Origin of the sequence: Mesorhizobium sp. M1403, assembly GCF_040317695.1 — a bacterium.
Classification (GTDB): domain Bacteria; phylum Pseudomonadota; class Alphaproteobacteria; order Rhizobiales; family Rhizobiaceae; genus Mesorhizobium.
The window spans coordinates 54,850-154,448 of sequence record NZ_JAMYKY010000016.1 but is presented as its reverse complement, the minus strand read 5'-3'; the positions used below and the strand labels follow the sequence as shown (position 1 = coordinate 154,448).

111 protein-coding genes and 1 tRNA gene are annotated in these 99,599 nt (G+C 62.9%); 55 read left to right on the top strand and 57 right to left on the bottom strand.

Translation table 11 applies throughout. The annotated features are described in order from the left end of the window. Positions 1-292 precede the first annotated feature (292 nt). Together NKH01_RS23730 and NKH01_RS23725 are read left to right on the top strand one after the other, a co-directional pair. Positions 293-1,021, top strand: coding sequence for a glycosyltransferase family 2 protein (locus NKH01_RS23730; RefSeq protein ID WP_352717322.1), 729 nt, complete (start codon positions 293-295; stop codon positions 1,019-1,021). Then, positions 1,014-1,346: a lipid-A-disaccharide synthase N-terminal domain-containing protein gene (locus NKH01_RS23725; protein WP_023674681.1), complete on the top strand. Its 333-nt coding sequence runs from the start codon at positions 1,014-1,016 to the stop codon at positions 1,344-1,346. The genes NKH01_RS23730 and NKH01_RS23725 overlap by 8 nt, the downstream gene beginning before the upstream one ends. Before the next feature lie 28 nt (positions 1,347-1,374). On the opposite strand, the gene NKH01_RS23720 is transcribed toward NKH01_RS23725, so the two are convergent. Next, positions 1,375-2,025, bottom strand: a complete 651-nt coding sequence (locus tag NKH01_RS23720; protein WP_352495791.1) for an FMN-binding negative transcriptional regulator — start codon at positions 2,023-2,025, stop codon at positions 1,375-1,377. A gap of 6 nt (positions 2,026-2,031) precedes the next feature. Continuing rightward, entirely contained in the window at positions 2,032-2,706 is a 675-nt protein-coding gene (locus NKH01_RS23715) for an alpha/beta hydrolase (RefSeq protein ID WP_023717356.1), read from the bottom strand. A gap of 290 nt (positions 2,707-2,996) precedes the next feature. Here NKH01_RS23715 and NKH01_RS23710 point away from each other — a divergent pair, with 290 nt between their 5' ends. From NKH01_RS23710 to sufA, 7 genes are all read left to right on the top strand, one after another. Next, positions 2,997-4,160, top strand: a complete 1,164-nt coding sequence (locus tag NKH01_RS23710) for a cysteine desulfurase family protein (protein ID WP_353022692.1) — start codon at positions 2,997-2,999, stop codon at positions 4,158-4,160. A 187-nt stretch (positions 4,161-4,347) separates the two neighbouring features. After that, positions 4,348-5,865 carry a Fe-S cluster assembly protein SufB gene (sufB, locus tag NKH01_RS23705; protein ID WP_352643927.1) on the top strand — a complete coding sequence of 506 codons (1,518 nt, stop codon included), beginning with the start codon at positions 4,348-4,350 and terminating at the stop codon, positions 5,863-5,865. A gap of 30 nt (positions 5,866-5,895) precedes the next feature. Then, entirely contained in the window at positions 5,896-6,651 is a 756-nt protein-coding gene (sufC, locus tag NKH01_RS23700) for a Fe-S cluster assembly ATPase SufC (protein ID WP_353022690.1), read from the top strand. Between the two features lie 43 nt (positions 6,652-6,694). Further along, positions 6,695-7,963, top strand: a complete 1,269-nt coding sequence (gene sufD / locus NKH01_RS23695; RefSeq protein ID WP_352481178.1) for a Fe-S cluster assembly protein SufD — start codon at positions 6,695-6,697, stop codon at positions 7,961-7,963. A 53-nt stretch (positions 7,964-8,016) separates the two neighbouring features. Continuing rightward, positions 8,017-9,258: a cysteine desulfurase gene (locus NKH01_RS23690; RefSeq protein WP_352495793.1), complete on the top strand. Its 1,242-nt coding sequence runs from the start codon at positions 8,017-8,019 to the stop codon at positions 9,256-9,258. Between the two features lie 5 nt (positions 9,259-9,263). Beyond that, a complete protein-coding gene (locus NKH01_RS23685; protein WP_023717362.1) occupies positions 9,264-9,656 on the top strand; it encodes an SUF system Fe-S cluster assembly protein in 393 nt (130 codons plus the stop codon). A 110-nt stretch (positions 9,657-9,766) separates the two neighbouring features. Further along, positions 9,767-10,147 (top strand): Fe-S cluster assembly scaffold SufA, encoded by a 381-nt coding sequence (gene sufA / locus NKH01_RS23680; protein WP_006206001.1) that lies wholly within the window; start codon positions 9,767-9,769, stop codon positions 10,145-10,147. Between the two features lie 229 nt (positions 10,148-10,376). Here the strand turns inward: sufA and NKH01_RS23675 are convergent, their stop codons facing one another. Next, positions 10,377-10,874, bottom strand: a complete 498-nt coding sequence (locus NKH01_RS23675) for a GFA family protein (RefSeq protein ID WP_023717363.1) — start codon at positions 10,872-10,874, stop codon at positions 10,377-10,379. A gap of 90 nt (positions 10,875-10,964) precedes the next feature. Here NKH01_RS23675 and NKH01_RS23670 point away from each other — a divergent pair, with 90 nt between their 5' ends. Then, the gene (locus tag NKH01_RS23670) at positions 10,965-11,288 is read left to right on the top strand and encodes a TfoX/Sxy family protein (RefSeq protein ID WP_023717364.1); all 324 of its coding nucleotides are present in this window, start codon (positions 10,965-10,967) and stop codon (positions 11,286-11,288) included. A gap of 34 nt (positions 11,289-11,322) precedes the next feature. Here the strand turns inward: NKH01_RS23670 and NKH01_RS23665 are convergent, their stop codons facing one another. After that, positions 11,323-12,255, bottom strand: a complete 933-nt coding sequence (locus tag NKH01_RS23665; RefSeq protein ID WP_353022688.1) for a PfkB family carbohydrate kinase — start codon at positions 12,253-12,255, stop codon at positions 11,323-11,325. Between the two features lie 277 nt (positions 12,256-12,532). Between NKH01_RS23665 and recA the strand changes: the two genes are divergently transcribed. From recA to NKH01_RS23650, 3 genes are all read left to right on the top strand, one after another. Continuing rightward, positions 12,533-13,630 carry a recombinase RecA gene (recA, locus tag NKH01_RS23660; RefSeq protein WP_023717366.1) on the top strand — a complete coding sequence of 366 codons (1,098 nt, stop codon included), beginning with the start codon at positions 12,533-12,535 and terminating at the stop codon, positions 13,628-13,630. 259 nt (positions 13,631-13,889) lie between these two features. Beyond that, positions 13,890-16,556, top strand: coding sequence for an alanine--tRNA ligase (gene alaS, locus NKH01_RS23655; RefSeq protein WP_353022701.1), 2,667 nt, complete (start codon positions 13,890-13,892; stop codon positions 16,554-16,556). Between the two features lie 66 nt (positions 16,557-16,622). After that, positions 16,623-17,417: a PhzF family phenazine biosynthesis protein gene (locus tag NKH01_RS23650; RefSeq protein ID WP_353022687.1), complete on the top strand. Its 795-nt coding sequence runs from the start codon at positions 16,623-16,625 to the stop codon at positions 17,415-17,417. A gap of 276 nt (positions 17,418-17,693) precedes the next feature. On the opposite strand, the gene NKH01_RS23645 is transcribed toward NKH01_RS23650, so the two are convergent. Both NKH01_RS23645 and NKH01_RS23640 read right to left on the bottom strand, forming a co-directional pair. Further along, positions 17,694-18,320 carry a glutathione S-transferase family protein gene (locus NKH01_RS23645; protein WP_023717369.1) on the bottom strand — a complete coding sequence of 209 codons (627 nt, stop codon included), beginning with the start codon at positions 18,318-18,320 and terminating at the stop codon, positions 17,694-17,696. A gap of 11 nt (positions 18,321-18,331) precedes the next feature. Then, positions 18,332-19,543, bottom strand: coding sequence for an NADP-dependent isocitrate dehydrogenase (locus NKH01_RS23640; RefSeq protein ID WP_023717370.1), 1,212 nt, complete (start codon positions 19,541-19,543; stop codon positions 18,332-18,334). 206 nt (positions 19,544-19,749) lie between these two features. Between NKH01_RS23640 and NKH01_RS23635 the strand changes: the two genes are divergently transcribed. From NKH01_RS23635 to NKH01_RS23620, 4 genes are all read left to right on the top strand, one after another. Next, positions 19,750-20,616 carry an RNA methyltransferase gene (locus NKH01_RS23635; RefSeq protein WP_023717371.1) on the top strand — a complete coding sequence of 289 codons (867 nt, stop codon included), beginning with the start codon at positions 19,750-19,752 and terminating at the stop codon, positions 20,614-20,616. A gap of 67 nt (positions 20,617-20,683) precedes the next feature. Further along, a complete protein-coding gene (locus tag NKH01_RS23630; RefSeq protein ID WP_353022685.1) occupies positions 20,684-21,340 on the top strand; it encodes a DUF805 domain-containing protein in 657 nt (218 codons plus the stop codon). A 140-nt stretch (positions 21,341-21,480) separates the two neighbouring features. Further along, entirely contained in the window at positions 21,481-22,293 is an 813-nt protein-coding gene (murI, locus tag NKH01_RS23625; protein WP_023717373.1) for a glutamate racemase, read from the top strand. Positions 22,294-22,372: 79 nt separating this feature from the next. Further along, on the top strand, positions 22,373-22,561 hold the full coding sequence (locus tag NKH01_RS23620; RefSeq protein WP_023717374.1) for a DUF3008 family protein: 189 nt from the start codon (positions 22,373-22,375) through the stop codon (positions 22,559-22,561). A 90-nt stretch (positions 22,562-22,651) separates the two neighbouring features. Here NKH01_RS23620 and NKH01_RS23615 read toward each other — a convergent pair whose 3' ends face one another. Continuing rightward, complete coding sequence (locus tag NKH01_RS23615; protein ID WP_023674706.1) at positions 22,652-22,864, bottom strand: hypothetical protein; 213 nt, start codon at positions 22,862-22,864, stop codon at positions 22,652-22,654. 381 nt (positions 22,865-23,245) lie between these two features. Here NKH01_RS23615 and rpsD point away from each other — a divergent pair, with 381 nt between their 5' ends. The 3 genes from rpsD to NKH01_RS23600 all read left to right on the top strand — a co-directional run bounded on the left by rpsD (position 23,246) and on the right by NKH01_RS23600 (position 25,728). Next, the gene (rpsD, locus tag NKH01_RS23610; RefSeq protein ID WP_023717376.1) at positions 23,246-23,863 is read left to right on the top strand and encodes a 30S ribosomal protein S4; all 618 of its coding nucleotides are present in this window, start codon (positions 23,246-23,248) and stop codon (positions 23,861-23,863) included. Positions 23,864-24,017: 154 nt separating this feature from the next. Beyond that, positions 24,018-24,911 carry a tRNA 2-thiocytidine(32) synthetase TtcA gene (gene ttcA, locus NKH01_RS23605; RefSeq protein WP_352641108.1) on the top strand — a complete coding sequence of 298 codons (894 nt, stop codon included), beginning with the start codon at positions 24,018-24,020 and terminating at the stop codon, positions 24,909-24,911. Next, a complete protein-coding gene (locus NKH01_RS23600; RefSeq protein ID WP_023717378.1) occupies positions 24,901-25,728 on the top strand; it encodes an inositol monophosphatase family protein in 828 nt (275 codons plus the stop codon). Before ttcA ends, NKH01_RS23600 begins: the two co-directional genes overlap by 11 nt. A 22-nt stretch (positions 25,729-25,750) precedes the next feature. On the opposite strand, the gene NKH01_RS23595 is transcribed toward NKH01_RS23600, so the two are convergent. Continuing rightward, on the bottom strand, positions 25,751-26,950 hold the full coding sequence (locus NKH01_RS23595; RefSeq protein ID WP_031193515.1) for a multidrug effflux MFS transporter: 1,200 nt from the start codon (positions 26,948-26,950) through the stop codon (positions 25,751-25,753). 206 nt (positions 26,951-27,156) lie between these two features. After that, positions 27,157-27,492 carry a Grx4 family monothiol glutaredoxin gene (grxD, locus tag NKH01_RS23590; RefSeq protein WP_023674712.1) on the bottom strand — a complete coding sequence of 112 codons (336 nt, stop codon included), beginning with the start codon at positions 27,490-27,492 and terminating at the stop codon, positions 27,157-27,159. 162 nt (positions 27,493-27,654) lie between these two features. Here grxD and NKH01_RS23585 point away from each other — a divergent pair, with 162 nt between their 5' ends. Beyond that, the gene (locus NKH01_RS23585; protein WP_353022680.1) at positions 27,655-28,461 is read left to right on the top strand and encodes a phosphodiester glycosidase family protein; all 807 of its coding nucleotides are present in this window, start codon (positions 27,655-27,657) and stop codon (positions 28,459-28,461) included. Positions 28,462-28,473: 12 nt separating this feature from the next. Here NKH01_RS23585 and NKH01_RS23580 read toward each other — a convergent pair whose 3' ends face one another. The 3 genes from NKH01_RS23580 to NKH01_RS23570 form a co-directional block, all read right to left on the bottom strand. Next, positions 28,474-28,707 (bottom strand): BolA/IbaG family iron-sulfur metabolism protein, encoded by a 234-nt coding sequence (locus NKH01_RS23580; RefSeq protein ID WP_023674714.1) that lies wholly within the window; start codon positions 28,705-28,707, stop codon positions 28,474-28,476. An 86-nt stretch (positions 28,708-28,793) separates the two neighbouring features. Next, complete coding sequence (purL, locus tag NKH01_RS23575) at positions 28,794-31,034, bottom strand: phosphoribosylformylglycinamidine synthase subunit PurL (RefSeq protein WP_352817461.1); 2,241 nt, start codon at positions 31,032-31,034, stop codon at positions 28,794-28,796. Positions 31,035-31,183: 149 nt separating this feature from the next. Further along, complete coding sequence (locus NKH01_RS23570; RefSeq protein ID WP_353022678.1) at positions 31,184-32,596, bottom strand: aminotransferase-like domain-containing protein; 1,413 nt, start codon at positions 32,594-32,596, stop codon at positions 31,184-31,186. A gap of 93 nt (positions 32,597-32,689) precedes the next feature. Between NKH01_RS23570 and NKH01_RS23565 the strand changes: the two genes are divergently transcribed. Continuing rightward, positions 32,690-32,941, top strand: a complete 252-nt coding sequence (locus NKH01_RS23565) for a DUF1127 domain-containing protein (protein ID WP_502912676.1) — start codon at positions 32,690-32,692, stop codon at positions 32,939-32,941. An 18-nt stretch (positions 32,942-32,959) separates the two neighbouring features. Here the strand turns inward: NKH01_RS23565 and NKH01_RS23560 are convergent, their stop codons facing one another. Genes NKH01_RS23560 through purC form a run of 7 tightly spaced genes read right to left on the bottom strand, consistent with a single transcriptional unit; the run spans position 32,960 to position 36,731 of the window. Continuing rightward, positions 32,960-33,601 (bottom strand): Pr6Pr family membrane protein, encoded by a 642-nt coding sequence (locus NKH01_RS23560; RefSeq protein WP_023717384.1) that lies wholly within the window; start codon positions 33,599-33,601, stop codon positions 32,960-32,962. A 4-nt stretch (positions 33,602-33,605) separates the two neighbouring features. Beyond that, the gene (locus tag NKH01_RS23555; protein WP_352860923.1) at positions 33,606-34,016 is read right to left on the bottom strand and encodes a hypothetical protein; all 411 of its coding nucleotides are present in this window, start codon (positions 34,014-34,016) and stop codon (positions 33,606-33,608) included. 2 nt (positions 34,017-34,018) lie between these two features. Then, entirely contained in the window at positions 34,019-34,684 is a 666-nt protein-coding gene (locus NKH01_RS23550) for a glutathione S-transferase family protein (protein ID WP_353022677.1), read from the bottom strand. A gap of 31 nt (positions 34,685-34,715) precedes the next feature. Further along, positions 34,716-35,384, bottom strand: coding sequence for a phosphoribosylformylglycinamidine synthase subunit PurQ (purQ, locus tag NKH01_RS23545; protein WP_352790715.1), 669 nt, complete (start codon positions 35,382-35,384; stop codon positions 34,716-34,718). Beyond that, positions 35,381-35,635, bottom strand: a complete 255-nt coding sequence (locus NKH01_RS23540) for a hypothetical protein (RefSeq protein ID WP_352817472.1) — start codon at positions 35,633-35,635, stop codon at positions 35,381-35,383. Before NKH01_RS23540 ends, purQ begins: the two co-directional genes overlap by 4 nt. An 18-nt stretch (positions 35,636-35,653) precedes the next feature. Beyond that, positions 35,654-35,896 (bottom strand): phosphoribosylformylglycinamidine synthase subunit PurS, encoded by a 243-nt coding sequence (gene purS / locus NKH01_RS23535; RefSeq protein WP_353022697.1) that lies wholly within the window; start codon positions 35,894-35,896, stop codon positions 35,654-35,656. A gap of 40 nt (positions 35,897-35,936) precedes the next feature. Beyond that, positions 35,937-36,731, bottom strand: coding sequence for a phosphoribosylaminoimidazolesuccinocarboxamide synthase (gene purC / locus NKH01_RS23530; RefSeq protein WP_023674725.1), 795 nt, complete (start codon positions 36,729-36,731; stop codon positions 35,937-35,939). Between the two features lie 269 nt (positions 36,732-37,000). On the opposite strand from purC, the gene NKH01_RS23525 reads away from it, so the two are divergent. Next, complete coding sequence (locus NKH01_RS23525; protein ID WP_023674726.1) at positions 37,001-37,321, top strand: DUF1476 domain-containing protein; 321 nt, start codon at positions 37,001-37,003, stop codon at positions 37,319-37,321. A gap of 120 nt (positions 37,322-37,441) precedes the next feature. Next, entirely contained in the window at positions 37,442-38,215 is a 774-nt protein-coding gene (locus NKH01_RS23520) for an HpcH/HpaI aldolase family protein (RefSeq protein ID WP_353022675.1), read from the top strand. On the opposite strand, the gene NKH01_RS23515 is transcribed toward NKH01_RS23520, so the two are convergent. Then, the gene (locus NKH01_RS23515; protein WP_353022695.1) at positions 38,212-38,760 is read right to left on the bottom strand and encodes an RBBP9/YdeN family alpha/beta hydrolase; all 549 of its coding nucleotides are present in this window, start codon (positions 38,758-38,760) and stop codon (positions 38,212-38,214) included. The genes NKH01_RS23520 and NKH01_RS23515 overlap by 4 nt on opposite strands. Before the next feature lie 271 nt (positions 38,761-39,031). Here NKH01_RS23515 and NKH01_RS23510 point away from each other — a divergent pair, with 271 nt between their 5' ends. Continuing rightward, a complete protein-coding gene (locus NKH01_RS23510) occupies positions 39,032-39,844 on the top strand; it encodes a VOC family protein (protein WP_353022673.1) in 813 nt (270 codons plus the stop codon). 1 nt (position 39,845) lies between these two features. Here the strand turns inward: NKH01_RS23510 and NKH01_RS23505 are convergent, their stop codons facing one another. Genes NKH01_RS23505 through NKH01_RS23490 form a run of 4 tightly spaced genes read right to left on the bottom strand, consistent with a single transcriptional unit; the run spans position 39,846 to position 43,022 of the window. Continuing rightward, on the bottom strand, positions 39,846-40,418 hold the full coding sequence (locus NKH01_RS23505) for an RBBP9/YdeN family alpha/beta hydrolase (protein WP_023717394.1): 573 nt from the start codon (positions 40,416-40,418) through the stop codon (positions 39,846-39,848). After that, positions 40,418-41,725 carry an adenylosuccinate lyase gene (gene purB, locus NKH01_RS23500; protein ID WP_023717395.1) on the bottom strand — a complete coding sequence of 436 codons (1,308 nt, stop codon included), beginning with the start codon at positions 41,723-41,725 and terminating at the stop codon, positions 40,418-40,420. Before purB ends, NKH01_RS23505 begins: the two co-directional genes overlap by 1 nt. A 59-nt stretch (positions 41,726-41,784) precedes the next feature. Then, positions 41,785-42,285 carry a hypothetical protein gene (locus NKH01_RS23495; RefSeq protein ID WP_031193518.1) on the bottom strand — a complete coding sequence of 167 codons (501 nt, stop codon included), beginning with the start codon at positions 42,283-42,285 and terminating at the stop codon, positions 41,785-41,787. Between the two features lie 11 nt (positions 42,286-42,296). Further along, a complete protein-coding gene (locus tag NKH01_RS23490) occupies positions 42,297-43,022 on the bottom strand; it encodes a DUF2259 domain-containing protein (protein ID WP_353022671.1) in 726 nt (241 codons plus the stop codon). A gap of 248 nt (positions 43,023-43,270) precedes the next feature. On the opposite strand from NKH01_RS23490, the gene NKH01_RS23485 reads away from it, so the two are divergent. Beyond that, positions 43,271-43,525, top strand: a complete 255-nt coding sequence (locus NKH01_RS23485) for a DUF2171 domain-containing protein (protein ID WP_254817658.1) — start codon at positions 43,271-43,273, stop codon at positions 43,523-43,525. A 46-nt stretch (positions 43,526-43,571) separates the two neighbouring features. Here the strand turns inward: NKH01_RS23485 and NKH01_RS23480 are convergent, their stop codons facing one another. Continuing rightward, on the bottom strand, positions 43,572-44,591 hold the full coding sequence (locus tag NKH01_RS23480) for a P1 family peptidase (RefSeq protein WP_353022669.1): 1,020 nt from the start codon (positions 44,589-44,591) through the stop codon (positions 43,572-43,574). Then, the gene (locus tag NKH01_RS23475) at positions 44,591-45,664 is read right to left on the bottom strand and encodes a branched-chain amino acid ABC transporter substrate-binding protein (RefSeq protein WP_353022667.1); all 1,074 of its coding nucleotides are present in this window, start codon (positions 45,662-45,664) and stop codon (positions 44,591-44,593) included. The genes NKH01_RS23480 and NKH01_RS23475 overlap by 1 nt, the downstream gene beginning before the upstream one ends. 180 nt (positions 45,665-45,844) lie before the next feature. Here NKH01_RS23475 and NKH01_RS23470 point away from each other — a divergent pair, with 180 nt between their 5' ends. The 7 genes from NKH01_RS23470 to NKH01_RS23440 are packed head-to-tail and all read left to right on the top strand — an operon-like array spanning position 45,845 to position 52,181. Next, the gene (locus NKH01_RS23470) at positions 45,845-46,339 is read left to right on the top strand and encodes a flavin reductase (RefSeq protein WP_023717402.1); all 495 of its coding nucleotides are present in this window, start codon (positions 45,845-45,847) and stop codon (positions 46,337-46,339) included. Positions 46,340-46,370: 31 nt separating this feature from the next. Continuing rightward, positions 46,371-47,300, top strand: coding sequence for an AAA family ATPase (locus tag NKH01_RS23465; protein WP_353022665.1), 930 nt, complete (start codon positions 46,371-46,373; stop codon positions 47,298-47,300). 4 nt (positions 47,301-47,304) lie between these two features. After that, the gene (locus tag NKH01_RS23460; RefSeq protein ID WP_352481164.1) at positions 47,305-48,549 is read left to right on the top strand and encodes a vWA domain-containing protein; all 1,245 of its coding nucleotides are present in this window, start codon (positions 47,305-47,307) and stop codon (positions 48,547-48,549) included. A 25-nt stretch (positions 48,550-48,574) separates the two neighbouring features. Then, the gene (locus NKH01_RS23455) at positions 48,575-48,913 is read left to right on the top strand and encodes an XdhC family protein (protein WP_023717405.1); all 339 of its coding nucleotides are present in this window, start codon (positions 48,575-48,577) and stop codon (positions 48,911-48,913) included. Between the two features lie 6 nt (positions 48,914-48,919). Beyond that, a complete protein-coding gene (locus NKH01_RS23450) occupies positions 48,920-49,624 on the top strand; it encodes an XdhC family protein (RefSeq protein WP_352481162.1) in 705 nt (234 codons plus the stop codon). Next, the gene (locus NKH01_RS23445) at positions 49,621-51,231 is read left to right on the top strand and encodes an NTP transferase domain-containing protein (RefSeq protein WP_023717407.1); all 1,611 of its coding nucleotides are present in this window, start codon (positions 49,621-49,623) and stop codon (positions 51,229-51,231) included. Before NKH01_RS23450 ends, NKH01_RS23445 begins: the two co-directional genes overlap by 4 nt. A gap of 32 nt (positions 51,232-51,263) precedes the next feature. Then, complete coding sequence (locus tag NKH01_RS23440) at positions 51,264-52,181, top strand: alpha/beta hydrolase (RefSeq protein ID WP_084642439.1); 918 nt, start codon at positions 51,264-51,266, stop codon at positions 52,179-52,181. Here NKH01_RS23440 and NKH01_RS23435 read toward each other — a convergent pair. After that, a complete protein-coding gene (locus NKH01_RS23435; protein ID WP_352860914.1) occupies positions 52,178-53,209 on the bottom strand; it encodes a DUF1176 domain-containing protein in 1,032 nt (343 codons plus the stop codon). The genes NKH01_RS23440 and NKH01_RS23435 overlap by 4 nt on opposite strands. 123 nt (positions 53,210-53,332) lie before the next feature. Between NKH01_RS23435 and NKH01_RS23430 the strand changes: the two genes are divergently transcribed. After that, a complete protein-coding gene (locus tag NKH01_RS23430; RefSeq protein WP_023717410.1) occupies positions 53,333-53,839 on the top strand; it encodes a DUF1993 domain-containing protein in 507 nt (168 codons plus the stop codon). 37 nt (positions 53,840-53,876) lie between these two features. Here the strand turns inward: NKH01_RS23430 and NKH01_RS23425 are convergent, their stop codons facing one another. Then, positions 53,877-54,041 carry a hypothetical protein gene (locus NKH01_RS23425; protein WP_023674744.1) on the bottom strand — a complete coding sequence of 55 codons (165 nt, stop codon included), beginning with the start codon at positions 54,039-54,041 and terminating at the stop codon, positions 53,877-53,879. Positions 54,042-54,426: 385 nt separating this feature from the next. Between NKH01_RS23425 and NKH01_RS23420 the strand changes: the two genes are divergently transcribed. Then, positions 54,427-55,494, top strand: a complete 1,068-nt coding sequence (locus tag NKH01_RS23420) for an aldo/keto reductase (RefSeq protein WP_353022661.1) — start codon at positions 54,427-54,429, stop codon at positions 55,492-55,494. A gap of 48 nt (positions 55,495-55,542) precedes the next feature. Beyond that, a complete protein-coding gene (locus NKH01_RS23415) occupies positions 55,543-56,808 on the top strand; it encodes a cysteine desulfurase-like protein (RefSeq protein WP_353022660.1) in 1,266 nt (421 codons plus the stop codon). A gap of 18 nt (positions 56,809-56,826) precedes the next feature. Here NKH01_RS23415 and NKH01_RS23410 read toward each other — a convergent pair whose 3' ends face one another. The 5 genes from NKH01_RS23410 to NKH01_RS23390 form a co-directional block, all read right to left on the bottom strand. Continuing rightward, the gene (locus tag NKH01_RS23410; protein WP_023717413.1) at positions 56,827-57,858 is read right to left on the bottom strand and encodes a histone deacetylase family protein; all 1,032 of its coding nucleotides are present in this window, start codon (positions 57,856-57,858) and stop codon (positions 56,827-56,829) included. Then, positions 57,855-58,364, bottom strand: coding sequence for a GNAT family N-acetyltransferase (locus tag NKH01_RS23405; RefSeq protein ID WP_352495812.1), 510 nt, complete (start codon positions 58,362-58,364; stop codon positions 57,855-57,857). The genes NKH01_RS23410 and NKH01_RS23405 overlap by 4 nt, the downstream gene beginning before the upstream one ends. Before the next feature lie 192 nt (positions 58,365-58,556). Continuing rightward, positions 58,557-59,486: a 3,5-dioxohexanoate:acetyl-CoA acetone transferase gene (kce, locus tag NKH01_RS23400; protein WP_353022658.1), complete on the bottom strand. Its 930-nt coding sequence runs from the start codon at positions 59,484-59,486 to the stop codon at positions 58,557-58,559. 10 nt (positions 59,487-59,496) lie between these two features. After that, the gene (locus NKH01_RS23395) at positions 59,497-60,864 is read right to left on the bottom strand and encodes an aminotransferase family protein (RefSeq protein WP_353022656.1); all 1,368 of its coding nucleotides are present in this window, start codon (positions 60,862-60,864) and stop codon (positions 59,497-59,499) included. Between the two features lies 1 nt (position 60,865). Then, positions 60,866-62,506, bottom strand: coding sequence for a N,N-dimethylformamidase beta subunit family domain-containing protein (locus NKH01_RS23390; RefSeq protein ID WP_353022654.1), 1,641 nt, complete (start codon positions 62,504-62,506; stop codon positions 60,866-60,868). Between the two features lie 156 nt (positions 62,507-62,662). On the opposite strand from NKH01_RS23390, the gene NKH01_RS23385 reads away from it, so the two are divergent. The 5 genes from NKH01_RS23385 to NKH01_RS23365 all read left to right on the top strand — a co-directional run bounded on the left by NKH01_RS23385 (position 62,663) and on the right by NKH01_RS23365 (position 65,426). Next, positions 62,663-62,911 (top strand): ParB N-terminal domain-containing protein, encoded by a 249-nt coding sequence (locus NKH01_RS23385; RefSeq protein ID WP_352481155.1) that lies wholly within the window; start codon positions 62,663-62,665, stop codon positions 62,909-62,911. 123 nt (positions 62,912-63,034) lie between these two features. Further along, positions 63,035-63,520, top strand: a complete 486-nt coding sequence (locus NKH01_RS23380) for an SRPBCC family protein (protein WP_353022652.1) — start codon at positions 63,035-63,037, stop codon at positions 63,518-63,520. Between the two features lie 24 nt (positions 63,521-63,544). Then, entirely contained in the window at positions 63,545-64,501 is a 957-nt protein-coding gene (locus NKH01_RS23375) for an alpha/beta fold hydrolase (protein WP_023717420.1), read from the top strand. Positions 64,502-64,696: 195 nt separating this feature from the next. Continuing rightward, on the top strand, positions 64,697-65,095 hold the full coding sequence (locus NKH01_RS23370) for a GFA family protein (protein WP_023717421.1): 399 nt from the start codon (positions 64,697-64,699) through the stop codon (positions 65,093-65,095). A gap of 118 nt (positions 65,096-65,213) precedes the next feature. Continuing rightward, positions 65,214-65,426 (top strand): hypothetical protein, encoded by a 213-nt coding sequence (locus NKH01_RS23365; RefSeq protein WP_352495816.1) that lies wholly within the window; start codon positions 65,214-65,216, stop codon positions 65,424-65,426. Between the two features lie 13 nt (positions 65,427-65,439). On the opposite strand, the gene NKH01_RS23360 is transcribed toward NKH01_RS23365, so the two are convergent. After that, positions 65,440-66,354: a hypothetical protein gene (locus NKH01_RS23360; protein ID WP_353022649.1), complete on the bottom strand. Its 915-nt coding sequence runs from the start codon at positions 66,352-66,354 to the stop codon at positions 65,440-65,442. 258 nt (positions 66,355-66,612) lie between these two features. Between NKH01_RS23360 and NKH01_RS23355 the strand changes: the two genes are divergently transcribed. Next, on the top strand, positions 66,613-67,632 hold the full coding sequence (locus tag NKH01_RS23355) for a glycoside hydrolase family 25 protein (protein WP_353022647.1): 1,020 nt from the start codon (positions 66,613-66,615) through the stop codon (positions 67,630-67,632). A 51-nt stretch (positions 67,633-67,683) separates the two neighbouring features. On the opposite strand, the gene NKH01_RS23350 is transcribed toward NKH01_RS23355, so the two are convergent. From NKH01_RS23350 to NKH01_RS23320, 7 genes are all read right to left on the bottom strand, one after another. After that, positions 67,684-67,890: a type II toxin-antitoxin system HicB family antitoxin gene (locus tag NKH01_RS23350; protein ID WP_023717426.1), complete on the bottom strand. Its 207-nt coding sequence runs from the start codon at positions 67,888-67,890 to the stop codon at positions 67,684-67,686. Position 67,891: 1 nt separating this feature from the next. Next, positions 67,892-68,095, bottom strand: coding sequence for a type II toxin-antitoxin system HicA family toxin (locus NKH01_RS23345; RefSeq protein ID WP_031193524.1), 204 nt, complete (start codon positions 68,093-68,095; stop codon positions 67,892-67,894). A 6-nt stretch (positions 68,096-68,101) separates the two neighbouring features. Beyond that, complete coding sequence (locus NKH01_RS23340) at positions 68,102-71,866, bottom strand: vitamin B12-dependent ribonucleotide reductase (protein ID WP_352641147.1); 3,765 nt, start codon at positions 71,864-71,866, stop codon at positions 68,102-68,104. Between the two features lie 646 nt (positions 71,867-72,512). Next, complete coding sequence (locus NKH01_RS23335) at positions 72,513-73,001, bottom strand: NUDIX hydrolase (RefSeq protein ID WP_352817507.1); 489 nt, start codon at positions 72,999-73,001, stop codon at positions 72,513-72,515. A gap of 200 nt (positions 73,002-73,201) precedes the next feature. Next, positions 73,202-73,702, bottom strand: coding sequence for a xanthine phosphoribosyltransferase (gene gpt / locus NKH01_RS23330; protein WP_023674762.1), 501 nt, complete (start codon positions 73,700-73,702; stop codon positions 73,202-73,204). Between the two features lie 127 nt (positions 73,703-73,829). After that, complete coding sequence (locus NKH01_RS23325; RefSeq protein WP_353022644.1) at positions 73,830-74,663, bottom strand: universal stress protein; 834 nt, start codon at positions 74,661-74,663, stop codon at positions 73,830-73,832. A 95-nt stretch (positions 74,664-74,758) separates the two neighbouring features. After that, positions 74,759-75,490 (bottom strand): competence/damage-inducible protein A, encoded by a 732-nt coding sequence (locus NKH01_RS23320; protein ID WP_353005474.1) that lies wholly within the window; start codon positions 75,488-75,490, stop codon positions 74,759-74,761. 146 nt (positions 75,491-75,636) lie between these two features. Here NKH01_RS23320 and NKH01_RS23315 point away from each other — a divergent pair, with 146 nt between their 5' ends. Beyond that, on the top strand, positions 75,637-76,623 hold the full coding sequence (locus tag NKH01_RS23315) for an alpha/beta fold hydrolase (protein WP_353022641.1): 987 nt from the start codon (positions 75,637-75,639) through the stop codon (positions 76,621-76,623). Positions 76,624-76,720: 97 nt separating this feature from the next. Here the strand turns inward: NKH01_RS23315 and NKH01_RS23310 are convergent, their stop codons facing one another. The 8 genes from NKH01_RS23310 to NKH01_RS23275 form a co-directional block, all read right to left on the bottom strand. Further along, positions 76,721-77,614, bottom strand: coding sequence for a carbohydrate ABC transporter permease (locus NKH01_RS23310; protein ID WP_023717433.1), 894 nt, complete (start codon positions 77,612-77,614; stop codon positions 76,721-76,723). 1 nt (position 77,615) lies between these two features. Beyond that, on the bottom strand, positions 77,616-78,467 hold the full coding sequence (locus NKH01_RS23305; protein ID WP_376705884.1) for a carbohydrate ABC transporter permease: 852 nt from the start codon (positions 78,465-78,467) through the stop codon (positions 77,616-77,618). A 185-nt stretch (positions 78,468-78,652) separates the two neighbouring features. Continuing rightward, positions 78,653-79,978, bottom strand: a complete 1,326-nt coding sequence (locus NKH01_RS23300) for an ABC transporter substrate-binding protein (protein WP_352495827.1) — start codon at positions 79,976-79,978, stop codon at positions 78,653-78,655. 33 nt (positions 79,979-80,011) lie between these two features. Further along, positions 80,012-81,097 (bottom strand): ABC transporter ATP-binding protein, encoded by a 1,086-nt coding sequence (locus tag NKH01_RS23295; protein WP_352495828.1) that lies wholly within the window; start codon positions 81,095-81,097, stop codon positions 80,012-80,014. Between the two features lie 164 nt (positions 81,098-81,261). Then, positions 81,262-81,501, bottom strand: a complete 240-nt coding sequence (locus tag NKH01_RS23290) for a DUF2188 domain-containing protein (RefSeq protein ID WP_023674770.1) — start codon at positions 81,499-81,501, stop codon at positions 81,262-81,264. Between the two features lie 28 nt (positions 81,502-81,529). Beyond that, positions 81,530-81,823, bottom strand: a complete 294-nt coding sequence (locus NKH01_RS23285; RefSeq protein WP_352641155.1) for a DUF982 domain-containing protein — start codon at positions 81,821-81,823, stop codon at positions 81,530-81,532. A 62-nt stretch (positions 81,824-81,885) separates the two neighbouring features. Then, positions 81,886-82,203, bottom strand: a complete 318-nt coding sequence (locus tag NKH01_RS23280) for an SH3 domain-containing protein (RefSeq protein WP_023717438.1) — start codon at positions 82,201-82,203, stop codon at positions 81,886-81,888. 112 nt (positions 82,204-82,315) lie between these two features. Further along, positions 82,316-83,419: an NADH:flavin oxidoreductase/NADH oxidase gene (locus NKH01_RS23275; RefSeq protein ID WP_353022638.1), complete on the bottom strand. Its 1,104-nt coding sequence runs from the start codon at positions 83,417-83,419 to the stop codon at positions 82,316-82,318. A gap of 154 nt (positions 83,420-83,573) precedes the next feature. Here NKH01_RS23275 and NKH01_RS23270 point away from each other — a divergent pair, with 154 nt between their 5' ends. Continuing rightward, positions 83,574-84,152 carry an NUDIX domain-containing protein gene (locus tag NKH01_RS23270; RefSeq protein WP_353022636.1) on the top strand — a complete coding sequence of 193 codons (579 nt, stop codon included), beginning with the start codon at positions 83,574-83,576 and terminating at the stop codon, positions 84,150-84,152. Positions 84,153-84,216: 64 nt separating this feature from the next. Here NKH01_RS23270 and NKH01_RS23265 read toward each other — a convergent pair. Then, positions 84,217-84,302 (bottom strand) — tRNA-Leu (locus NKH01_RS23265). Between the two features lie 127 nt (positions 84,303-84,429). Here NKH01_RS23265 and NKH01_RS23260 point away from each other — a divergent pair. After that, entirely contained in the window at positions 84,430-84,609 is a 180-nt protein-coding gene (locus NKH01_RS23260) for a cupin domain-containing protein (RefSeq protein ID WP_353022634.1), read from the top strand. 509 nt (positions 84,610-85,118) lie between these two features. Continuing rightward, the gene (gene ade, locus NKH01_RS23255) at positions 85,119-86,930 is read left to right on the top strand and encodes an adenine deaminase (protein WP_353022632.1); all 1,812 of its coding nucleotides are present in this window, start codon (positions 85,119-85,121) and stop codon (positions 86,928-86,930) included. Positions 86,931-86,949: 19 nt separating this feature from the next. Here the strand turns inward: ade and NKH01_RS23250 are convergent, their stop codons facing one another. The 3 genes from NKH01_RS23250 to NKH01_RS23240 form a co-directional block, all read right to left on the bottom strand. Continuing rightward, a complete protein-coding gene (locus tag NKH01_RS23250; protein WP_353022630.1) occupies positions 86,950-88,113 on the bottom strand; it encodes an alpha/beta hydrolase in 1,164 nt (387 codons plus the stop codon). Positions 88,114-88,244: 131 nt separating this feature from the next. Next, positions 88,245-89,318, bottom strand: coding sequence for an alpha/beta hydrolase (locus NKH01_RS23245; RefSeq protein ID WP_023717444.1), 1,074 nt, complete (start codon positions 89,316-89,318; stop codon positions 88,245-88,247). A gap of 103 nt (positions 89,319-89,421) precedes the next feature. Then, positions 89,422-90,816 carry a hypothetical protein gene (locus NKH01_RS23240; RefSeq protein ID WP_353022628.1) on the bottom strand — a complete coding sequence of 465 codons (1,395 nt, stop codon included), beginning with the start codon at positions 90,814-90,816 and terminating at the stop codon, positions 89,422-89,424. 126 nt (positions 90,817-90,942) lie between these two features. Here NKH01_RS23240 and ilvA point away from each other — a divergent pair, with 126 nt between their 5' ends. Further along, positions 90,943-92,199 carry a threonine ammonia-lyase IlvA gene (gene ilvA, locus NKH01_RS23235; RefSeq protein WP_353022626.1) on the top strand — a complete coding sequence of 419 codons (1,257 nt, stop codon included), beginning with the start codon at positions 90,943-90,945 and terminating at the stop codon, positions 92,197-92,199. Next, positions 92,196-92,768, top strand: a complete 573-nt coding sequence (locus tag NKH01_RS23230; RefSeq protein ID WP_353022624.1) for a DUF1697 domain-containing protein — start codon at positions 92,196-92,198, stop codon at positions 92,766-92,768. Before ilvA ends, NKH01_RS23230 begins: the two co-directional genes overlap by 4 nt. A gap of 8 nt (positions 92,769-92,776) precedes the next feature. On the opposite strand, the gene NKH01_RS23225 is transcribed toward NKH01_RS23230, so the two are convergent. Then, entirely contained in the window at positions 92,777-93,070 is a 294-nt protein-coding gene (locus NKH01_RS23225) for a DUF2218 domain-containing protein (RefSeq protein WP_352549704.1), read from the bottom strand. Between the two features lie 168 nt (positions 93,071-93,238). Then, positions 93,239-93,679: a lactoylglutathione lyase gene (gloA, locus tag NKH01_RS23220; RefSeq protein WP_353022622.1), complete on the bottom strand. Its 441-nt coding sequence runs from the start codon at positions 93,677-93,679 to the stop codon at positions 93,239-93,241. Positions 93,680-93,895: 216 nt separating this feature from the next. Between gloA and NKH01_RS23215 the strand changes: the two genes are divergently transcribed. From NKH01_RS23215 to NKH01_RS23195, 5 genes are all read left to right on the top strand, one after another. Continuing rightward, on the top strand, positions 93,896-94,492 hold the full coding sequence (locus NKH01_RS23215; protein WP_036244259.1) for a cold-shock protein: 597 nt from the start codon (positions 93,896-93,898) through the stop codon (positions 94,490-94,492). Between the two features lie 19 nt (positions 94,493-94,511). Then, the gene (locus NKH01_RS23210) at positions 94,512-95,075 is read left to right on the top strand and encodes a DUF192 domain-containing protein (RefSeq protein ID WP_353022619.1); all 564 of its coding nucleotides are present in this window, start codon (positions 94,512-94,514) and stop codon (positions 95,073-95,075) included. Between the two features lie 20 nt (positions 95,076-95,095). Beyond that, positions 95,096-95,863 carry an alpha/beta fold hydrolase gene (locus NKH01_RS23205; RefSeq protein WP_352790676.1) on the top strand — a complete coding sequence of 256 codons (768 nt, stop codon included), beginning with the start codon at positions 95,096-95,098 and terminating at the stop codon, positions 95,861-95,863. A gap of 134 nt (positions 95,864-95,997) precedes the next feature. Further along, complete coding sequence (locus NKH01_RS23200) at positions 95,998-96,369, top strand: hypothetical protein (RefSeq protein WP_353022617.1); 372 nt, start codon at positions 95,998-96,000, stop codon at positions 96,367-96,369. Positions 96,370-96,524: 155 nt separating this feature from the next. Further along, positions 96,525-96,938: a GNAT family N-acetyltransferase gene (locus tag NKH01_RS23195; protein ID WP_353022615.1), complete on the top strand. Its 414-nt coding sequence runs from the start codon at positions 96,525-96,527 to the stop codon at positions 96,936-96,938. Here the strand turns inward: NKH01_RS23195 and NKH01_RS23190 are convergent. Further along, the gene (locus NKH01_RS23190; protein ID WP_353022613.1) at positions 96,935-97,555 is read right to left on the bottom strand and encodes an HD domain-containing protein; all 621 of its coding nucleotides are present in this window, start codon (positions 97,553-97,555) and stop codon (positions 96,935-96,937) included. The two genes, NKH01_RS23195 and NKH01_RS23190, sit on opposite strands and share 4 nt — an antisense overlap. 161 nt (positions 97,556-97,716) lie before the next feature. Here NKH01_RS23190 and cysE point away from each other — a divergent pair, with 161 nt between their 5' ends. After that, on the top strand, positions 97,717-98,565 hold the full coding sequence (cysE, locus tag NKH01_RS23185) for a serine O-acetyltransferase (protein ID WP_023717455.1): 849 nt from the start codon (positions 97,717-97,719) through the stop codon (positions 98,563-98,565). Between the two features lie 213 nt (positions 98,566-98,778). Further along, on the top strand, positions 98,779-98,982 hold the full coding sequence (locus tag NKH01_RS23180; RefSeq protein WP_023674799.1) for a DUF3126 family protein: 204 nt from the start codon (positions 98,779-98,781) through the stop codon (positions 98,980-98,982). Between the two features lie 223 nt (positions 98,983-99,205). Here NKH01_RS23180 and NKH01_RS23175 read toward each other — a convergent pair whose 3' ends face one another. After that, on the bottom strand, positions 99,206-99,493 hold the full coding sequence (locus tag NKH01_RS23175; protein WP_352481307.1) for a GIY-YIG nuclease family protein: 288 nt from the start codon (positions 99,491-99,493) through the stop codon (positions 99,206-99,208). Between the last annotated feature and the right edge of the window lie 106 nt (positions 99,494-99,599).

Sequence of the window (99,599 nt, the reverse complement as noted above, 5' to 3'; positions counted from 1 at the left end):
TCCCCCGCAAACAAGCGAACAACCGCCGCAACCCCGCCGCCGCAAGCTTTTGCTCATGACTGCGCAACAGGTCCACAAGGGGAGAAGGGAGAGCCGCGCGTCGCGAGACAAGCGGCTCTCCCCGGAACGGGTAACGTGGGAGGCCATCCAAACCTGAAGCGATCATCCTACACTTCCGGCGCGCCTGCTTGCGTCCTCGTTTCGGCTGGCGTAATGAGGCGCCGCACCAGCGGGGCTCATCCGCTGGACCGCGCGGCATCGATCGAATGCCATATCCTGTGACAGAGTCGAGATGCCGGAGATATCCATCGTCATTCCTTGCCGGAACGAGGCGGCGAACCTGCCGCTTCTGCTCGACGAGATCGGCGCTGCCATGGCCGGCCGCGACTTCGAGGTCATCGTCGTCGACGATGGCTCGACCGACGACACGCCTTCGGTCCTTGCCGCTCAGGCAGCGCTTCGCGCGTTTCCGCTGCGCCATCTCAGGCATGCGAAATCCGCCGGCCAGTCGCTCTCGGTACGCTCGGGCGCCTGGGCAGCGCGCGGCGATATCGTCGCCACCATCGACGGCGACGGCCAGAACGACCCCGGCTATATCCCAGTGTTGATCGACGCGCTCCGGCAGGCTGGTCCCGACGTCGGGGCTGCGCAGGGACAGCGTCTGAAGCGCCGCGACAGCAAGATCAAGCAGCTGGCGTCGCGTTTCGCCAACGGGCTGAGAAAGGCCATCCTGCACGACGAGACGCGGGATACCGGCTGCGGCCTCAAGGCGATCCATACCGATATTTTGAGGAAATTGCCGTTCTTCGACGGCACCCACCGCTTTGTTCCGGCGCTGGTCATCCAGGAGGGCTACCGCGTCGTCCATTGCGACGTCGTCGACCGCTCCCGCCGCCACGGCAAATCGAATTACGGCATCTTCGATCGCGGCCTGCAGGGCGTGCTCGATCTTGCCGGCGTCTGGTGGCTGCGCCGCAGGCGCCGCAGAATGCCCAAAGTAGAGGAAATCAGGCATGGGTAACGTGCTTCAGGAATTGGCGACCTGGCTTCACGATGTTTTCGTCAAGCAATTCGATGCCTGGGTCCTGCTCGGCTTCGTCGCCCAGTTCTTCTTCACCATGCGCTTTCTGGTGCAGTGGGTGGCGTCGGAAAAGGCCAAGCGCAGTGTCGTGCCGATCGCCTTCTGGTTTTTTTCGCTGTTCGGCGGCGGCCTGCTGCTGATCTACGCCATCCAGCGTCAGGATCCGGTGTTCATCGCCGGCCAGGCCATGGGCCTGTTGATCTATATCCGCAATCTCTGGCTGATCGCCAACGAGCGCAAGGCGGCGATGACCAAGGTCGATTGAGCCCGCAACCGGCCTAAGCCGATCGAGATTACTTGCCGTCCAGCCCGCCGTAGGACCTTACCAGTTCGATCATATCGGCCGAGTTGACGGTCTCGCTCTCGAGCCCCTCGGCGACGCCGACGCGGTCGGCGGCCGGCCGGTTCTGGCTGACTTTCCATTTGCCGCTGATTTCGGTGATCGCGATCTCCAGGCCGACAATGCCCTTGATCTGGGACTGGATGAAGGGAGCCGGCGCATCGGTCACCGCCCACGGCGCCGCGCGATTGCCCTCCTGCGACATCGTCAGATCGGAAATCTGCTCGGCCAACCAATCCTGGTCTTCGATCACCTTGACGATGCCGCGCACCTGGACGATGGCGTAGTTCCAGGTCGGTACCACCTTGCCGGTTTCACGCTTGGTCTCATACCAGGACGGCGTCACATAGGCATCGGCGCCCTGGAAGACGACCAGCACCGGCGCCAGGGGATTGTCGGCCAAAAGCCGCCATTGCGGATTGGCCTTGGCCAAATGGGCGCGCAGCCTGCCGTTCGGCGGCACATCGGCGTCTAGAAGAAAGGGAATTGCGTTGGCGACCGGCCCCTCGGTGCCGTTCGACACCAGCAGGCCAAGCGGATGCGCCCGGATCAGCCCGTGCAGGACGTCCGGCCGTGTTTCCTGGAAGTGAGGCGGTTGGTACATCGCCGACTATCTCAGCCGCTTCGGCCGTGGGTCGGACAATTCCCCGGCCAGCCGGCGATCGAGATAGTCCGCGCATTCCTCGATCAAAAGCTCCGCATGGTTGGCAAAGAAATGGTTGGCGCCGGGCAAGGTCTTCTGGGTGATGGTAATGCCCTTTTGCGTGTGCAGCTTGTCGACCAGGCCCTGCACGTCCTTGGGCGGCGCGACCTTGTCGGCGTCACCGTGGATGATCAGGCCGGACGACGGGCAGGGTGCCAGGAACGAGAAATCATAGGTATTGGGCTGCGGCGCGATCGAGATGAAGCCTTCGATCTCGGGCCGGCGCATCAGAAGCTGCATGCCGATCCACGAGCCGAACGAATAGCCCGCAACCCAGCAGCTCTTGGAATCCGGATGAAGCGACTGCACCCAGTCGAGCGCCGCGGCAGCGTCGGACAACTCGCCGGTGCCGTGGTCGAATTCGCCCTGGCTGCGGCCGATGCCGCGGAAATTGAAGCGCAGCGTGGTGAAATTGCGCTTCTGGAACATGTAGAAGAGGTCGTAGACGATCTTGTTGTTCATCGTACCGCCGAACTGGGGGTGCGGGTGCAGGACGATGGCAATCGGCGCGCTCTTTTCCTTCGAGGGCTGATAGCGACCCTCCAGGCGGCCGGCCGGACCGGTGAAAATGACCTCAGGCATGAAATACTCCACTTGGCATAAATTGCGCGGCGCCCGGAACAACTCTTCCTCTGGCCCCAGTCTTCCCTAGGCCCCAATCTTCCCTAGGCCCCAGGCTTCCCTAGGCCTTGACGCAGGGCGAGCGTCTTTCTAGAAGCTAGTTTAGAATTGTTCAAAACTGGGCGGCCAAAAAATTGTGGCTCGGCCACCCGCGCCGCAAGCCGCGTAAATAGGACGTCTTGCCTTGCAATTTCAAGGAAATAACGCGCTATCTTCGCGGAACGGCTTTTGAAGGGACCAGTTGGACGGAAATGGCCGGAGCACGCGCCTATCTCGACTACAACGCCAGCGTGCCGCTGCTTGCCTCGGCGCGTGCGGCCGTGGTCGCTGCGCTCGACGTCGCCGCCAACCCGTCCTCGGTCCATGCCGAGGGCCGCGCTGCACGGCGGCTGATCGAGGATGCCAGGCGCGAGGTGGCGCGACTGGTCAGCGCCAAAGCCGAGCATGTCGTGTTCACCTCCGGCGCTACGGAAGCGGCCTCGACGCTGCTGACCCCGGATTGGCATATGGGGCGCGGCGCCGTCCGCATGAGCCGGCTTTACGTGTCCGAGGCCGATCATCCCTGCCTGCTGAATGGCGGGCGCTTCCCTGCGGCGCAGGTGACGCGGATCGGCGTCGACGTCGATGGCATCGTCAGGTTCGACGCCTTGGCGGCAGCGCTCGGTGCGCATGACAAGGCCGACGGCTTGCCGCTGGTAGCCATCCACGCCGCCAACAACGAGACCGGCGTGATCCAGCCGGTTGGCCGCATTGCCGAAATTGTCAAGGCGGCGGGTGGCATCCTGGTTGTCGATGCGGTGCAGGCGGCCGGCCGCATTCCGCTCGATATGTCAGCGGGTTACGCTGACTATTTGATTCTCTCGTCGCACAAGATCGGCGGCCCCAAGGGCGTCGGTGCCATTGTCGCGGCGTCGGACTTGATGATGCCGAAGCCGCTGGTCAGCGGCGGCGGCCAGGAAAAGGGCCATCGCGGCGGCACCGAAAACCTGGCGGCGATTGCCGGGTTTGGCGCGGCGGCGCGTGAGGCGCTTGCCGGCTTGCAAACGATCGATGCGGTGCGGCAACGTCGCGACGAAATCGAGGCGATCGTGAAAACGCTGGTTCCGGATGCCGAATTCTTTGGGACCGGCGCGCCAAGGCTTGCCAACACCACATTCTTCGCTATTGCCGGCATCAAGGCCGAGACGGCGCAGATCGCCTTCGACCTGGCCGGCGTGGCGCTGTCGGCTGGATCGGCCTGTTCATCGGGCAAGGTCGGGCCGAGCCACGTGCTGAAGGCCATGGGTCGTGGCGACAGCCTTGGCGCGTTGCGCGTGTCGATAGGTCACGCGACCGGCGCTGAAGATATCGAGCTGTTCCGTTCGGCGCTGGCGACGATCGTCGCGCGGCGGGCAAACAGGGAAAAGGCCGCCTGAGCGCGGCAACGTGACATTTGGGCCTTACGGCCTGGTAGAGCCGTGCGTTCGCATTTGGCCGGGTGAATTTCCGGCATGAACGCACTATATAAAACTTACGCCACTTCGGGTGCCCAGGGGTGCTCGCTTGCGGTGCCATAGTTTGAAAACTGCCGGGCCTTGACCCCGGCGTGGATGGAGAACGCTGATGCCTGCTGTGCAGGAGACGATCGATCGAGTTCGAAAGATCGATGTCGACCAGTATAAATACGGATTCCAGACCGAAATCGCGATGGACAAGGCCCCCAAGGGCCTGAGCGAAGACATTATCCGCTTCATTTCGGCGAAGAAGGACGAGCCGTCCTGGATGCTGGAATGGCGCCTGGAAGCCTATCGCCGCTGGCTGACGCTGGACGAGCCGAAATGGGCGCGCGTCCACTATCCCAAGATCGATTTTCAGGACCTCTACTATTACGCGGCGCCCAAGAGCACGCCCGGACCGACCTCGCTCAGCGACGTCGATCCCGAACTGCTGAAGGTCTACGAGAAGCTCGGCATTCCGCTCAGGGAGCAGGAAATCCTCGCCGGCGTGCAGAAGACCGATGCCTCGGAGCTCGAAGAAGCCAGCGACAATGTCTACAAGTCGGGCCGCGTCGCTGTCGACGCGGTGTTCGATTCGGTCTCCGTCGTCACCACCTTCAAGAAGGAGTTGGCGCAGGCCGGCGTCATCTTCTGCTCGATCTCGGAAGCGATCCGCGAGCATCCGGAACTGGTCAAGAAATATCTCGGGTCGGTCGTGCCGACCTCCGACAATTTCTACGCAACGCTGAATTCGGCCGTCTTCACCGACGGCTCCTTCGTCTTCGTGCCCAAGGGCGTACGCTGCCCGATGGAACTGTCGACCTATTTCCGCATGAACGAGAAGAACACCGGCCAGTTCGAGCGCACGCTGATCATCGCCGAGGAGGGGGCTTACGTCTCCTATCTCGAAGGCTGCACGGCGCCGCAACGCGACGAGAACCAGCTTCATGCCGCGGTGGTCGAACTGGTCGCGCTCGACGATGCCGAGATCAAATATTCGACGGTGCAGAACTGGTATCCCGGCGATGCCGAAGGCAAGGGCGGCATCTATAATTTCGTCACCAAGCGTGGCGACTGCCGCGGCCATCGCTCGAAGATTTCGTGGACGCAGGTCGAGACCGGCTCGGCCATCACCTGGAAATATCCGAGCTGCATCCTGCGCGGCGACGATTCCAGCGGCGAGTTCTATTCGATCGCCGTGTCGAACGGCTACCAGCAGGTCGACAGCGGCACCAAGATGATCCATCTCGGCAAGAACACGTCGAGCCGCATCATCTCCAAGGGCATTGCCGCCGGCTTCTCGCAGAACACCTATCGCGGCCAGGTCTCGGCGCACCGCAAGGCGACCAACGCCCGCAACTTCACCAATTGCGATTCCCTGCTGATCGGCGACCAGTGCGGCGCACACACCGTGCCCTACATGGAAGCCAAGAATTCGACGGCGCAGTTCGAGCATGAGGCGACCACCTCGAAGATTTCCGACGACCAGAAGTTCTACGTCATGCAGCGCGGCATCCCGGAAGAAGAGGCGATCGCGCTGATCGTCAACGGCTTCGTCAAGGACGTGATCCAGCAGCTGCCGATGGAATTCGCGGTCGAGGCGCAGAAGCTGATCGGCATCAGCCTCGAGGGCTCGGTCGGCTGACCGGATAAGAATTTTCAGGAAAAAGAAAAAATGCTTGAGATAAAAAACCTGCACGCCCGCATCGTCGATGACGGCACCGAGATCATCCGCGGCCTGAACCTGACGGTCAGGGCCGGCGAGGTTGCCGCTATCATGGGTCCCAACGGCTCGGGAAAGTCAACGCTGTCCTATATCCTCGCCGGCCGCGAGGACTATGAGGTCACCGAGGGCGATATCCTCTATGACGGCCAGTCGATCCTCGAAATGGATCCGGCCGAGCGCGCAACCGCCGGCATCTTCCTCGCCTTCCAGTATCCGATGGAGATACCGGGCGTGGCGACGATGGAATTTTTGAAAGTGGCGATGAACGAGCAGCGCAAGGCGCGCGGCGAGGAACCGCTGAAGATCCCGGAATTCCTCAAGCGCGTGAAGGAAGCAGCGGCCTCGCTCAACATGGATATAGCGATGCTGAAGCGGCCGCTCAATGTCGGCTTTTCCGGCGGCGAGAAGAAGCGCGCCGAGATCCTGCAGATGAAGCTGCTCGAGCCGAAACTGTGCGTCCTCGACGAGACCGATTCCGGCCTCGATATCGACGCGCTGAAGATCGTCGCGGACGGCGTCAACACGCTGCGCTCGCCGGACCGGGCCATCGTCGTCATCACCCACTACCAGCGCCTGCTCCAATACATCGTGCCGGATACGGTGCACGTGCTCTACAGGGGGCAGGTCATCAAGTCGGGCGACAAGTCGCTGGCGCTCGATCTCGAGGCCAATGGCTATGCCGGCGTGATCGGGCAAGCCGCGTGAGATGCCAGCAGGCCCGGAAGGCAAGCCAAACAAGGCGATACTGATGAACATGCACACGACACCCCAGCGAACATTGGCCGAAACGGCGCTGATCGACGCCTTTGGCGAGCGGCTGTCGCTGCTGCCCGGCGACGGCGCGGTGATGCTGAAGCGCGACGACGCCATCGAGGCGATCAAGGGCGGCCTGCCGACGCGGCGCATCGAATCCTGGCATTATACGGACCTGCGCCGGCTGCTGACCTCGGTGCCGGACTTCGATCCGGCAGCGGTCGCGAAAGCCATTGCGCCGATCGTCGAAGACTCCTCGGTTTTGCCGGTCCTGAACGGGGTTTCGAGCGCGAAACTGCCCGATATCGAAGGCGTCGCCGTACAGCGCCTGTCGGAGAAGCTGACCGACGGCAGCATCGCGCCGGGGTTGGATCCCTATGGCACCGATGACGCGATCGGCGCGCTGAACACCGCCTTTGTCGCCGACGGCTATTTCGTCGACATCGCCGACGGTGCCGAACTGGAAAAGCCGCTTGAGCTGCAGAATTTGCAGGCCGGTGGACAGACGCATGTACGCCTGGCCGTCCGCGTCGGTGCCGGCGCCAAGGCTGTCATCGTCGAGCGCCAGGCGGGCGAGGGGGCGGCGCTGGTCAGCTCGGTCAGCCAGCTTGTGCTTGGCGAGGGCGCCGAAGTGACATGGCTCATCGTGCAGGAGCAGCCGGATACGGCAACACATCTCGCCCAGTTCAAGGCGCATCTCGGCAAGAATTCGAAACTGACGCTGTTCGTCATGAATGCCGGCGGCAAGCTGGTGCGCCAGGAGGTCGTCGTGAGGACGACCGGCGAGGGCGCCGACTTCACGCTGCGCGGCATCAATCTTTTGGCCGGCGACACCCATACCGACGTCACCATGGTGCTCGACCATGCCGTGCCGCACACCGCCTCGACCGAAGTCATCCGCAACGTGGTGACCGGCAAGGCGCGCGGCGTCTTCCAGGGTCGTATCAACGTCCACCAATATGCGCAGAAGACCAACGCCAAGATGGCCTGCAACACGCTGCTGTTGTCGGACGACGGTGAGTTTTCGACCAAGCCGGAGCTTGAAATCTTCGCCGACGACGTCGTTTGCGGCCATGGCGCGACCGTCACCGAGATCGACCACAGCCATCTGTTCTACCTGATGGCGCGCGGCATCGACGAGAAGACCGCGCGCGGCCTGCTGGTCAAGGCCTTCGTCGCCGAAGTGATCGAGGAACTGGACGACGAGGCCATCGTCGAGGCGCTGGAACGACGGCTCGACGATTGGTTTTTGACGCACGGGTAGAATTGGCCGAGGGGTGCTGGACGGAATGAGGCGATGCCTCGAGAGAGCTTGTGATGGACCAGAAAGTCGAAAACATTCCCTACGACGTCGAGGCGATCCGCCGCGACTTCCCGATCCTGTCGCGGCAAGTCTACGGCAAACCGCTGGTCTATCTCGACAATGGCGCCTCGGCGCAGAAGCCGCAGGCTGTGCTCGACGCCATCCAGCACGCCTATTCCCAGGAATACGCCAACGTCCATCGCGGCCTGCATTTCCTGTCGAACGCCGCGACCGACGCCTATGAGAACGCGCGCAAGATAGTACAGAGATTTCTCAACGCGCCGAGCACCGACAACATCGTCTTCACCTCGAACACCACGGCGGCGATCAACACCGTCGCCTATGGCTTCGGCATGCCCAATATCGGCGAAGGCGACGAGATCGTGCTGTCGATCATGGAGCACCACTCCAACATCGTGCCGTGGCATTTCATCCGCGAGCGGCAGGGCGCAAAACTGGTTTGGGTGCCGGTCGACGATCTCGGCGTCTTCCACATCGAGGAATTCGAAAAACGGCTGACCGACCGCACCAAGCTGGTTGCCATTACCCATATGTCAAATGCGCTGGGCACGGTCACGCCGATCAAGGAGATCGTGCGCATTGCGCACGCCCGCGGCATTCCGGTGCTGGTCGACGGCAGCCAGAGCGCCGTGCATATGCCGATCGACGTGCAGGATCTCGACTGCGATTTCTTCGTCTTCACCGGCCACAAGGTCTATGGCCCGTCGGGCATCGGCGTGCTCTACGGCAAGAAGGATATTCTGGAGCGGATGCGCCCGTTCATGGGCGGCGGCGAAATGATCGAGGAGGTGACGCAAGACATCGTCACCTACAACGACCCGCCGCACCGTTTCGAGGCCGGCACGCCGCCGATCGTCCAGGCGATCGGGCTGGGTGCGGCGCTGGAATACATGGAAAAGATCGGACGCGAGCGCATCGCCGCCCATGAGGCCGATCTGAAGGACTATGCGCATGAAAAACTGCGCGCCATCAACTCGCTGCGCATCTTCGGCGATGCGCCTGGCAAGGGCGCCATCATCTCGTTCGAGCTGCAGGGCATCCACGCGCATGATGTGTCGATGGTCATCGACCGGCAGGGCGTGGCGGTGCGCGCCGGCACGCATTGTGCCCAGCCGCTGTTGAAACGCTTCGGCGTAACATCCACATGCAGGGCGTCGTTCGGCATGTACAATACCAGGGCCGAAGTCGATGCTTTGGCCGATGCGCTGGAAAAGGCGCGAAAGTTCTTCGGGTGACGACCATGGATGATGCCAGCCACACCGCCGAGACCAATTCGGAAACGACGACCAATGCGGCGGTTTCCGGATCGACAATCCCCGCCGACGAATTGGCGCGGCTGACAGACGACATCGTCTCGGCGCTGAAGACGGTCTATGACCCCGAAATCCCGGCCGACATCTACGAGCTCGGCCTCGTCTACAAGATCGACATCGAGGACGACCGCTCGGTCAAGATCGACATGACGCTGACCGCGCCGGGCTGCCCGGTGGCCGGTGAAATGCCGGGCTGGGTCGAAAACGCCGTCGGCGCCGTCGAAGGCGTTTCCGGCGTCGAGGTCAACATGACCTTCGACCCGCCTTGGTCGCCCGACCGCATGTCGGAAGAGGCACAGGTAGCGGTGGGGTGGTACTAGCATCCGACCAGCCAAAGGCTGGCGCACTTGCGCCGGGTACAAAACTTCACCATTTTAGGTGAGGAATCATTCGGCAGACCTTGAACCTGCGCGCAATGGAGAAGGAAAGAATGGGACGCTTTGCCGTCATCACGATGACCGAAAAGGCTGCCGACCGGGTGCGCGAGATCGTCGCGACCCGTGAGAATGCGCATGGCATTCGCCTCGGCATCAAGAAGGGCGGCTGCGCCGGCATGGAATATACGGTCGACCTGGTGACCGAGCCCAACACCAAGGACGATCATATCGAGCGCGACGGCGCCCACGTCTATGTCGCGCCTGAGGCAGCGCTTTTCCTGTTCGGCACCGAGATGGATTTCGAGCAGACGACGCTGCGCACCGGCTTCACCTTCCGCAACCCGAACCAGAGCTCGGCCTGCGGCTGCGGCGAATCGGTCGAATTGAAGCCCGCCGATCTGAAGGCACTGGCCGAGGCGCGCGCTTCGGCCTAAGGCTTTTCCTTCGCCGTTCCCGGCGGCAATCGCATACGGGGAGGCCCCCTCATCCGGCCCTTCGGGCCACCTTCTCCCCGATGGGGAGAAGAGGCTGGCGCCAGCGCTGGCGACTTCCTCTCCCCTCGGGGAGAGGTCGGATTGCCCCGAATTTCCCTTGGCAATTAGGTTGGGAATCCGGGGGGGGGGGGGGGTGCCCATACGCGATAGCGAACGGGGAGAAGAAACGCTAATCCACCCACATCCCGGTTCGTTTGTGCCAGTCGGCGATCGACTCTTCCGGGTAGACATCGAAGACCTTGTCGCCCTTGCCGATATCGGGCTCGACCCAGTTCGCCTTGTATTTCAGCATCAGATGCACCTTCTCCGGCGGCTTCGGCAGGTTTGTGTCGATTGCCGAGGCAAACGGATGCACCAGCTCCGGCCAGGTTGGATCGTAGAGCCAGAGTGCCGTCCCGCATTTCGTGCAGAAGTTCCGTTCGCCCGTCGAGATCTCGCGTTGCGGGTGCTCGTCGTCCTCGATCTCGGCCCGGTAGACGCCGAGATGGCGCTTGCCCTCGATTTTCAGCGTCTCGTAATCGGCGCCGAGATTGATGGCGAAACCGCCGCCGCCCTGCTGCTTGCGGCAGATCGAGCAGTAGCACAGCATGAACGGCACCGGCGTGTGGCTTTCCACCTCGAAACGCACGGCATTGCACCGGCAGGACCCTTTGAGCAGAAGCGGCATGAAAAACTCCGATGAAACTGATTCTGAACTTGTCAGGATGGTGCCGGTAGCGGCGATGACAAGGGGAAATCCCGGTGACATGATCGCGCCATGGACAACGAGCGCATAGAAGAGCTTTTCGAAGGCCTCGGCCCGGTCAGCATCCGCAAGCTGTTCGGCGGCAAGGGCATCTATTTCGATGGCGTCATCGTCGCCATTGTCATCCGTGGCGAATTGATGCTGAAGGCCGACGCCGAAAGCGCCCCGGATTTCGAAGCGGCCGGCTGCCGGCAATGGACCTATACCGGCTCGCGCCACGGAAAGCTGGTGTCGATGCCCTATTGGAGCGTTCCCGACAGCGCTTTCGACGACCCCGACGAGATGGCGATCTGGGCGCGCCGCGCCTACGAGGCAGGACGGCGCGCCGGCAAATAGGCTGCGTCATGCTTCGGCAATTCTGGGCCGCATTTCACGCCAGGTCCCGCGCCTCGGGCACGAGCGCCAGCGCCTCGGCAAAGCCGGCGCTGGTGAAGGCGGCGCTCTCGACGGCGAGCATAGATACGGCAACGCCTTCGCACAGTGCCGCGCGCAGCGTCAGGCCGCGCAGCAGGGCGGCGATCGTCGCGCCGGCCAATGCGTCGCCGGCGCCGGCAGCATCGGTCCGCTTTTGGAGCGGCGGTGGCAGGATCGAGAACGCGCCCAATTTGTCGAAACCGAGCACCGGTCCGTCGCCAGCGGTGATCACGCCGCTTTTCAGGCCCGCGCGTCTCAGGCCGTCGACGATGCCTTGGTCGTCAGCATCGATGTCGACGCCGGCGAGCACGCCAGCCTCGTGCCGGTTCATGAAGGCGAGTGCCAGAAGATCAAGCACCGGCGTCAGCCGCGCCGCTTTGCTGGGCGAGACGGCAAGCGCAAACACCGGCTTGCCGGCGGCGAGTGCCGCCAGCCGCGCCACTGCGGAAGACGGCAGGTTGGCGTCGCACAGCACCGCGTCGGCCGAACCGATCGCGTCTCGCACCTTGGCGCGGCGGATCTGCTTGGGAAGCGCCAGCTCGTAGAGCACCATGTCGGCAAGGCCGGCGATCAGCCCGCCGTCGCTATCGACCAGCATCGTATGGCTTGGCGTCGCGCGGTCGAGGAACACCGCCGACAAATCGGCAATGCCGGCGTCGGTGACGGCGCGTAAAACCGTGTCGCCCAGGGCATCGCCGCCGCGCACCGAAAGCAGCGAGGCCGAGACGCCGCGCCGCACCGCACAGCGCAAGGCGTTGAAGGCGGCGCCGCCGACATGCTCGCGCATCGTGCCGGGGTTGGAAGCGGCCGGCACGAAGGCGCCGGCAACCCGGCCGCGCCGCTCGATATAGGCGCCACCCACGGCCAGGATCGTCGGGGATTTCATCATGCCGGCAAAATGCCCTTTGCTGTTGCCCGGGAGGAGACTAGGTCGCCGGGCGGAACCCTGCAATCGCGGGTGCGATTCGGATGGTGACGGCAACGGCGCCGCATGCGAGGCGGGATACGTCCGGAAGCAAAATTGTGAAACAAAAATAGAACAAATATGGATATCCGTTATTTTTCAAACCCTTGGGGCTCATTGACAAATGAGAACAAACGAGGTACATTCTTTTAAGGATTGCGGGATTGTCCGGCCTCCATTGACGACCACGGGGTGATGTATCATGGCTCAGAATTCTTTGCGGCTTGTAGAGGACAAAGCGGTGGACAAATCAAAGGCTCTGGATGCGGCGCTGTCGCAAATCGAGCGTGCCTTCGGCAAGGGTTCGATCATGCGGCTCGGCGCGAACGAGCAGGTCGTCGAGATCGAAACGGTGCCGACCGGCTCGCTTGGGTTGGACATCGCGCTTGGCGTCGGCGGCCTGCCGCGCGGCCGCATCGTCGAGATCTACGGACCGGAAAGCTCGGGCAAGACGACGCTGGCGCTGCACACGGTGGCCGAAGCCCAGAAGAAGGGCGGCATCTGCGCCTTTGTCGATGCCGAGCATGCGCTCGATCCGGTCTATGCCCGCAAGCTCGGCGTCGATCTCGAAAACCTGCTGATCTCGCAGCCCGATACCGGCGAACAGGCGCTGGAGATCTGCGACACGCTGGTGCGCTCCGGCGCCATCGACGTGCTGGTGGTCGATTCGGTGGCGGCGCTGACGCCGCGGGCCGAAATCGAAGGCGAGATGGGCGATTCGCTGCCCGGCCTGCAGGCCCGCCTGATGAGCCAGGCACTGCGCAAGCTCACCGCCTCGATCTCGCGCTCCAACACCATGGTCATCTTCATCAACCAGATCCGCATGAAGATCGGCGTCATGTTTGGTTCGCCCGAGACGACGACCGGCGGCAACGCGCTGAAATTCTATGCCTCGGTCCGCCTCGACATCCGCCGCATCGGCTCGGTCAAGGATCGCGACGAGGTCGTCGGCAACCAGACCCGCGTCAAGGTCGTCAAGAACAAGCTGGCGCCGCCCTTCAAGGTGGTCGAGTTCGACATCATGTATGGCGAGGGCGTCTCCAAGACCGGCGAGCTGGTCGATCTCGGCGTCAAGGCTGGCGTGGTCGAAAAGTCGGGCGCCTGGTTCTCCTATAATTCGCAGCGTCTCGGCCAGGGCCGCGAAAACGCAAAACTGTTCCTGCGCGACAATCCCGACACGGCGCGCGAGATCGAATTGGCGCTGAGGCAGAATGCCGGATTGATCGCCGAGAAATTCCTTGAGAACGGCGGCTCCGAAAGCAGCGACGACGGTTTCGAGGACGACGCCGGGGCGATGTAGGAAAAGCGACGCCTCCCGGAGCGTCAGCCAGGTTTGGATTTGATGTTTTGATTTTGAGTTTGCGTAATCGGTACATTTTGAACCGCCGGCCCCGTGCCGGCGGTTGGCGTTTGACGGCGAGTCAGACGCATTTCAAAGCGCCGGTGAAAGCCGGGATTTGAGCCCATTTGGTGTTTCTGGACAGGCTGCGGTGCGACCGCTAAAAGGCCATGTCTATTTTCCGCCGGCAGCCGGCGGTTCTCTCGAAAAGGCAGTATTCATGAGTGGCGTCAACGAGATCCGGTCGGCATTTCTCGACTATTTTCGCAAGGAAGGTCACGAGGTCGTCGCGTCGAGCCCGCTGGTGCCGCGCAACGACCCGACGCTGATGTTCACCAATGCCGGCATGGTGCAGTTCAAGAACGTTTTCACCGGTCTGGAGAAGCGGCCCTATTCGCGTGCGACGACTGCCCAGAAGAGTGTTCGTGCCGGCGGCAAGCACAACGACCTCGACAATGTCGGCTACACCGCGCGACACCTGACCTTCTTCGAGATGCTCGGCAATTTCTCCTTCGGCGATTATTTCAAGGAGCGCGCCATAGAGCTTGCCTGGAACCTGATCACCAGGGAGTTCGGGCTGAAGAAGGACAAGCTGCTGGTCACCGTCTATCACAACGACGACGAGGCCGCCTCCTACTGGAAGAAGATCGCCGGTCTTTCCGACGATCGCATCATCCGCATCGCGACCTCGGACAATTTCTGGGCAATGGGCGACACCGGACCTTGCGGGCCGTGTTCGGAGATATTCATCGACCGTGGCGAGCACATCTGGGGTGGCCCTCCCGGCAGTCCCGAGGAGGATGGCGACCGTTTCCTCGAATTCTGGAACCTGGTGTTCATGCAGTATGAACAGGTGACGAAGGACGAGCGCGTCGACCTGCCGCGTCCGTCGATCGACACGGGCATGGGCCTCGAGCGCATGGCCTCCATCCTGCAAGGGGTTGAAAGCGTCTTCGAGACCGACCTGTTCCGCCACCTGATCGACGCTGCGTCGTCGGCGCTTGGCCGCGGTCCGGATGCGGACACCGTCGCATCGTTCCGCGTCATCGCCGACCACTTGCGTTCGTCCTGCTTCCTGGTCGCCGACGGTGTGCTGCCGTCCAACGAAGGGCGGGGCTACGTGCTTCGTCGCATCATGCGCCGCGCCATGCGCCACGCGCAGTTGCTCGGCTCGAATGAGCCGCTGATGTGGAAGCTGGTGCCGGCGCTGGTCCGCGAGATGAGCCAAGCCTACCCGGAACTGGTGCGCGGCGAGCAGATGATCACCGAGACGCTGAAGCTTGAGGAAACTCGTTTCCGCAAGACGCTGGTGCGAGGCTTGGGCTTGCTTTCGGAGGCGACGGAAAAGTTGGTCTCCGGCGACATGCTGGATGGCGAGACAGCGTTCAAGCTCTACGACACCTATGGCTTTCCGCTCGATCTGACGCAGGACGCGCTGCGCCAGCGCAACATCTCGGTCAACCTTGCCGGCTTCACCGAGGCGATGGAGCGGCAGAAGGCGGAGGCGCGCAAAAGCTGGGCTGGTTCCGGTGAGGCCGCAACCGAAACGGTATGGTTCGCGGTGCGTGAGGAGAACGGCGCCACCGAATTCCTGGGCTATGAGACCGAGCAGGCGGAAGGCCTCGTCCAGGCGCTGGTCAGGGACGGCAAGACCGTCGACAGTGCCGGCAAAGGCGACGCCGTTGCCGTGGTTGTCAACCAGACGCCGTTCTATGGCGAGTCCGGTGGCCAGATGGGCGATACCGGCGTCATTTCAGGCGACGGGTTCTCGATCGAGATATCCGATACGCAGAAGAAGGCCGATGGGCTTTTCGTCCATGTCGGCAAGGTGGCCAACGGCACGGTCAAGACGGGCGCGACCGTCGAGCTGAGGGTGGACCACGCGCGCCGCTCCAGGCTGCGCGCGAACCATTCCGCCACGCATCTGATCCATGAGGCGCTGCGCGAGGTGCTGGGTACCCATGTGGCGCAGAAGGGCTCACTGGTCGCGCCCGAGCGTCTGCGCTTCGACATCTCCCACAACAAGCCGATCTCGCCGGACGAGCTCGAAGAGGTCGAGCGCATGGCAAACGAAATCGTCGTTCAGAATAGCCCTGTAACCACGCGCCTGATGTCGGTCGACGACGCCATTGCCGAAGGCGCCATGGCGCTGTTTGGCGAGAAATATGGCGATGAGGTGCGCGTCGTTTCGATGGGCACAGGCCTGCATGGCGCCAAGGCCAACCGGCCCTATTCGGTCGAGCTATGCGGCGGCACCCATGTCAGGGCGACCGGCGATATCGGCCTGGTGCGCATCGTGTCCGACAGCGCGGTCGCTGCCGGCGTGCGCCGCATCGAGGCGTTGACCGGCGAGGCGGCCAGAAAGCATCTCGACGAGCAGGACAAGCGGCTGAAGGCGGCCGCCGCCGCGCTGAAGATTTCGCCGGCCGATGTGCCGGCCCGCGTCGAGGCACTGCTCGACGAGCGCAAGAAGCTCGAAAAGGAGCTGACCGAGGCGCGCAAGAAACTGGCGCTCGGCGATCGCTCGCCAGCCGGTGTGCCTGCGGAAAACGAAACGATTGCCGGTGTCGGTTTTCTCGGCAAGGCGGTATCGGGCGTCTCGCCAAAGGATTTGAAGCCGCTGGCCGATGCCGGCAAGAAGTCGCTCGGCTCCGGCGTCGTCGTCTTTGTCGGCGCCGGCGAGGACAACAAGGCGAGCGTCGTCGTCGCGGTCACCGATGATCTGACCGGCCGCTTCAGCGCAATCGATCTGGTGCGCGTCGCGTCCGCGGCCTTGGGCGGGCAGGGCGGCGGCGGTCGACCCGATATGGCCCAGGCCGGCGGCCCGGACGGCTCGAAGGCCGAAGACGCGATCGCTGCGGTGAAAGCGGCTCTCGAGGCGGCGTGAACCTGCACCGGGGGCGGGCACGGCCGAAATGGCGCGCCGCCCAGCGGACATCCTTGAGGGCCTGATATGCCGACGCTGACGATGTATCAGGTCGACGCCTTTGCCGAACAGGCCTTCCAGGGCAACCCTGCCGCCGTTCTCCTTTTGGAGGAGCGGCTGCCGGAGCAGGTAATGCAGGCCATCGCCAACGAAAACAATCTTGCCGAAACGGCGTTTGTGCGGGCGAATGGCAAAGGTTGGGATTTGCGCTGGTTCACGCCGGTCCATGAAGTCGACTTCTGCGGCCATGCCACTCTTGCGGCCGCCCATGTGCTGACCACGGAATACAGTGGTCAGGGCGAAATGGCCTTCGCCACCCGGGTGGGCGAGTTGCGGGTTTCCCAGCGGGAAGGGGCCTATCAGCTCGATCTGCCTTGTTTTCCGCCGCAGCCCGTCGAGGAAGAGCTGAAGTCGGCGCTGCAAGCGATATTGTCTCAGCGGACGGTTGCGGGCTTCCGCAATTTCGAGAACCTGTTTGTCGAGCTTGCCGACGAGACAAGCGTGCGATCTTTCGTTCCCGATCTGCTCAGGATCGGACGTTTTCATCCTCTCGGCTTGGTCATTACCGCGCCTGGGCAGGCCCATGATTTCGTCTCGCGTTATTTCGTGCCCGGAGCAGGCATTCCCGAGGATCCGGTAACCGGCTCCATTCATGCGACGCTGGTGCCTTACTGGGCTGAAAAACTCGGCAAGACGCATCTGTCGGCATTCCAATGCTCGCAACGCGGCGGGCACTTGCTATGCGAGCTGGCCGGAGATCGCGTGCTGATCACAGGCCGTGCGAAGACCTTTATGAAGGCGGAGATCTACCTTCCCGATTGAGCGGTATTTCGCAGTGGGTCGCCTTCGGCGAAGCTGCCGATCTCCCCCCTTGCGGGGGAGATGCCCGGCAGGGCAGAGGGGGGTGCTGTCCCTCCGACTGCCAGCCCAATCGGAGCCACGTTCTCAGGCCGTTCCCAATTGGAAAGGATCAGTCGAAGGTTAGCGATCCTTCACACCCCCTCTGTCCTGCCGGACATCTCCCCCGCAAGGGGGAGATTGGATGTCACTTCGGCTTTCGCTAATCACCAGAAGGCCTATTGCCGAATGCTTGTCTCCTCACTCTGCCTTTTCGGTCTTCGCAAAACCCGCACGCGCCGCGATGCGCACATACCAATCCTGGATATCGGCAAACTCCGCCAGCAGTTTTCGCCCCTCGGCGACCTTGACGAAATAGCCGATGATCGGTGCGGCGTGCAGGTCGGCCAGCGTCAGTTCCGTCCCCAACAGCCAAGGCCCTTCGGCTTTCAGCGAAGACAGCGCCTGCAATGCCGTTCTCGCCTGCCTCAACCCGTTGGCGATCACGGCTTCGTCGGGCGGCGTTTTTTCCAGCCGCTCGACGGCGACATCCCAGACCATGGCCCTGTAGGCGTAGGCGTCGAGCAGGCCGGTGATCTGGTTCATGCGTGATCGAGGCCGGGCTTCGACCGGTTGCAGCGCCGGGCCGTCAAAGGCTTCGTCGACATAACGGGCAATCGCGCCGGTCTCGTAGAGGCGAAAGCCGTCATGCTCGAAGGCTGGGATGCGGCCGAACGGCTGGTGCTCGAAGTACCAGCCGGGAATGCCGTCCGCCGCAAAGATGTCGACGGGCACCAGCTCGTAGCCGACGCCCTTTTCCTCGAGCACCAGCCGCACGATGCGCACATAGACGCTGTAGTCCGCGCCGTAGACGACGGGCTTGTCCATGTCGGAGGAGCTCAGGCCATCGCCTTCTGCAAATTCTCGTCGATCTTGTCGAGGAAGCCGGTGGTCGAAAGCCATGGCTGGTCGGGACCGATCAGCAGCGACAGGTCCTTGGTCATGAAGCCGGACTCGACCGTCTGGATGCAGACCCGTTCCAGCGTCTCGGCAAAACGCTTCAGTTCGGCATTGTCGTCGAGCTTGGCGCGGTGGGCGAGGCCGCGCGTCCAGGCAAAGATCGAGGCGATCGAATTGGTCGAGGTCTCCTCGCCCTTCTGGTGCTGGCGATAGTGGCGGGTGACGGTGCCGTGCGCGGCCTCCGCCTCGACGGTCTTGCCGTCCGGCGTCATCAGCACCGAGGTCATCAGGCCGAGCGAGCCGAAGCCTTGCGCCACCGTGTCCGACTGCACGTCGCCATCATAATTCTTGCAAGCCCAGACATAGCCGCCCGACCATTTCAGGCTGGAGGCCACCATGTCGTCGATCAGCCGGTGCTCGTACCAGAGTTTCTTGGCCTTGAACTCGGCTTCGAACTCCGCTTCGTAGACCTCCTGGAAGATATCCTTGAAGCGGCCGTCATAGGCCTTGAGGATGGTGTTCTTGGTCGACAGGTAGACGGGGTAATTGCGCAGCAGGCCGTAATTCAGCGAGGCGCGGGCGAATTCGCGGATCGACTCGTCGAGATTGTACATGGCCATGGCGACACCGGCGCCGGGTGCGTCGAAGACGTCGTGCTCGATCACCTGGCCGTCCTCGCCGACGAACTTGATCGTCAGCTTGCCCTTACCGGGAAAGCGGAAGTCGGTGGCGCGGTACTGGTCGCCGAAGGCGTGGCGGCCGACGATGATCGGCTTGGTCCAGCCGGGCACCAGCCGCGGCACGTTCTTCATAATGATCGGCTCGCGAAAGATGGTGCCGCCGAGGATGTTGCGGATGGTGCCGTTCGGCGACTTCCACATCTTCTTCAGCTTGAATTCCTCGACGCGCTGCTCGTCGGGCGTGATCGTCGCGCATTTCACGCCGACGCCGTATTTCTTGATGGCATTGGCCGAATCGATGGTCACCTGGTCGTTGGTGGCGTCGCGGTGCTCGATACCGAGATCGTAATATTCGAGCTTGAGGTCGAGATAAGGGTGGATCAGCTTGTCCTTGATGAACTGCCAGATGATGCGGGTCATCTCGTCGCCGTCGAGTTCGACGACCGGGTTCGCCACCTTGATCTTCGCCATGGAAAGAATGCCTCGCTTTTGGGGAACGGAACGGCCTTGCCCGCACGGCTGCCGGCCCTGAGATGCGGCCCGTATATCAAAGGCTTTTTGGCCGCGCAAACGGCGAACCGCGCCGTAGTGCCGGCATTCTTTGCGAAAGCTTCATTTTCGCCGCCAAATGTGGCAGGGGACTGCCAAATGCCGCAAACAGCAGTTCATTGACAACCATGACCGCCACCCAGGATCCCGACAACCCTCTTGCCTCCGGAACGCCTGCGTCCGGACCGGCGATCATCCTGGTCGAGCCACAGCTCGGCGAGAACATCGGCATGGTTGCACGCGCCATGGCCAATTTCGGCCTTGCCGAACTGCGCCTCGTCAATCCGCGTGACGGCTGGCCGAGCGAGAAGGCGCGTGCCGCGGCAAGCCGCGCCGACCATGTCATCGATGCCGTCGAGGTGTTCGACGACCTGGCCTCGGCAGTCGCCGACTTGAACTTCGTCTTCGCCACCACGGCGCGCGCGCGCGACAATTTCAAACCGGTGCGCGGCCCGGTCGAGGCGGGCAGGGCGCTGCGCGCGCGGCAGCGGGCCGGCCAGCGCACCGGCATCCTGTTCGGCCGCGAGCGCTTCGGCCTCTATAATGACGAGGTCGGCCTTGCCGACGAGATCATCACCTTCCCCGTCGATCCAGCCTTCTCCTCGCTCAACATCGCCCAGGCGGCCCTGCTGATGTCCTATGAATGGATGAAGTCCGGCCTGGAAGACGAGACCAGGACCAACTTCTCCGGTCCCGAAATGCCGCCAGCTGCCAAGGAAGAATTGCACGCCCTGTTTGCGTATCTGGAAGGTGCACTGGAGGCGCGCGGCTATTTCCGCCCGGCACCGAAGAAGCCGAAGATGGTCGACAATTTGCGCGCAGTGCTGACCCGCCCCGGTTTTGCCGAGCCGGAGCTCAAGGTGCTACGCGGTATTATATCATCGCTGGACAGGTTCTCGCCGGCCATGCCACGCGGCGACGGATCGCCCGGCGACGATCCAAGGCGGCTCCCGGCGGCCGCGGCACGCGCCGGAAAGGCGAAGGACAAAGACTAGCCTTCGAGTTACCCATATCTCACCAGTAACCGAATGTTATTTGATGTGATCCATTGTCTGGAAAACGATGGATCCTCGGATGTTTAGCTCGGATATCGGTCGTCCTCGCTTTTTCTTCTATTCGGCGGCCTTGCTGGTTGCGGAAATCGTGACCTTTGTGCTGTGCGTCGTGCTGACCATCGGCATCGAGGGTTTGGCCAATTCGAAGCCCGGACCTTCCAGGGAAGGGCTGGCCGCGGCCGTTCTCGTCGCCTCGCTGGTGATTGTTCTGTTCCGCGCGAATTTCGCCTGGCGTCGAAGCCGCGATGCGCAAGGGTCCGGTTGGATCCTTTGGTCGTATATCGTGTTCTCGACCCTGTTTGCGATTCTGCAGGCCGGCACTGTTCTTGTCGTAGAGTTCGACGGCGACGAGTCGCATTCCGGCCCTAACCTGCTGGGATTAGCTCTCATCGGGCTGTGGGCGGTCATCTTGGCGGCCAAGCCGGCGGGCGGTAGCTCTTCGGATATGGCGTCATCCCTGAGTTTCGACGATTTCGACCCGCCCGGGCCGCTGCGCGGCGCCGCGGCGCCCCATTCAGAGTCGGCCGCCGGCGTGGCGGCCCTGGCTCCGGCCTATGCCATGCGGGCCGCACCGGTGCCGTCGAACCACCCTGCATCTCACCCTGCATCTCCGGCGAACGGCCGGCCGCGGGCCGGCGGCTTCGGCAAGCGGGGCCTTGTGTGACCGTCTCGCCGCATCAAGGCCATGATGGTTCCAGATAGAAGCGGCCGGGATAAAGCATCATTGGCCGAAGCAAAAAGCATGGGCCGAACCTTCTCTCGTGATCTCGTTTGTGATTCCCAGGCCTTAGTGACTCAATGATAATGACCAGTCCATCGAGTGCCCGTCCGATCCTGATGTTCGATTCCGGCATTGGCGGCCTCACTGTGCTGCGTGAGGCGCGCGTCCTGATGCCTGACCGCCGCTTCATCTATGTCGCCGACGACGCGGCGTTCCCCTTCGGCGCCTGGGAGGAGCCGGCGCTGAGAACACACATCCTAGAGTTGTTCGCCAGGCTGCTCGAACGGTTTTCGCCGGCTATTTCGGTCATCGCCTGCAACACCGCCTCGACGCTGGTCATCGATGCGTTGCGCGAGAGGTTTCCCGGCCACCCTTTCGTCGGCACCGTGCCGGCCATCAAGCCAGCGGCGGAACGCACGCGCTCAGGCCTAGTTTCGGTGCTGGCTACGCCCGGCACCGTCAAGCGCCAGTACACGCGCGACCTGATCAGCAAATGGGCGCAGAAATGCCATGTCCGCCTGGTCGGCAGCGACAAGCTGGCGGGATTGGCCGAAGCCTATATGCGCGATGGTTTTGTCGACGAGGACGCCGTGCGCGCCGAGATCGCGCCGTGCTTCGTCGAGCATGACGGGTTACGCACCGACATCGTCGTGCTTGCCTGCACCCATTATCCGTTTTTGGCCAACCGCATGCGCAAGACAGCACCTTGGCCGGTCGACTGGCTCGACCCGGCCGAGGCGATCGCACGCCGCGCGCTGTCGCTGCTCGCCGATACCGAGGCCCGTTATCGCAGAGAGGTACTGCCGGAAGGCGCCGATTTTGCCGTCTTCACCTCGAACGAGGCCGATTTTCCGACGCGCCGGCTGATGCAGGGATTTGGCCTGGCGGTATCCTGACCCCAGGCACTTTGGTGCTCCGGGAACATCAGCCCAGGGCGATGCGTTCTTTTCTCATTGAGGAACAGGAGAAACGATCATGCCAGCCACCTCGAAAGCCCAACAGAAAGCCGCCGGTGCTGCACTGTCCGCCAAGCGTGGCGAGACCAAGAAGAGCGAGCTCAAAGGCGCGTCGAAGGGAATGTATAAATCCATGAGCGAAAAACAGCTCGAGGAATTCGCCGAGACCAAGCGCAAGGGCCTGCCGGAAAAGAAATCGAAACACTGATCGACTGACCATTCTGGCGGCGGATGCCGGTCGATAAAAAGCCCGCGGCTGAGCCGCGGGCACTGAAGTCTCAACGGGCAAGGGCGAAAATTACCAGTTCCAGCCCCAACCGCAGCGCCGCACTTTGTAGCGGATGACCTTGCGATGACCGTGCCGCCACACCACCTTCTTCTTGACCACGATGCGGCAGACCTGGTGATGCCTGTGGCCATGCCAATGCCGGGCCTGCGCCGGCTCGGGCGCGACCGCCATCGTGCCGGCCATCACCGCGGCTCCTACCAACGTAAGGAAGAACTTCTTCATGCGAATTCCAGCTCCTCTGACTTCAGTCCCTTCCTGATGCCGCTGGCGCAACCTCCCGCCACATCCGGCACGTTCTACAACCGCAACACTATCCGGTTCGGCGATCCGCGCCAGCCGGAAGCTTGACAGCGGTTAAATCTCCGTTTAACCAGCCCACCAACACCGGGCCGCAATGCCCGGTGGTTTTCTTTATGTGTGCAAGACGTTTGGGAAGCCGATTTTACTTTCCTTATGTCTTGTTTGAAATGACGTGTCCCGTGGGTTTTCCGTCGCGGTTGCGTGGAAAACCCTGTCAGGTCTCGAAAACGGAGGCCAGAGGAGGGCGCGTTTCCTTCACCCGGACCATGAGGTTCCGGGTGCGTTGTTTTGAAAGGGAATGCGATGAGCAAGCGCGAATCCGCGAAGTACAAGATAGACCGCCGTCTTGGCGAAAACATCTGGGGCCGCCCGAAGTCCCCGGTCAACAAGCGTGAATACGGCCCCGGCCAGCATGGCCAGCGCCGCAAGGGCAAGCTTTCCGATTTCGGCCTGCAGCTGCGCGCCAAGCAGAAGCTGAAGGGCCACTATGGCGACGTTTCGGAAAAGCAGTTCCGCAAGGTCTATGAAGAGGCGGACCGCCGCAAGGGCGACACCTCGGAGAACCTGATCGGCCTGCTCGAATCGCGCCTCGACGCAGTCGTCTACCGCGCCAAGTTCGTACCGACCATCTTTGCGGCGCGCCAGTTCGTCAATCACGGCCACGTCAACGTCAACGGCAAGCGCGTCAACATCGGCTCGTACCGCTGCAAGCCGGGCGACGTCATCGAAGTGCGCGAGAAGTCGAAGCAGCTGGTCATCGTGCTGGAATCGGTGGGCCTGGCCGAGCGCGACGTGCCCGATTACATCGAGGCCGACCACAACAAGATGACCGCGGCCTTCACGCGCATCCCCGGCCTGGCCGACGTTCCGTTTGCCGTGCAGATGGAACCGAATCTGGTCGTCGAATTCTATTCGCGCTGATCGGCGCGTTCGTACGCGATACAAGCGAAGGCCGCCCGTCGGGGCGGCCTTTTCTTTTTTCGTTCCTTTTCCGCGGCGTGATTCCGAAATCGATTTCGATTTTCGATCCGATGCGCTACTGCGGGCGGCAACAGGACTTTAGGGCCGACGCGCCGTGAACATGCAGCCAGACGCCGAAACGCTCGAACCGGTCGCCGACGCCGAAGGCGGCTTTCATCCGCTGTTTGCCGATGTGCCGTCCTCCGTCGAGTTCAACAAGCTGCGCAAGCGGCTGCTGCGGCTTGCCCGCCAGGCGATCGACGATTTCTCAATGGTGAGGCCCGGCGACCGCTGGCTGGTCGCTCTGTCGGGCGGCAAGGATTCCTACGGCCTGCTTGCCGTGCTGCTCGATCTCAAATGGCGCGGGCTGCTGCCGATCGAGCTGTTGGCCTGCAATCTCGACCAGGGCCAGCCGAACTTTCCCAAGCACATATTGCCCGACTATCTCGACAGCCATGCCATTCCGCATCGCATCGAATATCAGGACACCTATTCTGTGGTCATCGACAAGCTGGCCGAGGGCAGCACCTATTGCTCGCTGTGTTCGCGGCTGCGGCGCGGCCATCTCTATCGCATTGCCCGCGAGGAGGGCTGCTCGGCGCTGGTGCTCGGCCATCACCGCGAAGACATTCTGGAAACCTTCTTCATGAACCTGTTCCATGGCGGACGCCTCGCCGCCATGCCGCCGAAGCTGCTCAACGACGAAGGCGACGTCATGGTGCTGCGGCCGCTCGCCTATTGTGCGGAAGCCGATCTCGAGAAATTCGCCGGCGCCATGAAATTCCCGATAATTCCGTGCGATCTGTGCGGTAGCCAGGAAGGCCTGCAGCGCAACGCCATGAAAGCGATGCTCGACGACATCGAGAAGCGCATGCCCGGCCGCAAGGACACCATGATCCGTGCCATGGCCAATGTGCGGCGCTCGCATCTGCTCGACAGGACGCTGTTCGATTTCGCCGCCCTCAACGATGCTCTTAACGCAAAGCAAGACGGTCCCCATGACATTTGACGACAGCGCGATCGACTGGCTTGCCGACCTTCTGTCGGACGCTGCCGTCGCAGAGATCATGCCGCGCTTTCGCCGGTTGAGTGAGGGCGACGTGCGTCGCAAGACCTCGGCCGCCGATCTTGTGACCGAGGCCGACGTGAATGCCGAGCGGCTCATCACCGCCAGGCTGCTTCAGCGTTATCCCAAGGCGATGATCGTCGGCGAGGAGGCCTGCTCCGACGACCCGACGCTGCTCGACGGTCTCGGCGATGCCGAACTCGCCTTCGTCGTCGACCCGGTCGACGGCACCTTCAACTTCGCCTCCGGCGTGCCGCTGTTCGGCGTCATGCTTGGCGTCGTGGTCAAGGGCGAGACGGTCGCCGGCATCATCCACGATCCCGTCGGCAAGGACTGGCTGGTCGGCGTCAGCGGCGCCGGCAGTCATATTCGGCACGCGCATGGCAATTTCGAAAAAGTCCATGTCGCCAAACCGGCGCCGATATCGGAAATGACTGGAGCGGTCTCGTGGCACTATCTACCCGAGCCGGACCGCTCACGCCTGGCGCGCAATCAGACCAAGTCGCTGTCGCAGTTCAACTATCGCTGCGCAGCCCACGAATACCGCCTGCTGGCCAGCGGCCACGGCCATTTCGTCGTCTATAACAAGCTGATGCCGTGGGACCATCTGGCCGGCGTACTGATCCATGCCGAGGCCGGCGGTTATGCCGCGCGCTTCGACGGCAGCGCCTATCTGCCGTCACATGTCGGAGGTGGCCTGCTGGTCGCGCCGGACAGGGAAAGCTGGCGGGAGCTGCGCCGCGAGCTTTGGGCGGAATAGTTTTATCCGCCAGCGCGTAAAACTAGACCGGCGGGTTTTGCGGCTGGAACAGCCTGCCGCGCTCGGCGATGAGAATCATCAGCAGCGCCGCCACCGACACGCTGCAGAACCCGGCGGCCAGCGGCGTTACCGTACCGTTGAAGGCCTGGCCGATCAGCGTGCCGAGGATGCCGCCAAGAAATGTCTGCATGAACCCGAGAATCGACGAGGCGGTGCCGGCCAGGTGACCGAGCGGCTCCATGGCGAGCGCGTTGAAGTTCGCGCCGAGCGCGCCGAACGGTACCATGGCGCAGGCAAAGAAAGTAATGAAGAGCCAGAGCGGCATCTTCATTTCGATGGAAACGACCAGCCAGGCAAGGCTGATGGCCAGAAACAGCAGCAGCGCGCTTTGCGACAGACGGCGCATGCCGATGCGGCCGACGAGGCGCGAGTTGAGGTAGTTGGAAAAAGCAAGCACGCCGGCAACCCCCGCGAAGATGACCGGGAACATCTCGCCGACATCGAACACGCTGACATAGATCTGCTGGGCCGAGGCGATGAAGCCGAACATGGCGCCGAAGATGAAGGTGCTGGCGAAGGCGTAGCAGAGCGCGATGCGGTTGGTGAGAACGATGCGGAAGCCGCCGATGATGGAGGACAGCGTCAGCGGCCGGCGATATTCTGGATGTAGTGTCTCGGGCAGGCGCAACAGCGACCAGGCGGACACGATCAGCGCGCCGGCCGCCATGGTGACGAAGATCACGTGCCAGGTCGCAAACAGCATGATGAATTGGCCGATACCGGGTGCCACCACCGGAATTGCCATGAACACCATGAAGATCAAGGACATGACTTCGGCCATGCGCCTTCCGTCGAACGTATCGCGCACGATCGAGACGGCAATGACGCGCGTCGCCGCCGCGCCGATGCCTTGCACGGCCCGGCATAGCAGAAGCGTGGCGAATGACGGGGCGACTGCAGCAGCGCCCGCCGCCGCAACATAGATCACCAGCCCGGCAACCAGCGGAGCGCGGCGCCCGAAGCGGTCCGAGACGGGCCCGAAGAACAGTTGCCCACCGCCGAAGCCCAGTATGTAGGCGGTGATCACATATTGCCGGTGGTTTTCATTTTCGACGCCGAGCGAGGCGCCGATCTGCTGCAGCGCCGGCAACATGATGTCGATGGCCAGCGAATTGAGCGCCATCAGCGCCGCGCATAGCGCGATGAATTCCCAGCGCGGAATAGGCAAGGTGCTTGCCTTTTGCTGCGCTTGTGCTTGCTGATCCACGGCCAGTCCGATCTTCAAACGAAAATGCGCCGGCGTGCCGACGCATCCATTCGTTCATCGCCCCGATAGCGGGCACAACTTTTTGCCAAGGTGCCCCGGCGCTAAGCGCATGACCCCGACAATCGCAGTCGATCTTCGGAGAGCCATACGCAAAACAGAAGTCAGGCGGCGCCTTTGACGCTGACGCCCTTTTCGACGAGGAAGGTCTGCAATTCGCCCGCCTGGAACATCTCGCGGATGATGTCGCAGCCGCCGACGAATTCGCCCTTGACGTAGAGCTGCGGGATGGTCGGCCAGTTGGAATAGTCCTTGATGCCTTGCCGTAGCTCGGCCGACGTCAGCACGTCGACACCCTTATAGTCGGCGCCGATATAGTCGAGGATCTGCACGACCTGACCGGAAAATCCGCATTGCGGGAAGCCGGGCGTGCCTTTCATGAAGAGAACAACGTCGTTGCCCTTCACTTCATTGTCGATGTAGTCGTTGATGCCGCTCATGGAATACCCTTTCATGCCTGTGGGAGTCAGGCTCGAACATTACCCTTCAAATAAACCCATGGGTTGCGCGAAACAAGATGTTTGCCGCCTTGCCATGCAAATGGCGCAAAGGAACGTCTGATCTTGTGCCAAGCCGTTGGCCACCATCTTTCCCGAGGCGCGATGAAAAGACGATATCTCGCCGGGTTCCTCCTCGCCGTTCTGCTCGCCGCACTGGCCTTGATTTGGTGGGCCAGGTCGCCGAGACAGCCACCCCTCGTCGTCGGCGGTGAATTGCCGGCGCCGTGCCGCGACGCGAGCTTCGAGGCGGCCGCCTACGTCGTCTGCGAAATCGATCTGCGCCGCTATGACATCGGTGTGTTCCACGTAGGCCTCGACGGCAAGGCCTTCGGTTCCCTGGACAAATTCGACAAGGCGATGGCGGATCAGGGCCGGCCGGTGCTGCTCGCCATGAACGCCGGCATGTATCACCAAGATCTGACCCCAGTCGGCCTTCTCGTCGAAGACGGCCGGGAGAAGGCGCCGCTCAACGTCGCCGACAGCGAAGGCAATTTCTTCCTGAAACCGAATGGCGTATTCGTGGTCCGCAAGGACGGCAAGGCGGCGGTCATGGAGACAAGTGCCTATGCCGCGGCCAGGCCGGACGTGATGGTCGCCACGCAATCCGGCCCGATGCTGGTGATCGACGGCCGGCTTCATCCCCGTTTCGAGCAGGACGGCACATCGCGCTATATCCGCAACGGCGTCGGCGTGCTTGACGAAAACACCGTCGTGCTGGCGATCTCGCGCTCTCAAGTCAGCCTCGGCAGCTTCGCACGGCTGTTTCGAGATGCGCTCAATTGCCCCAATGCGCTTTTCTTCGACGGGGTCGTGTCGGCGCTGTCGAATGGCGAGCGGATGATTGTTGGTGGAAACTATCCGGCCGGGCCGATCATTGCCGTGACCGGCAAGGCGCTTGCGAGCCGGTAACTGGACGGGAGTTTAGTCCGGCACGCTGGTCTGCAGGGCAAGCGCGTGAAGCACGCCGCCCATGTTGCCCTTCAGCGCGTCATAGACCATCTGGTGCTGCTGGACGCGGCTTTTGCCGCGAAAACTTTCGGCCACCACCTCCGCCGCATAATGGTCGCCATCGCCGGCCAGGTCGCGAATCGTCACCTTGGCGTCCGGAATGCCTTCCTTGATCAGCCGTTCGATGTCGTGGGCGTCCATTGCCATGCGAGGATTCCTTGTTCAGGTCGTGAACTCATAGATATGGTCGAAACGGCGGATGAACCACAGTGAAACGGCTCCACTCGATCACATCACGGGTCCACGACCTCATTTGCCATGAAGCGAGGGAACCAGGATTCGTGGGCAGCGGTCAATTCACTGACCGGTATCGCACGCGCCTCGCCCAGCTTCAGGTCGCTGCCGCCGGTCGAGCCGATCCACGGTGCGAAGATGCCGAGCTTGCTTTGCTGTTCGCGAATGGCGTCCCACGCTTCGCTCTGCGGATCGATCGACAGCGTCAGCAGATAGCGGCCCTGATCCTCGCCGAACCAGACCGGGATCGGATCTGTGCCGACCAGGCCTGGAATGGTCGCGCCAATGCCGGAGGCCATCGCCATCTCGGCCAGCGCCACCGCGATGCCACCATCGGAAACGTCATGCGCCGCGGTAACGACGCCCGACGCAATCAGCGCCCGCACATGGTCACCGACGCGCTTTTCGTGATCGAGATCGACGGGCGGCGGCGGGCCGTCGGCACGGCCATGGATGTCGCGCATATAGACCGATTGGCCAAGATGCGTGCCCCACATGGTCGGTGCGCCGACCAGCACGATCATCTGGCCTTCGGCGGCAAAGCCGATCCGCACCATTTTCGACCAATCGGCAATCAGCCCGACGCCGCCGATGGTTGGTGTCGGCAGTATGCCTTGGCCGTTGGTCTCATTGTAGAGCGAGACGTTGCCGGAGACGATCGGGAAGCCCAGCGCCCTGCAGGCATCGCCAATACCTTTCACCGCGCCGACCAACTGACCCATGATCTCCGGCCGTTCCGGATTGCCGAAATTAAGGTTGTCGGTGGCCGCGAGCGGCAAGGCACCGGTGGCGGTAAGATTGCGCCAGCATTCGGCCACCGCCTGCTTGCCTCCCTCGTAGGGGTCGGCCTCGCAATAGCGCGGCGTCACGTCGGAGGAGAAGGCGAGCGCCTTGGTCGGATGACCGTCGACCCGCACGACGCCGGCATCGCCGCCGGGAAGCTGCAACGAATTGCCTTGGATCAGCGTGTCGTACTGCTCCCACACCCAGCGGCGCGAGGACAGGTCCGGCCCGCCAAGCAGCTTCAGCAAAGCCTCGGCCACATCGGTTTGCGGTGCATCGCCGGCGCCCAGCGGCGCCGGCTTCTTCGGCTCGACCCAGGGACGGTCATATTCCGGCGCCTGGTCGCCGAGATCCTTGATCGGCAGGTTGGCGACCTCGTCGCCCTGGTGCAGCACGCGGAAGCGCAGATCGTCGGTGGTCTTGCCGACGATGGCAAAGTCGAGGCCCCATTTGTGGAAGATCGCCTCGGCCTGTTTTTCCTTTTCGGGGCGCAGCACCATCAGCATGCGCTCCTGGCTCTCCGAAAGCATCATCTCATAAGCGCTCATGCGCTCTTCACGCACCGGCACCTTGTCGAGATCGAGCTCAATGCCGAGGTCGCCCTTGGCGCCCATTTCGACCGCCGAGCAGGTGAGGCCAGCGGCACCCATGTCCTGGATGGCGATAACGGCGCCGGACGCCATCAGTTCGAGGCAGGCTTCGAGCAGGCATTTTTCGGTGAAGGGATCGCCAACCTGGACCGTGGGCCGCTTCTCGTCGATCTTGTCGTCGAATTCGGCCGAGGCCATGGTGGCGCCGCCGACGCCGTCGCGCCCGGTCTTGGCGCCGAGATAGACGACCGGCAGGCCGACCCCCTTGGCTTCCGACAGGAAGATCGCATCGGTTTTCGCAAGACCCGCGGCAAACGCGTTGACCAGGATATTGCCATTGTAGCGGGCGTCGAAATTGACTTCACCGCCGACCGTCGGCACGCCGAAGGAATTGCCGTAGCCACCGACGCCGGAAACGACGCCGGCAACGAGGTGTCTGGTTTTGGGATGATCCGGCGCACCGAAGCGCAGCGCGTTCATCGCCGCTATCGGCCGCGCGCCCATGGTGAACACGTCGCGCAGGATGCCGCCGACGCCGGTCGCCGCTCCCTGATAAGGCTCGATATAGGAGGGATGGTTATGGCTCTCCATCTTGAAGACGACGCAGTCGCCGTCGCCGATGTCGACCACGCCGGCATTCTCGCCCGGGCCCTGGATGACTTGCGGCCCGGTGGTCGGCAGCGTACGCAGCCATTTTTTCGAGGATTTGTAGGAACAATGCTCGTTCCACATCGCGGAAAAAATACCGAGTTCGGTAAAGCTCGGCTCGCGCCCGACCAGGTCGAGGATGCGTTGGTACTCGTCGGGCTTCAGCCCGTGCGCGGCAATGAGTTCCGGAGTGATCGGCACGGAATTGGAAATGGTCATGATCGGCAATTTGTGTCCCTGGGATCGAGTCCCGTCTTATCGCAAGCTTTGCAGCCGATACACCCCGCCGGATGACTAAAACGACGGAAAGCAACAGCTGACCGCAAGTAGCGGAAGATCGCCACTCGACCCGCCGGTTTCAAGCCGGTTCAGGAAAAGCTGTCGTAGCCGGCGCGGCCTTCGTCCAGAAGCCGCCGGATAACCGCGACGCCGTGCGCGATATCGTCCCGCTGCCGCGGCTGCGAGATGCCAAACCGCACGCCGTGAAAGGCCTGTTCGGAACGCCCCGCCTTGAACTCGTCCTCGTCGTCGATGAGCACGCCATGTTCGAGGCAAGCCTGTTTGAAAGTGCCGGAAAGCCATGGGTCGGGCAAAGTGAGCCAGACGAAGGGCACATTGTCCAGCGCCTTGAAGTCGAAGCCGTCGAGTGTCTCGCGCACGATCGCGATGCGCGCACCGATCTCGGCAATGCTGCGCTTGCGCATCTCGGCCGCCTGGCCGGACAGCACCAGCCGGCTGCCCACCTCCGCCAGCAGAAAGGGCAGGCCGCCCGTCATCATCTTATGGGCAACCCGGATGCGGTGACGATAGGCCGGCGGGCAAGCGAGCCAACCGCCGCGAACACCCGCCGCGACCGATTTCGACAGGCCGCCGGCAACGATGGTCCGTTCGGGAGCATATTCGGCCAATAGAGGTGTCGGGTCGTCGGTCAGTCCGCCATAGAGATCGTCCTCGATCAGGACGACATTATATTGACGGGCGACATGCGCGATTGCCTCGCGGCGCGATGCCGACAGCGTTGTCAGCGTCGGATTCTTGGCCGTCGGCATCAAAAACATCATCTTCGGATGCTTTTGTGCGCAGACGCGCTCGAAATCCTGGGGATCGATGCCCTCGTCGTCAGCCGTCACCAGTGCGGTCCGGCGACCGATAAGGCCGGCGCTGCGGGAAATCTGCGAATAGGTGAGGTGCTCGAAGACGACATAGTCGCCGGGGGCGGTGAGCCCCGCAATTGTTGCCATCACCGCGGCGTGGGTGCCGAGCGTGGGGACAATGGCATCCGCCGCCGGGCGATAGGAATTGCGCGACAGCCAGCGCCTGCCGGCCTCGAACCAGCGGTCCGGGAAATCACGCGTGTAGCTTGAAATCTCATGCGGATGGTCTTGCGCCGTGCGTGTCAACACATCGGCGACGATGGCACCCTGGCCGACATCCGGTGCGGCGGTGCTATCGAAGCGCATCTTGTCGCCGGGCGCATCCATATAGCGCGTGCCTTGTTCGACCGGCTCCAGGAAATCCGGCTTTGCGCTTTCCGACTGCTGAGCGAGAACATAGGTTCCGCGGCCCACCTCGCCGCTGACCAATCCCCGCTCGCGCAGCAATTGATAGGCCCTGCCGACGGTGCCGACGGTCGTGCCGATGTCGTATGCCAGATCGCGCTGCGGCGGCAGCTTTGCCCCTGCACCGATCAGGCCGCGGTCGATGTCCGTCTCGATGGAATCGGCAAGCCGCTGATAGAGCGGGCCGGTACCCGCGGTAAGATCTGGAAGCCAAGTTGTCATGGTGACAATTTTTTACATTGCACCAGGATGTGAGTCAATACATATCAGATCGGCGGCGAGAAGGGTACAATCCGAAGTTTTGGCAGAAAGAAAATGGCTACAATAGAGACAATCCACCCCGTTAGGGCTGAATTGCAGATGCAGGTGGCGCCTCCGTTAGGCCGGCCAACCTATGTTAGTCGGCTGGTGCGTACGCTCGGATCCTTCGCGAGATGGATTGGCAGGCTAATGGATCGTCGGCGCAGCCGGCTGGTCCTGCTCGAGATGACCGACGACCAGCTCAAGGACATAGGCATTACGCGTTGTGATGCCCATCGTGAGGGCCTCAGGCCGTTCTGGGACTGAGGGTTGAGGCACCGCACTTTAGCGGACGCCCGCCGCCCTGAGCCTCGATACGCCGTGGTCCACAAGCACGGCCACGATACACAGAACCAGAAAAAGCCCGGTGATGGCCAGAGCCGAGACGGCGACGCTGGCCGCCCCGTGTTTGGAGACGTCGAGGAATGGATAGGGTACTTCGCCGACGATCGGCGCCCGCAGCAGCGCGTAGGCCAGATAGGCGATCGGATAGATCATCCACCACGAGATGTCACGCCATCGCGTCGAGCCGTCGGCGCCCGCCACAAGCCACCACAGCACGAACACCACCGGCGTCACATAGTGCAGGAGCACGTCGCAGAGCAGGAACAGCCCTTGCGGCTGCCAAAGCTGCGCCAGGACCGTGGCGTAGATAATGAGGACCAGGCTTATGGCGACGGCTACGCCCGCCCCTATCCGTGGCCCGGCAAAGGCCGGAAACCAGGCATAACCCGTCGACGACAGCAACGAGGCATGGACGAGCACCGCGCCGATGTTGGTCAGGATGGTGAAGAAGCTGAAATAGAAGACCAGCGAGCCGACAAAGCCGCGGCCGGCTTCCATTGATGCCGGGACGGTGATGCAGAGCTGCAGGACGAGCCCGGCCAGGCCGACGACCAGACCGGTGATCTGCAGCAAGCGACCCATTGGGCTAGGCAGCAGCGCCACAGGCCGGATTGCCCGCCTGCCAGCGGGCAATGTCCGAGCCGATGCGGCCGCCGAGCGGTTCCGCCATCAATGGGCCGAACACGTCGACGCGGCTCGAATTGCCTTGCGCCTGCACGACCAGCAACGGCTTTCCGCCATAATGTTTGGCCGGCACCAGCAGGAAGCGCGGCGTGCCGCTGAACGAATTCAGCTCGTTGGCCATCTGATAGGATTTGAAGGCAGGGTCCTTGCTGGCGATCCAGCATTTGTGGGCAGCTATTGCCACCTGCTCCATGGCAAGCAGTGACGCGCTCTTGCCTGCCGGCGCCGGCGTGCTCTTCGGGCTTGACTGGCAGGAGGCGAGTACAAGACCGGCGGCAGCGGCGAGGGCGAGGCTGGCGAGTGTCGATCGCATGGTCAAGCGGCGCCCATCTCGAGTTCTGACAGAAAGATCTTCAGACCGTCTGTCATCTCACCCCAGACGCGCGACAGCGCCGGATGCTGCAAGGCGATTTGCTCATAGGCATCGAATTTCGGATGGGCGTCAAGCAGGTCGGGGCGGCCGATCGTCGCCCTGAAATTGTTGAAGACGAAGCGGGTCGGCGTCAGCCACGCATCGGCGAAGGAGATGTCGTCGCCGAGCGCGAACGGGCCATGCGCCATGCGGGCCTCGATTGCCGCAAGCCCGTGATGCAATCGGGCGAACTGTGCCTTGATGTCCGCCTCGTTGCGCTGCAGCACGAAATAGAGCTCGAACAGCTTCATCGTTGGGGCGAGCACGTCAAGGTCGGTGATGCGGGCGAACATGCGCACCAACGCCCGGTCTTTCGAATCCTTGGGCAGCAGCGCTGGCTCGGGAAAGCGTTCCTCCAGATATTCGGCAATGACCACCGATTCGACGATCGTTTCGCCCGAGCCGGTGATCAGCACTGGAATCCGGTTGAGCGGGGAGATGGAACGAAAGGCTTCGGGGATGGGAAATCCCGGCGGCGGTGCAATGACCTTGAGCGGCACGTTCTTGATGTAGGCCAGCGCCCGCACGATCGACGAATAGGGCGACAGCGGTCGCGAATAGAGTTTCATGACCGTCGCTCCAGGAGGAAAATTGAATGCATCAAGCGGCGATGCCCAGCGCGCTTTCGAACAGCGCCCGGCCGTCGCTGCCGCCATGCGCCGCTTCGATCAGGTTCTCGGGATGCGGCATCAGGCCGAGCACATTGCCACGGCCGTTGACGATGCCGGCAATGTCGTTGATCGAGCCGTTGGGATTGGTGCCTTCGGCGTAGCGGAACACCACCTGGCCTTCGCCTTCGAGGCGGGCCAGCGTTTCGGCATCGGCAAAATAATTGCCGTCATGATGCGCCACCGGCGCGCGGATGACCTGGCCCGGCTGATAGCGGCTGGTGAACATCGAGTTGGCATTGGCGATCTGCAGCTTGACTTGCCGGCAGACGAATTTCAGCGAGGTGTTGCGCATCAATGCACCCGGCAACAGGCCGGCCTCGACCAGGATCTGGAAGCCGTTGCAGACGCCGATGACCGTGACCCCCTTGGCCGCCTTTTCGGCCACAGCCCGCATTACCGGCATGCGCGCGGCAATGGCGCCGCAGCGCAGATAATCGCCAAAGGAAAAGCCGCCGGGAATGGCGATCAGGTCGACGTCGGGAATTTCAGTGTTGGTCTGCCAGACGGTGACCGGCGGCGTGCCGGAAATCTTGGTCAGCGCCGCGATCATGTCACGGTCGCGATTAAGGCCGGGGAGCAGGACGACGGCTGATTTCATTTTGGTTCGTAGGGCCTCTGGGCTTCCGCGAGTTCGCGCAATTCTAGGCGGCGTTCGATATGTTCGAGACGGTCGTCCTGCCGCACCAGCACGCCGTAAATATTCTTCACATCGCCCTCGGTGGCGACGAGATGACCACGGATCGAACCCAACTCGGACTTTACCTCGCCAAGTGTCAAATCCATCCTGTCCAGCCGCGGCTGAATGGATTTGAGGACCTCAAAAATCAGGCTTCCATCAATCTCAGCCATCTACCCTCCGGCACAACCTCAGGTAATGGCCACACTATAATTCTCAATCACCGTATTCGCCAGAAGCTTGTCGCACATGGCTTTCAGATCGGCCTCGGCCTTGGCCTGGTCGCCCTCGGCAAGCTCGATATCGAAAACCTTGCCTTGCCGCACCTGGCCGACGCCGCCGAAACCCATTCCGGACAGCGCATGCTCGATTGCCTTGCCTTGTGGGTCCAGCACGCCGCTTTTGAGGGTTACGGTAATACGGGCCTTGATCACGCTGGACATGCTCCTGTTCACCTGTTGAGTGGGCAAGCCGTCAGTGCGGCTTGCCTTTGACACCGTCGGTCGAAGCGACGAGCACCGGTCCGGCCGGGCGCGGCGGCTCGTTCTCGTTCATGATGCCGAGGCGGCGGGCAACTTCCTGATAGGCTTCGACGAGCCCACCCATGTCGCGGCGGAAACGGTCCTTGTCGAGCTTGTCCTGCGTCGCCACGTCCCACAGCCGGCAGGAATCCGGCGAGATCTCGTCGGCGACGACGATGCGCATCATGTCGCCTTCGAACAGGCGGCCGCATTCGATCTTGAAGTCGACGAGCTGGATGCCGACACCCATGAACAGCCCGGAAAGGAAGTCGTTGACGCGGATGGCCAGCGCCATGACGTCGTCGATCTCCTGCGGGCTCGCCCAGCCGAAGGCGGTGATGTGCTCTTCCGAGACCATCGGATCGTCGAGCGCATCGGCCTTGTAATAGAATTCGATGATCGAGCGCGGCAGCACGGTGCCTTCCTCGATGCCGAGGCGCTTGGCCAGCGAGCCGGCGGCGACGTTGCGTACCACCACTTCGAGCGGGATGATCTCGACTTCCTTGATCAGCTGCTCGCGCATGTTGAGCCGGCGGATGAAGTGGGTCGGAATGCCCATCCGGTTGAGATGGTTGAAGATGTGCTCGGAAATGCGGTTGTTGAGCACGCCTTTGCCATCGACGATTTCATGCTTCTTCTTGTTGAAAGCGGTGGCGTCGTCCTTGAAGAACTGGATCAGCGTGCCAGGCTCCGGTCCCTCATAAAGGATCTTGGCCTTGCCTTCATAAATGCGGCGGCGATTTTTCATCTGATTTTTCTCTGGATTTGCGGGCAGGCGGCAAGCGACCAGTTCCTGTCCGTCTGCCTAAAATAAGATGGCGACGGTGGGGTTCAATGCCGGTGTCTATCCCAATCGCACTGTTTGCTCAATCGGCAAATCCTTTCAATCAACCGCTTTCGGGACCGAAATGCCGCAGCGCAGCAGGCAATGTAGCATATTGACCGGCCGGCGCCCTTTTGGTTTGTGCTCCGGCAACACATATTGACCCAACGAATCGGATTTCACGGAGGGATGCCATGAGCAGCATGAAAGACCGCGAAGAGGGCTTCGAGCGCAAATTCGCATTCGACGAGGAACTTCGGTTCAAGGCTGCGGCACGCCGCAATAGAGCGCTCGGCCTGTGGGCTGCCGAAAAGCTCGGCAAATCCGGCGCCGATGCCGACGCTTATGCCAGGGAAGTGGTCGTCAGCGACATCGAGGAAGCCGGCGATCACGACGTCTTCCGCAAGATACGCAAGGATTTCGATGCAGCCGGCATCGATCAGTCGGACCATCAGATCCGCCGCACCATGGATGAATTGATGGCGCAGGCGATTGAGCAGATCAAGAACACCTGATCCTTCCACCGACATCGATCGAATGCTGGACCAATCGACCGCCCGGCCTAACCGGGCGGTTTTTCTTTGCCTTTGCGGTCATTTCCGGCTGAATTGCTGCAAGCAAAGAGGAAATCACCAATGTCCCTGAAGTCACGCCTGGCGGCCGACGAGACGCTGTTCACCGCATGGTCCGGCGTGCCGGATGCCCTGACTGTCGAGATATTGGCCAGACAAGGGTTCGACGCGGTTACGCTCGACATGCAGCATGGTGGCCATCACGAGGACAGCGTGCTGCGCGGGCTTGTGCCGGTGCTGGCGGCCAACAAGCCGGCGCTGGTGCGCATCCCGGTCGGCCGCTTCGACATGGCCAGCCGCGCGCTCGACTTCGGCGCCGAGGCTGTGATCGCGCCGATGGTGAATTCGGTGGCGGACGCAAAGCTGTTTGCCGCCGCCATGAAATACCCGCCACTCGGCGAGCGCTCCTGGGGCCCGACCTATGCTTTTCCGCGCCATGGCAAGGGCGACTATGCCGACTGGCTGCGCGACAGCAACCAGCGCACCATGGCGTTCGCCATGGTCGAAACGCGGGCAGCGCTTGATGCACTCGACGGCATCCTCGACACGCCGGGCATCGACGGTATATTCCTTGGCCCGTCGGATTTCTCGATCGCCTGGTCGAAGGGCACCACCGTCAGTTCGACGCTGGAGAGCATGATGGAGACCGTCGCCTCGATCGCCGAGCGCACCCGCAAAGCCGGCAAGCATGCGGCGATCTATGTGATGGAACCGGCCATCGCCGGTCGCGTGGTGTCGATGGGTTACCGGCTGCTGGCGATGGGTTCCGAGCATTCGCTGATTTCGCTTGGGGCAAAGACCCTGCTGAGCAACGTCAGGGATTCGATCGCTTCCTAGAGATCCGTCAGGAATTTCGCGAACGTCATCGAGCCTTCGGGCCAGGGCCCGAAGCCGGAATCCGCGTTGAGATGACCGGCATCGCCGGCGTCGATGAACAGCGAGCCCCAGGCCGCGGCAATGTCCTCGGCGACGCCGAAGGCGCAAAACGGGTCGTTGCGGCTGGCGATCACCACCGACGGAAATGGCAGCGGGTCGCGCGGATAGGGGCCGAAGGTCATCAGGTGCCTCGGCTTTATCTTGGGATTGGCGACATCGGGCGGCGCCACGAAGAAGGCGCCGGCGACCGGCCGCTCGAACCGAGGCAATGCCTGGATGACCGCGGCGACGCCAAGCGAGTGAGCGACGATGACGACCGGCCGCTCGGCCTCGTTAACGGCCTTGGCCACACCTGCCATCCAATCCTCGCGCACCGGCTTCGACCATTCCGCCTGCTCGACGCGGCGCGCCGTCGACAGTTTCGATTGCCAGCGGCTCTGCCAATGATCGGGGCCGGAATTGGTGTAGCCCGGCACGATGAGAATATCTGCTTCCTTGACTTTCATGGCGCGCATGTAACGAGCGACACTGTCGGATGCAACCAGGTATGGGCCCAAAGAACCGCAAGCAAACGGCCTCTGACGGGCCGGTTCTGCTCGCTATTGTGAACACCATGTTCGCTTCTTGCGCTCTTGTGTGAACGATCGCGATCGACGATCTGTCGCCAGGAAAGAATGGCTGTTCCGAGATTTTGGCACGGACACGGCGTAGAATGATTGATGGCGCCGGGTTCCTCTGTTGGAAGCTTGTCGAGCGCCGCCTGAACGGAGCACTTTGATGAGCGAACTGCCTTTTGCCGCGACGACCCCGGTCAGCGTTGCCCGCGTCGGCTTGCGGGCGCGCCATGCAGAAAATCTCGCTGCCTACTATCGCAAAGTCGTCGGTTTGCAGGAACTGAGCCGCTCCGGCGGCACGATCACGCTCGGCGCAGTCAATCGTCCTTTGCTCGACATCGAAGCGGATCCGGCTGCGAAACCGGATGACCCGCGCAGCGCCGGTCTTTTCCACACCGCCTTCCTACTACCCAGTCGGGCCGATCTCGGCCGCTGGATCAATCACGCCATCGCCGGCAAGATTGGCATCGAGGGCGCGTCCGATCATCTGGTCAGCGAGGCGCTTTATCTGACCGACCCGGAAGGCAACGGCATCGAGATCTATGCCGACCGCCGTCCGCAGGACTGGAAATGGAACGGCGACAAGATCGCGATGGCGACGGAGCGGCTGAACATCCCTTCGGTGGTTGCCGAAGTGCCGGCCGGCGACACCGGCTGGCAGGGCGCGCCGGAAAACAGCATTATCGGCCACGTCCATTTGCGGGTCGGCAGGCCGGAAGAAGCCGAAGCATGGTGGCACCAGGAGTTCGGTTTCGACACGGTGGCAAAATATGGTGGCGCGGCGGTGTTCCTGTCGTCCGGCGGCTATCATCACCACATTGGCGCAAATGCGTGGCAGAGCCCGGATGCCGGTCGCCGAGATCCCTCCCGCTCCGGCCTGGCCTGGGTCGAGATGCGTTCGGACAATGCCGCGAGCGACACTACCCGCGAGGATCCGTGGGGCACAGTGATAAGGACGGTTCCCGGTAAGGCGTAGGCTAGAGGTTAGCCTTCTCGAGTAAGCGTCCTAGCATCAGCAGGCCCGCTGGCCATACGCCCAGGCGGGCCTCGTTTCCCATATGGCCGAGATCGCCGGCATCGGCGATATCCGCGCCCCAGGCTGCGGCAAAAGCGGTCGCCTTGTCGAAGGTGACGCGCGGGTCGCTGCGGCTCGCCACCACCAATGCCGGGAAGGGCAGGCGCTTCAGCGGCATCGGCGCGAACGGGCGCACCGCGTCGAATGAGGGATCGGTATCCTCGACATTGGTCGCGGCGACCAGGAACGCCGCCGCGACCTTGTCGAGCTGGCTTTGACTGGCCCCGGAAGCCCACTTCACCGCCGTCGCCACTGCCAGCGAATGTGCAAGCAGCACGATGCGGCGCGGTGCGGCGGCCACCGCAGCATCCACCTGGCCGATCCAGTCTTCAGGCTTCGGCCGGTCCCACTCTGCCTGCAGCACGCGGCTCGAATTGGGGAGCACCCTGCACCAATGCGACATCCAATGATCCGGTCCGGAATTGCCGCGGCCGGGCAGGGCAAGAAAATCGAAATCTCCGGCCGCCGAAATCATCAGGCTTCTCCGAACACTCGGCTGAAGATCGTGTCGACATGCTTGGTATGATAGCCCAAGTCGAATTTCTCGCGGATCTCGGCCTCAGGCAGGGCTGCAACAACGTCCTTGTCGGCCAAAAGTTCCTCAAGGAAATCAGCGCCTTGCTCCCACACCTTCATGGCATTGCGCTGCACCAGCCGGTAGGCTTCCTCACGCGAAATGCCGGCTTGCGTCAGCGCCAGCAGCACGCGCTGCGAATGCACGAGGCCGCGGAACTTGTTCATGTTCTTCAGCATGTTGTCGGGGTAGACCAGCAGTTTGTCGATGACGCTGGTCAGCCGTGACAGCGCGAAATCGAGCGTCACCGTCGCGTCGGGCCCGATCATGCGCTCGACCGACGAGTGCGAGATGTCGCGCTCGTGCCACAGCGCCACATTCTCCATTGCCGGCAGCGCGAAGGAGCGCACCATGCGAGCAAGGCCGGTGAGGTTCTCGGTCAGCACCGGGTTGCGCTTGTGCGGCATCGCCGACGAGCCCTTTTGTCCGGGCGAAAAATACTCCTCCGCCTCCAGTACCTCGGTGCGCTGCAGATGGCGCATCTCGATCGCCAGCCGCTCGATCGACGAGGCGATGACGCCGAGCGTGGCGAAGAACATCGCATGGCGGTCGCGCGGGATCACCTGCGTCGACACCGGCTCGGGCTTCAGCCCAAGTTTCTTGGCCACGTATTCTTCGACATAGGGGTCGATATTGGCGAAGGTGCCGACCGCACCCGAGATGGCGCAGGTGGCGATGTCCTCGCGTGCGTGCACCAGCCTCTCGCGGCAGCGCGAGAATTCGGCATAGGCCTGCGCCAGCTTGACGCCGAAAGTGGTCGGCTCGGCATGGATGCCGTGGCTGCGGCCGATGGTAATCGTATCCTTGTGCTCGAAGGCGCGGCGCTTGAGCGCCGCAAGCAGCCCGTCAATGTCGGCCAGGAGGATGTCGCTGGCCCGGGTGAGCTGCACGGCAAAACAGGTGTCGAGAACGTCGGAGGATGTCATGCCCTGATGGATGAAGCGGGCATCCGGCCCGACGAATTCGGCAAGATGGGTGAGAAAGGCGATGACGTCGTGCTTGGTGACGCGTTCGATCTCGTCGATGGCTTCGACATCGAATTTCGCCGCCCCGCCTTTCTCCCAAATGGTCTTGGCGGCCTCCTTCGGGATGACGCCGAGCTCGGCCAATGCGTCGCAGGCGTAGGCCTCGATCTCGAACCAGATGCGGAACCGGGTTTCGGGCGACCAGATGGCCACCATTTCCGGCCGGGAGTAGCGAGGGATCATCAGTCGGTCCTGACTTGCAAGAGCATTTGCCCGCGTCCTAACAGAGGCAAGCAAAATGCTCAACGTTGCTGGCGCGCAAACCAGACACTGGCGACAGCCAGCGCAATGAAACCGAGCGGAAAATACAGCCGGATGCCGAGGACGACGAACTGGTAGAGCGCCGTCAACATCGTGAACACGAACTGGAAAACCCAGGTGATGGTGAGCGCGGGCGCATGCCATTGGACATAGTAGGAGCGGTATTGCAGCCCAAAGAGGCCGCCGGTGAAGGCGATAGTCACGGTGAGAAGGCAGACGAAGGCGGCAGCGAGGGCGATCTCCCAGTTGCGTCCGAGGGAGACGAGTCGCGCCAGAAACAGCCCAACCGGGAAGGCCAGCGCGCCGCCGGCAGCATAAAGCAGCGAGACGAAGCGGACCTTCGCCGGGGTCTCCCAATCGTACAGCTGCAGATTGAGCAGCGCGCTGGCGCCCATCGCCATGGCCCACAACAAGGCACCGACAAAAGCGGTGCGCAGCGGCGGCAAGGAGCGGCGGAGACGGCGCAGAGCGCGATAGCGCATGGCGGGGAACGTCACAGGCGACCGGTTACCGCGATCCAGCGATAGTCCGGCCCTTCGAAGCCGTATTGGCGCACCGCGATCAGCACGGCATAGGCGCTGAGGCTATCCAGCGAAAATGTCTGGACCGCGCCGATCTGGTACCCATTCGGACAGCCTCTGCTTTGCGGGATCGATTTGTCCTCGTGAATAATCCTCGTCAGGCCGCCGTCTCTCGCTTCGATGCGCAGCAGGCGAAAGCCATTGATCTCGCCCTGGCTCTGGCAGCGTTCGGTGTCATTCATGCCGATCTGGTCGAGCCGGAACTCGAGCGGTTCGTCGACCGGCGAAAAGATCGGGCGCGGATTGACCACCATGCGGAAGGGGTCGGCAGAAAGCTCGGTCACCGGGTTGAAGCCGGCGGTGATGCCGCGATTTGCCGTGAGTTCCGCCTGACTGACGATCGCTTCGCCCTTTTGCCGGGCCTGCAGCCGCGCTGCGTCCACGGTGGCATTCTCGTGGTCGAGCCGGATACGGATCGGCGAGCCCTTGAGAAAATTGTCGTCGGCCGTGTTGATGTAATAGCGGTTGGCATACGGGAATCCCGATCCGTCCTGGACGCCATATTCTTCGAAGGCGAAGATGCCGCCGTCACGGCTGAAGCCGAGGATCTCAAGCTCGGCGACATCGCCTGCGTGGGCAGCGACCGAAGTTGCAAGCTGGGCGAACAGGCAGACGGCAAACAGGGCAAGATTTCGCATGGGGCTTTCCGTTCAGGCAGTCGACGTCGTTAAATTCCCTATCACGATGCTGTCAAAAGATCGTGCTAACTGAAACACGAAGTCGATGCATCCAATCCGGCTGTCGTTTGTTATTGTCGGCAGCTTCACCGCATCGTGCCTTCCGAAAATCAGAATCGATTTTCGGAAGGGCACGATGCATTGATTCAAAATGTTTAGAGCATCCTTTGCGCGTCCAAAGGACGCGCGGCGCCCTAAGGGAGACCCCCATGACCGATGCAGCCAAGATCCGCGAACGTATGGAAGTGATCGGCGCCGACGGCGTCCATGTCGGCACCGTCGACAAGGTCGACGGGGATCGCATCAAGCTGACCAAGCGCGACAGCGGCGAGGGCGCTCACAGGGGCCATCACCACTTCATTCCTCTCAGCCTCGTCGCCGAGGTCGAGGGCCAGAAGGTGCGCCTGTCGGCAAACTCGGATGTTGCGGTCACGTTCGAGGAAGAAAAATCCGACCCCACCTGATCATAGTCCAGTCTGACTACTGCTCACCGAATGAGCGTCGGCGCGTTCAGCGCGACGACCAGACCGGGAAGAGATCGCCCTCGGCCGGCGTCGCGGCAAAGACGCCGCGGCTGATGGCGCGCGCCATCGACGCGCCGGCAGCTGCGTAGAGATCGATTGCATCGTTGGGCCCGAGCTCGATGCCGCTCTTGCCCGTTGCCAGCGCGAAGACCAGATCGCCGTCGGCGGGCGTGTGCGTCGGCCAAATGGCACGGACAAAGCCGTCATGCGCTGATATCGCCAGGCGTTTGGCGGCGGCCTTGGTGAGGACCGCATCAGTGGCGATCACGGCGATGGTCGTGTTGGCGCCGGTTTCCGCCTGCTCTGCGGCATGCTTGTCACGGAACTTCAGCAGGATCTTTCTGGCACCGTCAGGCATCGGGTGAGGATAGCCTAAGCCGCCGAACTCGTCGCCGATCTCGAACGGTGCCGCCCAGAAATGGCGGGTCCCGGCGACCGTCACCGAGCCGGTCGGGTTGACGGCGGCGAGCGCGCCGATGGTGACGCCGCTGTCCAGCATTGTCGAGGCCGAGCCGAGCCCGCCCTTCAGACCGGAGCTCAGCGCGCCGGCACCCGCGCCGGCGGTGCCGAGCGCAAAGTCTATCGCGGCGGCTTGCGCGGCTTCGTAGCCGAGGTCGCGGTAAGGCGGATACCGGCCCCAATCCTTGTCGCCGCCATTGCGCAGGTCGAACAGGATCGCCGCCGGCACGATCGGCACGCGAAAGCCGCCGACCTCGACGCCGATGCCTCTTTCGCGCAATGCCGCCTGTACCCCCGACGCGGCGTCGAGGCCAAAGGCCGAACCGCCCGAAAGCACCACGGCGTGGATGGCATGGATTGAATTGTGCGGCTCGAGCAGGTCGGTTTCGCGGGTGCCCGGCGCACCGCCCAGGATTTGCACGCCGGCCACGGCCGGTTCGTCGCAGATGACGGTGGTCACACCGGATTTCAGCTTGGCATTCGCCGCATTGCCAACCCGCAAGCCGGCAACGTCGGTGATGAGATTGCGCGGACCGGTATGGAACATTATTGGCTCTCCGCCCGCACGAAACGGCCGCCGTCGAAACGGTAGGCGCGATAAGGATTTTGCGTCAGGTCGCCTTTCTCGTCAAAGCGGATCGGCCCGATCGCCGTAGGGAAGTCATGTCCAGTAAGCAGGTCAGCCAGGCTTTTGCCGGAGGTTTCGGAAGCCGCAAAGGCCTCGCGGGCGATCTCGACCGCGGCATAGGCGGGCAGCGTATAACCATCCGGCACGATGTTTTGTGCGGCAAAGCTTTGCAGCACCTTGGGGTCGGCGACGTCAACCCATTCGGGCGGCGCGATCATTAGCGTGCCGACGGCGTAAGGCACGTCGCCGAGCGGCGCGCGCAGCGCTTCACCGCCGGCAAACACCATGCCGGTATCGAGCTGGCCGGCGTCGCGGCCCATAATGGCGACATCATCGCCGTCACCGCCGGCAAAGACATGCGTTGCGCCGGCTTTCTTCAGTCGGCCGATCAGGCCGATCTGGTTGTCGAGCTGCGGCCGGAACGTGTCGACGAACACTGGCTTCAATGCCGCCTGTTCGGCGGCAGACCGAAACGTCTCGGCCATTTCGCGGCCATAGATCGTGCCATCGTCGACGATAGCGAACAGCTCGTTCTGCCATAGGCGGGTGAGGGTGGCGGCGACGGCATTGCGCTCGTCGTCGCCGCGCGGCCCGAGACGATAGATCGGCCATCCCGTCTTGGCGCGCCGGTCGGTCAGGCTTTCCGTGCGCACGCCGACGGTGATCACCGGGATGTCGGCATCCTTGAGGATCGGCAGAGCCGCCTCGATTGCGTCGGTGCACAGAAAACCGATGACGACCTTGACCTTGGCCGCGGCGAATTCCCGCGCGGCGGCAACGCCGCCAGCGGCCGTGCAGGCGTCATCGATCGTCCTGATCTCGGTATCACTCGCTTCAGCCGCCATTGTCGCGCCTGCCTCGATCTGCTTGCCGAGGATCGCCGACGGCCCCGACAAAGGCGCCGCGACACCGATCAGCAGCGTCTCGGCACTCGCACTACCGGCGAGCGAGAGCCAGGCCAGCACCGCTATCGTGGTTGTCCAAGGTCGCATGCGAGCGAAGAATTCCTCCGCGCCGGTCGCGTGTTTTGCCGGCGCCAATGCCGTCAAGACCTAAAGGCTGGCCAGCTTTGGCGCAACACGCGAATTCGGGATATAGCTCAAGCACTTCGCTTGTGGCATGCAATATGCGGTCATATATAACGGCTGGTTCTGACTAACGGAAAATCATCGGTGCTGAAGAAGAATGAAATCGGGCCGCAGGCCTACCGCGACGCTATGGCCCATTTTGCCGGCCATGTGCATGTGGTCACCACTGATGGCCCGGCGGGCAAGCGTGGCGCGACGGTGATCGCGGCCTGCTCGGTGTCGGACACGCCGCCGACCATCCTGGTCTGCCTCAATCGTGAAAATCCCAAGAACGAGCCGTTTGTGAAAAACGGCAAATTTGCCCTGAACACGCTGGCTTCGGATCAGGAGCCGCTGTCGATCGGCTTTTCCGGCATCACCGGCCTGCCGGTCGAGGAGCGTTTCGCATTGGCCGAATGGGACGTCATCTCGACCGGTGCGCCGACGTTGAAGGGCGCGCTTGCCGTCTTCGACTGCGAGCTGATCGACACCAAGGATTTGGCCACTCATCGTGTGCTTTTTGGCAAGGTGACAGGCCTGCGCACCGGCGATAATTTGCGGCCGCTGATCTATCACGACCGCAGCTACCACGCTCTGTAGAGGCTTTGATGGCCGCGTCCATGGAGATCAAATGACCGAGCTGAAATCGCGCCCCGTGCCGCGGACCATCGACGAGACGCTCGATCTGTTGACCGGTGCGGATTATGTGGCGGACCGGTCGCTGGCGACTGTGCTGTTTTTGTCGCTGCGCATGAAGCGTCCGCTGTTGCTTGAGGGTGAGGCCGGCGTCGGCAAGACCGAGATCGCCAAGGTGCTGGCCGAGACCCTTGGCCGTAGGCTGATCCGCCTGCAATGCTATGAAGGGCTCGATGTCTCGTCTGCCGTCTACGAGTGGAACTACGCCGCGCAGATGATCGAAATCCGCATGGGGGAGGCGGCCGGCAAGGTCGACCGCTCCGACATGGAACGCAACGTCTTTTCCGAAAAGTATCTGATCCGCCGCCCGGTGCTCGATGCGCTGACTGGCAAGGCGGGCGCCGCACCGGTGTTCCTGATCGACGAACTCGACCGCACCGACGAGGCCTTCGAGGCATTCCTGCTCGAAATCCTTTCCGATTTCCAGGTGACGGTGCCCGAACTCGGCACCATCAAGGCGGAGGAGCCGCCGATCGTCATCATCACCACCAACCGCACGCGCGAAATCCACGACGCGCTGAAGCGGCGCTGCCTTTATCACTGGGTCGATTATCCCAATGCCGAGCGCGAGCTTGAGATCGTCCGCCGAAAGGTGCCGCAGGCCAACAGCCGGCTTTCGGCCGAGGTCGTTTCATTCATCCAGAAGCTGCGTCAGATCGAGCTGTTCAAGGTGCCCGGCGTCGCCGAGACCATCGACTGGGCCGGCGCGCTGACCGAACTCGACAAGGTGGCGTTGGACCCTGAGACGGTTTCCGACACGATTGGCGTGCTGCTGAAATACCAGGACGATATTGCCCGCATCGGTGAGGGCGAAGGCCGGCGCATCCTCAACGAGGTCAAGGCCGAGCTGTCGGCGGCGGAGTAGGGCGATGCCGCGTGCGGAACCCAAAGAGGCAACGGCGGACGGGCGGATCGCCGACAACGTCGTCTATTTCTCCCGCACCTTGCGCAAGGCCGGTATGCGTGTCGGACCGGCCTCGGTCAAAGACGCCATCGAGGCAGTGCTCGCTGCCGGCATCGGCTCGCGTGACGATTTCTACTGGACGCTGCACGCCGTGCTGGTCTCGAGGCACGAAGATCACGCCACCTTCGACGAGACCTTCCGGCTGTTCTGGAAGTCGCACGAGCTGATCGAAAAGATGCTGGCGATCTTTTCGCCGATCGCTCCCGACAACAAAGGGAAGCAAAAACCCCGCGCGGCCGAGAACCGCGTCAGCCAGGCGATGTTCGAGGGTCACCAGAAGAACCAGCCGGCGCAGGAAGTTCCCGAGATCGAGGTCGACGCGCGCTTCACCTTCTCCGGCAACGAGGTGCTGAGAGGCAAGGATTTTGCCCAGATGAACGCCGCCGAGATGGCCGACGCCAAGATAGCGATCGCCCAGTTGCGGCTGCCCTTCGACATGGTTCGGACGCGGCGTTTCAAAGCCGATGCGCATGGCCGCCGTATCGATCCGCGCGCCATGATGCGCTCGGCTGCGCGCACCGGCGGCGAGTTGATCCTGCCTAAATTCCGCTCGCCCCGCGAAGTCCATCCGCCGCTGGTGGTGCTTGCCGACATTTCCGGTTCTATGAGCCAGTACACGCGGATCTTCCTGCATTTCCTGCATGCGCTGACGGAAAAGCGCCGGCGCGTGCACGCCTTCGTCTTCGGCACCAGGCTTACCAATCTGACCCGTCAGATGCGGCATCGCGATCCCGATGCCGCACTCGCCGACTGTTCTGCCGCGGTAAAGGACTGGTCGGGCGGCACGCGCATCGGCGATACGCTGGCAGAATTCAACCGTTTTTGGTCGCGCCGCGTGCTGGGGCAAGGCGCGGTGGTACTGCTGATCACCGATGGGCTGGAGCGCGACGAGGTCGCCGGCCTGTCGGAGGAAATGGAACGGCTGCATAAATCCTGCCGGCGGCTGATCTGGCTGAACCCGCTGCTGCGCTTCGACGGCTTCGAGGCGCGCGCCCGCGGCGTCAGGGCGATGCTGCCGCATGTCGACGAATTCCGTTCGGTGCACAATCTCGACGCGCTCGCCGATCTCTGTGCGTCGCTGGACAAGAATTCGGTGCGTTCGGTCGACCCGCGCCGGTGGATCCAGGCTGGCGCGAAGCGCGTCGCATAACCACATGTCTCCCAGGGAGAAAATCATGGAACACAGTGTCTATCTCGATGAAGCCCGCGACCCGCTGATCATCGCGGAGGGCTGGATGAAGGACGGCAAGGACGTCGCCATTGCCACCGTGGTCGAAACCTGGGGTTCGGCACCGCGGCCGGTCGGTAGCCATCTGGTCATCGACACCGAAGGCAATTTCCATGGCTCCGTTTCGGGCGGCTGCGTCGAAGGCGCAGTGGTGACCGAAGCAATCGACGTCATCGATAGCGGCAAGGCGAAGATGCTGGAGTTCGGGGTCGCCGATGAGACTGCGTGGCAGGTCGGCCTGTCCTGTGGCGGCCGCATCAAGGTCTATGTCGAAAGATTGGGCTGATTGTCGATGGATCCTTACGCGCTGAAGACACTCAACGCCGAACGTCGTGCCCGCCGCGCGGCGATTTTGGTAACCGATCTTGGTGACGGCCGGGACCGTATCGTGCGCGAGGGCGACCAGGTTGCCGGCGAACTCGGGGCAGCCATCGCCAAGGCATTCCGCACCGGCAATTCCGGGTCGGTCGAAGCTGAGGGACGGGCCTTCTTCCTCAACGCACATCTGCCGCAGCCACGCCTGGTGGTGATCGGCGCCGTCCACATCAGCCAGGCGCTTGCACCGATGGCCAGGATCGCCGGCTATCCCGTCGAGATCATCGATCCGCGCACGGCGTTTGCCACGTCCGACCGCTTTCCCGACATCGCGCTGCATGCCGAATGGCCGGAGGATGTCCTGAAGCGTCAGCCGCTCGACGGCTATACCGCGCTGGCTGCCCTCACTCATGATCCGAAGATCGACGATTTCGCGCTGAAGGCGGCGCTCGACGCCAACTGCTTCTATGTCGGGGCGCTTGGCAGTCGCAAGACCCATGCGAAACGCGTCGAACGCTTGCTGGCCTTGGGCGCGACCGCCGACCAGATCGCCCGCATTCATGCACCGATCGGCCTCGACATTGGGGCTGCCAGCCCGGCCGAGATCGCCGTCGCGGTGTTGGCGCAAGCGATCCACGCCTTTCGCTCTCGCGGCCTCGAATCCAAAGGCGCGGTCGCGTGAAATTTGGTCCCGTTCCGATCGATGCGGCCGAAGGGGCAGTGCTGGCGCACGCCACCACAGCCGGAGAGCGCCGCTTCCGCAAGGCGCACAGGCTAAGCGCCGAGGATGTGTCCCTGTTGAAGGCCTCCGGGATTTCCGAGGTCGTCGCGGCGGTGTTGGCGCCCGATGATCTCAGCGAGGATGCCGCGGCCGAAAAGCTCGCCGCATATATGATCCATCGCAACATCGAGGCGAAGCGCGCTGCGACCGGCAGGGTCAACCTCCACGCGCAGGCTGCCGGCATATTCACCGTCGACGCGGCGATGATCGACGCCATCAATGCCGTCGATCCGACGATTACCATCGCCACGCTGGCGCAGCATGCGCCGGTCGAAAAAGGTCAGATGGTTGCGACGGTGAAAATCATTCCGTTTGCGGTCGCCTTCGCTTTGGTCGATGCGGTGGCAAGGATCTGCGCCGAGGGCGAGATTTTTGCGGTCAACGCCTATCAGCCGGTGCGCGTCGGCGTCATCCAGACGGTGCTGCCCGGCATCAAGCCGAGCGTGCTCGACAAGACGCTGCGCGTCACCGAAGCGCGCCTGGCGCGTTCGGGCAGCCGGCTGACGACGGAGCGTCGAACCCCGCATGAGGTCAGCCCCGTCGCCGAGGCTGCCGCCTCGCTGATCCGCGACAACGATATGGTGGTGATCTTCGGCGCCTCGGCGATGGCCGATTTCGGCGACGTCGTGCCCGCCGCCATCGAAAGGGCAAGCGGCACCGTCATTCGCGCCGGCATGCCGGTCGATCCTGGCAATCTGCTGGTGCTCGGCAATCTAGGCGGCAAGCGCATCATCGGTGCGCCCGGTTGCGCCCGTAGCCCCAAGGAGAACGGCTTCGACTGGGTGCTCGACCGGCTGATTGCTGGTCTCGACGTGACCGCCAGGGATATTGCCGGCATGGGCGTTGGCGGGCTGCTGATGGAAATTCCGACGCGGCCGCAGCCGCGCGAGCCGCTGCCGGCCAAAGCAGAACCAAGGGTCGAGACGGTGCTTCTGGCGGCCGGCCGCTCCAGCCGCATGAGCGGGCCGAACAAGCTTTTGGCGCTGTTCGACGGCAAGCCCCTGGTCCGCCGCACCGCCGAACGCGCGGTCGGTTCGAAAGCCGCGGCCACCATCGTCGTCACCGGCCACGAGCGCGAGCGCGTGCGCAGCGCACTGTCGGGCATGGATGTGACCTTCGCCGACAATCCGGATTTCGCCGAGGGTCTGTCTTCGTCGCTGAAGGCAGGCATCGCCAAGGTTTCTGGCGACGCCGCCGGCGCCCTGATCGTCCTCGGCGATATGCCGGGCGTCGCCTCGGCCGACCTCGACAGGCTGATCGAGGCGTTCCGCAAGTCCGAAGGGCGATCGGTGGTGCGCGCCTCTCATAATGGCCGGCGCGGCAACCCGGTGCTGCTGCCGCGCTCGCTGTTCGCCGCCATCGCTCACCTCGAGGGCGATACCGGTGCCCGTCATCTGGTCGAGGCCGAAGGGCTCGACGTCATCGATGTCGAGATCGGCGAAGGGGCGGCCGTCGATGTCGACACGCGCGAGGCGCTGGAAAGCGCCGGCGGCGTGCTGCAGGATTGACAAACCGAAGCCGAAAAACGCATGGCTGCGGGATGGCCTTTCGTTCTTGCTTCCGGTTCCGCTTGCCCCCCTCTGGCCTCCCGGCCCTGCTGATCGCGATTTTTTTGTCGCTCTCTTGTGCCGCCTACGCCAACGCTCTCGAACTCAAACCCTTCAAGGATGATCTGTTCGCCTATCCGGCGACGCTCTCATCCGAAAACAACGGCGCCTATACGGTCATCGACTATCGTGAGTTGCGCGACATCAACGCCCGTGACGAAGTGCCTGAGCGTCGTGTGCACGCGCAATACACCGATACCGGCGTGCGCAAGGTGCAGCAGGATCTGTTGCTGAAGACCGACGCTGGAGATGTCCGCCACATTGCCGTCGGCAAAGTCGGGGGCGCCAGCATCATCGTGCTTTACCTGCACGGGCAGGGCGGCAGCCGTAAGCAGGGCACCGACGACATCACCTTCGGCGGCAATTTCAACCGCATCAAGAACCTGATGGCCGGCAATGGCGGCCTCTATCTGTCGCCGGATTTTTCCGACTTCGGCGACACCGGTGCCGCCCAGATCGCTGCGTTGATCGGCCACTATGCCGAGCAGTCGCCGGGCGCAAAAATCTTCGTCGCCTGTGGCTCGATGGGCGGTTCGTTATGCTGGAAGCTGGCCGATCGCAAGGACACCGGCGGGCGCATCGACGGGCTGCTGCTGCTCGGCTCGCTGTGGGATGAGAGTTTCTTCTCAAGCCCCGCATTCAAGCGTCGTGTGCCGGTCTTCTTCGGCCAGGGTAGCAAGGACCCGGTGTTTCCAATCGAGAAACAGGAAGGCTTCTTCCGATCGATCCTAGCCAAATCGAGAACCTATCCGACCCGCTTCGTCCGTTTTGAAACTGGCACGCATGGCACGCCAATCCGCATGACCGACTGGCGGGGTACACTCAACTGGATGTTATCGAAGGCCCCCTAGGGCGCGGTGTTGTAGTCGACGACCGTCTGCGGATTTTCCTCGCCGTCGTAAGACGCGTCGACGTCGTACTGGACCAGGGAAAAATCGCCGTTGCGAAACAGATATGTCCCCGATGAAGAGGCATCGCCGATGCCACGCCATTTGTTGAACGTAGCGATCGTCTTGGTCTCTTCGTCGTAATCGGAATTGGTTGCCCAGCCGGAGGTCTGGAAGCCAACTATGGTCATGCCCAGCAGTTTGCCTTCGCTGTCGTTGTTTTCGTAGCGAATGTCCATTTCGGGTTCGGCGAACTGCAATTGCCTGACGCCGAGCACGTCGTCGCTCATGTAATAAATGGAGCTTTCGTTATAGGCCGCGGCCGAGCAGGAGAAGTGGAAAAGCCGCGTTTCCCTTTCGGGATCACTGGCAGCCGCATCCTTGTCTTTATACTGGATCGAGAAAATGTCCGGCTCGGTGCTTAGAAACTCCTTGTCACATTGGTCGCCATAGGTGGCGCCAAACGCCTTTTTGGCCTGCTCAAGCGCCGCGTCCTTCTTCGGCGGCGGCGGTCCTTCGCCGCAGCTTGCCGGCACGGCATCTTCGAAATCGGCCCTTGACGGTTTCAGCGCACCCTTGTCGATGAAGATCGGGCGAAATGGCGGTTCCTGGATCGAGGCGTTGATCTGTCGCAGCGTATAGCAGCCGGCAAAGACATTTTGGCTGCCGTCCTTGGCCGTCGCCCGAATGGCGACCGGAACGCTGTAATAGATACTGCCGGCAGCACCGTCTTCGGACACACCACCGGTTTTTACGTCGACCGTGTCGGTGCCGTCATAGCCTTTGACGAAGGAGTTGAAATCCTTGGCCGGCTTGGTGTCGCCGAAATAGTCCCAGGCGCGCGCGAATTCGTGCCGGCTGATGGCACTATAAAGCGACCGGATGACCGCTTCGGCATTCGACCTGTCGTCGATATAAGGCGCGTCTGCGGCGAGCGCCGATTGGCCGGCAAGAGAGATAAAAGCGGCCGTTGCGAAAAGGGCGCGTCTCATCGGGAACCTCCACTCGATGAAAAATCCTATCATATCGATTGCGGCGACGTGGTGACGCTTGAACAATCGCGTGCGAAAGCGCTACCTCTCGCCGTCGGCAGTCGGGCCGCGTGGAGATTTCTTGTGACCATATCAATGTATGAAGCATCCGTGCCGGTATTTTCGGCGAGGCTGAAGGCACTGGCCAACGTCCTGAGCATTGCCGAGCAAAATGCGGCTGACCGGAAGATCGATCCGCAGGTGTATCTCACGGCGAGGCTGGCGCCGGACATGTTCGCCCTGACCAGGCAGGTACAGATTGCCACCGATCACGCCAAGGGCGCGCCGTCGCGGCTGGCCGGGCGTGAGGTGCCAAAATACGAGGACAATGAGGCGAGCTTCGCCGATCTGCAGGCCCGCCTTAGCAAGACATTGGCTCATCTCGCGACATTTTCGGCGGCCGAATTCGATGGTTCAGATGACAGGATGGTCGAACTGAGGCTTGCGGGACGCGAGGTTTCGATGCCAGGAATGCAGTATCTGTTGCATGCCGCCATGCCCAATTTCTATTTCCACCTGACCACTGCCTATGACATCCTGCGCCACAACGGCGTGCCATTGGGCAAGTCGATCTTCCTCGGATTGCGTTGAGATTCGCTCAGGAGATATCCCGGCCGCGGTGCACTGTTTAGCGCAAGGACATTTCCCGGGCGATGCGTGGGAAATCGGCCGGCTTGACGCCGATATCGGCGCGATCGGCATTGCTCATCGAATGGAGTAGCGCCAGTGCCGCGCGATAGCGCAGCTGTTCCCGCGGACGCGGACGGGCGAACATTTCAGTGAAGAATCCCATGATTCAAGCCCCTCTATTGAAACCTCCACGGCCTTCAATATAGGCGGATCATGACGATTGTGCAGTGCAGCATTCGCATGGCAGCCATGCTGCCCCGATCTTTTTTGACATAATTCGGCTGGTCCGGCGAAACTTCTGCGGCACTTCGACCGTATGCGTCAGTGCCGGCATTTGGCCGGTTTTTCCTCGCCATTCCTGGCGAACTTCCGGACTGCATGCACATGCAGTCCGGCTTTTTATTGGCCGTGGGGATAAACCCCGTTCGCCGGCATCCTGGGAAAGTCGCCTGGCCTGCCGGCGGCGGGCTTGGAAGCGGCCGGCGCTTTCCTGTATGCTATTGCTTCCTCCTCGCGCAGCCGCGCAAAATTCCCGCCGGAGAACCTCCATGCACAAACGCCGCCTCGGCCAGACCGATCTTTTCGTGTCGCAGATCTGCCTCGGCTCGATGACCTGGGGCCAGCAGAACACCGAGGCGGACGGTCACGCTCAGATGGATTTGGCGTTTGCGCGCGGCGTCAATTTCATCGACACCGCCGAACTCTATCCGATCCCGCCCAAGGCCGAGACGCAGGGCCGCACCGAGACAATCATCGGCAACTGGATGAAGGAGAAGCGCAATCGCGGCCAGGTGATCATCGCCTCGAAAGTGGTTGGCCGCACCGCCAACACCTGGTTTCGCGGCGACCGCCCGTCGAATCTGGTGCGCGCCGACATCTTCGACGCTATTGATAAGTCACTCGCCAGGCTCAACACCGATTACATCGATCTCTACCAGATCCATTGGCCGGAACGCGACGTACCGTGGGGCGCCAATCCGAACCGCATCGGCGCCGTGCCGCGACGCTCCGATGCCGCCGGCGTGCCGGAGGGCGAGACGCCGATCGCCGAGACGCTTGGTGTGTTCGACGAGCTGGTGAAGGCCGGCAAGATCCGCCACTTCGGCCTGTCGAACGAGAATTCCTGGGGCGTCATGCGTTTCATTGCCGAAGCCGACAAGGGCCTCGGCCCGCGCGTCGTCTCGTTGCAGAACGCCTATAATTTCGTCAACCGCACCTTCGAGGTGAACCTTGCCGAAGTCTGCGAGCGCGAGCAGGTGTCGCTGCTTGCCTATTCGCCGCTGGCGCAAGGCTATTTGACCGGCAAATACGATCATGGCGCGCGGCCGCAGGGTTCGCGCTCGCAATTGTTCAACCGCGGCCAGCGCTACGAGACGCCGAATGCCGCCGAAGTGCAGCTCGAATACAACCGGTTGGCGCGCACCTTCGGCATGGAGCCGGCGTTGTTTGCCAATGCCTATGTCTCGAACCGGCCCTTGGTCACTTCGAACATCATAGGCGCCACTACCATTTCGCAACTTGAAATGGCGTTGTCTTCCGCCAACGTGGTCTGGACCGAGGACATGCAGAAAGCCGTCGACGCGATCCACCAGCGCGTCGGCAATCCGTGCCCTTGATGCGTCGAGCCGTGATCGTCCGATAGTCATAAGGGGAGGGGAACAGCCATGGACTTTCGGATCGACGCGGTGCGCGCAAAATTTCCGGCTTTGTCGCTGAGCGACAATGGCCGCAGGCGCATCTATCTCGACAATCCTGCCGGCACGCAGGTGCCGCAGGCGGTGGCGGACGCGGTGTCACGCTGCCTGCTGACCACCAATGCCAATCTCGGCGGCTTCTTCGAGACCACCATCGCGGCACAAGACATCGTCGACGAGGCCCATCTGGCGATGGCGGATTTCCTTGGCGCGGCAAGTCCGCGGGAAATCATCATCGGCGCCAACATGACGACGCTGACCTACCACATGTCGCGAACGCTTGGCCGTACGATGAAACCCGGCGACGAGATCATCCTCACCCGCATGGACCATGAGGGCAACATCTCACCCTGGCTGCAACTGGCTGAAGACCTTGGCCTTGTCGTGCGCTGGCTACCTTTCGACCAGCAGAGCTGGCAGATCGAGGAGGCGGCGCTCGCCGCGCTGCTTTCCGAGAGGACGCGGCTCGTCGCGCTCAACTACGCCAGCAATCTCACCGGGTCGATCAACCGGGTGAAGGCGTTGACCCGCACTGCCAGGCAGGCCGGTGCGTTGGTCTACGTCGATGCCGTGCAGTTCGCCCCGCATGGCCTGATCGACGTCCAAAATCTCGGCTGTGATTTCCTGATCTGCTCGGCCTACAAGTTCTTCGGCCCACATATGGGAATTTTGTGGGGCAGGCTGGACGTCGTCGATGCGCTGAAGCCGTACAAATGCCGTTGCTCGTCCAATGCCTTGCCGGAGCGCTTCGAGCTCGGCACGCCGCAAATTGAATTGATGGCCGGCCTGTCGGCGGCGGTCGATTATCTTGCCGAGCTGGGCGCGGCGGCCGGCGATCAAGCATCGCGCCGCCAGAAAATAACCAAGGCCTTCGAATTGTCGATCACTTACGAGAACCCGCTGGCGCAACGGCTGATCGACGGTCTGTCGGATATTGCCGGCCTGACCATCCACGGCATCACCGATCCGAAGCGGATCAATGAGCGCGTGCCGACGGTGTCCTTCACCGTCCAAGGCATCGTGCCGGAGGCGATCGTGCGGCAGATGAATGCGGAAAACATCTTCCTATGGTCCGGCCACAACTACGCCTGGGAGATTGTGCACCAGCTCGGCATTCCGGCCGACCAGGGCGTCGTGCGCATAGGCATCGCTCATTACAACACTTCAGCCGAGATCGACGAGACGCTGGAGAGTGTGCACCGCGTTGTCGCCATGCTGAGGCAGGAACGATCCTGAGCGCGCCTCGCGGGCCGATCATCGCTTGTGGGCGCCGCCAAAACCGGTGAGGAAGGCGGTGAGATTGTCGCCGAGCTCGTCGCAGAGATAGCCGCCTTCCTGGACGATGACTGTCGATAGGCCGAGACCGGCGATGGCCTCGCCAATGCGCGAGAAACCGGGCGTGCTCACCGACAGCCCACCGAACGGATCGCCCTCGAAGGCGTCGAGGCCGAGCGCCACCACCAGCGCTTCTGGCGCAAAGGCGCGGATACGCTGGAAAGCCACGTCCAGTGCTTCGAGGAATGCGGCGTCGCCGGATTTGCGCGGCAGCGGCAGGTTGAGATTGTAGCCGAGGCCGGCGCCTTCGCCGCGCTCGTCGGCATGGCCCCAGAAAAACGGATAGAAGCGCACCGGGTCGGCATGTAGCGACACGGTGAGCACGTCCGGCCGGGCATAGAAGATGCCCTGCGTGCCATTGCCGTGATGCAGGTCGACGTCGAGGATCGCCACCCGCGCCGCTTGCTTGCGCAGAACCCGTGCGGCGACCGCCGAATTGTTGATGAAGCAGAAGCCGCCGGCGACCTCGGCAAAGGCGTGATGGCCGGGCGGACGGCAGAGCGCATAGGCTGAAGGCACGCCCGACATCACCGCCTCGGCTGCTTCAACCGCGCTCCAGGCGCTCCACAGTGCGCTCTGCCACGTCTCGCCGGAGATCGGGCAGGCGGTGTCGGCCATGTGGTAGCCGGCCTGGCCGACTGCCGAGGCAGGATAGGAGCCGTGCCGCGCGATCGGATGGATGTTGGGAATGACCTCGGCAGAGGCACCCTCGATGCGCTGCCAGCGCGCGAAGATATGCTGGAGGAAATCGAGATATTCGGGCGTATGCACCGCCGCAATCGGGCCGAGCCCGTGATCCCGCGGCCGTTCGATCGTGCAGCCGGCAGCCTTTGCGCCGGCTAGCAATCGCTCGACCCGTTCCGGCTTTTCCGGATTGGGCTGCGGCGCGCCGCTTGAGAGGAACGCCTTCGGGTCGTGGCGCTTCTGTTCTTCGGCATAGAAGGCTTTCATGTTGGCTCCTCCGGTGCATCGGCGAAGGCGAAAAAGGCGTCGCCGACGATCTTCTGCACCTGCTCGTAGCTCGACCAGGCAATGCCCAACCGTTCGTAAAAAGCCTTGGCGGTCTCGTTGTCGGTATCGACGGACAGCCTGAGATAGACGCCGCCTGCCTTCCGGCACTGCGCCGCCACCCGGCGCAGCAGGCGCTCGCCGATCCTGCGGCCGCGAAACCGGTCCTCGACGTAGAGGTCCTGCACATAGACGCCGGGTCGTCCCATCCATGTCGAGAAGATCGGAAAATGCAGACAAAGCCCGGCAAATTCGCCGCCGACTTCGGCGATCAAGGTCGAGAAGGCAGGCTTTTCGCCAAAGCCATAGGTGCGGAGATCCGCAGCTGTCGAGGTGATCTCCTGATGTGCGCCGACATGCGCGCCGAGCCGTAGGAGTGCGGCGTGGATGGTTTCGACGTCCTCCACCCGGCCGGGGCGGATAAGCACGTTTGTGGATGGCGTACTCACGGCAGGCAGGGCGCCCAGGCACCCCCCTCTGTCCTGCCGGACATCTCCCCCTCAAGGGGGGAGATTGGATGTCGCGCCGGGTTTCGCCATTCACCAACGTTGCAGGGTGGGCAGCGAGATCGAAGCTGCCGATCTCTCCCTTGAGGGGGAGATGGCCGGCAGGCCAGAGGGGGGTGTGCCGGAGCGCAACCATCAGAACGCCACACGGTCGCCGCCCTTGAGCGCCAGCATCTGCCGCGCCTCGGCCGGCGTCGCGACGTCCAGCGACAGCCCGTCGAGCACGCTGCGGATACGGCGGACCTGGTCGGCATTGGACTTGGCCAGTTGGCGCCCGTCGTAGAGGCTGTCCTCCAGCCCGACGCGGACATTGCCGCCCATCGCCGCCGCAATCGAGATCATCGGCATCTGATGGCGTCCGGCGGCCAGCACCGAAAACTGGTAGCTGTCGCCGAACAGTTTGTCGGCGATGCGCTTCATGTGGATCAGGTTTTCGGGATCGGCGCCGATGCCACCGAGGATGCCGAACACGAACTGGATGAACAGCGGTCCCGACACCAGCCCGCGGTCGCGGAAATGCGCCAGCGAGTAGAGATGGCCGACATCGTAGCACTCGAATTCAAAGCGCGTGCCGCATCCGCGCCCAAGCTTTTCGAGCACCGTCTCCATGTCGGCAAAGGTGTTCTTGAAGATCGTGTCGCGGGTCGCCTCGAGCAGCTTCGGCTCCCATTCGTGCTGCCACTCCCGCGGCCGCTCGAGCATGGGGAACAGCGCGAAATTCATCGAGCCCATGTTGAGCGAGCACATTTCCGGCTCCGCCCTGAGCGGGGCGGCCAACCGCTGGTCGAGCGTCATCAGCGAGGAGCCACCGGTGGTGATGTTGATCACTGCGTCGGTCGCCTGCTTGATGCGCGGCAGGAACTGCATGAACACCTCGGGGTCGGCGGTCGGCCTTCCATCCTTGGGGTCGCGGGCGTGAAGATGCAGGATCGAGGCACCGGCATCGGCGGCGGCGATCGCGTCGGCGGCGATCTGGTCCGGCGTCACCGGCAGATGCGGCGACATCGATGGTGTGTGCACCGACCCGGTGACGGCGCAGGTGATAATGATTTTTCGCGGCGCCATGGTTCGCCCCTCAGCCTTCGACCGGCAGGTCGAGTTCACCGGCCAGCACTTCGAGCGAGTCGCCGATGATGGCTACGATCTCGCCGATCTGCGCGGCGGTGACGATCATCGGCGGCGCGACCATGAAATTGTCGCCGTCGACGCCGCCCTTGACCTTGCGTCCGTAGATGATCAGGCCGCGCTCATAGGCGAGGTCGAGCAGCCGCTGGGTGGCCTTCTTTGCCGGCTCGATCGGCCTCAGCGTATCTGGGTCGGCGACCATTTCGGCACCGGTGAGCAGGCCCTTGCCGCGGACGTCGGCGATGAACGGAAACCGCTTCGCCAATCCCTTCAGCTCGTCCATCAAAAGCTTGCCCATATCGGCCGCATTGGCGATCAGGCCGAGACGGTCCATCTCGCCGAGCACGGCGAGCCCGGCGGCGCAGGCGAGCGGGTTGCCGGCATAGGTATGGCCATGCTGGAAGCCGCCCGATGCGAGCAATGGCTCCACCAGCCGCATCGGTGCCGCCAGCGCGCCGAGCGGCGCGTAGCCCGAGCCCAGCCCCTTCGACAGCGCAACGATGTCGGGCTTGCAGTTCCAGTGGTCGCCGCCGAGGAATTTTCCGGTGCGACCGGCGCCGCTCATCACTTCGTCATGGATGAGCAGGATGCCGTAGCGATCGCAGATCTCGCGGATGCGCGGATAGTAGCTGTCCGGCGCCACCAGTGCTGCCGTGGCAGCGCCGCCGACCGGCTCCATGATGAAGGCGAGCACGCTGTCCGGCCCCTCGGCGAGAATCTTCTCCTCCAGCATGTCGGCATAGCGGATGCCGCGCTGTTCCATCGAAAGATTGTCGCGGTCGCGCCAGGCGATGGGCGCCGGCACGGTCGGCATCACTTGCATCATCGGCGCAAATGTTTCGGCCAGCGCATCGTCGCCGGTGACGGCGAGCGCACCCAGCGTGCCGCCATGATAGGACGGAAAACGCGTGATCACCTTCCAGCGGCTGGGCTGGCCGGTGGCGACCGCCCATTGCCGCGCCAGCTTGACGCAGGATTCCGTTGCCTCCGAGCCGCCCGAGACGAAAAAGATGCGGTCCAGGCCCTCGGGGAGTTTGGCCGCCAGTTGCCGCGCGAGCTCCTCGGCCGGTTCGTTCTCGAAATGCAGGCGGTAGGCGAAGGTGGCGCGGTCCATCTGCCGTTTCATCGCGTCGAGCACGTTGCGATTGGAGTGGCCGATATTGGCGACCATCGGCCCGCTCGATCCGTCGATGAAGCGGCGGCCATCCTGCGTCCACATGTAGATGCCTTCGGCGCGGTCGATCAGCGGCCGACGCAGGCTGGACAGATAAAACAGATGCGAGGCTTCGCGGGCTTCCGGGACAGGGGGCTTCAGCATGTCATGGCTTTCCAAGATAGCGGTCGAGGACATTTCTGGTGACGCGCTCGACCATCGCGTCCTGCCTTAGCAGGCCGGCGACCCATTCGCAGCTTCCTGCGTGAAACACCTCGCCCTTGCCGCGCGGGAAATTGACGATCATGCCGTTGCCGCGTTTGACCTTGTCGAGATTGGCGTCGCTTGCCTCGCCGAACAGCGTTTCGGCGGTGAAGCGACCGTCCTCGTCGCCGAGGAACTGGTCCTCGAACGGAATGTCGGCGCTTTCCTCGACCTGGGCAGCCATGCCGACCGCGAGCACCTGCAGGCCGTCCGGTGCGCCGCTGTCGGGCGTGGGGTAGGGCAGGCCGCCGCGGATCTCGAAATCGAGCCCGTCGACCTCGTAGCCATAGACATGGCTGTCGGCGCCGAGCAGGTCGCCATAGTAGATGCCGGTGCCGGCAAACGCCCAATGCTCAGGCCGGTAGACCGGAAAGCCGCGTACGCCGCGCGGCGCGCAGCCGCCCCAGCCCGCATAGACGCCTCTTGTCGCGTTGAGGCCGAAGGTCGCCGCACCCGGCCGGCCGATTTCCGGCGCTTCCCAGGAATTGGTGGCGCGCCTTATATCGCCGCCGCGATAGGCCGGGTCCTCTGCGCGAGCGCGGTATTTGTAGCAGACCTGCCGGCGGCCTTCGTCCTCCAGCCTGGTCTGCCACATGAAATTGCCGGCGAAGCGCGCCGCATGGCCGCCGCGCTCGACATAGGTGTCGACCGCATCGCGCATCTCCCAGGTCCAGTATTCGTCGTGGCCGACGAAGACGACGCAGTCGTAGCCGTCGAGAATGTCGGGCGAAAAATGCAGATCGTGCTGGCTGGCAAGATCGACGGCGTAGCCGGCACGCTCGGCGAAGCGGAAGAAATGGCTGTCATAGCTTGCCCAGCCGGACGAGGCGTATTTCTTCGAATGGCCGGTGGCAAACGCCCATTCCATATGCGGATAGCGCGGCACGGTTTTCGGCGGCACGGCGACTTCGAGCGGCACGCGCGGCGCGTCCCTGGGCAGCACGACGAAGCCGCGGCACCAAGGCCGCTGCGTCGACACTATTCGTGCATACTGGTCGCGGCCTGGCCCGGTGATGCCTTCGTAATGGTTGGAACCGCCCCATGTGTTGTAGGCGAGCCAGGTGCCGGTGGCCGCGACCTGCAGCACGCGACCAAGGTTCTTGCCGGGCTGCGGCGCGACGATGAAAAGATGGTGGTAGCGGATCGGCTTGCCGTCGCGAGCGTCGGCTTCAAGCGTGACGCGATAGGCGCCGGACGGCCAGTCGTCGCCGATGCAAAATTCGAACGATGCTTCCCAGCCGCAGCCCTCGACCGAACACTGATCAGGCGTATCCTGCCAGCGCGCCGCGATCCCGGTCCTTTCGAATATCGTCGTTTCCGTACCGCCGTCGCGGACGATCGCGATGCCGAAACTGGCGGCCGTCGAGCTGACATGCAGCGCCACCATCTCGCCGGGGCGGTAGGAAAAACGGTCGCTGTAGCACCAGATTTCGCCGCGCCCGCCATCCATACCCGGCCATTCCCAGTAATGGCTGCGCACCGCCTGGCGTCGCTGCTCCGGCGTCAGTCCGAAATCGGGAAACTCGGTCGGCAGATGGTTCATGGACACCGCTAAGGTCGAAGGCCGCCATTTCGGCCATCCGCCGGCCAAGCGTCAATTGGAAACGATCGGGCCAGTCATCGCCGGGCTGCTCCCTTGGCCTTGCCGGACAAACAGACTATCTCACAAAACGCGGCCTTGTCCGCCACGGGAGCCGATATGCTGAGAGTGCAAAAGGTTAGGGTCAACGACATTTACGTGCCGACCGCGCGCAAGAAGACGCTGCATCCCGAGACCGTCCGCCATCTTGCCGAGGACATTCTGGAAAACGGCATGAAGACGCCGATCCAGGTGCGCCATGACGGCAAGCGCCATATCCTGGTCGAAGGCCTGCATCGGCTCGAAGCGGCCAAGTGGCTCGGCGAGACTGAGATCGACGCCTATCTGGTGCAAGCCAAGCGCCACTGAAGCCACTCGGTTCCGTCGTTCGAATCTCCGGTTCCGCGGATTTTTTCTCGTGGACCGTGTCGGCTTGCGTCTTGTCGGTTCGTCCTAGACACGAAAGCCAAACCCGACATGTGAGGAAACACCATGATCACCAAGCTCGACATCGCCCCCAACTCCGACCGCGAGCTGGTTCTCGCCCGCATCATCGATGCACCGCGCGAGAACGTCTATCGCTGCTGGACCGAGCCGAAGCTGTTGACGCAATGGTTTGCGCCGAAGCCGTGGACGACGCCGCGCGCTGAGATGGACGTTCGCGCCGGCGGCACCAGCCTGGTCGTCATGGCCGGTCCCGACGGCAACGAGTTTGCGAACCCCGGCGTCTTCCTCGAAGTCGTGCCGGGCAGGAAGCTCGTCTTCACCGATGCCTATACCAAGGCGTGGGAGCCTTCCGCCAAACCGTTCATGACCGGCATTGTGACACTCGAGGACGAGGGCACGGGCAAGACCCGCTACGTCGCCCGGGTTGCGCATTGGTCGGTCGCCGACCGCGAACAGCACGAGAAAATGGGTTTTCACGAGGGCTGGGGCCAGTGCGCCGAACAGCTCGAGGAAGTCGCAAAGCGACTTTGATGCAAACGGGAGAGGGAGACTGACATGTCCAGATCGATATTTTTCGCCATTTTCGCTTCGGCCGCCGCGCTGTTTGCGGCGCCGGGCACCATCAACGCTGAGGAGGCCAAGCCCGCCATGACGACCGCAACCGCAACATTGCCGAAGCCGGAAAAATCCGGCCTGCTGCCGATCAACGGTTTGAACTATTATTACGCCGTCTATGGTAAGGGCGAGCCGCTGCTTCTGCTGCATGGCGGGCTCGGCACGACGGATATGTTCGCGCCGATCCTGCCGAAGCTTACCGAAAACCGCACCGTCATCGGCGTCGACCTGCAGGGCCATGGCCGCACCGCACTCGGCGACCGGCCGCTCAGCCTGGAGGCGATGGGCGACGACATGGCGGCGATCGTCAAGGCGCTCGGCTACGACAAGGTCGACGTCATGGGTTATTCGCTGGGTGGCGGCGTCGCCTTCCGCATGGCCGTGCAGCATCCCGAGGCGGTGCGCCGGCTGGTGCTGGTCTCGACCCCCTACGCCGCGGACGGCTTCTATGCCGAGATGCGTGGCCAGCAGGCACAGGTCGGCGCGGCGATGGCTGACATGATGAAGGACACGCCGATGTACAAATCCTACGTCGCCGTTGCGCCGCATCCGGAGGATTTTCCGAAACTCCTCGATCAACTTGGCGCCTATATGCGCAAGGACTACGATTATTCCGCCGACGTGCCGAAGCTGAAAATGCCGGTGATGCTGGTGTTCGGCGACAGCGACATGTACCGGCCCGAGCACGAGATCAAATTCTACCAGATGCTCGGCGGCGGATTGAAGGACGCCGGCTGGATGCGCGAGAACCTGTCGCAGAACCGCCTGGCGATCGTGCCGAACCGCACCCACTACGATGTGTTCTTCGCGCCGGAGCTCACAGCTGCCGCGCTGCCGTTCCTCAATGGCGAGACCAAGGTCAAGACCTGGGACGAAGTCGTCAACGAAACGAACTGACACGCAGTCAATTGTCTGCCGGCCGTCTCCCGCGAGACGGCCGGCATTTCGTCAATGAGGCCTTGGCGCGGCGCATCGGCCAGTCGTGTATCGGTCGCATCACAGCTATAGATGGCGCCATCAAAGCTTTTCAATTGACGCTACCGCGCCTATCGATAGGTATGCCGCCTATCCTCACAGGCAGGGACACGGGCGATGGCTGGGTATCAGGGCGGGTGTTTGTGCGGCGCGGTGCGCTACCGCGCCGAGGCAGCACCGATCAATGAGCGCGTCTGCCATTGCCGGTTGTGCCAGAAGGCGCTGGGTGCCGCCTTCAACGCGCGCATGCTGTTCCGTATCGACGATGTGACGGTCGACGGACCGCTGGCGATGGTGAATTCCTCGCCCGATCTCAAGCGCGGCTTTTGCCCGCGCTGCGGCACGACGATGTTTTCCCGGCGCGATTCCGCCGGCATCATCGGCGTCACCACCGGCTCGCTCGATGACCCCTCAGTGTTCAGGCCCGAGATGCATATCTGGACCGCCTCGAAGCAGCCCTGGGTGCAGATCGACGACGGCCTGCCGCAATATGAAGGCGCGCCACCTCCGGTTTGAGGTGAAATCTGGACAAAATTTAATCCAAAGCAACACGAGATAGCCGGCAAAGCGTCATTGGCGGGCCATCATTGCTGCCTATCTATTGCGTGCGGGCGGCAGTCGAGGAGGCGACGGAATGAACGACAGCATCAACACCCTGGACGAACTCTTGAGCGATCCGATGATCAAGCTGGTGATGGAGCGCGACCGCGTGCAACCGGCGCAACTTCGCACGCTGCTCGAAGAAAAGGTCCGCCGGGCGGACGATGATGTGGCGGTCAACGATCGTTTTGTACCGCCGGCCCACCTGATGGCCACGACCTGCCACAAGCTGTGGCTGTGCGGCTAGGGTCCTGAAGCGGTTAGCCGGAATTTGCCGGCAAATAGCTGTAATGGCTGCGGAAATAAGCGAGTTTGAAGCCGAGACGTGCATAGTTGCGATAGGCCGGCCCGTCGCGTTCGGCTTGCGGCGCCTCGATATCGGCCACGAACAGTTTTGCACCGGCCGCAAGTCCGTCGCGCACCATCGCTTCGCCGAGCATTGCATCGAGATCGAAGCTCGGCGCCATGATGCCGGGCACCGGCGCGTCGATGCCGCTCCAGGCCATGCCGTCGGCGCCGATGAACATCGAGCGCACCGCCGCCACCGCGCCGTCCCGCCGCAGCATGTAATGGCGCCAGCCGCGCCGGCCGGCCAGCGCCAGTAACCACGGTGAGGTCGGCAACCGGTATTGGCTGTCGATGAACCCAGCCCATTCCCTTGCCGTTGCCGGCGTCACCCGCTCGACCGAGACATCCTCCGTCGGGAAAAGCGGCTCCGCTGGCAACGGCGTGGCGTCGCGAAAGATGCGTTCCCAGCCTCCCTGACGCTGCAGGCCGCGCGCCTCGAGCCAGCAGCTGAGCGTCGCGGGCTCGGTGTGTGGGTTGGTGTAGAACCAGGGCCGCAGAATGCCGGCGTCGCGATAGTGCCTCAGAAGCGTATCGAGCCGGCTCTCGGTGGCCGCGCTATCGACACCAAGGTTCTTGACGCAGTTGAAATGGATGAACGGGATCGTCGTGCAGGTGGTCCAGACGAGATCGCCATCTTCGGCGATGGCTAGGCCTTGCCTTGCGGCAAAGTCTGCCGGGGCGGCGCGATAGAGATCGAGCCAGGCATCGACCTCAGCGCGTTCGATGACGCGGCTGAGATCGCCGGATATCTCGTCGATCCCGATGGCGGGCGAGCGTGGCTCCGGCGTGACTAAGGGCTGCAATTCTGACAAGGCGGCGGGCTGCATGACTCCCTCCCAAGTATGGCCTTACATCGTAAGATTAGCGAAGACTAATCTCACGCAGTGAGTTGTCAAGCGGGATTGCGAAGCCAGCGACGTGGCCGAACGGTGGAAGGGCAGCGTCCCTTTGCCCGCCGACGTCTCGACGAGAGCCCTAACAATTCGATTCAAACTTTGTTGGTAGTTTCTTGTTAGGAATCCAGCTTGGTTTGTCCGGCGGCGTTGTCCTGCCTTCGGTCTGTTGTGTTTTGCGTACAGGTCCAGATGCGGATATCAGGCGTCGTCATCTTTTCGATCGCAGCGCTGTGCCTTGCCGGTTGCACGTCGACCTCCGGCGTCGATGCGCTGCAAGTGCCGTCCAGCGAGACCACCAGCTCGGTTGTGCGGCCGCCGGCGCCGATCGCCTCGGCAGCGATAGCTGACGCCGCGCCCGCCTTCGCGCAACAGGAGCAGGACGAACAGCCGGTCGCTGCATTGGAGCCCGACCAAAGTATCGAACCGCCGGCCGAGGTGATCGCGCTGATGTCGCCGCCGAAGCGGCTGACACGCGCAGCACCGGCAATGCTTGCAGAGCCGGTCACGCGCTATGGTTTTCGCGACGCCAAGCCGATCAATTTCGGCAAGTCCTCCTCGCCAAGGCGCCTTGCCGTCCATGGCGTCGACGTTTCGCGCTGGCAGGGCAATGTGAACTGGCAAAAGCTGCGCGCCCAGGGCGCCAATTTCGCCTACATCAAGGCGACCGACGGCGGCGATCATATCGACCCGATGTTTACCAGGAACTGGCGCAATGCCGACGCCGCCGGCCTGAAGCGCGGCGCCTATCATTTCTTCTACTGGTGCCGCACCGCCGGCGAGCAGGCGGACTGGTTCATCCGCAACGTGCCGAGGGTCGAGGGTGCGCTGCCGCCGGTGATCGACGTCGAGTGGAACGGCGAATCCAGCTGCAAGCGCCGCCCGTCCCGGCAAAAGGTGCTGGAGAAGATGCAGGTGTTCATGGACAAGCTCGAGCGCCACTACGGCCAGCGGCCGATCATCTACACCGCGCCCGACTTCTACCGCGACAATCTGCGCGGCGCCTTCCCCGATTATCCATTCTGGCTGCGCGCCGTGGCGGCGCACCCGTCAAAAGTCTATCCCGGCCGCAAATGGCTGTTCTGGCAGTATTCCGGCTCCGGCCTGTCGCACGGCGTGAGAGGCCGCATCGACCTCAACGTCTTCCACGGCGACGAGAGGGCGTGGCGCGACTGGACTGGCGGACGGCAGATGGTGGCCGACGCGGAGTAGCGGCAGCTCTTTCCTTCTCCCCTTACAAGGGGAGAAGGGAATACGCAGCTTCTACGCCTCTACATATTCCGCCAGGCTGACACCTTTGGGCACATCCAGTCCATCGGCACGCAGGCCTTCGATATGAAAGCGTATTGCGTCGCGGATTTCGGCTTCCACTTCAGGCACAGTTGCAGCGGTGGCGATGCAGCCGGGCAGATCCGGCACATAGGCGGAAAAATTGTTTCCGGCTTTTTCAATCACCACCGCGTATCGCATGTCATCGCTCCTTCAGACCGGACTGTTTGAGGATGCTGTTCAGTGTACCTGGCGCAACCTCTTCAGACGGCTTGCCGGCCACGGTGACGCGACCGGCTTTGATTTCATGCTTATATTGGCGATGACTGCCCTTAGTTGCAATCAGATACCAGCCATCGGTCTCCAGCAAGCGAATGACTTCGCGGACCGTGAGCCGAGGCGGCATCTTTCCTCAGCTACACCCGCTCGTCGCCCCACAAGTGTCGCACTTCTCGCAAGTCCCGTTCCTCACCATCGTGAAATTGTGGCATTCCGAGCATTCGTTGCCGGTGTAGCCCTGCATCAGCGATTGCTGGCGCCGGTTGGCGGCGAGCGCTTTGGCTTCGGCTGCTTCTTTCGCCGCCTCGTCGGTGAACAGCTCCGTCGGATCAGACGCTTCCGCGTAGACGATGTCCTCGACCAGTTCCCTGGCGCGCTCCTCGTAGTCGCGCTTGTAGGCGATGGCTTCGTCGCTGGCCGGCTTCAACGTCAGCACGTTGGAGCCGGAGAAGGCGGTTGGGGCGGTACGGGACGGAGTTCCGGAGCCCGCACCGGCAAAGCCCTTGGGCTCCGCACCCATGCCCGACACCAGCTTGACCGGCGAGGCACCGCGGGTGAGACCCTTGGAGAAGGGCGTCGCCTTGCCTTCGTTGATGCCGCGTCCGAGTGCAGTCTTGTCGAAATCCGACTGGTCGACATGGGCGAGATCGTGGCGGCCGAGATAGGAGACAGCCAGTTCGCGGAACACGTAGTCGAGGATCGACGTGGCGTTCTTGATCGCGTCGTTGCCCTGCACCATGCCGGCCGGCTCGAACTTGGTGAAGGTGAAGGCCTCGACATATTCGTCGAGCGGCACGCCATATTGCAGGCCGAGCGAGATGGCGATGGCGAAGTTGTTCATCATCGCCCGGAAGGCGGCACCTTCCTTGTGCATGTCGATGAAGATCTCGCCGATACGGCCGTCGTCGAACTCGCCGGTCCTGAGATAGACCTTGTGGCCGCCGACGACCGCCTTCTGGGTATAGCCCTTGCGGCGGTTCGGCAGTTTCTCGCGGTCGCGGTAGAGACGCTCGACGACGCGCTCGACGATCTTCTCGGTCACCTGAACGGCGCGCTGCGCGGCCGGTGCCGCGATCAGCTGCTCGACGGCTTCGTCCTCGTCCTCTTCGCCATCGGCGAGCAGCGAGGCATTGAGCGGCTGCGACAGCTTCGAGCCGTCGCGATAGAGCGCGTTGGCCTTCAGCGCCAGCTTCCACGACAGCATGTAGGCGCCCTTGGCGTCTTCCACCGTCGCGTCGTTCGGCATGTTGATGGTCTTGGAAATGGCGCCGGAGATGAAGGGCTGCGCCGCCGCCATCATCATGATGTGGCTGTTGATCGACAGCGAACGCTTGCCGATCTTGCCGCACGGGCTGGCGCAGTCGAACACCGGCAGGTGCTCGGCCTTCAGGAACGGCGCGCCTTCCAGCGTCATCGCCCCGCAGACATGGATGTTGGCGGCCTCGATGTCCTTCTTCGAAAAGCCAAGCGCCGGCAGCATCTCGAACGAGAAATCGTTGAGCTGCTCATCGGTGAAGCCAAAATTCTCCTTCACCCATTCGGCGCCCAGCGTCCACTGGTTGAAGACGAACTTGATGTCGAAGGCCGACTTCAGCGCGGCATTGAGCGCCGCGATCTTGTCGTCGGTGAAGCCTTTTGCCTTGAGCGAGCCGGGGTTAATGGCAGGCGCCTGGTTGAGATTGCCATGGCCGACGGCATAGGCCTCGATCTCGGCGATCTGGCTCTCGGAATAGCCAAGCGTGCGCAACGCTTCCGGAACCGCACGGTTGATGATCTTGAAATAGCCGCCGCCGGCGAGCTTCTTGAATTTTACCAGCGCGAAGTCGGGCTCGATGCCGGTGGTATCGCAATCCATCACCAGGCCAATCGTGCCGGTCGGGGCGATCACCGTTGCCTGCGCGTTGCGGTAGCCATGCTCCTCGCCAAGCTCGATGGCGCGGTCCCAGGCGGCCTTGGCATGGTCGGCAAGCTCTTGCTGCCTGAGATCCGAGGCGACCAGCGGCACCGGGTTGACGGCGAGCTTCTCGTAGCCGTCCCTGTCGCCATAGGCAGCACGGCGGTGGTTGCGCATGACGCGCAGCATGTTCTGCGCATTGCGGTCGTAGTCGGGGAAGGCGCCGAGCTCGGCGGCCATTTCAGCCGAAGTGGCATAGGCGGTGCCGGTCATGATCGCGGTGAGGGCGGCGCAGATGGCGCGGCCCTCGTCGGAATCATAGGGAATGCCCGAGGTCATCAGCAGGCCGCCGATATTGGCGTAGCCGAGGCCGAGCGTGCGGTACTCGTAGGAAAGCTTGGCGATCTCCTTCGACGGGAACTGCGCCATCATGACGGAGATTTCCAGCACCATGGTCCACAGCCGCACCGTGTGCTCGTAGGCGGCGATGTCGATGGTGCCGTCGGCGTTGCGATAGGGCAGAAGGTTGATCGAGGCCAGATTGCAGGCGGTGTCGTCGAGGAACATATATTCCGAGCACGGATTGGACGCCCGGATCGCACCGGCCGAGGCGCAGGTGTGCCAGTCGTTCATCGTCGTGTTGAAATGCAGGCCCGGATCGGCCGACGCCCAGGCGGCATAGCCGATCTTTTCCCAGAGATCGCGCGCCTTCAGCGTTTTCAGCACCTTCCCGTCCTTGCGGGCGGTGAGATGCCAGTCGCCGTCCTGCTCGACGGCGCGCAGGAAATCGTCCTTCAGCGACACCGAATTGTTGGAGTTCTGGCCGGAAACGGTGAGATAGGCGTCCGAATCCCAATCGGTGTCGTAGGTCTTGAACGACATCGAGGTGTAGCCCTGCTTGGCGAACTGGATGACGCGGTAGATGTAGTTCTCCGGCACCGCGTCCTTCTTGGCCGCCTTGATCTCGCGCTTCAGCGCGGTGTTGACCGCCGGGTCGAAGCAATCGTCGCCATTGCCTTCGCAGTTGATGCAGGCCTTCATGATCGCTTCGAGGTGCTTCTTGACGATCTTCGAGCCGGTGACCAGCGAGGCGACCTTCTGCTCCTCATTGACCTTCCAGTCGATGAATTCCTCGATATCGGGATGATCGGCGTCGACGATGACCATCTTTGCCGCGCGACGCGTCGTGCCGCCCGACTTGATGGCGCCCGCCGCGCGGTCGCCGATCTTGAGGAAGCTCATCAGCCCCGACGAGCGGCCGCCGCCCGACAGCTTTTCGCCTTCGCCGCGCAGGAACGAGAAGTTGGAGCCGGTGCCGGAGCCGTATTTGAACAGGCGCGCCTCACGCACCCACAGGTCCATGATGCCGCCCTCATTGACGAGGTCGTCCTGCACGCCCTGGATGAAGCAGGCATGCGGCTGCGGATGCTCGTAGGAAGACTTCGACTTGGTCAGCTTGCCGGTGAACGGGTCGACATAGAAATGGCCCTGGCTCGGGCCGTCGATGCCATAGGCCCAGTGCAGGCCGGTGTTGAACCATTGCGGCGAATTCGGCGCGACGCGCTGGGTGGCCAGCATATAGGCGAGCTCGTCGCGGAAGGCGCGTGCGTCTTCCTCCGACTTGAAGTAGCCGCCCTTCCAGCCCCAATAGGTCCAGGTACCGGCAAGCCGGTCGAAGACCTGGCGAGCGTCGGTCTCGGAACCGTAGCGCTCGGCTTCCGGCAGCTTGGCCAGTTCAGCCTCGTCGGCGACGGAGCGCCACAGGAAGGAGGGGACTTGCGTCTCCTCGACCTTCTTCAGCCGTGCGGGGACGCCCGCCTTGCGGAAATATTTCTGCGCCAGGATATCGGCGGCAACCTGGGAGAACTGCGCCGGCACGTCGATGTTGTCCAAGCGGAACACCACCGAGCCATCCGGATTCTTGATCTCGGAAAGCGCCTTGCGGAATTCGATCTCCGCGTAAGCTGATTGCCCTGGCTTGGTGAAACGACGCTCGATGCGCATTGGTCCGGTCCCTTTTGTCTACATATAGCGCTTTTCCCAGAGGATTTCTGCCCTCTTGACGAAACGCGCATGGCCGCCGTTTGCCGGCGTTCGAAAACCCCGACTCTCATCTTCACAGTCTCCGCCGCCCTGCCGGTCGAACCTCCTGCGAGGCCGCTGTCCAACGCGCTCACGGACCCTGTGGGTCCCTCAAAACTGAAAACTTTTTGTAACACCCTCGGTCGAGGGAAATTCACATTATCTAGCGTCGAACCTACCTGCAAACACTAAATATAGTGTTAACAGACAATTTATTCAAGTCCGACAATCCTCCCCTTTCGCCCCCCAAGGCTTCAAAATCCCACGCCTTCGCCGGCCTCGTAAACAGGCGGGAATGCGGATCAAAACGCACATATTCCGGGAAAAAGACCGGCCTCGAAACTTTTCCGGTCGCACTCTCAACAGGAGCGCATGGCCTATAAAAGGCGACTCGTTTTGCGCCGTCAAGGATTCGTTTGCGTAGCTTTTATGACCCCAACATCTTGTGTGTCACATATGTGGATAACGGGGATAGAAGCGGAGCGCAGCGAGGTAGGTTCGGCTCGGCGCGGAGGTGCTTCGGCGATGGCGTTCGCGGCACCTGACCGCGGCTATGCGCGACTCGGGCTCAGGAGAACCGGCGTGGATCGGCGCAGAAATGGGCGATGATCTGGCGAAGATCCGGTTCATGTACCATGCCCACGGCCTCGGCGGCGCTGACCCACTTGCGGGTGCGTGCCCGCTTTTCCTTCCACCGGTCGGCGACCTTGTCGACCTGCAGCGGGAACACCAGCACCTCGCACGGCACTTCCTCGCCGGAATCCAGCACCTTGGCGTAGAAATAGCGGCCGGCCTCGTGATGCGAGATCGTGCCGCGCAGCCCGGCCTCCTCGCCGGCTTCGCGCGCCGCCGCCTCGCAAAGCGGCTCCTTTGCTTCCGGCCAGCCCTTGGGAAGCACCCAGCGGCCGGTATCGCGGCTGGTGATCAGCATGATTTCGACGCCGTCGCCGCTATCGCGCCAGGGCAGCGCTGCAACCTGCAGGCGGGACGGCACCGTGCCGAAGAGTCGCCGGACCCTTTCGGCCAGATGGTTGTGCGTCGTTGGCCTTGTCAACATCGGAGAAGCTTGCCTCAGCTTCCAGAATCGTTTGCCGTCTCGTGAATCTTACGGCTAATCATAAGCAATAAAAGTAAAAAACTTCATGTGGACTGGTTAACCACTCCAATGGGCGTCGATTAAGGAAATGTCGTGTGCCGGGGCCACTCCTTCAAGGAGTGCTCGACGCTGTCTTCCGACGGAAGCGGCGTTACCGCGAATCAGCCGGCGTGGTCGTCGGCGATCGGCTTTTGGTAGGTGAAGCCCATGTCCCAGGGAAAATAGATCCAGGTGTCCTGGCTAACCTCGGTAACGAAAGTGTCGACCATCGGCCTGCCTTTCGGCTTGGCATAGACGGTGGCGAAATGAGCCTTGGGCATCATCGCGCGCACGATTCCTGCCGTCTTGCCGGTGTCGGTGAGGTCGTCGATGATCAGCACGCCGGCGCCGTCATCGGCGAGCAGCGCTGGGGTGACCTCCTTCAGCACCTGCAGCTGCCCCTGGCTGGTATAATCGTGATAGGAGGCAACGCAGACCGTCTCGATGATGCGGATGCCGAGCTCGCGCGAAATGATGGCGGCCGGAACCAAGCCGCCGCGCGTGATGCAGACGATTGCCTTCCATTGCCCCTTGTTGGCGCCGGCAAGCCGCCAGGCGAGCGCGCGTGCATCGCGGTGGAACTGGTCCCAGGAGACCGGGAAGGCTTTTTCGGGCAGGGACATCTTTCGCGCACTCCGCAAAGCGCGCATCGCGCGCAGACACTATGGAATGCGGGCGGAATTAACTGGAAAGGCTTGGCCTTGGCAAGGGCGCGGCAAAGCGATTGTCCAACCCGTGATCTCTATGAACTTACCGCGACAGGAAAGCCGCCACCGGCGCGGTGCGCAGCACCGTTCGCGTCACCCCGCCGAACAGCAGCTGGCGCAGCCAGGAATGGCTGTAGGCGCCGAGCACGAGCAGGTCCGCGCCCGATTCGGCGACCCTGGTCTGGATGATGTCGTCGACCGAGGCGCCGCCGGACCTCAGCACCGAGACGCTGACGGTCGCGCCGTGCCTGGACAGCGAGGCGGCGATCTCGGCGCCGGCCGTTTCCGGCGCCTCTTCGAGCGTATCGGGCGGGTCGATGACGACGATGTCCGTCTTTTCGGCCTCGATGATGAAGGGCAGGGCATCAAACGCCGCGCGCGCGGCTTCCTTGCTGCCGTTCCAGGCGAGCAGCACGTGCTTGAAGCTGGTCACCAGCGGACCCGAATGCGGCACCACCAGCACCGGCCGGCCGGCGTCGTAGACCAGCGTGTCGACGTCGGCGCTCGGATCGCCGCTCGATTCGCGCTGCGCGGCGATGATCAGGTCCGCGGTGCGAACGGTCGAGATGCCGGTCAGCGCGCTGTCGCCGGAAAAACTCTCGAGGCTGCGCCACTCGAACGACAGGCCGGAATTCTCGACGCGATTGTGAAAGGCGGCCTGCAACTTCTCGGCGCGCTCCCGGTTCATGTCGGCCGAAACCTGCAGGAACTCGGTGTCCGGAAAGCCGGTGGCCGAGGTGTAGGGCACGGGCAGCGCCTCGGCATGGATGCCGATCAGATGGCTCTGGAACCGGCTGGCCAGCGGGATCGCGCAGTCGAGCACGCGCTCGGCGTCCTGTTCGTTCTGTAGTATGGCGACGATGGTCTTGAAGCGCATGGCAATCCCTCAGTTTTACGGCGATCCCACTCGTGACAAACGTCACTGCGCGATGCTGGTTCCGTCAAGCCGGCCGATCAGCCTACCCTGCTTGCTCAGGTCAAGCTCGCCACCATAGCCTCTACGTCGGCGCGTGCGGAGTCCAGCGCCTGCTGGCTGCGGGCGCGCACCACCAGTTCCGTCCAGAACTTGCCGTCGCCATATTTCGGATAGGAGCCGATGATCGTGTCCGGATGCGCCTTCTGGATGTCGCCCAGCGGCCCCCCGATCAGGCCTTCGCCGAACGGACATTCCACGGTGGCCGACAGCATTTTGGTGCCGGCCCGCAACGTCGGCACGACATTGTCGAGCATCGCCTGGAAAATCGCCGGCACGCCGGCCATGACATGGACGTTGCCGATGCGAAAGCCCGGCGCAACCGACACTGGGTTGTCGATGTGGTCTGCCCCGCGCGGCATCCGCGCCATGCGCTTGCGCGCTTCGGTGTATTCGATGCCGCGGGCAGCATAGCTTGCCTCCAGCAGGGCGTAGGCCCTGGCGTCGTATTCGCACGGCACGCCGAAGGCCTTGGCGATGGAATCGGCGGTGATGTCGTCATGCGTCGGGCCGATGCCGCCGGTGGTGAAGACATAGCTGTAGCGGGTGCGCAGCGCATTCACCGCAGCGACGATCTCGTCTTCCTCGTCCGCAACGATGCGCACTTCCTTCAGGTCGATGCCGATCGCCGTCATGATGTCGGCGAGGTGGCCGATGTTCTTGTCCTTGGTGCGGCCGGACAGAATCTCGTCGCCGATGACGAGCATGGCGGCGGTGACGATTTCGGTCATGGCAGGCTCCGGCAACGGGTCGCCTGAGATAGCGCGGCGAACGGCCGGCGGCAATGCCGCCAAACGACGGATCCACCTGTGCCACCTCCCTTGCAGTGGAACCTTCGGCGGGTGATGCTGCGCCGGTTTGGGCCATGAGCAAGAACATGCCGGTATCGATTCTTCTATGGCTGCCCGGCGCGCTGTTTCTGCTGGCGCTCGTCGTGGCAGCTTATCCTGTGCTGGCGACGCTGCGGATTGCGGCGAAAGCCGAAAGGCTGGTGCCGGCCAGCGGTAAATTCATCGAGATCGACGGCAATCGCATCCATTATTTCGAGATGGGCGAGGGGCGGCCGATCGTCTTCCTGCACGGCCTTGGCGCGCAGCTTCATCAATTCCGCCACACGCTGTTCGGACGGTTCGGCCCGAACTATCGGCTGATCGCGCTCGACCGTCCGGGTTCCGGCTATTCGGTGCGGGCCAGGGGCGCCAGCGGGCGGCTACCCGAGCAGGCCGAGATCGTGCGGCATTTTATCGAGGCGCTTGGACTGCAAAAGCCGCTGATCGTCGGCCATTCGCTGGGTGGCGCCATCGCGCTGACGCTGGCTGTCGAGTATCCCGAGGCGGTTTCCGGTATCGCCTTGCTGGCGCCGCTGACCCATCTGGAGCCGGACGCGCGCGAGAAGTTCGGCCCGCTATACATTCAGTCGCCGCTGCGGCGCCGGATCATGGCTCACACGGTGGCGATCCCGGCGGCTCTCAGATACGCAGAACGCACGCTGGCCTTCATTTTCGCGCCGCAGGCGATGCCGGCCGACTATATGGTCGAGGGCGGCGGCTGGTGCGGGCTCAGGCCAAGCCATTTCTATGCAACGTCGACCGATGTCGTGGCCATCGAGCACGACCTTGGCCGTATCGAGCAACGCTATCGCGAGATCACCATGCCAGCTGGCATTCTGTTTGGTGCTTCCGACGTCGTGCTGGGCATCGATATCCATGGCTGGCCGCTGATGGAAAAGATCAGCGGGCTCGATTTCGAGCCGGTCGAGGGGCTTGGCCATATGCCACAATTCGTCGGGCCGGAACGGGTCGTCGCTTTCATCGAACGCATTGCCGACCGCGCATTTGCGCCGAAGTCCGACACCAGCAGCTGACACCCTCCCGGAACCTCACGCAAAGGTGTGCAACCCGCCGCAGCCTCGGCCGGCAGGGTGCCTCGGGACATCCCGGCCGCCGGGAATACCTCCGAACTTATTCCTTCACGGCTCCGGTCATCGAGGAAACATAGTGCTCGACAAAGAACGAATAGAGCACCACCACCGGCAGCGAGCCGATCAGCGCTCCCGCCATCAGCGCCCCCCATTCATAGACGTCCGAGCGCACCAGTTCGGTGAGCACGCCGACCGGCACAGTCTTGTTTTCGGACGACTGGATGAAGGTCAAGGCGTAGATGAACTCGTTCCATGACAGCGTGAATGCGAAGATGCCCGCGGAAATCAGGCCCGGCACCGACAGCGGCAGCACGATCTTGGTGAGGATCTGCCAGCGGCTCGCCCCGTCGATCAGCGCGCATTCCTCCAGCTCGAACGGGATCGAGCGGAAGTAACCCATCAGCAGCCATGTGCAGAACGGGATCAGGAAGGTCGGATAGGTGAGGATGAGCGCGAAGGGCGTGTCGTAAAGCCCAAGGTTGAACACCATCACCGACAGCGGAATGAACAGGATCGACGGCGGCACGAGATAGGCCAGGAACACCGCGAGGCCGACCTGCCGCGCCCCGGAGAACCGCAAGCGTTCGATCGCATAGGCAGCGAACACTGCTGCCAGCAGCGACAGGAAAGTGGCGGCGGTCGAGATGATGATCGTGTTGAGCAGCCAGCCCGGATAGGACGTCTCGAAGAGAAGATAGCGGATATGCTCGAGCGTCGGATGCACCACCCAGAATGGATTGAAATTGGCGTAGTCGGTCATCTCGAGGTTGGGCTTAACCGCCGTGATCGTCATCCAGTAGAACGGAAACAACAGCACGATGACGAATATCAGCAACGGCAGGTAAACCGTCACCACGCGGCGCGGCACACTCTGCAGGTAGCCCATGCCGCCTTCGTCGAGTTCGGGGCGTTTGCTCGTTTCGATCGCGGTCATGTCAATCTCCGCCGCCCTGCTGCCATTTGCGGCGTTGCAGGCCAAAGTAGCTGAACAGGATCGCCGCCAGCAGGAACGGGATCATGGCGACTGCGATCGCGGCGCCTTCGCCAAGCTGGCCTCCGGAAATGCCGCGCTGGAACGACAGCGTCGCCATCAGATGGGTGGCGTTCACCGGCCCGCCGCGCGTCAGCACATAGATCAGCTGGAAATCGGTGAAGGTGAACAGCACCGAAAACGTCATGGTTATGGCGATGATCGGCGTCAGCAGCGGCAGCGTCACATAGCGGAACAATTGCCAGCGGCTGGCGCCGTCGAGCGTGGCGGCCTCGTAGAGCGACTGCGGAATCGTCTGCAGGCCGGCAAGCAGCGTGATCGCCACGAAAGGAATGCCGCGCCAGACATTGGCGGCGATGACCGAAGCGCGCGCATTCTCCGGATCGCCGAGGAAGTTGATGCGATGGTCGATCAGGCCCATTTCCATAAGCGCCCAGGACAGGATCGAGAACTGCGAATCGTAGATCCACCAGAAGGCGATGGCCGACAGCACCGTCGGCACCACCCAGGGCAGCAGGACGATCGCGCGGAAGAACGACTTGAACGGCAGGTTCTGGTTGAGGATAAGCGCCAGCCAGAGGCCTAGCGCAAACTTCAGGATCGAGGCGCTGATCGTGTAGAGCAAGGTGTTGAAGACGGAGAGCCAGAAGACGGCGTCATCCCACAGATATTCGTAGTTCTCGATGCCGATGAAGATGCCGGGGCGGCCGATGCGGGCATCGGTGAAGCCGAGCCAGACGCCGAGCCCGAGCGGATAGGTTAGGAAGACCAGCAGCAGCGCCGCCGCCGGCAGCATGAAGCCGAAGCCAAGCGCGTTATGACTTTCAGACACGAACGTCAAAATGCGCGACAGCGTCGACCGGGGTGGCTGAGCGGCAGCGGAGGTCACGGCCATGGGTCGGCTCCTCTAAGTCTCATTGATCGGCCAGGCGGCCATGCGCGATTCGAAGCCGGGCAGCATGGCTGCCCGGCTGAATCCGCTCAAACGCGATAGTAGCGGTTTGCGCGCTTCTCGGCTTCTGCCATCGCTTCTTGCGGCGTCGCCTGGCCTGTCACCGCCTTGGCGAACATGTCGACCAGCACATAGTCGGCCATGGTCGCCGCCGAAGCATAGCCGAGCGGGCCGGCATAGCCGTTGGGCCGCAGCGTCGCCGAGGCCTTGGCGTAGGCGGCATTGTTCGGATCGGCCGTCCACACCGGGTTGTTGTCGAAGGCTTTGAGCGTCTGGCAGCAATAGCCCGCCGAGGACGTGATCCACTGCGACATTTGCTGTTCCTCGAACATGAACTGCAGATAGGCTTTGGCCGCATTGGGGTAGGGCGTGTAGTCGAAGATCACGGCCGTGGTCACCTGGAACAGCTCGACGGATTTCCCGACAGGACCGATCGGCAGGTTGGTCGTGCGCGTGTCCTTGGCGATTTCGGTCAGTTTCGGATCCTTGTCCTTGTTGATCTTGGCGGTGTTGTAGGCGGAAATGCCATTGGCGATCACGCTCAATTCGCCGGCCAGGTAGGCGCGGTTGTTGTTGACGTCGAGCCAGCTTTCGGTACCGGGAATGAAGGTCTTGTAGAGCTGTTGCGCGTATTCGATCGCCTTCAGCGTCTCGGGGCTGTTGATCGTCACCTTGCCGCTCTCGTCGACCATCTGGCCGCCATGGCTCCATAGCAGCCAGTGGGCGTAGTTGTTGCCGTCGCCGACGCCGTGGCCATGCGTGAAGCCGGCCGGGTGTCCCTTCGCCTGCAATGCCTTGCAAAGCTCGAGCAAGCCTGCCGTGTCCTTCGGAAATTCGGAGAAGCCGGCCTCCTTCACCCAGCTTTCACGATAGACGATGGCATTGCCGATGGTGGCCAGCGGCAGGCCGAGGAATTTGCCTTGCCGTGTCGCATATTGCTTCGGTCCATCGTGCCAGCCGCCATATTTCGAGCCGAGATATTCGCCCAGTTCCGTCACGTCATGCAGCTTGTCGGGATATTGATGCGGGTCGTCGAACCAGACCAACATCAAGTCCGGGCCGGAGCCGACATTGGCGGCGACCGCTGCCTTGGGACGGATGTCCTCCCAGCTTTCCTTGTCGACGCGGACCTCGACACCGGTCGCTTCGGTGAAGCGCTTGGTGTTGGCCAGCCATTGATCCTCGTCGCCCTGCACGAAGGGCGACCAGCGCAGCAGCCTGAGCTTGGCGCCGTCCTCGGGCTTGTACTTCAATCCCTCCTGGGCAAAGGCGGGAGAGCCGATGAGCCGGCTTCCCAAGGCTCCCGCCGCAGCGCCGGCGGTGGTGCGGATCACGTCGCGTCTGGTGAATTTCATGCTCGCTTCCTCCTGCTTATTGTCCGTGCCGTCCTACTGCTTGATGGGTGTTTCGAACCGCTGTCCGGTTTTGCCGTGAAAGAGATGGATGAGGCCAGGCTCGGCCGTAAGCCAGATGGTTTCGCCCGGCGTGAAGGAATGCCGTTCCCGGAAATTGGCGACGATCTCCTCGCCGCCGGCGGTTCGGCCGATGAGCTGCACTTCGGACCCTGTCGGCTCGACCACCACGACAGTGACCGGAATGCCCTGATTGTCGGATAGCCGCAAATGCTCGGGCCGTATCCCCAGCACGACCGGCTCACCATTGCCGATGGAAAGTGCCGAGGCCAACGGGACCGAAATCCCTCCGGCGCCGCGAAACGACGGCGAGCCGTCGCTTACGATCTCGCCCCTCAGCATGTTCATGGCGGGCGAGCCGATGAAGCTGGCGACAAAAAGATTGTTCGGCCGGTCGTAGAGTTCGAGCGGCGGCCCGATCTGCTCGACGATGCCGTCGTGCATGACGACGATCTTGTCGGCCATGGTCATCGCCTCGATCTGGTCGTGGGTGACGTAAACCGTCGTCGTCTTCAGGCGCTGGTGCAGTTCCTTGATCTCGGCGCGCATCTGCACCCGGAGCTTGGCATCGAGATTGGAGAGCGGCTCGTCGAACAGGAAGACCTGCGGATCGCGCACGATCGCGCGGCCCATGGCGACGCGCTGGCGCTGGCCGCCGGAAAGCTGGCGCGGATACCGGTCGAGCAGCGGCACCAGTCCCAGGATTTCGGCCGCGCGCCGCACGCCGGCATCGCTCTCCGTCTTGGGAACGCCCTTGAGCATCAGCGAGAACGCCATGTTCTCGGCGACCGTCATATGCGGGTAGAGCGCATAGTTCTGGAAAACCATGGCGACGTCGCGCTCTTTTGGCGCAACGTTGTTGACGATACGTTTGCCGATCGCGATCTGGCCGCGCGAGATCTTTTCCAGGCCGGCGATCATCCTGAGCAGGGTCGACTTTCCGCAACCCGAAGGACCGACCAACGTGACGAACTCGCCGTCGTTTATATCGACGCTGACCCCGTGCAGGACCTCGACGGTCCCAAATGACTTGTAGACATCGCCGATTGCGACAGACGCCATCGATCTCCTCCCGACTGATTCCTGCAACGACTTCGAAGGAAACCGCTTTCTTGCCTGGCCCGCGACAGCGCCCAGGCTCCTCCCCGGTCACGCGCGATGTGAGACGGTAGCGCTACCAAACCGACCTGTAAAGCACGCCGGCATCACCTGGATATCGACACACCCTAATCCGAAACCTCGGTCTGCGGCCGGTCGCGGCCGTCGGCGAGCTCGTCGTGCCATTTGCCGTCGGCGTCCTCGTACTGGATGCCGTCGGTGTTGCCGGCGACCTGCTGTTCGGCGGAAGCGATCTCGGCGGCGCGCAACGCGTCCTGATGGGTGGGGAACGTTTCGGAGAATGTCGAGCCGACCTTGTAGGCCCAGCCTCCATCATGCTCGACGATCTTGTAGGTCAGTTTCGCCATGAAACCCTCCGGTTGAAAGCCCGTTGCCTCAATGCAGCCTGTCATCGGCCAGTCTGTCGTTTGGCAGCCTGTCGTCCGTAACCAGCACGTCCGATTCCCTGGCGGCTTCGATCAGTGCCCGGCGTGCATCGGCCGTCGAACGATAACCTTCCAGCACTTTTAGGCAAGTGTCGAGGGCATCACGATGACGCGGCCCGCGATTGAGTGGCCAGACCGTCATCAGGCACTCCGCCGCCTCCTGGGCGCTGCGGATATGCCGATATTTGCCGACATGGCCGAGTTCGACCACGACCGGCTTTTCAAATGGCTTGCTGTCCATCATCGCCGCCAACGCGGAGCGGCCGATTTGGTTGCAACAGCTATTTTAGCTCAGGCGAAAATACCTCAATAGCCGCAGTCGTTGCGCAGCCAGCGCGCATTCGCCCAGCCGGCGCGGCCGCCGAAATCGACCTGGTACCAGTTTCCGCGACGGTCAAAGATCTCGGTTTGGTCGCCGTTGAACAATTGCCCGATCATGCGCGACGACGAGTTCGGCCGGGCCCGAACGGCGAGAAAGCCGCTTCCCGTTGCCAGATTGTAGTGCCTGGAAAGACCGTGCACCGTGCCTTCGCAATATTGCGCCCCGGCCGGCGTCGATGTGGCAAACGACAGCCCGGCCAAAACCGCGGCAGCAGCCGCAATGGAAATCCCCCTGAACGACATGTCTCTGCTCCCCCAACCTGCCGCGCCCAGCCGCGGCCCTCGCCACTCTACACCGGCAGAGGATCAAAGCGAAGCTATGGTTCCCTGTCCAGCGAGGTGAGAACCCGCCCCGTCAGTTCGCCGCCTTCATCCAATGCTGCATCGTCGTCACCGAGCGGGCAAGCTGCGGCGCCGGGTGGATTTTTTCGCCGAAGGTGGCCGCGGCGCGCCAGCCCCAGCGCGGATCGGCAAGGAAGGCGCGCGCCAGCGCCACCATGTCGGCGCGCCCGTCGGCGACGATCGCCTCGGCCTGTTTCGGATCGTCGATCAGGCCCACGGCCCGCGTCGCGATGCCGGCGCCCTTGCGCACCGCTTCGGCCAGATGAACCTGGTAGCCGGGTCCGGACGGCAGCTTCTGCAACGGCGAATTGCCGCCGCTCGAGCAGCAGAGATAGGCGACGCCGACTTCCTTCAGCGCTTTTGCCACTTCGATCGCATCCTCGACGTCGAAGCCGCCATCGACCCATTCCTTGATCGACAGACGCGCGCCCAGCATCAGTCTGGGCACCGCCTGCTTCACCGCCTTGGCGATTTCGACGGCGAAACGCATGCGGTTTTCCAGCGAGCCGCCCCAGCGGTCGGTGCGCCGGTTGGTGAGCGGCGACAGGAACTGGAAGATCAGATAGCCATGCGCGGCATGCAGCTCGATGAAGTCGAAGCCGGCGCGCTCGGCACGCCGGGCTGCTTCGGCGAAGCGTTCGATGATTTGCAGGATCTCGTCGTCCTCCAGCGCCCGCGGCACCTGCCAGCCGGTGTCGTAGGCGATTGCCGAGGCCGACACGATCGGCCACGGATCCTGATCGGCGTGCAGCGGGCCGCCGCCTTCCCAGGGTTTCCGGTTGGAGGCCTTGCGGCCGGCATGGGCAAGCTGCGTGCCGAATTTCGTGCCCGGCGCGGCGACACGCTTGGCTGCATCCAGCGTGCGTCGCGCCGCCGCCTCATTGTCCTCGGAATAGAGGCCGAGACAGCCATGCGAGATGCGGCCGCGCCGTTCGACCTCGGTCATCTCGACGGTGACCATGCCGGCACCCGACATTGCCAGGTTCATCCAGTGATAGAGGTGCCAATCGCTGGCCGAGCCGTCGTCGGCCGAATACTGGCACATCGGCGCGACCGCGATGCGGTTGGGGAAGGTCAGGCCGTCGAGGGTGATCGGCTGGAAAAGCGATGAGGTCATAAAAAAACTCCGCGAAGGGTTGCCGCTATTTATGCAGCCGATTGTGCCAGCGCCAGACACGAGACGGTGAACCGGTGCTCTGGACCAATAGCTGGCCGGATTGCACGAACGGGCGTTCGCGGCTACGCCTTGCCGCGGCAGCAGGGAGTCCACCATGGAAGATCGCATTCGCATCCGCTCGGAGGAAGTCCTTTCCGACGAATGGGCGGTTTTGAAAAAGACCGTCTTCGACTACCGCCGGCGCGACGGCAAATGGGAAACGCACACCCGCCAGACCTACGATCGCGGCGACGGCGCGGTGATCCTGCCTTTCGATCCGGAGCGTTCGACGGTGCTTCTGGTGCGGCAGTTCCGCTATCCGGCCTATGTCACCGGCCACAAGGATCCGCTGATCGAGGCCTGTGCCGGCCTGCTCGACGAAGACGATCCCGAAGCCTGCATCCGCAAGGAGGCCGAGGAAGAACTCGGCTACCGCCTGAAGGACGTGCAGCGGCTATTTTCACCCTACATGAGCCCCGGCAGCGTGACCGAGCGGCTCTGGTTCTTCGTCGCCCGCTACTCGCCCGCCGACCGCATTTCCGACGGCGGCGGCGCCCACGACGAAGGCGAGGACATCGAAGTTTTGGAAATGCCGCTCGACGAGGCGCTGGCCGGCATCCACGACGGTCGGATCCTCGACGCCAAGACGATTATTTTGATCCAGCATTTGAAGCTGAACCCGATTGGGGTGTGAGGGGGCCAGAACTGGGTCGAGGGCCCGGTCTCCAGTTACGGAGACTATCAAACGAGACCAAATCTGGTGCGGACGACGGGAATCGAACCCGTACGATCAGAGATCGAGGGATTTTAAGTCCCTTGCGTCTACCAATTCCGCCACGTCCGCAGGCCAGTCCTTTTCAGATGCCGGGCAGGAGCCGTCAAGCCGTCTTCTGCCGTCGACAAATCCGACACTCGAAGCTAGCGAGGCCATCACCTACATAACGGTGGTTTCCGGCAACTTCCATATCGGAATGGGCGATAAGCTCGACGAGGCGAAAGGCGTCGAACTGACTGCTGGCGGCTTCGGCGTCGCACCGGCCGCAATGAATCACTTCGCCTGGACGACAAGCGATACGATCATCCAGGTTCATGGCGAGGGGCCATTCAAGATCACCTACGTCAACCCGGCAGACGATCCGAGCAAGAAGTGACAGTTCGGGATCGAATTGATTGAACCGGCTGAAGGCTCGAACGATGGAGTGTGTCAAACTCCGCGACCGTCGATTCAGTAAGATCCGCTGACGCGGCAAAAAGCTGATTGGCCGCAACGGAATCGTATTCCGCTTGGGCCAATTTGCCATGAATGGCGCCATAACAGAAAAACCCGCCTCGGGAGGCGGGTCGTTGGAGCCAATTAGCACCATACCCAAATTAGTAGCATAGCTGCCGGCACAAAGCAAGAACAAAGTTGCTGCGGCCGACGCAAAAGGCCCTTGGCGATTGGCGAAAGCCATGGTGGCATCAATCTCCCTCCTTGAGGGGGAGATGGCCGGTAGGCCAGAGCGGGTCGTCGCGCGTGGATCGGCGACCCCCCTCTGTCGCCTTCGGCGACATCACCCCCCCTTGAGAGAGGAGATCTGCAACTTCGCCGTTGGCGCTTACTTCCTCGCTGGTCAAAATCCTCGCGGCTTGGCACAGTCGGGCAAAGAGGAGCCTGTTGATGCCGAAGACCGCCAATGCGACGAAACCAAAACCCTGGGCCGAGATGGCGACGCATCTGGTCGATGTCGCCATGGGCCGCAAGCCCGCCGATCTCGTCATCCGCAACGGGCGCTGGGTCAACGTCCATTCGGGCGAGATCATCGCCGGCACAGACATCGCCATCGCCGGCGGCCGCTTCGCCTATTGCGGGCCGAATGCCGGCCATGCCATCGGTCAGGGCACCAAGGTGGTCGATGCCGGCGGCCGCTATCTGGTGCCGGGGCTTTGCGACGCGCATATGCATGTCGAGAGCGGCATGGTGACGGTGACGGAATTTTGCCGCGCGGTGATCCCCCATGGCACCACCTCGATGTTCATCGATCCGCACGAGATCGCCAATGTGCTCGGCCTGCCGGGTGTGCGGCTGATGCATGACGAGGCGGTCGCCATGCCGGTCAACGTGCATGTGCAGATGCCGTCCTGCGTGCCGTCGGCGCCGGGGCTGGAGCATGCCGGCGCCGAGCTGACGGTGGCCGACGTTGCCGAGGCGATGACCTGGGAGAACATCATCGGGCTCGGCGAGGTGATGAATTTCCCCGGCGTCGCCGCCAACGATCCGGTGATGTCGGGCGAGATCGCGGCGACGGTGAGGGCTGGCAAGACCGTCGGCGGGCACTATGCCTCGCGCGATCTCGGCCTGCCGTTCCATGGCTATGTCGCCGGCGGTCCGGAGGACGACCACGAAGGCACGCGCGCCGAGGACGCCATCGCGCGCGTCCGCCAGGGCATGAAGGCGATGCTGCGGCTGGGTTCGGCCTGGTACGACGTGGCCTCGCAGATCAAGGCAGTGACGGAGAGCGGCCTCGACCCGCGCAACTTCATCCTGTGCACCGACGACAGCCATTCCGGCACGCTGGTGCATGAAGGCCACATGGACCGGGTCGTGCGCCACGCCATCAGCCAGGGCTTGAAGCCGGTGACGGCGATCCAGATGGCGACGCTCAACACCGCCCAGCATTTCAAGCTGGAACGCGAGATCGGCTCGATCGCGCCTGGGCGGCTCGCCGATCTGCTGATCGTTTCTGACCTGGCCGAAATGACTATCGACGAGGTCTATGGCCGCGGCGTCCGGCTGGCCAAGGGCGGCAAGCTCGAGATCGATATTCCGGCCTACGACTATCCGAAGACGGCGAAGAACACCGTCAAGCTCGGCAAGAAGCTCAAGGCCGGCGATTTCGACATCGCGGCACCCATGGGCGCCAACGAGGTGCGGGTTCGCGTCATCGGCGTCATCGAGAACCAGGCGCCGACGCGGGCGCTGGAGGCCGATCTTGCCGTCGAGGACGGGCTGGTCGCCATGGACCGCCGCAACGACGTTTGTCAGATCGCATTGGTCGAGCGTCACAAGGGCACCGGCGGCGTCACCAACGCCTTCGTCTCCGGCTTCGGCTATATCGGCGACTGCGCCATGGCCTCCAGCGTGGCGCACGATGCCCACCACATCATCGTCGTCGGCACCAACAAGCAGGATATGGCCCTGGCCGTGAACCGGCTGGGCGAGGTCGGCGGCGGCGTCGTGCTGTTTTCCAACGGCAAGGAGCTGGCGCTGGTCGAAATGCCGATCGCCGGGCTGATGTCGAACGAGCGGGCGGAAATCGTCGCCGCCAAGGCGGACAAACTCAGCGACGCCATGCGCCAGATGGGCTGCTCACTCAACAACGCCTACATGCAGCACTCGCTGCTGGCGCTGGTCGTCATCCCCGAGCTCAGGATTTCCGACGTCGGCCTGATCGACGTGACGACGTTCCAGAAGGTTGATCTGTTCGTCTGAATGCCGCCCGGGCGCCGCCTCACCCGCCGGTGGCGATGGTCAGCACCTTGAACGGCGTGGTGATGACGATCTCGGCCACCGAGCCGACGGCCTTGCCGAGGCCCTGGCCGAGATTGTCGAGCTGGGCCGGCGCGGTCTCTTCGGAGGCGAGGCCGGCCGGGGCGCGCAGGCGGTCGCCGAGCAACTGCACCAGGAACGGGTTGTCGGCGAATTTGGCGTGGTTCAGCCGGTCGCCGCCCTTGGTCTTGGTCAGGTCGACCACCGAGACGCCATAGCTGGCGAGGTCGGCCGCGTCGCCATAGTCGCCGACGCGTGGCTTGTCGCCGGAGATCAGGGTCGACAGCCTGAGCGCCCGGTCGTCACCCGAAAGCAGCACGGCGAACGGCTTGTCTGGCTTGCCGTAGCGGATCATCTGCTTCTTGAACACGTCGACGTCGATGTCGGGTGAAGCCAGGATGACGTAGCCGAGCTTGCCGCCGAGGTCGCGGTCGCCGGTGATGGCAAGCTGGCGCAACGCTTCCATGGTCACCCAGGTCCCCATCGAATGGGCAATGATGTCGATGCTCTTGGCGCGGCTCTTGGCAAGCATACGCAGCGTCCCTTCGAGATCGTCGCGCGCCGCATTGGCGCTTTCCTTGTCGTAGATGTAGCCGGTCGTCTTGCCGCTCGAGGCCCATGAAAACAGCACCGGCGTGCCGGGGTATTTGGTGTCGTGCGCGATCTGCGTCAGCCGGTAGATGCCGTCGTCGAAGCCGTTGTTGAAGCCGTGCACGAAAACCAGCGCGCGGTCGCCGCGCATTGCGATGTCGGCGCCGACCGCCTTGGCGAATTGCGGCGCGCCTTCGTAGAAGGTGACGCCGGTCGCGGTGAAATCCTTCGCCGGATTGCTGTTGGCCGAGCCCTTGACCCGTTCGATAGCGCCAACCTGGTGGACCTTGGGAACGGTCACCTCGACGCTGGCAAAGCTGGTGGTCGGCGAGCGGTCGCCGTCGAACACCTGCCGGGGCTCCTTTGTTGCCTTTTGCCGGGTTGTGGCGACGAAGATCTTATGCGTCGCCGCGATATCGGCAGCAGGCACCGTGATCGTCGTCTTGTTAAGCAGATCATGCGTGTTCTGGCCGGCGCAGCCGGTAACCGCGAGTGCGAATGCAACGACGAGAAAGATCTTCGAAGGCACGGTCACGCGGGCTCCCGCAAAGGCGACGTCGAGCCGGAGACGTCTTGGCCTATTCGATAGAGGCAGAGGCCGGCACGGTCCAGTTCAAACTGTTCCGATGGTGCGGCATGGTCAACAATCACTGCCGCGCAATGCAGCTATTGTCCGACCGAGGCGATGCGGTCGGTCACCTCGCGGTCGCTGGCAAACCCGTCATCCTCGCGCAGCTTCTGGCCGATCAACTGTACCAGTTCCGGGTTGTCGGCGAATTTGGTGTGATTGAAGCGGTCCGCGCCCTTGACGCTGGAGAGGTCGACGACCGACACGCCATAGCTGGCGAGGTCGGCGGCGTCCTTGTAGTCGCCGACCCGCGGCCGCGCGCCGGCGATCAGGCCGGACAGCCGCAGCGCCCGGTCGTCGTCGGAGAGCAGCAGGATGAACGGCTTGTTCGGCTTGCCGTAGCGGCGCATCTGGCTCTTGAACACGTCGACGTCGATGTCGGGCGAGGCCAGCACGACGTCGCCGAGCTTGCCGCCGAGATCGCGGTCGCCGGTGATGGCGAGCTGGCGCAGCGCCTCCATGGTGACCCAGGTCCCCAGCGAATGGGCGACGATGTCGATGCGCCGCGCGCCGGTCTGCGCCAGCATTCTCAGCGTCACTTCCAGCTGGTCGCGGGCAACGCTGGCGCTTTCCTTGTCGTAGACATAGTCGGTGGTCTTGGCGCCCGACGCCCAGGAAAACAGCACTGGCGTGCCCGGATAGCCGGAATCATGGGTGATCTGGGTGACGCGATAGACGGCGGCGTCGAAGCCGGTGTTGTAGCCGTGGACGAAGACCATGACGCGGCCGCCGCGCGCCGCGATGTCGGCGCTGAGCGCGCTGGAGAATTTCGGCTGGGTGTCGTAACCGACGACCTCGGAAGCCATGAAGTATTTGGCCGGATCGTCCGACTTGCCGCGCGAGCGCCGCTCGATCTGGCCTGTCTTGTGGATGCCGGGCACGGTGACGTTGACGCGGGCATAGTTCAGCGTCGCCGAGCGCTCGCCGTCGAAGACCTTGTTGGGATCGTCGGAGCGCTTGCGCGTGGTGGCGATGAAGATCGAGTGGTTGCCGGCGATTTCCGTCACCGGCACCGCCATCATGGCGCTGCCGAGCAGTTCCTCGGTTTGGCGGCCGCCGCAGCCGGCGAGCAGCGCGGCAAGGACAATGATGCAAATCGTCTTCAAGGGCACTTAAGCAATTCCACTCCGGCCTAACCAAAGGCCCATCCACCTCCGCCGCATCTCCCGGACAGCCGAAGTGCGGCGGAAGTAAGTCGCAGGCGCCGAAATGCGCTCAGCGCCGCTCGACTGCCATCGCACTGTTGCGCGAAAGCCAGAACGGCGGCAGGAAGGCCGGAATGTTGGAAAAGGGCAGCACTTCCGGCTTCAGCCTTATGCCGAGCACGTCGGTCATGAAGGCGCGGCGCGCCTCGATGCGGTGCCAGGCTTCGGGATAGCGCGCGGCGATCTCTTCGCGCAGCGCCTCGTCAGCCAGCGCGATGCCGTCCTCGATGTTGGTGGTGAAATAATCGGTGCCGGTCGCCGGGATGATGTCGACCTGCAAGGCCATGCCCGACTTCAATCTGATGTCGGAGCCGGAAAATATCGGCGAATGCATCCATTCGTCGATATGGATGAGATGGCCGGGATTGAGCGACACGCCAAAGAACGGAGCGCCGATGCGATCGTGCACCGCTTGCCACAACGCGCCGCCGGGAACGCCGATGCCGACCGTCTCGTACCAGTCGACGACGGCACAGAAATAGGGCGCGACCAGCTTCTCGACATAGTCCTGGATGCCCCTTGGAAGCTCGGCCGCGTCCTCGACCAGAAAACCGGCGCGGGCATTGAGCGAGCCCTGGATGCCGTAGGCCATGGTGATCGGGTCGCCGCGCTTGATGATTTCGAGGCGCGGGCTCGGCAGGCCATAGGCCGCACGCCTGCCGGCCGACAGCATCGGGTGACAGCATTGCGGCAGGCCGTTGATGCCCATCAGCCGCGCCGCCTGCAATTCGGTCATGCCGGGTTCGATGCCTTGCAGGACATTGCGCAGGCCTTGCGAGGAATAGGTCGCGGCGAATTCGAACGCGGCCAGCTGGTCGGCATCGTTGATGGCGCGCAGGCCGTCGGCAGGGTTCATCAAAAGGTTAGCCGCGTTGGCAACCGCCCCTTTATCGCCGGCAAGCGTGCGCAGCGTGTCGGCGATGAAGGACGGCAGGTCGAGCGTCGTTTCGCCAAAACCGGCATCGCCGGGGCCGAACGGCTTCCAGCCAATGGCGCCGATGCGCTGGCGGGCCTTCAGGCCGCAATCGACGAGGATGTCGGCCAGCGCTTGCGAGCGGTCGCGCGGCTGCGCCGGCAGCGAAAACGTCTGGTAGAGCACGCGCTCGTACGGCCCGTCGCAGATCTCGGCATAGCCCCAGCCCTCATTGCCGACCAGCAGTTTCGGCGACTTGCCAGGAACGATGATCAGCAGCGTCTCCTCGAAGCGCGGATCGTAGCCGCAGAGATAGGCGACATTGGCCGCATGTTCGCGGTCGCCATAGACGACCAATGCATCGAACCCGCCGCGCGCGACCAGTGCCGCGATGCGGGCCTCATAGGTGGCGCGCGTAACCAGCGGCATCACCGTCGGCTCGCCGAACTCCGGCAGCGACACGGTTTTCCGGGCCACCGATGCGACAGGCATGAACAGACGCTCCTAACGGCCAACGAGGTTTTGGGAACACCCTTTCGGGTGACCGGACAATGGCTTCGCGAGGCCGGATATGCAATAGCGGGACCGAATTCGGCTAGCCTGTGGGGTGCTCTTGCCATGACCAGTTTCTCCTCTCGCGTCGCTGCCGCCGCTGCCGCGATCCGCGAGATCTTTCCGGAAACGCCGCTGCAGGAAAACGACTATCTGTCGAAGAAGACCGGCGCGCGGGTGCTGCTGAAGCGCGAGGACCTGACGCCGGTGCGCTCCTACAAGATCCGCGGCGCCTTCAACTTCTTCCGCAAGACGCTCGCCGCCGGCAACAATGCCGAGCTGTTTGTCTGCGCTTCGGCCGGCAATCACGCGCAGGGCTTTGCGTTCGTCTGCCGCCATTTCGGCAGACGAGGCGTTGTCTTCATGCCGGTAACAACGCCGCAGCAGAAGATCGACAAGACGCGGCTGTTCGGCGGCGAATTCGTCGAGATCAGGCTGGTCGGCGATTTCTTCGACGACTGCTACCGCGCCGCACTCGAATTCACCGAAAGTTCCGGCGCCCACATGGTGCCGCCGTTCGACCATAAGGACATCATCGAAGGGCAGGCGACCGTCGCCTATGAGATATCAGGCCAGATGCCCGGCGCGCGCATGGCTGATATTGTCATGCTGCCCGTCGGCGGCGGTGGCCTGGCCGCCGGTGTCACCCATTATTTCGCCGACCAGCAGCGTGAAACACGCTTCGTCTTTTGCGAGCCGGCCGGCGCCCCGAGCCTGAGCGAGAGCCTCGCCGCCGGAAAGCGGGTAAAGCTCGCCAAGGTCGACAATTTCGTCGACGGCGCGGCGGTGGCCGAGATCGGCCGCGAGCCGCTGCGCCACCTCAGGGAGTTTGCCGCCGACGCAGTGCGGCTGATTCCGGAAAACCGGCTCTGCGCGACCATGATCGAAATGCTCAATGTCGAAGGCGTCGTGCTGGAGCCGGCAGGCGCGCTGGCGATCGATGCGCTCAAGGATTTTTCCAGGAAGGAAATCAGGGGCAAGACCATCGTTGCCGTTGTGTCGGGCGGCAATTTCGATTTCGAGCGGCTGCCGGATGTGAAGGAACGGGCGCTGCGCTTCGAGGGCTTGAAGAAATACTTCATCATCCGTTTTCCGCAGCGGCCCGGCGCTTTGCGCGATTTCCTCGAATTGCTTGGCCCCGACGACGACATCGCCCGCTTCGAATATCTGAAGAAATCGGCGCGCAATTTCGGTTCGGTGCTGATCGGCATCGAAACCAGGGACCGCCGCAATTTCGACCTGCTTAAGGCGAATTTCGACGCCGAGAGCGTCCACTACCAGGACATTACCGACAACGAGACGCTCGCCGGGTTCATCATATGAGCGGTAACGATCTTCCGAGCACTCAGGGAAAGGTTTTTGTCGCGCTGTTTTCCGGCATCAACGTCGGCGGCAACCGCATCGTCAAGATGGCGGAGCTCAGGTCATTCTTGGAGCAGCTCCGCTTCTCCGATATCGCCACCTATGTGCAGAGCGGCAACGCCGTGTTCCGGTCGCCAGATGGCGATACAGCGATGCTGACCAGGCGGCTGGAAGCGGAATTCGAGAAGAGATGGGGCTTCCAATCGCGCATCATGGTGCGCGATCTCGGCTGGCTCGAGCGGCTGGCGGCGGACAATCCCTATCCGGAAGTGGCTGGCGAGCCGACCAAGCTGCACGCCTATGCGCTGGAGCGCCAGCCGACCGCCGAAGAGGTCGCCCGGCTGGCGGAAAAATGCACCGGGCCCGAACGCTTCGAGATCAAGGGCGACGTGCTCTACCTGCATGCGCCCGACGGGCTCGGCAAATCTGTGTTTGCCAATCTCATCCCGCGCGTTCTGAAGGTGCCCGGCACGGCGCGCAACTGGCGCACCGTGCTGATGCTGCTGGAGATGGCCAAGGCCGGCGGCTGATAGGTCGTCTACGCGGCCGGAGCGCGTTTCCAGTCGAATGCCAGCTCCTCACGGAAGGCGAAGCGCTTGATGTGCTCGGCGACGACCGTTTCCAGGCGCTCCAGCGAGCCGGCCTCATCAGTCGTCACCGCAATGTGCAGCACCGCCGGGTCGGCATCGAGAACCGTGCGGCCGAGCGTCAGATCAATGCTGCCGTGGTTCGGGTCGAATTCGACGGGAAACTTGTGCGCCCAATGCTTGCACAGCTGCTGCAAATAGCGGCTGGCATGTTCGGTGGCGACGTCGACATGGCTGGTCGGCATGGATGAATTCTCCTGGAGCCCATTGTGGATTTGGCGAGCGCCTGTTGCATGATGTTGCGCCAGCCTTCGCTGACAGGCGCCACGCCGGTTAGATAGGCGCCTGCCGCGAAAACCAAAGGCCGCGGGACGTACCCGCCCGACGACGTCCGCTCAACATGGCGTGATCGGCTACCAGCTCCCGGTGTTCTGCATCGAGGCCCAAGGTTCGGCCTTGGGCTTGGCCGGGCCTTTCTGCAACAGCTCGATCGAGATGCCGTCCGGCGATTTGACGAACGCCATATTGCCGTCGCGCGGCGGCCGGTTGATGGGGACGCCATTGTCCATCAGCCGCTGGCAGGTGGCGTAGATGTCGTCGACCTCATAGGCGAGATGACCAAAATTGCGGCCGCCCTTGTAGTCTTCCGGGTCCCAATTGTAGGTCAGCTCGACCAGCGGCGCTTTCTCGCTGATGCCGCTTTGCTCGTCTTCGGGCGCGGCGAGGAAGATCAGCGTGTAGCGGCCCTGCTCGTTTTCGTGGCGGCGCACTTCCTTCAGGCCAAGCTTGTTGCAGTAGAAATCGAGCGAAGCATCGATGTCGGCGACGCGGACCATGGTGTGCAGATAGCGCATGGATTTCCTCCGTATGTTGCGTTGCGGCGCAACATAAGGGCGGCCCGGCCAAAGGGCAATTGGCCACGCTTGCCGGCGCCGGCAAACGACAAATCCGCTATTCCTGTACGGAACCGTGAAAAAAGGCACGTCAGGTCTTGCACACACCGGAAGCCGCGGTGTTAATCTGGCGTCAAGAATCAGTTGCGGTGTTTCTTGAAAAAAGGGGGCGTTCTTATGGGGGAAAAGGCCTCTTTCATGGGGCGGGACGGGGCCGGTAACGATGCGTTGAAGCGGGATGAGAGCGCCGATACGGCCGATCTCGTCGAAATCGCCGGCGCCATCAAATGGTTCGACGTGGCCAAGGGCTACGGTTTCATCCTTCCCGATGATGGTTCTTCGGGCGACATCCTCCTCCATGTGACGTGCCTTCGAAAGGACGGTTTTCAGACCGCCCTGGAAGGCGCCCGTGTCGTCTGCCTGGTCAAGCAGGGCGAGCGCGGGCTGCAGGCTTTCCGCGTGCTCTCGATGGATGTCACCACAGCGGTGCATCCGGCCGAGCTGCAGGAGCAGCGCACCCATGTCGCAGTGACGCCGGAAAGCGGTCTCGAACGGGCGCTGGTGAAATGGTTCAATCGCACCAAGGGGTTCGGCTTTCTGACCCGGGGCGAGGGCACCGAGGACATTTTCGTCCACATGGAGACGCTGCGCCGCTACGGCATCACCGAACTCCGTCCGGGCCAGGTGGTGCTGGTCCGCTTCGGACGCGGCGACAAAGGCCTTATGGCTGCCGAAATTCACCCCGATATGGGTACCTTGCCGGTCTCGCATTAGTTCCGGCCGAGGATTTCATATGGCTCACAGGAACCGGCTAACGGCGGGCGCGCTCTACGCCGGGATTTTCCTCATCGTCGCCACAAGCGCCTTCTTCTATTTTCAGCAATCGAGTTCGGCCGACGGCAAGGCGATGATCCTTCCCGTCGACCCGGCGCCGCTGGTCGCGGTGACGAAGGCGGGCGAGCGTTCTTTCTCCGTCGAAATCGCTGACACGCCCGCCGAGCGCGAGGCCGGCCTGATGTTCCGCCGCCACATGGCCGACAATCACGGAATGCTGTTCGTCTTCGGTGCGCCGCAGGATGTGAGTTTCTGGATGAAGAACACGCCGCTGCGGCTCGACCTGATCTTCGTCGGCCAGGACGGCCGGATCCGGGCGATCAAGCAAGGCGAGCCGCAGTCGGAGGCGATCATCTCGCCGGACGAACCGGTGCGCTTCGTGCTCGAGCTCAAGGCAGGAACCGCCGCCAAAAAGGGCATCAAGGACGGCGACCTGCTGCGCCATCCGGCCATCGGCACGGCGCCGGGGCCGGCCATGCCGCCGCCCGACAAGGGCGATGCGCCGAATGTCGATTCCGACTGAACGGGCAGGATCTTCGGCCGATGCAGTTCTTCTCCCATGACGGTTTCGACCTTGCTTTCCTTGACCGCCAGCCGGCATCGGGGCAGGGCGATCCCGTGCTGATGATCCACGGCTTTGCCTCGAGCCATTACGTCAACTGGGTGTCGCCCGGCTGGTTCAAGACGCTGAACGATGCCGGCTACCGTGCGATCGCCTTCGACAATCGCGGCCATGGCTCGTCGTCGAAAAGCTATGACGAAGCAGACTACACGCCGGCAAAAATGGCGTCCGACGCGGCAGTGCTTTTGAACCATCTTGGCATCGAACGCGCCCATGTCATGGGTTATTCGATGGGCGCGCGCATATCGGCCTTCCTGGCGCTCTCCGAGCCGGACAAGGTGGCGACGCTGGTCTTCGGCGGTCTCGGCATCGGCATGGTCGACGGCGTCGGCGACTGGGATCCGATAGCCGACGCCCTCTTGGCCGAGGATCCCGCAGGCACCAGCGACCCGCGCGGCCGCTCGTTCCGCGCCTTCGCCGACCAGACCCGCAGCGATCGCCGGGCGCTCGCCGCCTGCATCGCCACCTCACGCGAATTGCTGAGCGAGGCCGACATTGCCCGCATTGCCCAGCCGACCTTGATTGCGGTGGGAACCAAGGACGACATCGGCGGCTCGCCGGATGAACTCGCTGCCTTGATGCCGAACGCCAGGGCATTTCATATCGAAGGCCGCGACCACATGCTGGCGGTCGGCGACAAATCCTTCAAGCAGCGTGTGCTGGAGTTTTATGCAGAGCATCCACTTTGATGGATGGCTCCCAAAAGCGGCCATAGGGCCTGAAGCTAGGTTCTTAGCGGTTTTGCAACGATACAGCAGTAAATAAGCGCGACTTGTGGATCGGTTCAAACCCGCCACGCGCTGAACGAGGGCAGGGGGGTACGATGGCACAATGGGGAAGAAGCGACGCCGCTTTGCCGGGCGTCGTTGCGAAAAGCAGGTTCGGCGAATGGTCCGTTGTTCTAGCGGTGGCCGCATTGGCGACAGGGGCGATTGCGATCACCGCGTTGATAGCAATGCCGAGCGACGCCTCCCCACTGCTCCAGAACAGTGCGACGGGCTTCTTCGCTGCGGTATTTTTTCTGGCCGGCCCTTTGGCACATCTTACCGGCGTGGTCTTCGGCTTGGTGGCCGTGGGTCGCCCAAACGACAATCGTGTGCTCGGCTTGGCTGGCATCGTCGTCAATGGCGCGTCGCTTGCGGCCGGGGGGTTCATGCTGTGGGCAATGGCATCGACTTTTGGCGCATTCACCTGATCTCGACAAGCCTCCGGCAGGCAAGCGACCGACGCGACCCCTCAGCTTCAAATCTGCGCGAGTTGCCATGGTCGATCTTCTCGTCACCTATCTGGAGATGACCGGGCCGCCGTCCGGCGCCGGCTTTTGCCGCACCGGCACCGGGCGCGGCTGTGATGCGCGAAACGCTTGGCCTCGCTGATTACATCAGCCTCTACCGCGCTGTTGGCGAGCCTATGCAATGGGATCAGCGGCTGCGCATGCCCTTGGGCGACATCGAGCGCCTTCTCGCCAGCCCGTCGACGCATATCCATGTCCTGCGCGTCGATGGCGAAGCCGCCGGCCTGTGCGAATTCACGGGCGTCGGCCAGCCGGTTGTCGAATTGGCCCATTTCGGGGTCGTTCCGGCTCTTCAGGGCCGCAAGCTTGGGCCGTACCTGCTCGACCGGGCGCTGCGCGCCGTCTGGTCGCATGAACCCGAAAGGGTTTGGCTCCACACCGATACCCACGATCATCCGGGCGCGCGATCTGTCTACGGGCGAGCCGGTTTCAAGGCCTATGCGCAGCGCATAGAGACGTTTCCGGATTAGGATTTGTCTGAGCTGAGGTTATCGCCAAGCGCCCTGAGCGAGCGCGCCATGTTTTGCCGGGCCTGGGTTTCGAAGCGCCGGCGGAATTCCTCGCTATGGAAGATATGCGGACGCGCGAGGAAGCCCTTTAGGACAGCGGCACGGCCGGCCCGCCACATCGGCTCATCGACCCACTGATATTCGCGGCGAACCGCCTGTTCGTAAGCGTCGAACACGTCGGGCGCAGCACCCAGGATCGCCAGGTCCATGTCGAGGAACAGCGCCGCGTCACGAACGGAATGCTGGTCGCCAAGGGACGGCAATTCGTGGCCGGCGGTGGCAGTGATCATCGCCGCGATGCGACGGATGCGTTGTGCATCGGCGCGGCCGGCGAGCTTTGTCTCGGCAAGTGCGGCACTCCTCGGCTCATTGTCCTTGGCGCGGCTGTCGTAGATCGCGTCGTGGAACCAGATCGCCGCTTCGACTGCTTCAGGATCATGCAGCAACGCCTTGTAATCGTTGGCCAGCGCCAGCATCGCCTCGATGTGGCCAAGGTCGTGGTAGTGGCGATCCGCGGCGTCATACAGCGCGGAAAGCTCGCGCTTCAGGGTCTCGTCCATCAAGGTTGCGTTTTCCATGGCTGCTTGAAATTCCGCCAACCAAATCCATTTGACGAAGCACTAAGGAAAATTGAGTTCACCCGTGCTATGATCTGGCTTATAGGTGCGGCCGGAGAATAGGCAAGCCGCCAAGCCGAGACATTGGATGGCCTGAGACATTGGATGGCCGGAGACATCAGATGAACAGCGTTACGATTTCCCGTCCCACCAGGGTGCAGCCGGTAGATCCGATCTGGCGTTCGATCCGCGATGAAGCAATGGAAGCGGTCAACCGCGATCCGCTGCTGGCGGCGTTCCTCTATTCGACCATCCTCAATCAGGAAAACCTGGAAGAAGCGGTTATCCACCGGTTGGCCGAGCGCCTCGCCCACCAGGACATCGGCTCCGACCTCATCCGCCAGACATTCAAGGCGATGGCGGCCGACGACAAGGACTGGTCGACGACGGTGCGCGTCGACATCCAGGCCTATTACGACCGCGATCCGGCCTGCGACCGCTTCATCATGCCGGTGCTCTACTTCAAGGGTTTTCATGCCATCCAGACGCACCGGCTGGCGCATTGGCTGTGGAACCAGGGCCGCCAGGATTTCGCGCTGTATTTGCAGAGCCGATCGTCCTCGGTGTTCCAGACCGACATCAATCCGGCCGCCCGCATCGGCAAGGGCATCTTCCTCGACCACGCCACCGGCCTCGTCGTCGGCCAGACAGCGGTGATCGAGGACGACGTGTCGATCCTGCACGGCGTCACGCTGGGCGGCACCGGCAAGGCCGGTGGCGACCGCCATCCCAAGATCCGCTACGGCGTGCTGATCGGCGCCGGCGCCAAGATCCTCGGCAACATCGAGATCGGCCATTGCTCGAAGATCGCGGCCGGCTCGGTGGTGCTGTCGCCGGTGCCGCACAACAAGACGGTTGCCGGCGTGCCGGCCCGCGTCGTCGGCGAGACCGGCTGCGACCAGCCTTCGCGGCAGATGGACCAGCTGTTGCCGTCGCAGACGATGGACCACGTCGTCAGCTTCGACATCTGAGTGCTCGGGCAGGGGGCCGAATTCCTGCCCCCTATGCCGGCTTGCCTTTACATGGCCATTGTCGACGTGCCAGAAGCGCGCTCACCAATGCATGTCGCCCAAAAGTGCCCAGCGGTTTTGGGATAGCGACATGCATGAAGCAAGATTTAAAGCGCGTCGCATCGATCTCTTCAGACGCGACGCACTTGAGCAAGCGACGATCGGAGAAGACTGTTGAAGCCGGACGAAATCAGAAAGCTGGACGCCTATTTCAAGCGCACCTTCCAGAACCCCAAACTCGAAGTGAAGGCGCGGCCGCGCAAGGAAGATTCGGCCGAGGTCTATGTCGGCGACGAGTTCCTCGGCATCGTCTTCAAGGACGAGGACGACGGCGACTATAATTTCTCGATGGCGATCCTCGACATCGATCTGGCCTGAGCCGCGAGTTTGGTGCTGGCCGGACCTGCTTGTTGCAGGCGGGACCGCCTGATGGCGGAGCGCAGACGTCGGAGACTGGCTGGAGCATCCCTCCCTTCGTCATCCCAGGGCGGAGCAAGGAGCGAAGCGACGCGGCGCAGACCCTGGGATCCATGCCGTTACCTCGCGGCAGTGCTCCACTCTGACCAGAATCGAATGCTTCTTGGCACCGGCTGGGCGTCCTCTACCAACCAGTCCCGCGAAACAGTTCGAACCACTCTGGATTGGTCTTCTCGATCAGCTCGATCTTCCACCGGCGTGGCCAGCGCTTCAGCGACTTCTCGCGCTGGATGGCGTCGCGAATGTCGAAATGTTCCTCGTACCAGACCAGACGCTGTACGCCGTAGCGGCTGGTGAAGCGCGAGCCTTCGCCAGATTTGTGCTCCGGCATGCGGCGGCCGAGGTCGTTGGTGACACCGATGTAGATCGTGCCGCGCTTCTGGCTTGCAGTCATGTAGGCGTAGCCGGTCATGGTTGAAGGGTAGCTGGCGCCGGTGCCGACGCAAGTGCAGTTCTGAACCGCTGCATTCTTCGACTGAGGTAACGGCATGGATCCCAGGGTCTCCGCGACGTCGCTT

Bases quoted from the DNA above. Each gene is read 5' to 3' on its own strand.
- NKH01_RS23730 (WP_352717322.1), top strand. From the start codon at position 293: ATGCCGGAGATATCCATCGTCATTCCTTGCCGGAACGAGGCGGCGAAC.
- NKH01_RS23725 (WP_023674681.1), top strand. From the start codon at position 1,014: ATGGGTAACGTGCTTCAGGAATTGGCGACCTGGCTTCACGATGTTTTC.
- NKH01_RS23720 (WP_352495791.1), bottom strand. From the start codon at position 2,025: ATGTACCAACCGCCTCACTTCCAGGAAACACGGCCGGACGTCCTGCAC.
- NKH01_RS23715 (WP_023717356.1), bottom strand. From the start codon at position 2,706: ATGCCTGAGGTCATTTTCACCGGTCCGGCCGGCCGCCTGGAGGGTCGC.
- NKH01_RS23710 (WP_353022692.1), top strand. From the start codon at position 2,997: ATGGCCGGAGCACGCGCCTATCTCGACTACAACGCCAGCGTGCCGCTG.
- sufB (WP_352643927.1), top strand. From the start codon at position 4,348: ATGCCTGCTGTGCAGGAGACGATCGATCGAGTTCGAAAGATCGATGTC.
- sufC (WP_353022690.1), top strand. From the start codon at position 5,896: ATGCTTGAGATAAAAAACCTGCACGCCCGCATCGTCGATGACGGCACC.
- sufD (WP_352481178.1), top strand. From the start codon at position 6,695: ATGAACATGCACACGACACCCCAGCGAACATTGGCCGAAACGGCGCTG.
- NKH01_RS23690 (WP_352495793.1), top strand. From the start codon at position 8,017: ATGGACCAGAAAGTCGAAAACATTCCCTACGACGTCGAGGCGATCCGC.
- NKH01_RS23685 (WP_023717362.1), top strand. From the start codon at position 9,264: ATGGATGATGCCAGCCACACCGCCGAGACCAATTCGGAAACGACGACC.
- sufA (WP_006206001.1), top strand. From the start codon at position 9,767: ATGGGACGCTTTGCCGTCATCACGATGACCGAAAAGGCTGCCGACCGG.
- NKH01_RS23675 (WP_023717363.1), bottom strand. From the start codon at position 10,874: ATGCCGCTTCTGCTCAAAGGGTCCTGCCGGTGCAATGCCGTGCGTTTC.
- NKH01_RS23670 (WP_023717364.1), top strand. From the start codon at position 10,965: ATGGACAACGAGCGCATAGAAGAGCTTTTCGAAGGCCTCGGCCCGGTC.
- NKH01_RS23665 (WP_353022688.1), bottom strand. From the start codon at position 12,255: ATGATGAAATCCCCGACGATCCTGGCCGTGGGTGGCGCCTATATCGAG.
- recA (WP_023717366.1), top strand. From the start codon at position 12,533: ATGGCTCAGAATTCTTTGCGGCTTGTAGAGGACAAAGCGGTGGACAAA.
- alaS (WP_353022701.1), top strand. From the start codon at position 13,890: ATGAGTGGCGTCAACGAGATCCGGTCGGCATTTCTCGACTATTTTCGC.
- NKH01_RS23650 (WP_353022687.1), top strand. From the start codon at position 16,623: ATGCCGACGCTGACGATGTATCAGGTCGACGCCTTTGCCGAACAGGCC.
- NKH01_RS23645 (WP_023717369.1), bottom strand. From the start codon at position 18,320: ATGGACAAGCCCGTCGTCTACGGCGCGGACTACAGCGTCTATGTGCGC.
- NKH01_RS23640 (WP_023717370.1), bottom strand. From the start codon at position 19,543: ATGGCGAAGATCAAGGTGGCGAACCCGGTCGTCGAACTCGACGGCGAC.
- NKH01_RS23635 (WP_023717371.1), top strand. From the start codon at position 19,750: ATGACCGCCACCCAGGATCCCGACAACCCTCTTGCCTCCGGAACGCCT.
- NKH01_RS23630 (WP_353022685.1), top strand. From the start codon at position 20,684: ATGGATCCTCGGATGTTTAGCTCGGATATCGGTCGTCCTCGCTTTTTC.
- murI (WP_023717373.1), top strand. From the start codon at position 21,481: ATGACCAGTCCATCGAGTGCCCGTCCGATCCTGATGTTCGATTCCGGC.
- NKH01_RS23620 (WP_023717374.1), top strand. From the start codon at position 22,373: ATGCCAGCCACCTCGAAAGCCCAACAGAAAGCCGCCGGTGCTGCACTG.
- NKH01_RS23615 (WP_023674706.1), bottom strand. From the start codon at position 22,864: ATGAAGAAGTTCTTCCTTACGTTGGTAGGAGCCGCGGTGATGGCCGGC.
- rpsD (WP_023717376.1), top strand. From the start codon at position 23,246: ATGAGCAAGCGCGAATCCGCGAAGTACAAGATAGACCGCCGTCTTGGC.
- NKH01_RS23600 (WP_023717378.1), top strand. From the start codon at position 24,901: ATGACATTTGACGACAGCGCGATCGACTGGCTTGCCGACCTTCTGTCG.
- grxD (WP_023674712.1), bottom strand. From the start codon at position 27,492: ATGAGCGGCATCAACGACTACATCGACAATGAAGTGAAGGGCAACGAC.
- NKH01_RS23585 (WP_353022680.1), top strand. From the start codon at position 27,655: ATGAAAAGACGATATCTCGCCGGGTTCCTCCTCGCCGTTCTGCTCGCC.
- NKH01_RS23580 (WP_023674714.1), bottom strand. From the start codon at position 28,707: ATGGCAATGGACGCCCACGACATCGAACGGCTGATCAAGGAAGGCATT.
- purL (WP_352817461.1), bottom strand. From the start codon at position 31,034: ATGACCATTTCCAATTCCGTGCCGATCACTCCGGAACTCATTGCCGCG.
- NKH01_RS23570 (WP_353022678.1), bottom strand. From the start codon at position 32,596: ATGACAACTTGGCTTCCAGATCTTACCGCGGGTACCGGCCCGCTCTAT.
- NKH01_RS23565 (WP_502912676.1), top strand. From the start codon at position 32,690: ATGGCTACAATAGAGACAATCCACCCCGTTAGGGCTGAATTGCAGATG.
- NKH01_RS23560 (WP_023717384.1), bottom strand. From the start codon at position 33,601: ATGGGTCGCTTGCTGCAGATCACCGGTCTGGTCGTCGGCCTGGCCGGG.
- NKH01_RS23555 (WP_352860923.1), bottom strand. From the start codon at position 34,016: ATGCGATCGACACTCGCCAGCCTCGCCCTCGCCGCTGCCGCCGGTCTT.
- NKH01_RS23550 (WP_353022677.1), bottom strand. From the start codon at position 34,684: ATGAAACTCTATTCGCGACCGCTGTCGCCCTATTCGTCGATCGTGCGG.
- purQ (WP_352790715.1), bottom strand. From the start codon at position 35,384: ATGAAATCAGCCGTCGTCCTGCTCCCCGGCCTTAATCGCGACCGTGAC.
- NKH01_RS23540 (WP_352817472.1), bottom strand. From the start codon at position 35,635: ATGGCTGAGATTGATGGAAGCCTGATTTTTGAGGTCCTCAAATCCATT.
- purC (WP_023674725.1), bottom strand. From the start codon at position 36,731: ATGAAAAATCGCCGCCGCATTTATGAAGGCAAGGCCAAGATCCTTTAT.
- NKH01_RS23525 (WP_023674726.1), top strand. From the start codon at position 37,001: ATGAGCAGCATGAAAGACCGCGAAGAGGGCTTCGAGCGCAAATTCGCA.
- NKH01_RS23520 (WP_353022675.1), top strand. From the start codon at position 37,442: ATGTCCCTGAAGTCACGCCTGGCGGCCGACGAGACGCTGTTCACCGCA.
- NKH01_RS23515 (WP_353022695.1), bottom strand. From the start codon at position 38,760: ATGAAAGTCAAGGAAGCAGATATTCTCATCGTGCCGGGCTACACCAAT.
- NKH01_RS23510 (WP_353022673.1), top strand. From the start codon at position 39,032: ATGAGCGAACTGCCTTTTGCCGCGACGACCCCGGTCAGCGTTGCCCGC.
- NKH01_RS23505 (WP_023717394.1), bottom strand. From the start codon at position 40,418: ATGATTTCGGCGGCCGGAGATTTCGATTTTCTTGCCCTGCCCGGCCGC.
- purB (WP_023717395.1), bottom strand. From the start codon at position 41,725: ATGATCCCTCGCTACTCCCGGCCGGAAATGGTGGCCATCTGGTCGCCC.
- NKH01_RS23495 (WP_031193518.1), bottom strand. From the start codon at position 42,285: ATGCGCTATCGCGCTCTGCGCCGTCTCCGCCGCTCCTTGCCGCCGCTG.
- NKH01_RS23490 (WP_353022671.1), bottom strand. From the start codon at position 43,022: ATGCGAAATCTTGCCCTGTTTGCCGTCTGCCTGTTCGCCCAGCTTGCA.
- NKH01_RS23485 (WP_254817658.1), top strand. From the start codon at position 43,271: ATGACCGATGCAGCCAAGATCCGCGAACGTATGGAAGTGATCGGCGCC.
- NKH01_RS23480 (WP_353022669.1), bottom strand. From the start codon at position 44,591: ATGTTCCATACCGGTCCGCGCAATCTCATCACCGACGTTGCCGGCTTG.
- NKH01_RS23475 (WP_353022667.1), bottom strand. From the start codon at position 45,664: ATGCGACCTTGGACAACCACGATAGCGGTGCTGGCCTGGCTCTCGCTC.
- NKH01_RS23465 (WP_353022665.1), top strand. From the start codon at position 46,371: ATGACCGAGCTGAAATCGCGCCCCGTGCCGCGGACCATCGACGAGACG.
- NKH01_RS23460 (WP_352481164.1), top strand. From the start codon at position 47,305: ATGCCGCGTGCGGAACCCAAAGAGGCAACGGCGGACGGGCGGATCGCC.
- NKH01_RS23455 (WP_023717405.1), top strand. From the start codon at position 48,575: ATGGAACACAGTGTCTATCTCGATGAAGCCCGCGACCCGCTGATCATC.
- NKH01_RS23450 (WP_352481162.1), top strand. From the start codon at position 48,920: ATGGATCCTTACGCGCTGAAGACACTCAACGCCGAACGTCGTGCCCGC.
- NKH01_RS23440 (WP_084642439.1), top strand. From the start codon at position 51,264: ATGGCCTTTCGTTCTTGCTTCCGGTTCCGCTTGCCCCCCTCTGGCCTC.
- NKH01_RS23435 (WP_352860914.1), bottom strand. From the start codon at position 53,209: ATGAGACGCGCCCTTTTCGCAACGGCCGCTTTTATCTCTCTTGCCGGC.
- NKH01_RS23425 (WP_023674744.1), bottom strand. From the start codon at position 54,041: ATGGGATTCTTCACTGAAATGTTCGCCCGTCCGCGTCCGCGGGAACAG.
- NKH01_RS23420 (WP_353022661.1), top strand. From the start codon at position 54,427: ATGCACAAACGCCGCCTCGGCCAGACCGATCTTTTCGTGTCGCAGATC.
- NKH01_RS23415 (WP_353022660.1), top strand. From the start codon at position 55,543: ATGGACTTTCGGATCGACGCGGTGCGCGCAAAATTTCCGGCTTTGTCG.
- NKH01_RS23410 (WP_023717413.1), bottom strand. From the start codon at position 57,858: ATGAAAGCCTTCTATGCCGAAGAACAGAAGCGCCACGACCCGAAGGCG.
- kce (WP_353022658.1), bottom strand. From the start codon at position 59,486: ATGGCGCCGCGAAAAATCATTATCACCTGCGCCGTCACCGGGTCGGTG.
- NKH01_RS23395 (WP_353022656.1), bottom strand. From the start codon at position 60,864: ATGCTGAAGCCCCCTGTCCCGGAAGCCCGCGAAGCCTCGCATCTGTTT.
- NKH01_RS23390 (WP_353022654.1), bottom strand. From the start codon at position 62,506: ATGAACCATCTGCCGACCGAGTTTCCCGATTTCGGACTGACGCCGGAG.
- NKH01_RS23385 (WP_352481155.1), top strand. From the start codon at position 62,663: ATGCTGAGAGTGCAAAAGGTTAGGGTCAACGACATTTACGTGCCGACC.
- NKH01_RS23380 (WP_353022652.1), top strand. From the start codon at position 63,035: ATGATCACCAAGCTCGACATCGCCCCCAACTCCGACCGCGAGCTGGTT.
- NKH01_RS23375 (WP_023717420.1), top strand. From the start codon at position 63,545: ATGTCCAGATCGATATTTTTCGCCATTTTCGCTTCGGCCGCCGCGCTG.
- NKH01_RS23370 (WP_023717421.1), top strand. From the start codon at position 64,697: ATGGCTGGGTATCAGGGCGGGTGTTTGTGCGGCGCGGTGCGCTACCGC.
- NKH01_RS23365 (WP_352495816.1), top strand. From the start codon at position 65,214: ATGAACGACAGCATCAACACCCTGGACGAACTCTTGAGCGATCCGATG.
- NKH01_RS23360 (WP_353022649.1), bottom strand. From the start codon at position 66,354: ATGCAGCCCGCCGCCTTGTCAGAATTGCAGCCCTTAGTCACGCCGGAG.
- NKH01_RS23355 (WP_353022647.1), top strand. From the start codon at position 66,613: ATGCGGATATCAGGCGTCGTCATCTTTTCGATCGCAGCGCTGTGCCTT.
- NKH01_RS23350 (WP_023717426.1), bottom strand. From the start codon at position 67,890: ATGCGATACGCGGTGGTGATTGAAAAAGCCGGAAACAATTTTTCCGCC.
- NKH01_RS23345 (WP_031193524.1), bottom strand. From the start codon at position 68,095: ATGCCGCCTCGGCTCACGGTCCGCGAAGTCATTCGCTTGCTGGAGACC.
- NKH01_RS23340 (WP_352641147.1), bottom strand. From the start codon at position 71,866: ATGCGCATCGAGCGTCGTTTCACCAAGCCAGGGCAATCAGCTTACGCG.
- NKH01_RS23335 (WP_352817507.1), bottom strand. From the start codon at position 73,001: ATGTTGACAAGGCCAACGACGCACAACCATCTGGCCGAAAGGGTCCGG.
- gpt (WP_023674762.1), bottom strand. From the start codon at position 73,702: ATGTCCCTGCCCGAAAAAGCCTTCCCGGTCTCCTGGGACCAGTTCCAC.
- NKH01_RS23325 (WP_353022644.1), bottom strand. From the start codon at position 74,663: ATGCGCTTCAAGACCATCGTCGCCATACTACAGAACGAACAGGACGCC.
- NKH01_RS23320 (WP_353005474.1), bottom strand. From the start codon at position 75,490: ATGACCGAAATCGTCACCGCCGCCATGCTCGTCATCGGCGACGAGATT.
- NKH01_RS23315 (WP_353022641.1), top strand. From the start codon at position 75,637: ATGCCGGTATCGATTCTTCTATGGCTGCCCGGCGCGCTGTTTCTGCTG.
- NKH01_RS23310 (WP_023717433.1), bottom strand. From the start codon at position 77,614: ATGACCGCGATCGAAACGAGCAAACGCCCCGAACTCGACGAAGGCGGC.
- NKH01_RS23305 (WP_376705884.1), bottom strand. From the start codon at position 78,467: ATGCTGCCGGCGGCGGCGCTGCTGCTGGTCTTCCTAACCTATCCGCTC.
- NKH01_RS23300 (WP_352495827.1), bottom strand. From the start codon at position 79,978: ATGAAATTCACCAGACGCGACGTGATCCGCACCACCGCCGGCGCTGCG.
- NKH01_RS23295 (WP_352495828.1), bottom strand. From the start codon at position 81,097: ATGGCGTCTGTCGCAATCGGCGATGTCTACAAGTCATTTGGGACCGTC.
- NKH01_RS23290 (WP_023674770.1), bottom strand. From the start codon at position 81,501: ATGGCGAAACTGACCTACAAGATCGTCGAGCATGATGGAGGCTGGGCC.
- NKH01_RS23285 (WP_352641155.1), bottom strand. From the start codon at position 81,823: ATGATGGACAGCAAGCCATTTGAAAAGCCGGTCGTGGTCGAACTCGGC.
- NKH01_RS23280 (WP_023717438.1), bottom strand. From the start codon at position 82,203: ATGTCGTTCAGGGGGATTTCCATTGCGGCTGCTGCCGCGGTTTTGGCC.
- NKH01_RS23275 (WP_353022638.1), bottom strand. From the start codon at position 83,419: ATGACCTCATCGCTTTTCCAGCCGATCACCCTCGACGGCCTGACCTTC.
- NKH01_RS23270 (WP_353022636.1), top strand. From the start codon at position 83,574: ATGGAAGATCGCATTCGCATCCGCTCGGAGGAAGTCCTTTCCGACGAA.
- NKH01_RS23260 (WP_353022634.1), top strand. From the start codon at position 84,430: ATGGGCGATAAGCTCGACGAGGCGAAAGGCGTCGAACTGACTGCTGGC.
- ade (WP_353022632.1), top strand. From the start codon at position 85,119: ATGCCGAAGACCGCCAATGCGACGAAACCAAAACCCTGGGCCGAGATG.
- NKH01_RS23240 (WP_353022628.1), bottom strand. From the start codon at position 90,816: ATGCCTGTCGCATCGGTGGCCCGGAAAACCGTGTCGCTGCCGGAGTTC.
- ilvA (WP_353022626.1), top strand. From the start codon at position 90,943: ATGACCAGTTTCTCCTCTCGCGTCGCTGCCGCCGCTGCCGCGATCCGC.
- NKH01_RS23230 (WP_353022624.1), top strand. From the start codon at position 92,196: ATGAGCGGTAACGATCTTCCGAGCACTCAGGGAAAGGTTTTTGTCGCG.
- NKH01_RS23225 (WP_352549704.1), bottom strand. From the start codon at position 93,070: ATGCCGACCAGCCATGTCGACGTCGCCACCGAACATGCCAGCCGCTAT.
- gloA (WP_353022622.1), bottom strand. From the start codon at position 93,679: ATGCGCTATCTGCACACCATGGTCCGCGTCGCCGACATCGATGCTTCG.
- NKH01_RS23215 (WP_036244259.1), top strand. From the start codon at position 93,896: ATGGGGGAAAAGGCCTCTTTCATGGGGCGGGACGGGGCCGGTAACGAT.
- NKH01_RS23210 (WP_353022619.1), top strand. From the start codon at position 94,512: ATGGCTCACAGGAACCGGCTAACGGCGGGCGCGCTCTACGCCGGGATT.
- NKH01_RS23205 (WP_352790676.1), top strand. From the start codon at position 95,096: ATGCAGTTCTTCTCCCATGACGGTTTCGACCTTGCTTTCCTTGACCGC.
- NKH01_RS23200 (WP_353022617.1), top strand. From the start codon at position 95,998: ATGGCACAATGGGGAAGAAGCGACGCCGCTTTGCCGGGCGTCGTTGCG.
- NKH01_RS23195 (WP_353022615.1), top strand. From the start codon at position 96,525: ATGCGCGAAACGCTTGGCCTCGCTGATTACATCAGCCTCTACCGCGCT.
- NKH01_RS23190 (WP_353022613.1), bottom strand. From the start codon at position 97,555: ATGGAAAACGCAACCTTGATGGACGAGACCCTGAAGCGCGAGCTTTCC.
- cysE (WP_023717455.1), top strand. From the start codon at position 97,717: ATGAACAGCGTTACGATTTCCCGTCCCACCAGGGTGCAGCCGGTAGAT.
- NKH01_RS23175 (WP_352481307.1), bottom strand. From the start codon at position 99,493: ATGACCGGCTACGCCTACATGACTGCAAGCCAGAAGCGCGGCACGATC.